This window comes from Ruegeria sp. BI12 (genome assembly GCF_056537985.1).
Genome location: NZ_JBQFSL010000002.1, coordinates 227,673 through 343,015, shown reverse-complemented (window position 1 = coordinate 343,015; position 115,343 = coordinate 227,673). Strand labels below are relative to the sequence as shown.

General features: G+C 55.8%; 99 protein-coding genes (2 of these 99 cut by a window edge). 47 read left to right on the top strand and 52 right to left on the bottom strand.

Annotated features, from left to right (window positions below):
• The 6 genes from ACR0AK_RS14895 to ACR0AK_RS14870 form a co-directional block, all read right to left on the bottom strand.
• Positions 1–70, bottom strand: the beginning of a protein-coding gene (locus tag ACR0AK_RS14895) for a DUF2160 domain-containing protein (RefSeq protein WP_438826330.1). Its footprint begins 200 nt before the window's first position; the window shows 70 of its 270 coding nt (coding positions 1–70); it begins with the start codon at positions 68–70; its stop codon lies beyond the left edge, outside the window.
• A gap of 143 nt (positions 71–213) precedes the next feature.
• The gene (locus tag ACR0AK_RS14890; protein ID WP_170415418.1) at positions 214–1,011 is read right to left on the bottom strand and encodes a carbohydrate ABC transporter permease; all 798 of its coding nucleotides are present in this window, start codon (positions 1,009–1,011) and stop codon (positions 214–216) included.
• A complete protein-coding gene (locus ACR0AK_RS14885) occupies positions 1,008–1,871 on the bottom strand; it encodes a carbohydrate ABC transporter permease (RefSeq protein ID WP_085807799.1) in 864 nt (287 codons plus the stop codon). Before ACR0AK_RS14885 ends, ACR0AK_RS14890 begins: the two co-directional genes overlap by 4 nt.
• Complete coding sequence (locus ACR0AK_RS14880) at positions 1,871–2,944, bottom strand: ABC transporter ATP-binding protein (protein ID WP_480793887.1); 1,074 nt, start codon at positions 2,942–2,944, stop codon at positions 1,871–1,873. Before ACR0AK_RS14880 ends, ACR0AK_RS14885 begins: the two co-directional genes overlap by 1 nt.
• Position 2,945: 1 nt before the next feature.
• The gene (locus ACR0AK_RS14875; RefSeq protein ID WP_480793886.1) at positions 2,946–3,995 is read right to left on the bottom strand and encodes an ABC transporter ATP-binding protein; all 1,050 of its coding nucleotides are present in this window, start codon (positions 3,993–3,995) and stop codon (positions 2,946–2,948) included.
• A gap of 83 nt (positions 3,996–4,078) precedes the next feature.
• Entirely contained in the window at positions 4,079–5,818 is a 1,740-nt protein-coding gene (locus ACR0AK_RS14870; protein WP_170559550.1) for an ABC transporter substrate-binding protein, read from the bottom strand.
• A gap of 559 nt (positions 5,819–6,377) precedes the next feature.
• Here ACR0AK_RS14870 and ACR0AK_RS14865 point away from each other — a divergent pair.
• Positions 6,378–7,637 carry an aminotransferase class V-fold PLP-dependent enzyme gene (locus ACR0AK_RS14865; protein WP_170559548.1) on the top strand — a complete coding sequence of 420 codons (1,260 nt, stop codon included), beginning with the start codon at positions 6,378–6,380 and terminating at the stop codon, positions 7,635–7,637.
• A 130-nt stretch (positions 7,638–7,767) separates the two neighbouring features.
• On the opposite strand, the gene ACR0AK_RS14860 is transcribed toward ACR0AK_RS14865, so the two are convergent.
• The 7 genes from ACR0AK_RS14860 to ACR0AK_RS14830 all read right to left on the bottom strand — a co-directional run bounded on the left by ACR0AK_RS14860 (position 7,768) and on the right by ACR0AK_RS14830 (position 14,287).
• Complete coding sequence (locus ACR0AK_RS14860; RefSeq protein ID WP_170559546.1) at positions 7,768–8,694, bottom strand: 3-hydroxyacyl-CoA dehydrogenase NAD-binding domain-containing protein; 927 nt, start codon at positions 8,692–8,694, stop codon at positions 7,768–7,770.
• Entirely contained in the window at positions 8,694–9,434 is a 741-nt protein-coding gene (locus ACR0AK_RS14855; RefSeq protein ID WP_480793885.1) for an SDR family NAD(P)-dependent oxidoreductase, read from the bottom strand. Before ACR0AK_RS14855 ends, ACR0AK_RS14860 begins: the two co-directional genes overlap by 1 nt.
• Positions 9,434–9,700 (bottom strand): hypothetical protein, encoded by a 267-nt coding sequence (locus ACR0AK_RS14850; protein WP_480793884.1) that lies wholly within the window; start codon positions 9,698–9,700, stop codon positions 9,434–9,436. The genes ACR0AK_RS14855 and ACR0AK_RS14850 overlap by 1 nt, the downstream gene beginning before the upstream one ends.
• Positions 9,697–10,488 carry an SDR family NAD(P)-dependent oxidoreductase gene (locus ACR0AK_RS14845; protein WP_480793883.1) on the bottom strand — a complete coding sequence of 264 codons (792 nt, stop codon included), beginning with the start codon at positions 10,486–10,488 and terminating at the stop codon, positions 9,697–9,699. The genes ACR0AK_RS14850 and ACR0AK_RS14845 overlap by 4 nt, the downstream gene beginning before the upstream one ends.
• Positions 10,488–12,023 carry a choline-sulfatase gene (gene betC, locus ACR0AK_RS14840; RefSeq protein WP_480793882.1) on the bottom strand — a complete coding sequence of 512 codons (1,536 nt, stop codon included), beginning with the start codon at positions 12,021–12,023 and terminating at the stop codon, positions 10,488–10,490. Before betC ends, ACR0AK_RS14845 begins: the two co-directional genes overlap by 1 nt.
• Positions 12,020–13,159: an aromatic ring-hydroxylating oxygenase subunit alpha gene (locus ACR0AK_RS14835; RefSeq protein ID WP_480793881.1), complete on the bottom strand. Its 1,140-nt coding sequence runs from the start codon at positions 13,157–13,159 to the stop codon at positions 12,020–12,022. Before ACR0AK_RS14835 ends, betC begins: the two co-directional genes overlap by 4 nt.
• Positions 13,160–13,297: 138 nt before the next feature.
• Positions 13,298–14,287 (bottom strand): GlxA family transcriptional regulator, encoded by a 990-nt coding sequence (locus tag ACR0AK_RS14830; protein ID WP_480793880.1) that lies wholly within the window; start codon positions 14,285–14,287, stop codon positions 13,298–13,300.
• A 279-nt stretch (positions 14,288–14,566) separates the two neighbouring features.
• On the opposite strand from ACR0AK_RS14830, the gene ACR0AK_RS14825 reads away from it, so the two are divergent.
• A complete protein-coding gene (locus ACR0AK_RS14825) occupies positions 14,567–16,264 on the top strand; it encodes a type I secretion system permease/ATPase (protein ID WP_480793879.1) in 1,698 nt (565 codons plus the stop codon).
• Positions 16,264–17,580 (top strand): HlyD family type I secretion periplasmic adaptor subunit, encoded by a 1,317-nt coding sequence (locus ACR0AK_RS14820; RefSeq protein ID WP_480793878.1) that lies wholly within the window; start codon positions 16,264–16,266, stop codon positions 17,578–17,580. Before ACR0AK_RS14825 ends, ACR0AK_RS14820 begins: the two co-directional genes overlap by 1 nt.
• Before the next feature lie 13 nt (positions 17,581–17,593).
• On the opposite strand, the gene ACR0AK_RS14815 is transcribed toward ACR0AK_RS14820, so the two are convergent.
• Positions 17,594–19,645: a dockerin type I domain-containing protein gene (locus tag ACR0AK_RS14815; RefSeq protein WP_480793877.1), complete on the bottom strand. Its 2,052-nt coding sequence runs from the start codon at positions 19,643–19,645 to the stop codon at positions 17,594–17,596.
• Between the two features lie 210 nt (positions 19,646–19,855).
• On the opposite strand from ACR0AK_RS14815, the gene ACR0AK_RS14810 reads away from it, so the two are divergent.
• Genes ACR0AK_RS14810 through ACR0AK_RS14790 form a run of 5 tightly spaced genes read left to right on the top strand, consistent with a single transcriptional unit; the run spans position 19,856 to position 29,337 of the window.
• A complete protein-coding gene (locus tag ACR0AK_RS14810; protein WP_480793876.1) occupies positions 19,856–23,683 on the top strand; it encodes an Ig-like domain-containing protein in 3,828 nt (1,275 codons plus the stop codon).
• Between the two features lie 60 nt (positions 23,684–23,743).
• Positions 23,744–24,550 carry a SapC family protein gene (locus ACR0AK_RS14805; RefSeq protein WP_480793875.1) on the top strand — a complete coding sequence of 269 codons (807 nt, stop codon included), beginning with the start codon at positions 23,744–23,746 and terminating at the stop codon, positions 24,548–24,550.
• A 2-nt stretch (positions 24,551–24,552) separates the two neighbouring features.
• Complete coding sequence (locus tag ACR0AK_RS14800) at positions 24,553–25,908, top strand: TolC family protein (protein ID WP_480793874.1); 1,356 nt, start codon at positions 24,553–24,555, stop codon at positions 25,906–25,908.
• The gene (locus tag ACR0AK_RS14795) at positions 25,896–28,043 is read left to right on the top strand and encodes a type I secretion system permease/ATPase (RefSeq protein ID WP_480793873.1); all 2,148 of its coding nucleotides are present in this window, start codon (positions 25,896–25,898) and stop codon (positions 28,041–28,043) included. The genes ACR0AK_RS14800 and ACR0AK_RS14795 overlap by 13 nt, the downstream gene beginning before the upstream one ends.
• The gene (locus tag ACR0AK_RS14790) at positions 28,027–29,337 is read left to right on the top strand and encodes an HlyD family type I secretion periplasmic adaptor subunit (RefSeq protein ID WP_480793872.1); all 1,311 of its coding nucleotides are present in this window, start codon (positions 28,027–28,029) and stop codon (positions 29,335–29,337) included. Before ACR0AK_RS14795 ends, ACR0AK_RS14790 begins: the two co-directional genes overlap by 17 nt.
• 71 nt (positions 29,338–29,408) lie before the next feature.
• Here ACR0AK_RS14790 and ACR0AK_RS14785 read toward each other — a convergent pair whose 3' ends face one another.
• The 3 genes from ACR0AK_RS14785 to ACR0AK_RS14775 all read right to left on the bottom strand — a co-directional run bounded on the left by ACR0AK_RS14785 (position 29,409) and on the right by ACR0AK_RS14775 (position 33,635).
• Complete coding sequence (locus ACR0AK_RS14785) at positions 29,409–30,107, bottom strand: response regulator transcription factor (RefSeq protein ID WP_170559520.1); 699 nt, start codon at positions 30,105–30,107, stop codon at positions 29,409–29,411.
• A complete protein-coding gene (locus ACR0AK_RS14780) occupies positions 30,107–31,972 on the bottom strand; it encodes a PAS-domain containing protein (RefSeq protein ID WP_480793871.1) in 1,866 nt (621 codons plus the stop codon). The genes ACR0AK_RS14785 and ACR0AK_RS14780 overlap by 1 nt, the downstream gene beginning before the upstream one ends.
• Before the next feature lie 130 nt (positions 31,973–32,102).
• A complete protein-coding gene (locus ACR0AK_RS14775; RefSeq protein WP_480793870.1) occupies positions 32,103–33,635 on the bottom strand; it encodes a sulfatase-like hydrolase/transferase in 1,533 nt (510 codons plus the stop codon).
• Between the two features lie 295 nt (positions 33,636–33,930).
• Between ACR0AK_RS14775 and ACR0AK_RS14770 the strand changes: the two genes are divergently transcribed.
• Genes ACR0AK_RS14770 through ACR0AK_RS14755 form a run of 4 tightly spaced genes read left to right on the top strand, consistent with a single transcriptional unit; the run spans position 33,931 to position 37,841 of the window.
• On the top strand, positions 33,931–35,055 hold the full coding sequence (locus tag ACR0AK_RS14770) for an ABC transporter permease (RefSeq protein WP_480793869.1): 1,125 nt from the start codon (positions 33,931–33,933) through the stop codon (positions 35,053–35,055).
• 1 nt (position 35,056) lies between these two features.
• Positions 35,057–35,872 carry an ABC transporter ATP-binding protein gene (locus ACR0AK_RS14765; protein ID WP_170559512.1) on the top strand — a complete coding sequence of 272 codons (816 nt, stop codon included), beginning with the start codon at positions 35,057–35,059 and terminating at the stop codon, positions 35,870–35,872.
• A gap of 5 nt (positions 35,873–35,877) precedes the next feature.
• Positions 35,878–37,194, top strand: coding sequence for an MlaD family protein (locus ACR0AK_RS14760; RefSeq protein WP_480793868.1), 1,317 nt, complete (start codon positions 35,878–35,880; stop codon positions 37,192–37,194).
• Entirely contained in the window at positions 37,191–37,841 is a 651-nt protein-coding gene (locus ACR0AK_RS14755) for an ABC-type transport auxiliary lipoprotein family protein (RefSeq protein ID WP_480793867.1), read from the top strand. Before ACR0AK_RS14760 ends, ACR0AK_RS14755 begins: the two co-directional genes overlap by 4 nt.
• A 42-nt stretch (positions 37,842–37,883) precedes the next feature.
• Here the strand turns inward: ACR0AK_RS14755 and ACR0AK_RS14750 are convergent, their stop codons facing one another.
• The 3 genes from ACR0AK_RS14750 to ACR0AK_RS14740 all read right to left on the bottom strand — a co-directional run bounded on the left by ACR0AK_RS14750 (position 37,884) and on the right by ACR0AK_RS14740 (position 41,990).
• On the bottom strand, positions 37,884–39,812 hold the full coding sequence (locus tag ACR0AK_RS14750) for a vWA domain-containing protein (RefSeq protein WP_480793866.1): 1,929 nt from the start codon (positions 39,810–39,812) through the stop codon (positions 37,884–37,886).
• Positions 39,809–40,348, bottom strand: a complete 540-nt coding sequence (locus ACR0AK_RS14745; RefSeq protein ID WP_480794523.1) for an RNA polymerase sigma factor — start codon at positions 40,346–40,348, stop codon at positions 39,809–39,811. The genes ACR0AK_RS14750 and ACR0AK_RS14745 overlap by 4 nt, the downstream gene beginning before the upstream one ends.
• A 61-nt stretch (positions 40,349–40,409) precedes the next feature.
• Complete coding sequence (locus ACR0AK_RS14740; RefSeq protein WP_480793865.1) at positions 40,410–41,990, bottom strand: FMN-binding glutamate synthase family protein; 1,581 nt, start codon at positions 41,988–41,990, stop codon at positions 40,410–40,412.
• 216 nt (positions 41,991–42,206) lie between these two features.
• On the opposite strand from ACR0AK_RS14740, the gene ACR0AK_RS14735 reads away from it, so the two are divergent.
• The gene (locus tag ACR0AK_RS14735; RefSeq protein ID WP_480793864.1) at positions 42,207–42,614 is read left to right on the top strand and encodes a fluoride efflux transporter FluC; all 408 of its coding nucleotides are present in this window, start codon (positions 42,207–42,209) and stop codon (positions 42,612–42,614) included.
• Positions 42,611–42,973, top strand: coding sequence for a fluoride efflux transporter FluC (locus tag ACR0AK_RS14730; protein ID WP_480793863.1), 363 nt, complete (start codon positions 42,611–42,613; stop codon positions 42,971–42,973). Before ACR0AK_RS14735 ends, ACR0AK_RS14730 begins: the two co-directional genes overlap by 4 nt.
• Here the strand turns inward: ACR0AK_RS14730 and ACR0AK_RS14725 are convergent.
• From ACR0AK_RS14725 to ACR0AK_RS14700, 6 genes are read right to left on the bottom strand one after another with little or no spacing between them, the layout of a single operon-like run.
• Complete coding sequence (locus tag ACR0AK_RS14725; RefSeq protein WP_480793862.1) at positions 42,970–44,493, bottom strand: DHA2 family efflux MFS transporter permease subunit; 1,524 nt, start codon at positions 44,491–44,493, stop codon at positions 42,970–42,972. The two genes, ACR0AK_RS14730 and ACR0AK_RS14725, sit on opposite strands and share 4 nt — an antisense overlap.
• A complete protein-coding gene (locus ACR0AK_RS14720; RefSeq protein WP_480793861.1) occupies positions 44,490–45,473 on the bottom strand; it encodes an HlyD family secretion protein in 984 nt (327 codons plus the stop codon). The genes ACR0AK_RS14725 and ACR0AK_RS14720 overlap by 4 nt, the downstream gene beginning before the upstream one ends.
• 33 nt (positions 45,474–45,506) lie before the next feature.
• Positions 45,507–45,833 carry a cytochrome o ubiquinol oxidase subunit IV gene (locus ACR0AK_RS14715; RefSeq protein ID WP_170559494.1) on the bottom strand — a complete coding sequence of 109 codons (327 nt, stop codon included), beginning with the start codon at positions 45,831–45,833 and terminating at the stop codon, positions 45,507–45,509.
• Positions 45,826–46,458, bottom strand: coding sequence for a cytochrome c oxidase subunit 3 (locus ACR0AK_RS14710; protein ID WP_480793860.1), 633 nt, complete (start codon positions 46,456–46,458; stop codon positions 45,826–45,828). Before ACR0AK_RS14710 ends, ACR0AK_RS14715 begins: the two co-directional genes overlap by 8 nt.
• Positions 46,455–48,545, bottom strand: coding sequence for a cbb3-type cytochrome c oxidase subunit I (locus tag ACR0AK_RS14705; RefSeq protein ID WP_480793859.1), 2,091 nt, complete (start codon positions 48,543–48,545; stop codon positions 46,455–46,457). Before ACR0AK_RS14705 ends, ACR0AK_RS14710 begins: the two co-directional genes overlap by 4 nt.
• Entirely contained in the window at positions 48,542–49,504 is a 963-nt protein-coding gene (locus ACR0AK_RS14700; RefSeq protein WP_480793858.1) for a cytochrome ubiquinol oxidase subunit II, read from the bottom strand. The genes ACR0AK_RS14705 and ACR0AK_RS14700 overlap by 4 nt, the downstream gene beginning before the upstream one ends.
• Before the next feature lie 185 nt (positions 49,505–49,689).
• Between ACR0AK_RS14700 and ACR0AK_RS14695 the strand changes: the two genes are divergently transcribed.
• From ACR0AK_RS14695 to ACR0AK_RS14665, 7 genes are all read left to right on the top strand, one after another.
• Positions 49,690–50,925 carry a lytic murein transglycosylase gene (locus ACR0AK_RS14695; protein WP_480793857.1) on the top strand — a complete coding sequence of 412 codons (1,236 nt, stop codon included), beginning with the start codon at positions 49,690–49,692 and terminating at the stop codon, positions 50,923–50,925.
• 403 nt (positions 50,926–51,328) lie between these two features.
• The gene (locus ACR0AK_RS14690) at positions 51,329–52,957 is read left to right on the top strand and encodes a peptide ABC transporter substrate-binding protein (RefSeq protein ID WP_480793856.1); all 1,629 of its coding nucleotides are present in this window, start codon (positions 51,329–51,331) and stop codon (positions 52,955–52,957) included.
• Between the two features lie 66 nt (positions 52,958–53,023).
• On the top strand, positions 53,024–53,947 hold the full coding sequence (gene oppB, locus ACR0AK_RS14685; RefSeq protein ID WP_480793855.1) for an oligopeptide ABC transporter permease OppB: 924 nt from the start codon (positions 53,024–53,026) through the stop codon (positions 53,945–53,947).
• Between the two features lie 10 nt (positions 53,948–53,957).
• Entirely contained in the window at positions 53,958–54,887 is a 930-nt protein-coding gene (locus tag ACR0AK_RS14680) for an ABC transporter permease subunit (RefSeq protein ID WP_480793854.1), read from the top strand.
• 1 nt (position 54,888) lies between these two features.
• A complete protein-coding gene (locus ACR0AK_RS14675; protein WP_480793853.1) occupies positions 54,889–56,694 on the top strand; it encodes an ABC transporter ATP-binding protein in 1,806 nt (601 codons plus the stop codon).
• Between the two features lie 311 nt (positions 56,695–57,005).
• Positions 57,006–57,899: a UTP--glucose-1-phosphate uridylyltransferase GalU gene (gene galU, locus ACR0AK_RS14670; protein ID WP_480793852.1), complete on the top strand. Its 894-nt coding sequence runs from the start codon at positions 57,006–57,008 to the stop codon at positions 57,897–57,899.
• A 239-nt stretch (positions 57,900–58,138) separates the two neighbouring features.
• Positions 58,139–59,215: a DUF2793 domain-containing protein gene (locus tag ACR0AK_RS14665; RefSeq protein ID WP_480793851.1), complete on the top strand. Its 1,077-nt coding sequence runs from the start codon at positions 58,139–58,141 to the stop codon at positions 59,213–59,215.
• A 33-nt stretch (positions 59,216–59,248) separates the two neighbouring features.
• Here ACR0AK_RS14665 and fcl read toward each other — a convergent pair whose 3' ends face one another.
• The 5 genes from fcl to ACR0AK_RS14640 form a co-directional block, all read right to left on the bottom strand.
• A complete protein-coding gene (gene fcl, locus ACR0AK_RS14660; RefSeq protein ID WP_480793850.1) occupies positions 59,249–60,226 on the bottom strand; it encodes a GDP-L-fucose synthase in 978 nt (325 codons plus the stop codon).
• 10 nt (positions 60,227–60,236) lie between these two features.
• Complete coding sequence (gene gmd / locus ACR0AK_RS14655; RefSeq protein WP_480793849.1) at positions 60,237–61,361, bottom strand: GDP-mannose 4,6-dehydratase; 1,125 nt, start codon at positions 61,359–61,361, stop codon at positions 60,237–60,239.
• A 127-nt stretch (positions 61,362–61,488) separates the two neighbouring features.
• Positions 61,489–62,373, bottom strand: coding sequence for a phytanoyl-CoA dioxygenase family protein (locus tag ACR0AK_RS14650; protein ID WP_480793848.1), 885 nt, complete (start codon positions 62,371–62,373; stop codon positions 61,489–61,491).
• 256 nt (positions 62,374–62,629) lie between these two features.
• Entirely contained in the window at positions 62,630–63,499 is an 870-nt protein-coding gene (locus ACR0AK_RS14645) for a DUF5666 domain-containing protein (protein WP_480793847.1), read from the bottom strand.
• Positions 63,500–63,501: 2 nt separating this feature from the next.
• Complete coding sequence (locus tag ACR0AK_RS14640; RefSeq protein ID WP_480793846.1) at positions 63,502–64,332, bottom strand: DUF6502 family protein; 831 nt, start codon at positions 64,330–64,332, stop codon at positions 63,502–63,504.
• Between the two features lie 153 nt (positions 64,333–64,485).
• On the opposite strand from ACR0AK_RS14640, the gene ACR0AK_RS14635 reads away from it, so the two are divergent.
• The 3 genes from ACR0AK_RS14635 to ACR0AK_RS14625 are packed head-to-tail and all read left to right on the top strand — an operon-like array spanning position 64,486 to position 68,203.
• The gene (locus tag ACR0AK_RS14635) at positions 64,486–66,111 is read left to right on the top strand and encodes an amino acid adenylation domain-containing protein (protein ID WP_480793845.1); all 1,626 of its coding nucleotides are present in this window, start codon (positions 64,486–64,488) and stop codon (positions 66,109–66,111) included.
• Positions 66,111–67,424: a ferric reductase-like transmembrane domain-containing protein gene (locus tag ACR0AK_RS14630; protein ID WP_170559460.1), complete on the top strand. Its 1,314-nt coding sequence runs from the start codon at positions 66,111–66,113 to the stop codon at positions 67,422–67,424. Before ACR0AK_RS14635 ends, ACR0AK_RS14630 begins: the two co-directional genes overlap by 1 nt.
• A gap of 2 nt (positions 67,425–67,426) precedes the next feature.
• On the top strand, positions 67,427–68,203 hold the full coding sequence (locus ACR0AK_RS14625) for an enoyl-CoA hydratase-related protein (protein ID WP_480793844.1): 777 nt from the start codon (positions 67,427–67,429) through the stop codon (positions 68,201–68,203).
• Between the two features lie 63 nt (positions 68,204–68,266).
• Here ACR0AK_RS14625 and ACR0AK_RS14620 read toward each other — a convergent pair whose 3' ends face one another.
• The 4 genes from ACR0AK_RS14620 to ACR0AK_RS14605 all read right to left on the bottom strand — a co-directional run bounded on the left by ACR0AK_RS14620 (position 68,267) and on the right by ACR0AK_RS14605 (position 72,377).
• On the bottom strand, positions 68,267–69,373 hold the full coding sequence (locus ACR0AK_RS14620; protein WP_480793843.1) for a lyase family protein: 1,107 nt from the start codon (positions 69,371–69,373) through the stop codon (positions 68,267–68,269).
• Positions 69,366–70,880, bottom strand: coding sequence for a tripartite tricarboxylate transporter permease (locus ACR0AK_RS14615; protein WP_480793842.1), 1,515 nt, complete (start codon positions 70,878–70,880; stop codon positions 69,366–69,368). The genes ACR0AK_RS14620 and ACR0AK_RS14615 overlap by 8 nt, the downstream gene beginning before the upstream one ends.
• Before the next feature lie 6 nt (positions 70,881–70,886).
• Positions 70,887–71,354: a tripartite tricarboxylate transporter TctB family protein gene (locus tag ACR0AK_RS14610; RefSeq protein WP_480793841.1), complete on the bottom strand. Its 468-nt coding sequence runs from the start codon at positions 71,352–71,354 to the stop codon at positions 70,887–70,889.
• A gap of 69 nt (positions 71,355–71,423) precedes the next feature.
• Positions 71,424–72,377 carry a Bug family tripartite tricarboxylate transporter substrate binding protein gene (locus ACR0AK_RS14605; protein WP_480793840.1) on the bottom strand — a complete coding sequence of 318 codons (954 nt, stop codon included), beginning with the start codon at positions 72,375–72,377 and terminating at the stop codon, positions 71,424–71,426.
• Between the two features lie 100 nt (positions 72,378–72,477).
• Here ACR0AK_RS14605 and ACR0AK_RS14600 point away from each other — a divergent pair, with 100 nt between their 5' ends.
• The 3 genes from ACR0AK_RS14600 to ACR0AK_RS14590 all read left to right on the top strand — a co-directional run bounded on the left by ACR0AK_RS14600 (position 72,478) and on the right by ACR0AK_RS14590 (position 75,491).
• Entirely contained in the window at positions 72,478–73,392 is a 915-nt protein-coding gene (locus ACR0AK_RS14600; protein WP_480793839.1) for a LysR family transcriptional regulator, read from the top strand.
• Positions 73,393–73,547: 155 nt separating this feature from the next.
• Positions 73,548–74,306 (top strand): hypothetical protein, encoded by a 759-nt coding sequence (locus ACR0AK_RS14595; RefSeq protein ID WP_480793838.1) that lies wholly within the window; start codon positions 73,548–73,550, stop codon positions 74,304–74,306.
• 186 nt (positions 74,307–74,492) lie between these two features.
• Positions 74,493–75,491 (top strand): LacI family DNA-binding transcriptional regulator, encoded by a 999-nt coding sequence (locus ACR0AK_RS14590; protein ID WP_480793837.1) that lies wholly within the window; start codon positions 74,493–74,495, stop codon positions 75,489–75,491.
• On the opposite strand, the gene ACR0AK_RS14585 is transcribed toward ACR0AK_RS14590, so the two are convergent.
• A complete protein-coding gene (locus tag ACR0AK_RS14585) occupies positions 75,492–76,625 on the bottom strand; it encodes a Gfo/Idh/MocA family protein (RefSeq protein ID WP_170559442.1) in 1,134 nt (377 codons plus the stop codon).
• A 39-nt stretch (positions 76,626–76,664) separates the two neighbouring features.
• Positions 76,665–77,768 carry a Gfo/Idh/MocA family protein gene (locus ACR0AK_RS14580; protein ID WP_170559440.1) on the bottom strand — a complete coding sequence of 368 codons (1,104 nt, stop codon included), beginning with the start codon at positions 77,766–77,768 and terminating at the stop codon, positions 76,665–76,667.
• A 115-nt stretch (positions 77,769–77,883) separates the two neighbouring features.
• On the opposite strand from ACR0AK_RS14580, the gene iolC reads away from it, so the two are divergent.
• Genes iolC through ACR0AK_RS14565 form a run of 3 tightly spaced genes read left to right on the top strand, consistent with a single transcriptional unit; the run spans position 77,884 to position 80,546 of the window.
• Positions 77,884–78,864 carry a 5-dehydro-2-deoxygluconokinase gene (gene iolC / locus ACR0AK_RS14575; protein ID WP_480793836.1) on the top strand — a complete coding sequence of 327 codons (981 nt, stop codon included), beginning with the start codon at positions 77,884–77,886 and terminating at the stop codon, positions 78,862–78,864.
• Between the two features lie 9 nt (positions 78,865–78,873).
• A complete protein-coding gene (locus tag ACR0AK_RS14570) occupies positions 78,874–79,710 on the top strand; it encodes a 5-deoxy-glucuronate isomerase (protein ID WP_480793835.1) in 837 nt (278 codons plus the stop codon).
• On the top strand, positions 79,707–80,546 hold the full coding sequence (locus tag ACR0AK_RS14565) for a class II fructose-bisphosphate aldolase (protein ID WP_480793834.1): 840 nt from the start codon (positions 79,707–79,709) through the stop codon (positions 80,544–80,546). Before ACR0AK_RS14570 ends, ACR0AK_RS14565 begins: the two co-directional genes overlap by 4 nt.
• A 9-nt stretch (positions 80,547–80,555) precedes the next feature.
• On the opposite strand, the gene iolB is transcribed toward ACR0AK_RS14565, so the two are convergent.
• From iolB to ACR0AK_RS14520, 9 genes are all read right to left on the bottom strand, one after another.
• Positions 80,556–81,362, bottom strand: coding sequence for a 5-deoxy-glucuronate isomerase (iolB, locus tag ACR0AK_RS14560; protein WP_480793833.1), 807 nt, complete (start codon positions 81,360–81,362; stop codon positions 80,556–80,558).
• 48 nt (positions 81,363–81,410) lie between these two features.
• Positions 81,411–82,592: a phytanoyl-CoA dioxygenase family protein gene (locus tag ACR0AK_RS14555; RefSeq protein WP_480793832.1), complete on the bottom strand. Its 1,182-nt coding sequence runs from the start codon at positions 82,590–82,592 to the stop codon at positions 81,411–81,413.
• 47 nt (positions 82,593–82,639) lie between these two features.
• The gene (gene iolE, locus ACR0AK_RS14550) at positions 82,640–83,539 is read right to left on the bottom strand and encodes a myo-inosose-2 dehydratase (protein WP_480793831.1); all 900 of its coding nucleotides are present in this window, start codon (positions 83,537–83,539) and stop codon (positions 82,640–82,642) included.
• Positions 83,536–85,368 (bottom strand): 3D-(3,5/4)-trihydroxycyclohexane-1,2-dione acylhydrolase (decyclizing), encoded by a 1,833-nt coding sequence (iolD, locus tag ACR0AK_RS14545; RefSeq protein WP_480793830.1) that lies wholly within the window; start codon positions 85,366–85,368, stop codon positions 83,536–83,538. Before iolD ends, iolE begins: the two co-directional genes overlap by 4 nt.
• Before the next feature lie 82 nt (positions 85,369–85,450).
• Complete coding sequence (locus ACR0AK_RS14540) at positions 85,451–86,269, bottom strand: ATP-binding cassette domain-containing protein (protein ID WP_170559426.1); 819 nt, start codon at positions 86,267–86,269, stop codon at positions 85,451–85,453.
• 1 nt (position 86,270) lies between these two features.
• Positions 86,271–87,395: an ABC transporter permease gene (locus tag ACR0AK_RS14535; protein ID WP_170559424.1), complete on the bottom strand. Its 1,125-nt coding sequence runs from the start codon at positions 87,393–87,395 to the stop codon at positions 86,271–86,273.
• Positions 87,396–87,477: 82 nt separating this feature from the next.
• Positions 87,478–88,419 carry a sugar ABC transporter substrate-binding protein gene (locus ACR0AK_RS14530; protein WP_170559423.1) on the bottom strand — a complete coding sequence of 314 codons (942 nt, stop codon included), beginning with the start codon at positions 88,417–88,419 and terminating at the stop codon, positions 87,478–87,480.
• Between the two features lie 136 nt (positions 88,420–88,555).
• On the bottom strand, positions 88,556–89,554 hold the full coding sequence (gene iolG / locus ACR0AK_RS14525) for an inositol 2-dehydrogenase (protein ID WP_480793829.1): 999 nt from the start codon (positions 89,552–89,554) through the stop codon (positions 88,556–88,558).
• Between the two features lie 134 nt (positions 89,555–89,688).
• Positions 89,689–90,591, bottom strand: a complete 903-nt coding sequence (locus ACR0AK_RS14520; protein WP_170559421.1) for a LysR substrate-binding domain-containing protein — start codon at positions 90,589–90,591, stop codon at positions 89,689–89,691.
• A 172-nt stretch (positions 90,592–90,763) separates the two neighbouring features.
• Between ACR0AK_RS14520 and ugpB the strand changes: the two genes are divergently transcribed.
• From ugpB to ACR0AK_RS14480, 8 genes are all read left to right on the top strand, one after another.
• On the top strand, positions 90,764–92,074 hold the full coding sequence (gene ugpB / locus ACR0AK_RS14515; RefSeq protein ID WP_170559419.1) for a sn-glycerol-3-phosphate ABC transporter substrate-binding protein UgpB: 1,311 nt from the start codon (positions 90,764–90,766) through the stop codon (positions 92,072–92,074).
• Between the two features lie 61 nt (positions 92,075–92,135).
• Complete coding sequence (ugpA, locus tag ACR0AK_RS14510; RefSeq protein ID WP_170415890.1) at positions 92,136–93,017, top strand: sn-glycerol-3-phosphate ABC transporter permease UgpA; 882 nt, start codon at positions 92,136–92,138, stop codon at positions 93,015–93,017.
• Positions 93,018–93,037: 20 nt separating this feature from the next.
• Positions 93,038–93,874: a sn-glycerol-3-phosphate ABC transporter permease UgpE gene (gene ugpE, locus ACR0AK_RS14505; RefSeq protein WP_480794522.1), complete on the top strand. Its 837-nt coding sequence runs from the start codon at positions 93,038–93,040 to the stop codon at positions 93,872–93,874.
• 3 nt (positions 93,875–93,877) lie between these two features.
• Positions 93,878–94,933, top strand: a complete 1,056-nt coding sequence (gene ugpC / locus ACR0AK_RS14500; RefSeq protein ID WP_480793828.1) for a sn-glycerol-3-phosphate ABC transporter ATP-binding protein UgpC — start codon at positions 93,878–93,880, stop codon at positions 94,931–94,933.
• The gene (locus tag ACR0AK_RS14495; protein ID WP_480793827.1) at positions 94,933–95,877 is read left to right on the top strand and encodes a glycerophosphodiester phosphodiesterase family protein; all 945 of its coding nucleotides are present in this window, start codon (positions 94,933–94,935) and stop codon (positions 95,875–95,877) included. Before ugpC ends, ACR0AK_RS14495 begins: the two co-directional genes overlap by 1 nt.
• Positions 95,878–96,067: 190 nt before the next feature.
• The gene (locus ACR0AK_RS14490; RefSeq protein WP_480793826.1) at positions 96,068–96,487 is read left to right on the top strand and encodes a hypothetical protein; all 420 of its coding nucleotides are present in this window, start codon (positions 96,068–96,070) and stop codon (positions 96,485–96,487) included.
• On the top strand, positions 96,484–97,014 hold the full coding sequence (locus tag ACR0AK_RS14485; RefSeq protein ID WP_480793825.1) for a cupredoxin domain-containing protein: 531 nt from the start codon (positions 96,484–96,486) through the stop codon (positions 97,012–97,014). Before ACR0AK_RS14490 ends, ACR0AK_RS14485 begins: the two co-directional genes overlap by 4 nt.
• A complete protein-coding gene (locus ACR0AK_RS14480) occupies positions 97,011–97,712 on the top strand; it encodes an RNA polymerase sigma factor (RefSeq protein WP_480793824.1) in 702 nt (233 codons plus the stop codon). The genes ACR0AK_RS14485 and ACR0AK_RS14480 overlap by 4 nt, the downstream gene beginning before the upstream one ends.
• A gap of 120 nt (positions 97,713–97,832) precedes the next feature.
• Here ACR0AK_RS14480 and ACR0AK_RS14475 read toward each other — a convergent pair whose 3' ends face one another.
• From ACR0AK_RS14475 to ACR0AK_RS14455, 5 genes are all read right to left on the bottom strand, one after another.
• Positions 97,833–98,681, bottom strand: coding sequence for an enoyl-CoA hydratase/isomerase family protein (locus tag ACR0AK_RS14475; RefSeq protein WP_480793823.1), 849 nt, complete (start codon positions 98,679–98,681; stop codon positions 97,833–97,835).
• An 85-nt stretch (positions 98,682–98,766) separates the two neighbouring features.
• Complete coding sequence (locus tag ACR0AK_RS14470; protein ID WP_480793822.1) at positions 98,767–99,555, bottom strand: SDR family NAD(P)-dependent oxidoreductase; 789 nt, start codon at positions 99,553–99,555, stop codon at positions 98,767–98,769.
• A 12-nt stretch (positions 99,556–99,567) separates the two neighbouring features.
• The gene (locus ACR0AK_RS14465; RefSeq protein WP_480793821.1) at positions 99,568–100,533 is read right to left on the bottom strand and encodes an LLM class oxidoreductase; all 966 of its coding nucleotides are present in this window, start codon (positions 100,531–100,533) and stop codon (positions 99,568–99,570) included.
• 13 nt (positions 100,534–100,546) lie between these two features.
• On the bottom strand, positions 100,547–101,323 hold the full coding sequence (locus tag ACR0AK_RS14460) for a CmcJ/NvfI family oxidoreductase (RefSeq protein ID WP_480793820.1): 777 nt from the start codon (positions 101,321–101,323) through the stop codon (positions 100,547–100,549).
• A 54-nt stretch (positions 101,324–101,377) separates the two neighbouring features.
• Positions 101,378–102,073, bottom strand: coding sequence for an NAD(P)H-dependent oxidoreductase (locus tag ACR0AK_RS14455; RefSeq protein ID WP_480793819.1), 696 nt, complete (start codon positions 102,071–102,073; stop codon positions 101,378–101,380).
• 110 nt (positions 102,074–102,183) lie between these two features.
• Here ACR0AK_RS14455 and ACR0AK_RS14450 point away from each other — a divergent pair, with 110 nt between their 5' ends.
• Positions 102,184–103,098: a LysR family transcriptional regulator gene (locus tag ACR0AK_RS14450; protein WP_480793818.1), complete on the top strand. Its 915-nt coding sequence runs from the start codon at positions 102,184–102,186 to the stop codon at positions 103,096–103,098.
• Between the two features lie 214 nt (positions 103,099–103,312).
• On the opposite strand, the gene ACR0AK_RS14445 is transcribed toward ACR0AK_RS14450, so the two are convergent.
• Positions 103,313–104,479 (bottom strand): nucleotide sugar dehydrogenase, encoded by a 1,167-nt coding sequence (locus ACR0AK_RS14445; RefSeq protein WP_480793817.1) that lies wholly within the window; start codon positions 104,477–104,479, stop codon positions 103,313–103,315.
• A gap of 482 nt (positions 104,480–104,961) precedes the next feature.
• Here ACR0AK_RS14445 and ACR0AK_RS14440 point away from each other — a divergent pair, with 482 nt between their 5' ends.
• From ACR0AK_RS14440 to ACR0AK_RS14405, 8 genes are all read left to right on the top strand, one after another.
• The gene (locus ACR0AK_RS14440; protein WP_480793816.1) at positions 104,962–105,627 is read left to right on the top strand and encodes a sugar transferase; all 666 of its coding nucleotides are present in this window, start codon (positions 104,962–104,964) and stop codon (positions 105,625–105,627) included.
• 363 nt (positions 105,628–105,990) lie between these two features.
• The gene (locus ACR0AK_RS14435) at positions 105,991–108,051 is read left to right on the top strand and encodes a YjbH domain-containing protein (RefSeq protein ID WP_480793815.1); all 2,061 of its coding nucleotides are present in this window, start codon (positions 105,991–105,993) and stop codon (positions 108,049–108,051) included.
• Complete coding sequence (locus ACR0AK_RS14430) at positions 108,048–108,689, top strand: YjbF family lipoprotein (protein ID WP_480793814.1); 642 nt, start codon at positions 108,048–108,050, stop codon at positions 108,687–108,689. Before ACR0AK_RS14435 ends, ACR0AK_RS14430 begins: the two co-directional genes overlap by 4 nt.
• Positions 108,679–110,094 carry a polysaccharide biosynthesis/export family protein gene (locus ACR0AK_RS14425; RefSeq protein ID WP_480793813.1) on the top strand — a complete coding sequence of 472 codons (1,416 nt, stop codon included), beginning with the start codon at positions 108,679–108,681 and terminating at the stop codon, positions 110,092–110,094. The genes ACR0AK_RS14430 and ACR0AK_RS14425 overlap by 11 nt, the downstream gene beginning before the upstream one ends.
• Before the next feature lie 200 nt (positions 110,095–110,294).
• Entirely contained in the window at positions 110,295–111,266 is a 972-nt protein-coding gene (locus tag ACR0AK_RS14420) for an alpha/beta hydrolase (RefSeq protein ID WP_480793812.1), read from the top strand.
• 159 nt (positions 111,267–111,425) lie between these two features.
• A complete protein-coding gene (locus ACR0AK_RS14415; protein ID WP_480794521.1) occupies positions 111,426–113,006 on the top strand; it encodes an ABC transporter substrate-binding protein in 1,581 nt (526 codons plus the stop codon).
• A 126-nt stretch (positions 113,007–113,132) separates the two neighbouring features.
• Positions 113,133–114,698, top strand: a complete 1,566-nt coding sequence (locus ACR0AK_RS14410; RefSeq protein ID WP_480793811.1) for an ABC transporter substrate-binding protein — start codon at positions 113,133–113,135, stop codon at positions 114,696–114,698.
• Positions 114,699–114,872: 174 nt separating this feature from the next.
• Positions 114,873–115,343, top strand: the 5' end (the start) of a protein-coding gene (locus ACR0AK_RS14405; protein WP_170565271.1) for an ABC transporter permease. Its footprint extends 507 nt past the window's final position; 471 of the gene's 978 nt are visible here — the first part of the coding sequence; it begins with the start codon at positions 114,873–114,875; its stop codon lies off the right edge, out of view.

The window sequence follows — 115,343 nt, the reverse complement described above, 5'->3', positions numbered from 1 at the left end:
AAACGCCGATAAGTGCAATTGCGGAAAATATTCCTACAAAAATGGCGAGCGTTGCTGGTGTCCATGCCATCCAGAAATCGGGCCACAGCGGATCGGTCCACGAGAAGCCCTTCTCCTCTTGCTTGCCGACATTACCCCATCCGGTTTGCGCCTGTGCAAACGCCGTCGAAGGAAGGATGGAGAGGGCGAGAATTAGTTTACGCATATCGAACCTCACACACGTCCCATCGCGAAACCGCGCGCGATGTAGTTTCGGACAAACCAGATGACGATGGCACCAGGGATAATGGTCAGGGTACCGGCGGCGGCCAATAGACCCAGCTCGTACCCGGCGCTGGAAGCCGTTCGGGTCATCACTGCGGCGATGGGTTTTGCCTCGACCGCAGTCAGGGTTTTGGCCAACAGCATTTCCACCCAAGAGAACATGAAGCAGAAGAAGGCTGCAACACCGACACCCGCTTTGATGTTCGGAAGGAAGATCGTCACGAAGAAGCGCGGGAAAGAGTAGCCATCAACGTAGGCAGTTTCATCCAGTTCCTTAGGAATGCCACGCATGAACCCTTCCAGAATCCAAACGGCCAGCGGCACGTTGAACAAGGTATGGGCTAGCGCCACGGCCAGATATGTGTCGAACAGGCCGATGGAGGAATAGAGCTGGAAGAATGGCAGCGCGAAGACCGCAGCCGGTGCCATCCGGTTGGTCAGCAGCCAGAAGAACAACTGCTTGTCGCCAAGAAACCGATAGCGCGAGAACGCATAAGCGGCTGGCAAGGCAACACACACCGACAGCACTGTGTTGATCGTCACGTAAGCTATCGAATTGATGTAGCCCCAATACCACGTTGGGTCCGTGAAGATCGTGACGTAGTTTTCCAGCGTAAAAGTCTGGGGGAATAGGGAAAAGCCCGACAGGATCTCATTCGTTGTCTTGAAGGACATCGCAACCAGCCAATAGATCGGCAGCATCAGGAACGCGATATAGAGGATCGGGATAAGGGACCGCTTCTTCATTGCGCGTCATCCTTTGTCATCAGAGTGTAGAAGACCCAGCTGACAAGCAGCGTGATGGCGAAGTAAATCAGGCTCATCGCGGCCGCAGGGCCAAGGTCGAACTGTCCCAGTGCGATCTTCACAAGGTCAATCGACAAAAGGGTGGTTGAGTTGCCGGGGCCGCCTCCTGTCAGAACGAAGGGCTCGGTATAGATGTTGAAACTGTCCATGAACCGCAGCAGAACTGCGATAGTCAGGACGGTCTTCATCTTTGGCAGCTGAATGTAACGGAACACCGACCATGGGCTGGCACCGTCGATCTTCGCGGCCTGATAGTAGGCATCCGGGATGGACACGAGGCCCGCATAGCACAGCAGCACAACCAGCGAAGTCCAGTGCCAGACATCCATGACGACGACAGTGATCCAGGCCGACAGCGGCTGTTGCGTCATGTCATAGTTGATGCCAAGCACGTCATTCAGGAAGTACCCAAGCAGGCCGATTTTCGGCAGGGTAAAGATGTTCCACATCGAGCCAACCACGTTCCACGGGATCAGCATCGGCAGGGCCATCAGGACCAGACAGACGGGCACCCAGAACCCTTTGCGCGGCATCGACAAGGCAACGATGATGCCCAAAGGCACCTCAATCAGAAGAATTAGGAAGGTGAACAGGAACTGCCGTCCCAGCGCGGCCTGAAACCGGTCGGACCGCAGGATTTGTTCGAACCAGCCCAGACCTTCCCAGAAGAACTGGTTGTTGCCGAAGGTTTCCTGCACCGAGTAGTTGACGACCGTCATCATCGGCACCAGCGCGTTGAACGCGACAAGGGCCAGAACAGGCAGCACAAAGAACCACGCCTTTTGGTTTTCTGTTCTCATCAGCTGCGCTCCTCGGTTGCGATCCAGCCGTCGCGGTAGACGCGGGATTGTTCTGATTTGAATTGCAGGAAAACCTGCGAGCCCGGCTCAGGCACGCTGTGTTCGGTCACGGCCTTCAGGGCGGTTTTGCCGACCATTGCGCTGACCACGTAGTGGCGGCCGATATCCGAAACCTTGGTCACATGCGCCGGAATGCCGGTGTCGCCGAAGCCAACATATTCTGGGCGGATACCCAGATCGGTGCGGCCCCCCTCTCCGTGGGTCGGACCCTCCAGCATCACCTCGTGGCCTTCGAACACCGCGCGGTCGCCCTTGGCCTCACACGGTAGAACATTCATGCCGGGTGATCCGATGAAGTGGCCGACAAATGTGTGTTGGGGGCGCTCGAACAGTTCAACCGGCGTTCCGATCTGCACCACCTCGCCTTCCTGCATCACAACCACCTCGTCCGCGAAGGTCAGGGCTTCGGTCTGGTCGTGGGTCACGTAGATCATCGTGGCCTGCACACGCTGGTGCAGCTCTTTCAGCTTGGACCGCAGCTTCCATTTCAGATGCGGGTCGATCACGGTCAGCGGCTCATCGAACATCACCGCGTTCACGTCATCACGGACCAGACCGCGCCCCATCGAGATCTTCTGCTTGTTATCCGGGCTCAGACCCGAGGCACGGGCATTCAGCATATCCGTGACGTCCAGCATCTCGGCAATCTCATCGACGCGACGTTTGATCGTCGCCGCATCAACACCTCGGTTCTTCAGCGGAAACGCCAGGTTCTCGCCTACTGTCATCGTGTCGTAGATTACTGGGAACTGGAATACTTGCGCGATATTACGCTGGTCAGGCGGTAGAGCCGTAACGTCGCGATCATCGAAAAGGATCTGGCCCTCGGACGGCATCAACAAGCCCGAGATGATGTTCAACAACGTGGACTTGCCACAACCCGACGGCCCCAGCAGCGCATATGCCCCACCATCGCGCCACGTCACGTCGATCTCCTTCAGCGCATAGTCCTCGGGGCCTTTCGGCGTCGGCATGTAGCTGTGTTTTAGGTTTGAAAGCTTGATCTGCGCCATGTCAGGCCACCCTTTTGCCGTCTTGGCCGAAATACCGGCAATGGGCCGGGTTCATGTAAAATCGGTGATCTTCGCCCACCTGATACGGGTGCACGCCAGCCGCCAAAGAAACCCAAGCATCATCCCCGTGCTGGAAATGCGCACTGGAATCGGAACCCGATAGCTCTGTGACAATCACACGACCTGTCAGTTCCACATCGACATCGGAAGTGCGGGTGGGAGTCACTCGGTGCGGTCGTACTGCGACCATGTAATCGCCGTCCGCCATATCCGAAACGGCCCAGCCGCCGCCGCCCGCAAGCTGTGCCTGCGCAGATGACACGGTGACGCGGGCCACATTAATCGGCGGGTCCGAAAACACGCGCGCAGCGGCAATGTTCTCAGGATTTCGATAGATATCAGCAGTGGGGCCAAATTGCGTAACGCGCCCGTCTTCCATAAGGGCTGTATAACCGCCCAGCAACAGCGCTTCTTCGGGTTCCGAAGTGGCGTAGACTACCACGGCTCCACGGCCAGCAAACAAGTCTGGCAATTGTTCGCGAAGTTCTTCGCGCAGCTTGTAGTCCAGGTTTGCCAGCGGCTCATCAAGAAATACGGCGCGGCTTTCTTTCGCGATGGCGCGTGCCAGCGCGGTACGTTGTTGTTGCCCGCCTGAAAGTTCATGCGGGCGACGCTGCAGCATCGGGCGCAGTTGCAGCAGATCGGCGGCCTCTTCCACGCGGCCTTCGATTTCGGATTTTGCCATCCCAGCCACGCGCAGGGGCGAGGCGATATTGTCGAAAACCGTCATGTGAGGGTAGTTCACGAAGAATTGGTGAACCAAGCTGATCTGCCGCTTTTGCGTGTTCAGCCGAGTCACATCCTGCCCGTCCATTAAAACCTTGCCCTGGGCAATCGGATCCAGCCCGGCCATCATCTTGATCAGAGAGGTCTTGCCCGATCCTGTCGCGCCCAGCAACACATTGAAATGGCCGGTTTGCAGCGTCAGGGTCGTTGGTTTTATATGGATGACGTTGCCAACGCGTTTGGTGGCATCTTGTAATTCGATCATGTCCGTGGGTTCCGGTACTTCAGTGCATCGCACTGGTCTTTAAGGTGGGGGCGCCGAGACCGGCACCCCCGGGTTTTTGAAACTTACTGAGACTGCCAACGCTGAACCAGTTCGTCATAGTTGACGGTCTGGCCTTGCGGTTTTTCGTTCTCAAGCTTGGCCTTGGGCGAGCCCGCTTTTTCCAGCCAGAAGGCGGGATCCTGCGGTTCGTTCAGGCGAGGGCCACAGCCACCGTAAACACCGGCGCTTTCATCTGCGGCCTGCATCCGAGCCATGGTGATGTCCATTTCTTCAGCCAGACGGTCCATCGCCTCTTGCGGGGTGAATGCGCCCGAGTTCACGTCACCAATCTGCTGCCACCAGATCTGGGCAAGCTTTGGATAGTCCGGCACGTTGATGCCGGTCGGCGACCATGCCACACGATCAGGCGAGCGGTAGAACTCGACCAGGCCACCCAGCTTGGGTGCGCGTTCGGTGAACGACTCGTGGTTGACCGAGCTGTCGCGGATGAAGGTCAGACCCACATGGGACTTCTTCACATCGACAGTCTTAGACGTCACGAACTGGGCGTAAAGCCAGGCCGCCTGAGCACGATCCGCAGGGGTCGACTTCAGGAAGGTCCAGGAACCCACGTCCTGATAGCCAACCTTCTGGCCTTCTTCCCAGTAGGGGCCATGCGGGCTGGGCGCCATCCGCCAAAGCGGCGTGCCTTCGTCGTCCACGGTGTTGTTGCCTTCAGACTTCGGCTTCACCATGTCGGCGGTAAAGGCAGTGTACCAAAAGATTTGCTGGGCCACGTTGCCCTGGCTAAGCGCTGGCAGCGACTGGTAAAAGTCATAAGATGCCGCACCCGGAGGCGCATAATTCCGCAGCCATTCATCCCACTTGCGGATCGCGTAGACCGCAGCCGGACCGTTTGCAGCACCACCGCGCGAAACGGACGCACCAACAGGGTTACAGGTGCCCGCTTCCATGCGGATGCCCCATTCATCAACGGGAACACCGTTCGGCTCGCCCACGTCACCGGCACCGGCCATCGACAACCAGGCGTCGGTCATTCGCCAACCAAGATCAGGCGCACGCTTGCCGTAATCCATGTGGCCGTAGATTGCCACGCCGTCGACTTCTTTCACGTCATTGGTGAAGAACTCGGCGATATCCTCATAGGCCGACCAGTTGACCGGAACGCCCAGATCATAGCCGTATTTCTCTTTGAACGCGGCCTTGTTTGCTTCGTCATCGAACCAGTCCTTGCGGAACCAATAGAGGTTCGCAAACTGCTGGTCGGGCAGCTGATACAGCTTGCCATCTGGACCGGTGGTGAACTGAATGCCCATAAAGTCATCCAGATCCAGAGTTGGCGAGGTTGTCGCCGCCCAGTCGCCGCCCATCATGTCGGTCAGCGGATAAGCCAGTTGCAGACGCGAATGCGTACCGATCAGGTCACTGTCATTGACGTAACCGTCATACAGATTCCGGCCGGTTTGCAGCTGTGTCTGAACCGCCTGAACCACTTCGCCTTCACCAAGGATCTGGTGATTGACCTTGATGCCGGTGATTTCCTCGAACGCCTTAGTTAGAACCTCGGATTCGTAGGAGTGGGTCGGGATGCCTTCGGACAGAACGTTGATTTCCATGCCAGCATAAGGCTGTGCAGCTTCGATGAACCACTGCATTTCCGACATCTGTTCGTCTTTCGACAGGGTCGATGGCTGGAATTCGTCGTCGATCCAACGTTGTGCTGCGGCTTCGTCGGCCCAAACGGGACCGTGCCCCGCAATGACGGCAGCCGCCGCCACTGCGGAAAGTAGATGTCTCCGCATCTCTTTCCTCCCAAAAATTATGGTTTTCCGGCGCGAACCGGATAGCAGGCAGCATCAGCGATTTTTTGCGCACCTGTCAAACTAAATTTTTAGTAAATAGACCAACCAAAGGCAAATTATTGAAAATAAAACATATTTTAAGTGAACTTGCGTATCTACTAACTGCAGGAAAGAGTCCAGTCGTAGTGAAAAGCAACCTTCAGAAGGTTTGCACAAGCCGGCAAAAAACTTAGTCGAAGTCGTGAAAGCTGATCACGATATGTTTCGCATATGTCACCACACACTCATGCCAACAGAAGACGCCATTCTTATCTGGATCTCCGGGATAAACGCCGGGAATTTTTAATGAAAGAATAGTTCGATAGCGACACAAAACGACGGTACAGCGCAATCATGTCACGTTCTCGCTTGACAGGATGGCAGCATGCGGCCTGAACATTTCAGTTCGCAGAAACTTCGATAAAGATGTCGACAGTTTCCCGAAAAAAAATCTTATCGCGGTGACCAAGCCTTACCGAACGATCGTAAACCGCGCTCTGACTACGCACAGGACAAACCTATGATCCAAGACAACCCCGCCCTCATCGACGCCATACGCGACCGGTTTGCCCATGTCAGCACCTGCCCGTTTCAAGGCGAACGCATCTTTTTCGAGAACGCTGGCGGAGCGCTGACTTTGAAATCTGTCGCTGAGACGTCAGCCTTTTATGCAGCGATCCCAGACAATCCTGGACGCATAAACCCAGCGGGTCAGGGAACCCAAGGTGTGATCAACAAGGCCAAAGAAGACTTGGCTGTTTTCATGAACACGTCTTCCGGACAATTCTTTGCAGGAGAGAGCGGAACAGAGCTGCTGTTTCGCATGATCCGCACCGCTTGTCTTGTCGCGCCGAAAGGATCAAAAATAATCGGCTCGTCCATCGAACACCCAGCCACACGCAGCGCGGCGCGTCGCTGGGCCGAAATTGCGGAGCTGGATTACGTGAATGTTCCGCACGACAACGACACCGGATTGGTTACGGCCGCTGACTATTCCGGGCTGATGACGCCAGATGTGGCGGTGGCAACGATCTTGCATGCCTCGCCCGTGACCGGCATGGGCATGGATGTGGCGGCGATTTCCGCAGCGATCCGTGCTGTAGCGCCGGATTGCTTGATCATCGTCGATGGAATTCAGCATGCGGCCCACGGGCAGTTGGACCTAGACGCCTATGATGTCGACGGATACGCAATCTCACCCTACAAAGTGTTTTCGCGCCACGGCTACGGCATTGCGTGGATATCCGACAAGCTCAGCGCGTTGCCGCACGACATGCTGATCGACGCCCCCGCGACCGGGTGGGAGTTCGGGACACGCGATGCAGGGTCATATGCAACTGTATCGGACGTGGTGGCGTATTTTGACTGGCTTGGGGGCGAGGTTTCGGGCGAGACCGAGCCGCGCAAGCGCATTGAAGCTGCGGGCCGGGCTATTCACGCCTACGAGACTCATCTGACCAATACTGCCATCAATGGAACAGGAAACCTGCCGGGACTGCGCGATATGGATCACGTCACCGTTCTGGCCGGAGCTGACAACCCGGCACGCGAAGGGCTGGTGTCAATTGCGATCGAGGGGCGCGCATCCGAAGATGTGGTCGAGATTTTGAACCAACAAGGCATTCGCACCCATACCCGAAAGGCCGACCACTATTCCGGCAACGTTCTTACACCGCTGGGGTTGACGGACTGCATCCGCATTTCCTTTTGCCACTACAACACCGAACAGGAAATCGCCCGTCTTCTTGGGGCTATAAAGGTATTGGGCGAAAACGGCTGACTATGCAGCTGAACACATGCAAATGCGCGGTGTTCAGCCACACATCAAAGCGTCGTTGGGCGCGCGGCAAAGGACCGATTGGCGTCAACTCGGCGATGATCGTCGTAAACCTTTGCACAGCAGCCAATTGTCAGCGCAAACCCGCAACTGATTTTTGCAATGCGACGATCATGGCATCGCGTTGCCGTGACAGCTCGGCCGGTGATTTTCCGCGCGCTTCGGCTTCAACGCCGTCAACCAATTGTCGGGTCACATCGTCGTCCAAGTGAACGTCACCCAAATCATCCCACCATCCGTTGAATGTGTGGGAAAAATGATCGCAAAAAGCCTGCAGTCCACCTTCAGCGGCCCCAAGGTTGAACAACATTGTCGGGCCCATAGCGGCCCACCGCAAACCCGGACCCGCCCAGACCGCCTTATCGACATCTTCGACCGAAGCAACGCCTGATGTCACCAGATGGATAGCCTCTCGCCAGATCGCGGCTTGCAGGCGATTGGCCACGTGACCTGGAACCTCTTTGTTGACGCGGATCGTGGTCTTGCCGAGGCTTTCGTAGAAACCCTGCGCCGCCTCGACCACACCATTGTCCGTTTTGTCATTTCCCAGAACTTCAACCAAAGGTATCAGATGCGGTGGGTTGAACGGGTGCCCCAGAACGAAACGAGCCGGGTTTTTCCAACCCCGCTGCATTTGGCTAAGCGTCAACCCCGAGGCGGAACTGGCGACAATCGCATCAGGTGCCAATGAGGGCTCGATCTCGGAAAATATCGCGTGTTTGATCTCCAGACGCTCTGGCACGTTTTCCTGCACAAACCCTGCACCTGCGACAGCGCTGGCCGCGTCCCGGCAGAAGGTGATTGCATCGGGTGTCCCCTGCTCTGCCAGCCCTAATTCGACCATTGCTGGCCATGCCATTTCTACATAGGCGCGCACTTTCAGTTCAGCGTCCGGGGCCGGATCATACATCGCAACTGAACGGCCAGATGCCAGAAACAACGCGGCCCAACTGGCGCCAATCACCCCGCCCCCAAGGCAAGCCGTATGCTGAGTGTGCATCAAAACAATCCCGGATTAAGGGGTGAGGCAGCCGTCATACCACCATCCACCGTGAACAGCTGACCCGTGGCAAAACCGGCCTCATCCGAAGCCAGCCAAACCGCCATGCTGGCGATATCCTCGGGCCTTCCAAAGCGCCGAGTTGGATGCCGCTTCAGTGCATCCTGACGTGCCGCTGTCGGGTCGGACGCCAGATCAAATCCCGCGTCGAGCATTCCGGTTTCGATCCAGCCGGGACAGATTGCATTGCACCGGATTTCAGGACCATGATCGACAGCAATCGACCGCGTCAGCCCGTGCACGAACGCCTTGGACGCGTTATAAAGCGCCATCGAAGGGTCCGCGGCCTTGCCCGAAATCGACCCAATATTGATAATCGAGCTCCCCTCGGTCATCCGCGGGATATAGGCGCGGCAAAGGTTGAATACGCCCCGACAATTCGTGCCAATCACAGCGTCCCAATCGGCATCCGAACTGTCGGCGACGGATTTTTCGACCTGAACACCCGCATTGTTGACGAGTATATCCGCGCCATTGGTCGTGTGTGCCAGATCTTCAACTGCGTCAGCGTTAGCGACATCCAGCGGGTACCAGAGAACATCATCAGGCAACCCGTCAGGTCTTGCCCCGCGCCCACAGGTCATGACAACGGCACCTTCCCTGAGAAACGCGTCGACAATCCCGCGGCCAATCCCTTGGCGGCCCCCAGTAACCAGCGCTCTTTTTCCAGCCAATCGCATCAAAGCACCTCCGGCATTTTGGTCATTTTTTCCCTGTTCGCAGGTTCTAGCGCGGGTGTTAATTCCCCCACATCTTTGACCGTATCAAGGTTAATCAACATGTTTGTCTGGATGCCTCTCTTACAGAATGCTGACCAATAATCACTCATGTGCCGCCAACGGGCCAATACTAGTGCCTCGGCCTGCTGCGCGAAGGCGATACCATCGCTTAGAGTCAAATCACCAATTTCTAGTTCTGTTTGGAAACTCGGCTTTACAACTTTCAAAGCTTCATCTGCTGAACCTGCGCGCTCAGCCCTCCGTCCAGAACCCAGAGCTGTCCGCTAGCATAGCGTGCCTCATCCGAAGCCAGCCAATTCACCAGATTGGCTATGTCATCCGGCGTACCGTAAGTACGCATAGGATGCACGTCGCGAACTGCCTGCTGCAGCTGACCGATCGACTTGCCGCCCGCGCCTGACCCGTCGCCGGTAAAAAAACTCTGCAACATAGGTGTATCGACATAACCCGGGCAAATAGCATTCACGCGGATACCTTCGGGCCCGTGGTCACAAGCCATCGCTTTGGTCAAAGCGTGCACCGCGCCCTTCGTTGCGCAATAGGCGGCCAAACCCGGATCGGCGATGAACCCGTCATAGCTACCGAAATTGATAATCGAAGCGGAAGCCCCAGATGCTGCTGCCTTACGCATCAAGGGCAGACTGTGTTTCGAGGTCAAAAAAGTCCCCGTCACGTTGACTGCGAATGACAGGTTCCATTCCTCAAGTGATGTTTCTTCGATGGTCTTTTCAATCTCGATTCCGGCGGCGTTCACAAGGATGTTCAGCTGACCTTCTTCGGCAGCAACTTGTTCCAACGCGGCAATTGCATCTGTTTCTTTGGTGACGTCGAGTTTCACAAAAATGCTGCCATCATCATCATGAGCCGCCAGTGACCCTTCAGGCGTAAGATCCGCTGCATAGACCCGCGCACCCTCGCGAAGAAAACGGGAAACGATGGCGCGCCCGATCCCGCCGCGCCCTCCGGTGACCAAAGCGGTTTTGCCTTCCAGCATCATTTGTCAGTCTCCTTCAACGGCGGATAGCGATAGCGGGTTGCCGCCGCCGTCCAGTCCACGTGGTTGCGAACGTATTCCTGCGTCGCGTCTCTCGGCGGGTTGTAATCCCATGCTTCTCCGGCACCCGCTTCCATTGCGACGTGAAGTGCCCGGCGAGACTTTTGTGTTGCAATCACGTCGGCGCGAAGTTGTTCGCTGTCCCAGCGGCGCGCGACTTCTTCAGAAAACGCAGCGGCCTGTTCTGCATATGCCAGATCGCGGGCGACATTGACCTTTTCAAGCGGATCGGTGGCAAGGTCATAAAGCTGCGGCGGATCAGGGTCGCAGTGGATGTATTTCAGCGATCCGCGTCGGATCATGAAGACAGGATATGGCGTCATCTCGGCGCAATATTCGCCGATGGCTTCATCAACCGGATCACATTCACCACGCGCAAGCGGCATCAGTGAACGGCCATCAACGGGCTCGCCGAGCATGTCATCCCTGCCGTCGGCGATATCGACAAAAGTCGGAAGCATATCAACCAACGAACACGCGTTTGGGGCCTCACCCTGCTTCACCCCCGGACCCGCCATAATCAACGGCACCCGGGCCGAGTGTTCGAAGAAGTTCATTTTATACCACAGGCCGCGTTCTCCCAGCATATCGCCGTGATCTGCGGTCACGATGACAATGGTATTGTCCAGCTCTCCTATGTCGTCCAACGCCTTCACAATAGCTCCTACCTTGCTGTCGAAATAACTGACATTAGCCAGGTAGGCGCGACGGGCCCGGTAAACTTCTTCTTCGGTCAGCGGTACATAACTCGCCTCGATGCCGTCCATAACCCGACGCGAGAAAGGATCTTGATCGTCGGGCATCAACGTGAAATCCGGCATTGGTACTTCCGCATCCGAGTAGAGCTCCCACCATTCCGGCTTGGCCACATAGGGATCGTGCGGGTGGATGAAGCTGGTGACCAGACAAAACGGCGATTTATCCCCTGCAGCACGATCCCTGCCGCGGTCGATTAGCCAGCGTCGTGCGGCGAACTCGACCTCGTCATCATAGTCGGTCTGAAAGGTCGCTACAGCAGTGCCGCTTTCTTTGACCGTTTGCATGTTGTGATACCATTTGTCGATCCGTTCGTCCGGAGCCTCCCAATCTGGTGTCCAGGCGAAATCGGCTGGATAGATGTCAGTCGTAACACGATCCTGAAATCCGTGTTTTTGGTCTGGACCGACAAAGTGCATTTTGCCAGACAAACATGTGCGATATCCAAGCGCCGTCAGGTAGTGCGCGAACGTTGGGACTGAGGCCCGGAACTCGCTGGCATTGTCATAGGCCGCGATCCGACTAATCAATTGGCCAGACATGAAGGCGAAACGCGATGGAGCGCACAGGGGTGAGTTGCAATACGCCGCATCGAACCTCATCCCGCGGGCCGCAAGTGCATCAATGTGCGGTGTTTTCACGGTCGGGTGGCCATAGGCGCCGCAAAACTGCGGCGCCAGTTGGTCAGCCATGACCACAACAATGTTCGACCGTGTCACGGGGCCGCCTTTGCATAGGCATCAAGAACCAGCCCGTGGAAGTGATGCACCGCATGTTCGGATTTACCTGAACCGCTCGGGTCATGCACAATACGCCCTTGCGTGAACGCAGGCGTGCTCATCCCGCGCTGAACGCTTTCGACGATGTCGATGTCTTCACGTTGCAGGACTTGGTCCAGATAGCGGATCGCCTCAAGCTCTGCTTCGTCCGGTTCCGGGGTCTCGAGAAAGAAATCATAAGTTTCCAGCGTCCGATCGGGACCGATGGGGATGATATTCAGAACGATCATCGAAGATCGGCCCGGGTAGCGCATCAGGCAGGTTGTTGGCCACAACCACCAGACGGCGTGCGTGCGCACAGTCGCATTCGAGACGTTGTAGGCGGTGTTGGTACCCTTACCAGCCTCGGCCATGTGGCTGGAGTAAATGCCATATGTGGTCACTGTGTAGGTGTCCATATCCACCAGGTCGCAGAAGTCCTTATGCGCAGTCGGGCAGTGGTAGCATTCAAGGAAATTGTCGACCACGTTCTTCCAATTGGACTTGATGTCATAGGTCAGGCGATGGCCAAAAGTCAGTTTTTCGATATCCGGGGCCCAATGACGTATTTCCGTCTCAAGTTCTCCGGACACCTCGCGCAACGGGCGCGCAGATGGATCGAGGTTGACGTAGATAAAGCCCGCGAACTCTTCGACCTGCACCTGATCCAGACAAATGTCCTTGGTGTTGAAATTGGACAGACTCTCGGTCTCGGGCGCGCGAACAAGCTGACCATCCAATTTATAAACCCACGCATGGTAGGGGCACATGATCCGCGTTGTCTGGCCTTCACCGGTCAGCAAATGATGTGCCCGATGCTTGCAAACGTTATAAAAAGCGCGCAGTTCGCCTTCACGATCACGCACGACTGCAATGGAACGGCCAGCAATCTCGACCGTGACAAAGGATCCGGGCGTGCGGAGTTTTTCGACATGACACACCCATTGCCAGGTCTTTGCGATGATTTCGTTTAGGTCGACCTGATTCCACGCAGGATCAACATAGGCTTCGGCCTTCAAAGAGTTCGTGTTGAAAGGATCTGGACTGAAACCTTCGGATATCCGTTTGAATTGGTCTTTTGACGGCAGATCGCGCATCGGAAACTCCACGGCTCTGGGGTAAACAACGACCCATTGGCTGGCTCACAGCGTCAATAGTCAGACCATTTTCACCCGTTTTCTTAACTTTTTTCGCCGTATTTTTTACATTTTACGCCAATCGGAAATAGCCCATTATTATCCCTTGGATTTGCGATGCATCGGCCATGCCCGAAACTCAAACGGGACCCGACCATCCACCCTGTCGCGGGTCGGCGGCAACCCGAAACGCTCTTTATACGCACGGCTGAAATGCACCTGACTTGCAAATCCGGATGCGACTGCCACTTCGGCGATAGGCAGTTCCGTCTGCGTTACCAAGCCCCGCGCTCGGTCCAAACGGATATCCCGGTAATACAGAGCGGGCGTCTTCTTGATGTAGGTTCCAAACAATCGGTCCAGCTGGCGGTGAGATATCCCAGCCTTCTTGCAAATCTCGGGCACAGGAATCGGATTTTCCAGATTGGCTTCCATCTCCTGAATGGCTGCCCGTAGCTTGGCAGGAACCGTTGAGCCCAAAGGTTCGCTGTGTTGTGGCTGCTGCAGATCCGAAGGCCCTCTGAGACGATCGTGAAAGATATATCTGGCAGCCGCATTTGCCAGAGCGCTGCCGCAAACGCCTTTCACAATCTGCAATCCAAAGTCCACGGAGGCGTTACCGCCGCAACAGGAAATCCGGTTTCCGTCCAGTACAAACAGGTTTTCGACAACGTTGACATCCGGGTAAAGCTCTTGAAAAGCATCAATATGTTCGTAGTGAACAGTCGCCCGGCGCCCCTTCAGCAGTCCGGCCCACGCCAGGATGAATGCTCCGGTATCCAACCCACCCAAGGTGGCACCGCTACGCGCCCACTGACGCAGTGCGTTGCCCGTTTTCTGAGTTACATGCTTTTCAGGCGTCCAGCTTGTTGAAACAACCACGATATCGGCCGCATCGACATCGCCCAGCGCCACAGTATTTATTCCGGCCCCATTGCTTGCGATACAATAGCCGCCATCCTCGGACACAAAGTCCCATTTGAAATAGAGCGTCCCATCCAGATAGTTGGCCGCTCGAAACGGATCAATAAATCCCATTGTAGCGGCCAGATTAAAGCCGTGCGCAACCACGACAAGAACGCGGGTCATGGGATCTGAGATGTTTTCCATGTGGACTCTGCCTCAATTGCGCTACGTGAAGATCAAAGAAAATATCAATTCGATCAACACGAAAGTCGGATGCCAATAAGCCTGTTACTAAAGCTGTCGGCGGCATATGGACAATCCGTGACGACATGCATTTCCACTGTTGGGACATGAGTCTAGGATGCGCGCGAATGCTAGCCCATTCGCAACCCGAGCAACAGAAAACGAGAAGCTTCGTTCGTGAATATTGAGAACCGCATGGCCGCCCAGCCAAGACATGAAATGCAATCAGCGCGCAATCAAGGCATCACATTTCTGGCGCTGGCATTTCTGTTCAGTATCTTTGTCAACTTGCTGATGCTGACCGGACCCTTGTTCATGTTGCAAGTCTACGATCGCGTTCTTGGGTCACGAGCGGTCGAAACCCTGGCGGCGCTGTTCCTGCTAGTGGCACTTTTGTACGGCCTTATGGCGATGCTCGATTTCGCAAGGGGCCGAATCGTGGCGCGTTTCGGTGCGCGGTTCCAGTCACAACTGGACGAGCGCGTATTTGATGCGACCCTGCGCCGATCGCTACACCCGCGAGCGCGCGCCGCGCCTGCAACGGCGTTGCGGGATCTGGAGTCCATCCAAAACCTGTGTTCCTCCCCGGTATTGTTGGCCGTCATGGACATCCCATGGACGCCGGTCTTTATCGCTGCGATCTTTCTATTCCATCCCCTTCTGGGCTGGTTGGCGGTAGGTGGCGGTTCGCTTTTGGTGGTAATCGCGTTGCTGAACCAGGTTCTGACGCGTCGCAAGGTCGCCTTGGCGCAGTCCGCTTCGGCAAAAGCCAACATCTTTTCCGAACATGCCAGACAAGCGGCCGAGGTCGTACGCTCGCAGGGCATGCAAGAAGACATCACACGCAGATGGCAGCGGCAGCGCACAAAAGCCTTGCAACAGACAATTGCCGCCAGCGACTGGACCGGCAGTTTTTCGTCGGTGACAAAATCGCTGCGGCTGTTTTTGCAATCTGCAATGCTGGCACTTGGGGCCTTGCTGGTTCTGCGCAATGAACTGACCCCTGGCGCGATGATCGCAGGCTCGATCCTGTTGGGTCGCGCTTTGGCGCCGGTCGAACAGGTCGTTGGACAATGGGCCGTCGTGGAACGCGCCCGAACCGCATGGACTTCGCTAAACCGGTTTTTGGATGCCACGCCACCCGAAGCACAGCGCACCAAACTACCCGTACCCGAAGCGCACCTGACGGCCAAAGGCCTGACAGTGATCCCCCCCGGTGCGGATACTCCAACCCTGCGCAACGTCTCGTTGAACCTCGAACCCGGACGAGCGCTTGGTGTTATCGGAAAAAGCGGATCGGGAAAATCCACACTGGCCAAAGCGCTTTTGGGTATTTGGCATCCAGCAGCAGGCGAGATCCGGTTGGGAGGCGCAACGCTGGATCAGTACGATCCAACGGATCTGGGTCAACATATCGGATACCTTCCGCAAGAGGTTACGTTGTTTAATGGAACAGTCGCCGAAAATATCGCGCGTATGTCCGAAGAACCCGACCCCGGGGCCGTGGTAAAAGCAGCCAAAAAAGCCAACGCACATGAGTTAATTCTTACTCTTGAAAAAGGCTACGACACGATCCTGGAAGGCAATGACAGCCAGTTGTCAGGCGGTCAGAAACAACGGATCGCACTTTCTCGCGCGCTGTACGGAAACCCCGTTTTGCTGATCCTGGACGAGCCGAACTCGGCGCTGGATGCAGATGGGACAGAGGCACTGAACGCCGCCATCCGCGACCTCAAGGCCGCAGGAAAATCAGCGATCATTATGACTCACCGACCTCAGGCGATTTCGGAATGTGATGATCTTGCGGTTGTCGAGCGCGGGCAGGTTGTTAAATCCGGACTACGTGATGAGGTTCTGGGCGCAGTTGTCCAAAACGCCGGATCAATCAAGCGCAACCTCAGCAAGGCAAGCAACTGATGCAAAGTACAGCAGAAAAAAACCCGAGTCCGGTGTGGCGCATAACGATCCCTGCCCTGGTCGGTTTTGCGGCCCTTGCCATCCTTGTTGGCGGTTTGGGCGTTTGGGCGGTCAACACGCGTTTAGCCGGGGCCATTATCTCTCAGGGAATTATCGAAGTAGAAAGCAACCGTCAGGTGATTGAACACCCGGACGGTGGAGTTGTTGGTGAAATCTATGTGCGCGACGGTGATGCCGTCAGCAGCGGTGATCTGCTGTTGCGATTGGATGATACATTTCTGTCGTCTGAGAAAACCATCGTCGAAGCCCAGTTGTTCGAATTGTTGGCTCGCAGAGCCCGGCTGGAGACCGAGCGCGATGGCGCAGATGCGAACGCTCTGGCCGCTCAACTGGCCGAGATTCAACAGCAAGAGAGCATAGGGGATGATCTGATCGCCGGTCAGCAACGCCTGTTCGAGGCGCGGTTAAACACACTGAACCAGCAAACCGAACAGCTGAGCAAACAAACCATTCAGATCGAGAGCGAGATTGACGGCACCGAAGCGCAGCTTGTCTCGCTGCGCCGTCAGGTCGAATTGATTCAGGCCGAACTGGATGATCAGCAAAGCCTGCTTCAACGTGGCCTCACCCAGGCCAGCCGTGTTTCGGCCCTACAGCGCGAAGAGGCCAGCCTAACCGGGGATATTGGTCGGCTGGAAGCCGCCGCAGCGCGCTTACGAGGGCAGATATCAGCGACCGAAATCGCGATTGTCGAGCTTGAGGCGACGCGGCGCGAGGAAGCCATTTCAACCCTGCGTGACATTCAATCCCAGATTTCAGAACTGGCCGAGCGTCGCCTGTCGCTGGACACCCGCCTTTCGCGACTGGATATCCGAGCGCCTGTATCGGGCACGGTCTATGGGAGTCAGGTCTTCGCGTTGCAGTCTGTGATCCAACCGGCAGAACCAATGATGTACTTGGTACCGCAGGACACGCCTCTGTTGGTGGCCGCACGGGTCGATGCGATCCACGTGGACCAGTTGCATGTTGGCCAGCCGGTTTTATTACGGTTTCCCGCATTCAATCAGCGTGAAACACCGGAAATTGACGGCCAGGTTATCACAGTCTCTGCGGACACGTTTACCGACGACAATACGGGCCAGACATTCTATCGCGCCGAGGTTGTTCCGCAAGACGGGCAAGTTGATCGCCTGAACGGCCAGGAACTGTTGCCCGGAATGCCCGTGGAAACACTTATCAAGACGGACGAACGTACGCCGCTGTCTTATCTCGTCAAACCATTGGCGGATTATTTTAACCGGGCGTTCCGCGAGTGATCGTCTGGTCGCTCTAAGGCGCTTCGAGGTTTCCCAATAGGATCGAGGTCATATCGGCGGCAATCAAACCGTCAAAAGCGACCACATTGGCCCCGGTGTCATAAGAGACGTTGGTGCGCGTGATCCCCAAAAGATCCGCGTCGGCGTCAATGAAAATCCATTCCGGGCGAACAGAAGTGGGTTGTCCGACGGCCACTTGCAGGATCGACAATGCATCGAATGCATTTATGGAACCATCCCGGTTGATATCTGCCGCGATCAAATTCTCGGGCGACGCCGGTCCCCATGTCGGGTCCAGCCCGACCGAGATACGCAGGACCTGCAACGCGTCCAAGGCGTTGATGTCTTTGCTTGCGGTTGAATAGGTCTTGATGACGTCAATCTCACCCTCAAAAGTGCCGGGCGGCAAGCTCAGGTCGAACTGCCCATTACTGTCTGCGCGTGCACTGATCGTGGCACCGCCATTTGGGGTGAAGCTGATCTCTGCATCACTGAGGCTGGGATTGGCGGTTTCGGAATTGATTGAAACATCCCCTACTACCCCATCGGAACTGCCCGGATCGAGCCCCGCAAAATCGCCAAAATCGACGGGGATGTGATCGGGGCCGCCAAATCCCGCGCCAAACACCTGAGCGCTGGTCAGCGGACCACCTGTGGCGGAGTTCACGTTTATCGTCTCATTGAGGTATTCAATCCTTGCACCCTGCACCGTCGCGGTAAAGGTCAACTGTCCGGGGGTTCTAAGCAACGGAAAATCGAACATGTCCAACCGATCGGTTCCGACCTGAAAATCCGTAATCGTGGAGGTTTGCGCCCCGTATTGCATAACAAAAATGTCGGCACCCGCCCCGCCTGTCATCGTGGTCGCAGCGGAACCCGCAATCAGTATGTCATCCCCGCCACCGCCAACCAGGGTCGTGGGAAGGATACTGCCTCTGAGCATATCATGCCCGGCTGTGCCATTTACGGTTCCAAAACCGCTGCGCACGACACCCAAGCCCGTGACATCCACGGTAAGCTGGGTCAGCCCTGCGTCCTGTTGCGAAGCAACCAGAATCTGCAGTTCGTCGCCGACCTGCGCGACACTGAAAGATTCCACATTCTGCAAACCGCTTTCGAGCGTATCGGCAAAACTTTCCAAATGCACCAATTGCCCGTCAGGTGTCATGGTGAACAATGTGATTCCATCATCACCACCACCCGCGACCACAAATACATGCCCGTCGACCTCGACCACCGACAGATCCTTAACCGATTCAAACCGTGTGTGAAGCGAATCCAGGACATGGTCGGTTGGGATCAAACGACCGTCTGCAGCCAGTTCCATCACACTGAGAGAGTTGCTTTCAGCCCCTGCGACCACAACCCAAGATTTGCCATGCGCCTGTATGATTTCGACACCGGTGGGCGTCGCTATTCCCAAAGTCGTCAGGGCCTCGCTATTCTCTACCACGGTTATGGCACCGTTCCCCGCATCAACCCGGTATGTCGAGACAGTGTTGCCGACCGCGTCGACCGCGACCACAAAACTGTCTGCACCTATACGTACGCCATCCATCGAATCAGATCGCTCCTCGATCACGCCCGAGGACGTCAATGTGCCGTCTCCGTTCACCGTATACGTCACAATCCGCCCGGTATCTTCATGTGCCATCATCAACATGTCGCCGGATCCGGTCGACAGTTTCACCAGGGCTGATATGTCACCACCGCCTGTCAATGTCCCGGTTTCACGCAAGGTTCCAACTGTCCCATCGGGGTTCAATTCATACCCCACCAGACCGTTTGCAGTGTCGATATCCAGGACAAGTTGATCACTGCCGCCGAAAGAAACTGCTGTACCGGTGCGACCAACCTGAAACGTGAACGAGCCACTAAAATACTGGGTATCGACCAGTTGTGGAACAGCGCCATCGATAAGCTTCCAGACGGCAACACCCCCGCCGGGGCCGGTCAGACTGTACAAATACGTGTTCCCGTTAAACGTTTTTAAAGCCGTATCACGGATACCTGAATCGAGCGCTGTGCTCCCTGTTGCAACCACGCCTTCGAACTGAAGCATCATATCAAATCACCCCACGCCACTCCTGGCAGTGATTGCAGGATGATCCGATGCCCGGCCCGATACCAAAGCGGAATTGTGGTGAAAACGAGGAGTTCGGTTTCAGTTTAACACAATTTTTCCTGTTCCGACCGCATGAGTCACAGAAGCGAAAGACTGATGAACATAACCTGGCCCACCCGGGCGGACGCAGACATCAAATGTGAGGGTAAGATGACCAAAGAACATGATCCCACAACCAAACCTGCAGATTCTGGATCAGACAATGGTCGCAAGGACCACATTCGCCGGTGGATTGATGGCAAAATACGACGCTGGGCCGGGCGCGGCATCGCCGGGGGACTTGGTTCTACGCTAATAGCCCTGCCTGCTTTGGCACAAGCAACGATTGAAGAACTTTATGCTTTTCAATTTGCAGAAACGATCCCCGGCGTTCAGTCAGTGAAGCTACTGAAAAATGGCGATGTTCTGCTGAAGATGGTCGACGGTCGCACGATGATCGTCGCCGCTGAAAATGTTCAGATTCTGGACAGTGGCGCGATAATGATCGCCGAAAATGCCGTGAGTGAAATTGCGCAATTCAGTTTGGCCGCCGAAGCAGGTGGTACGGCTGCCGCTGGAGGCGGCATCAGTGGCGTCGGTGCAGCATTGGGCGGATTGGGCCTGGCTGGCGCCGCGGCGGCAGGTGCTGGCGGCGGAGGAGGAGACGATGGCGATTTCCAACCCGCCCCACCAACAGCACCTCAGGTTTTGAATCTGGCGCAGGCGCAATCCACTGCACTAAGCAGCGCGGAAACGGATATCAGGGTCCCTGATGGAACCGAAACGGTGGAACTATCTATCGGCTCTTTGGTCAAAACTGTGCCACTCAATCCAGACGGGGGCTGGAGCATTTCGCTGACAAGCGTCGAAGCGGCCAGCCTGCCACAAGGTGTGCAGAACGTCACTATTCGCCACCTGGACAGCGGCGGGCAAGAGCTGTCGGTTGAGACCGTATCCTTCAACATCGACACCATTCCCCCCACTTTGACAATTTCCGGTTTGTCAGACGGTCCGGTCGTAAATGCCGCGGAAAGCGCAACGGATCTAACCGTCTCTGGGACGACAAGCGCGGAAAATGGTCAGACAGTAACTGTCACTCTGAACGGCGAAACATATTCCGGCACCGTATCTGACGGCCAGTGGGTCGTAACCGTTCCTGCCAGTGACCTTGCCGTGCTGCCGGATGGGGAAACATTCGTTTTGACGGCAGATGTTTCAGATGCGGCGGGCAATCCTGCGGCCCAGGTCAGTGACAGCATTGGGACGGACTTTTCGGCCCCTACACTCAGCTTGAACCCGCTGCCTGTCGATAAGATCGAATTGGTAGATGTACAGAACGATATGGAACTGAGCGGATCGACAACGGCCGCTGATGGTCGGGCGGTTGTCGTCGAATTTGGCGGACAGACCTATTCGACAACGGCCTCTGACGGAAGCTGGAGTGTTACCATTCCGTCTGCTGACCTTGCAAACTTGCCCTCAGGCACCCCGGTGTCGGTAGAGGTTGTTGTCAGCGATGCAGCTGGAAACACCTCAGTTCCAGCAAAAGCCTCGGTTCCGGTGGATCTAACTGGTCCTGCGGTTTCCATTTCGCCACTGTCGATCGGGTCCGCTCTGAACGCCGTAGACGTTGGTTCAGATTTGGTTGTCTCGGGGATTACAGGCAACGTGGAAGACGGGCAGCAGGTCACTGTCATGCTGGACGGCCAGAGTTACACCGGCGTCGTATCCGGCAACAACTGGTCGGTGACCATACCTGCGGCCGACCTTGGAGCATTAGCAGACGGAGGTGCGTTTACCATCACTGCAGATGTATCAAATGCTGGCGGGATTGCAGCCAGCCAAGCCAATACTCCTGTGTCCAAGGATGTCACCGCCCCGACCGTGACGATCGACGGATTTTCCGATGGTGCTGTTATGAATGCCACCGAGCGCGGCACAGACCTGACCATCACTGGATCAACCAATGCGGAGGACGGTCAAACTGTAACCGTTTCACTAAATGGGTTGGACTATACCGGCACTGTCTCTGCCGGTGCCTGGAGCGCGACAATACCCGCAGCAGATCTGAACGCGTTGTCCGATGGTTCAACAATCCCGGTGACTGCAAATGTGGCAGATGCAGCGGGAAATCCAGCAGTGCAGGCAAACGGCAGTTTTGACACTGACTTTACGCCGTATTCCATCGCCATAACCAACTTGTCCGACGGTCCGGTTATGAACTTGGCTGAACGGGGCACGAATCTGACTGTCTCCGGGACCTCAGATGCCCCGGACGGCACCACAATCACCGTTGAAATCGTCAGGCCAGATGGCACTGTTGACCTGAGTCACACCACAACGGTCAGTGGCGGAAGTTGGACGTTGGTTGCCCCGGCGGCCGGCCTGAACAGCCTGCAAGACGGAGAAACCTACGGTGTAAATGCGTCAGTTTCCGACACTGCTGGAAACAGCGCAGGTGCCAGTGCCGGATTTAGCACGGACTTCACCGCACCAACTGTTACGATTGACCCATTACCCGTCGGATCGGTTCTGGATGTCTCTGAAAAAGGCAGCGATCTTTCCATTTCTGGCGCGACATCAGCCGAAGATGGGCAAGTTGTTACCGTCACATTGGATGGCCACCCATATACGGGTATCGCCTCAGGTGGTGCGTGGTCGGTCACTGTACCTGCGGCAGATCTTTCCGGATTGTCGGACAGTACAAATTTCACCCTTGCAGCTGCAGTCAGTGATCAGGCCGGAAACAGCGCCATTCCGGCTACCACAACGCTGGCCACGGATTTCCGGCCTTTGTTGGGCCTGAATACTGTGGGGACAAACAATTCGGTATCACTCAGCGACGCGCAGAGTTCCGGGTCCGTTGTGTCTGGAACTTCTGTTGGCCTCAGCGCTGGCCAAGCGGTGAACGTAACACTCAACAGCAACTCGGTCGGCACCGCCACCATCGCAGCCGATGGCAGCTGGTCGCTTGCGGTTCCGGCATCTGAATTCACAGGCGTTTCGGCTGGTGATGATCTAAACTTTCAGGCTCAGGCGACAGTTTCGGGTGGCCCTGATCCCCTGCCGGCAAACGGAGAGGCGACAGCACACACACCCGGCGCCTACGTCATTGCTGAAGCAGGCCGGAGTGGTTCGACGATCACCTTCCAGGTTTTCGCAGATTCAGATCGGGACATTTCCAGCGGTCTTGCGATGACGCTCGAGTTGGGATTTGATCCGTCGGTCGTTACCTTTGACGCTGGATCAGATGCCGGGAACAGTGCTTTCGGTCTGTATCTGTCCAACCCGGTCGGAAGCTCCGTAGTCAACTTTGCTGGGGTCGCGACAAGCTTTACGGATCTGAACCAACCCTTGGTGACATTTACCATGAGCGTTCAGGACCCCGGTCAACCAATTGAGCTGTCGCTCAACACCCCCGATGGGGGCCCGACGACCGTTATTTTTGGGACAGATGGAAATGACACGTTAGTCGCCAGTGAAGTGGACAGCTTTGTTCGAGGCCAAGACGGCGACGATGCCATCAACGTCTCCGACGCGGGTCGCGATATTGTTGTATTCGAAGCAGAACCAGCGGCCAACGGAGTGGACACGATCACCGGCTTTTCGATCGGCGCTGCGGCGGATGTGGCTGATGCGTTGATGTTCAGTGGCCTTGATCACTCTACTTTGCGCGGCAATGGCACGGGGGTTGAAACGTTAAGTGTAGGAAGCGCGGTTGGAACCAACACAGGCGTCATCGGTTTGACCACCGTCCTGACTGATCTGTCAGCCAGCTCGATCGAAACCGCAGTAGAAAGCCTGACGGGAATTCAAGCGGGCGACGAAATCTACTTATTGGCGACAGATGGAGACGACAGCGTTCTGGTTAAAGTCGACTACACAGCGCCGGCTGCAGCTACCGTCGAAACAATGGCGCATTTCGCAGGGTTGGACAGTCTAAGCGGACTGAACCCTGACAATATCCTGATCACCGACCCGACCGGAGCATCAGCCTGATCTAAATCGGACTGCCGGTGTTGATGACCGGCAGCCATTCCAAACACCAAAGGATCAAACATGGCAGAGAACGGCCTGTTTCCAGTCACATATGCGCGACACGGCGACCGATATTGGAAGCGTTTTTCATCCTATCACTTCGCCGAAACTCAGCACGCTTGCCCTATTGTCGAGAAGGAAACTCTGCTCGTTGCGGCCGCTTTTCCAATAGTGTTTCGCAATAATGAGGGCAGCATCGAACCCGTAGCACTGCTTTCACTGAAAGCAGATTTGCTAACCCCTTTTGTATCCAACGACGGCCAATGGTTGGCCGCCTATGTTCCATCTGCATTGCGGTGCCCACCATTTCGGGCGGGTTGGCCAATTCAACCCGAGTGCAGTCCGCAATTGCTGGTCGACGAATCTTCCGGTCTGGTGACCGATTCCTCGGAAGATGAACCGTTCTTTACTGATGCTGGGGAGTTGACGGCTGAGCTTTCAAACGTCCTCAGATTTATCAGCGCACGAGAAGCCGCGGTTATAGACACTCGGTCCATGTGCGACGTTATTCAGGGACTGGATCTATTGAAACCCATGGCAGGCTACGAAAACGTTGCGCTGTCGACCGGGTATCTGAGCCTGGATACCAGGCGCATGAATACTCTTTCGCAGGCAGAGAAACATGCACTGTTCGATGTCGGGGCAATTCAACTTCTGCACGCTCATCAGGTTTCACTTTCGCACATTGCCTGGCTGTCTAGGGTGCAAGACCAGCTGGGGCGGCCAAAACCCACGAGCCATTATACCGAAAATTCAGAAATTTCGCATTTCATCTCCGCCATGGCAGACGCGCAAAATGAAGAGCTTTTCGTGATTGGTGAGGTGTGAACATGCGCCTGCGTAGCTGCAACCATGGCCTAAAATACCTTGCGTGCCAGTTCATTCTCTTGATGGCTGCGTGTGCGCCTCCACCTGACCTCACCGACGTAAAGGTATCTCTATCTGCGGGCTCTGTTGGGGTTGGCGCGCAGCCTCCTGTCCCGCGCCTGGCCCAAAGCGAATTTGGTCAGCGGGTTCGCGCGGCCGTCGAAACAAACCCAAACCTCGCGCAAAGTGCCACTCGGCTAAAGGTTGCGGACGCCAACGAAACCGCCGCCAAAGGCGCTTTTCTTCCACGCGTTTCATCGGGCATAAATGCGCGATCACAGCGCATAAATTCCGATATTGCAGACTTCACGCCGTATTTGCGGGTTTCGCAACTCGTTTATGACGGCGGCGCCGCATCCGGAGAGCTTGCTGCTGCTCAGGCCCGCGTACTCGAAAGCCAGGGCGGTCAGCTGCAAACCGCGGCGGCACTGACCCTTGCTGCGATCGAAGCATATGTCGTTGTTCTTGATCGGCGCAAAATTCTGGATATTTCAGACCGCAACGTACAGGTGCACGAAGAGATTGTGCGCCAAATCACAGAACGCATTGCGCAAGGTGTGGGGTCGAGCGCCGACGTTTTGACCGCGCGTTCGCGCATGGCGGACGCTCGCACTCAGCTTGCCGATGCAAAGGCGCGGGTAGACAGAGCCGAGGCCCAGTACCAAGAAGTCTTTGGGCGGCCTCCGGGTGCTCTGGCCAACCCGGTTGCGGCGCCCAAACTGGCTAGGTCCGACTCACAAATCGTTTTGGACAGCCCGCAGGTGCGCCGCGCGAATGCTGCTTTGGTGGCCGCACATGCCGAGCATAGCGCAGCAATTGCGCGGCGACAGCCAGGTGTGGAAATCGCGGCCTTTGCGGATCGCAGTGACAGCAAAAACGCAAATTTCGGTGTCGATTTTTCCGTAAACTACGAATTGGACAGCACTGGTCAACGTCGGGCCGCCATTGCTGCGGCCCAGGCCCAGGTTAGAGAAGCAGAGTTTGCCCGCGAAACCTTAATTCGGGAAATTCGCCGCGAGTTGGAGTTCATCCGATCAGATCAGAGCGCAGGCGCGGTTCGCTTACAAGCGGCTCGTTTGGCTGTCCAAGCCAACGCCGAAAGCGTCGAGGCTGCGCGTGCGCAATTCACCATCGGTCGACGCACCTTGGTCGAAATTCTGGACGCGCAACGCGACTATGTGAACGCACAGCAAAGACTGATTTTGGCAGAACAGAGCTTTTTCCTCACGAATTATGCCGCTCTCAGCCTGACCGGAGACATTTTAGACTACCTCGGCATTTCAATTAAAAACTTGGGTGGAGAATTATGGCCGAATTGAATTCCTCGGCAGTTACACAAAAGCTTTCCCAATTGGAAACCTGCCTGCTGCATGTGGCTTCGCATCTTGATCGCTCGCTCACAATCGCGGCTCTTCACGCGGGGCAATCCGGCGCAGCAGGCCACCTGACCGAGCGGGACGTCATTGAAGTGGCCCATAATGCTGGGTTGCAGGCAGGGTTTGGTTCACGAAAGCTAGCGCATTTCGACGACACTCTGGTTCCCGCGATATTGCTTCTGGAGAACGACAAAGCAGTTGTGTTTCACGGGCGCAGCTCGAACGGTCTTCTTCTGATTTTTGACCCCACGATAGGTGAGGGCATCGGAGAGGTGGAAAAAGACGCAATAGGGAAATGCTACACCGGATACGCATTTTTGTTTCGGCGCAACCACATTGAGGAAACGTCTAACCGAAACAAGACTGCTTCCGGGCATTGGTTTTGGTCGGCCATGCTGGCAAACCGCTGGTCTTATGCGCAAGTGGCGCTTGCCGCTGCGGTTGCTAATTTGCTGGGCCTTTCCACCTCAGTTTTTATAATGGTCGTCTATGACAGGGTTCTTCCGAATGAAGCAACGGAATCCCTTATCGCATTGACCGCAGGAGTCGGGCTTGCCCTCGTTTTCGATTTCATCCTCAAACTCTTGCGCGCCGGGTTCATAGATCGGGCCGGGCAAAAGGCCGATATGTTCATGGGCCGCCGCGTTTTTGATCAGGTTCTGAACATCAAAATGAAATCCCGGACTGGTTCGACCGGCGCTATGGCCAGCACGATCCGCGAGTTTGAAACACTGCGCGAGTTTTTTACCTCGGCAACTTTGGTCGCTCTTGTGGACCTGCCTTTCATTGCCGTTTTCATTTTGGTCATCCACTTCGTTGGAGGACCACTGGCGCTGATACCTGCCCTCGCCTTACCGATTGTTTTGTTTGCGGGATTGGCGGTTCAACCAATGCTATCGCGGTTGGCTGAAAAGAGTTTTGCGGACGGGCAATCAAAACAATCCGTTCTTGTCGAAACAGTTTCCGGTCTTGAGACCATCAAAACAACTGCTGCCGCCAGACAAATGCGTGCGCGATGGGAAGATGCAATTGAGCGACAATCCACTCATGGAATCCGCAGCCGAACAGTTACTCAATTCGCACTAAATCTGACGGGTTTCACGCAACAGGCGGCGCAGGTTCTGATTGTTTTCTATGGTGTTTTTCTGATCACAGAAGGTCAGGCAAGTATGGGCGCGCTTATTGCGTCCGTGATGCTGACTGGACGGGCACTGGCGCCGCTTGGACAACTTGCCCAGACACTCACACGCGTGAATCAGGCGCGCAGCGCGTATCGAAATCTGAACGCTTTGATGCAGGCGGAAAATGAGCGGCCCGAAGGACGCAATTGGATCAGCCGACCGCACGTGGACGGTCGAATTTCATTCAAGGACGTGCATTTTGCCTATCCTGACCAAGTCGAGGATGCCCTTTCAGGGGTTTCATTCGACATAGAGCAAGGTGAAAAAGTCGCAATTTTGGGCGCGATCGGATCCGGTAAAAGCACCATCGCGCGCCTGATGTTGGGACTGTTCGAACCGAAGGCGGGTTCGGTTATGCTGGATGGGGTCGATATCCGACAAATCGACCCCGGCGATTTACGTCGCAATATTGGTTCGGTCTTGCAGGATGTTTGGCTGTTTTCTGGCTCAATTCGCGACAACATTGCCAGTGGCGCGATCCGGCCCAGGGATCAGGATTTGATCAGGGCCGGTCAAGTGGCCGGGGTTGAAGATTTCGTCGCGCACTGCCCCAACGGTTATGACCAGCAACTGGCTGAACGTGGCGAGGGAATATCGGGCGGCCAGCGTCAAGCTATTGCCCTTGCCCGAGCGCTGATTGGACAGCCACCGGTCATGCTGTTTGATGAACCGACCAGTGCAATGGACGTAAAAACCGAAGCCGAGGTCATCAAGCGTCTGAAACAGGAAACAAAAAATTCTACAATGGTAATCGTCACGCATCGCACCAGCCTGCTTGATCTGGTTGACAGGGTCATTGTGATCGAACGCGGCCGGGTCGGTGCCGATGGCCCGAAGAGCATGCTGACCCAACGTGCGCGTATGACAGGGAGACACCTGAATGTCGCGGCATCCTGACCTGGCGAAAATGGCGAGAGAAATGCGGGGCAGATCTCCGCTGGGGGAGTCTCTCTTGTTGCTTATAATCTTTGCCTGTCTCGTGTCCGCTGGTTTTTGGGCATGTATAACGGAACTGGACGACGTGACGCGCGTAGATGGCCGGATTGTGCCGTCAGCGGACGTTCAATTGATTGAAGCAACCGAACCTGGCGTTTTGCAATCCTTGCACGTCTCAGAAGGAATGGTCGTCGACAAAGGAACGCTTCTGATGGAGTTCGACACAACGCAGATCAACAGCCAGTTAAGTCAGGAACAACAGCGAGCCTTTGGTTTGATGGCACGTGCTCAACGATTGCAGGCAGAGATTGACCGCACCCAGCTTACATTTTCAAAAGAGCTCATCAATGGGGCTCCAGAAGTTGTGAGGTCCGAAACCGCTTTGTATCAAGGTCGTCAGACGGAACTGGCTGCTGAAATCGCCATTCTGAAGCGGCAACGAGAACAGCGCCATCGCGAGTATGAGGAAGGATTGGTTGACCAGGTTACGGCTGAAGCGACACTCGAAATTCTGGCCGAAGAACGCGCGATAATGACTCCTTTGGTGAAAAAGCAGATGGAACCCACAACGACCCTTTTGTCGCTGCGCCGCAGCGCCGCCGAATGGGAAGGTCGCAAAGTCCGTGCGGTGGCGGTAACCAACAGGTTGAAAACCGGCCTCGAAGAAATCGACGATCGTATTCAAGCCGCACATAGCAGGTTTCGGAGCGCAGCCCTGACCGACCTTGCTGTAACAACGGCGGAACTCGTCGCACTTCGACCGTCTCTACCGGCGCTGAAAGACCGCGCCGACCGAGCACAGATAAAATCGCCGGCACGCGGAGTCGTTAATCGCGTTCACCGTACCACGATTGGCGGTTTGGCCCGTAGCGGCGAAGAGCTGATCGAGATTGTTCCACTGGATGATAGGCTTCTGGTCGAGGCCTATGTTCGCCCCGAAGACATTGCTTTTTTGCACGCAGGTCAGCCTGTTAAGGTAAAAATTACCGCCTATGACTTTGCGCGTTATGGCGCGTTGGACGGAGAGATTACCCGCATAGGCGCAAACACGATCACGAGACCGGAACGCAATGACGAAGAGGTGTTTGTCATCGAAATTCAAACACGCCACGCGATCCTGGACGCAAGTGGCGTGGCAGTCGAGATCATTCCCGGGATGATTGCGGAGGTTGATATTTTATCCGGCAAAAAAACGGTTCTGGATTACATTTTGCAACCGGTGATAAAGATCAAGGATCGAGCACTTCGTGAATAATCCAGCGCAGAGGAAAATGCTGAATTGATGCCGCAGATTTTTGCGCAGCCGGACGTCGTTTTGGCCAAAAGCTACCATTCAACATCGCCCAAAAAAATATATCCGGCACCATATATAGTCTTGATCAAGCGAGGGTTTTTGGGGTCTTCCCCTAATTTGGTTCGCAACCGGGAGATTCTGACATCCATCGCGCGATCAAAGCTGTCCCCGGCAGCGCCGCCCAGCGCTTCCTGCATCTGAGCGCGGCTGATCAAGCGTTTGGGACTTTCCAGAAACAACCTCAGGACTTCTCCCTCTGCATGGCTGAACGGGGTTTCGGCGCCGGAGTCGTCTTCCAGGATGTAACGGTCAAAGTAGGCCGTCCAGCCATTGAAACGCGCGACGTCAGATTGTGTTGTCTGCACCCTGGGGGATCGCAACCTCGCACGAATGCGCGCCACGACTTCGGCTGGGTCGAACGGCTTAGTGATATAGTCGTCCGCCCCTAGTTCCAAACCTGTGACTCGATCCTGTACCTGTGCGCGACCAGAGATGATGATGACCGCAGCTCCTTGCTCCAGCGCCAGTCGGTGCACCAATGCAAGCCCGTCCGTGTCGGGCAAAGACAAATCAACCAGGCACACGTCCGGAGTGACCCGCTTGAGCGAGGCTTCAAATTCCCGCGCACGCGCAAAACTCTGGGTTCGGAAACCGGCTTCTTCAAGTGCGTCGGTGAGAATGCGCCGAATTTCGGGCTCATCATCAACAATGGTAACTAGTGGCTGGGTCATCAGGCTGCCTCGTCTCGGATCAGGGCCGACAGCTGCGCCCGAGTGAAGGGTTTACGTAGCACCGGCGCACGTTTCAACGCCTCACGATGCAACGGATCGGAATAGGGTAACGATGTCATCAGGATGCGGGGCAAATCAGGCTCTAACCTGGCCAAAAGGTCCAATCCCGTCCCATGCCCTTCAAGACGTATATCGGACAAGACCAAAGCAATATCTTTAACATCTTTTGCCAAGGCAACGGCCTCGTCGTAAGAGGTCGCCTCTATTACCGCGAACCCGATTTCGACCAACATGTCCCGAAACTGGCTGCGCAGTTCATCGCTGTCTTCAACCAACAATACCAACCCTTCTTGTACCGGAGGGGCCGCTCGGTATGGCATGCGCAAAATGACCGATGCACCTGACGGAGTATTTCGCAGGCTAAGATCGCCCCCTGCCAGCTTAACTGTGTCGTAGACCATCGGCAGACCAAGACCCGAGCCTTTATCGCCTTTGGTTGTAAAAAACGGGTTCAAGGCCTTACGCAACGCGTCTTTCGTAAACCCGGGACCAGTGTCTGACACGGTGATTTCAGTCCAAATTCCCCCAACAGTATGGGCGCTGATTGTGATCTGACCAGTTTCGCCACAAGCGTCACGCGCATTCAAAACGAGGTTCAGCAAGGCGTCCTGAACCATTCCGGGATCCAGCATAAGAGCTTTGTCCGGCAACGTATTCACCACCGACAGGCCGACCCCACGCGGCAGAGACGGAGAAGCCAGAATGCGCAGATCTTCCAGCAACCCGCGCATGTCTGTCGCTTTTGGTTGAGGTGTCCGGTTGCCAGTCATATCCGCAATGCGATTCAGTAATTGTCCGCCCCTGCGAGCTGTCTGCTTGGTAGCGTCTATCAGCTCCAAGGCCTCTTCCGACAAATCCATTTTTTCCAGTCGAGACTGCATTCCCAGAATAATGGTCAATAGGTTCGAGAAATCATGCGCCAACCCGCTTGTCATCTGTGCAGCCATCGCGCGACGACGGGTTTGCTGCAGCGCGACGCGAGCCTGTGTCTCTTCGGTGATGTCGACGGACATGATGTAAACGCCACCCTCGCCATCAGGCGTGAAAGATACGCGAATTCGTCTGGAATCCTGGTCTTCGGTAAACTCGAAAACAGAGGTCTCGCCGGCGTAGGCCTTTTGCAAATGCGTCTCGACGCGAGTAAAGGCAGCATTGCCCAATGCCTGAGAAATATGCATGCCCAAAATCTCGGACGGGCGACCGGGCATGACCGAGTTGAGCCGCCGGTTGGAGTAATCATAGCGGCCATCGGCATCTAAATGCGCAATATGGGCCGGCATCATTTCGGTCGTCATACGAGTGCGCGCTTCAATCTCGGTCAACTGGCGCTTAGCTTCTTCCAGCGCCGAATTGGTTGCCGCCAGTTTTCTGTTCGTTGCTGACAGTTCTTCAGCCCGATCGAGCAACTGGCCAGAAAGTTCCTCAGATCGGGCACGCAGCAGGGCTTCAGCCTGCTTTGTATTGGTAATGTCAGTATAGACCGCGACCCACCCGCCTTTGGGTAGGGGGGCACCCTCGACCGAAATAACCTGACCGTTGGCACGAATACGTTCGATGTAATGAGATTCGAATGTCAAAGCCTGATTGACACGCAGATCCACGGCCTCTTCGACGTCATCGACGTATCCATACTCACCTTTGGATGCGAGGTATCGGATTGTGTCGCTGAATAGTGCGCCGGGCTGGACAAGATGGTCGGGCAAATCAAACATCGTTTGAAACGGGCGATTGCTGACCACCAGCCGAAGCTGGCTGTCATAGATCGACAGGGCCTGGCCGATCAGGTTCAGACCAGCTGTCGTCATAGACTTTATCTGTTGCTCGGATATTTCCAAACCCATCCTCCCCGCGACACATGCGTAACACTGGATTTGCAACAGGTGTAGAGGGCAAGAGCGCGACAGATTGGAACAACGCGCCGCAAGAGTTTTGCTTTCAATACCTGGGTTGGGTCTTGGGGCCATCCGCAGTAATGGAATTCAAAGACAGTGTATGATCCATGTTTTGCATGCGATGACGCAACATCTGCCGGGTTAGGCGCGTCAAAACCGCCGTATATTCGGGATCTTTTGCTAAGTTCCGCAACTCTCCATCATTCTGATTATCGAACAGAATGGGCGGAAGATTTGCTGCAAACTCAACTAGAGTGAAACGCTCATCCCTCAGGATGCCCAGACATGAATCGCTATTACCCGTACCCAAAACCTGCTGCCAGATCGTGGGATGCTCAGGTTCGGCAAAATCCAACTCGCTGAAGGAATATCTGCGCCAATCGTCAGGGGTATGCCCTTGCATCAGTGGCAGTAACGACCGGCCATCCATTGAATTCGGGATCGTCTGACCAATCCAATCCAGTATCGTCGGAGTTATGTCGACGGATTCCGTCGGTACTGAAATCACTGATCCGGCCCGCGATTGATTGTTCGGGTCCCGGATCATCAATGGTGTTTTATAGGCTGCATCAAACACCGACATTTTGCCCCAGCTGTGTCTGTCACCCAGCATTTCTCCATGATCCGCAGTGATGACAAGCAACGTGTCGTCGTATTGACCGCTATCCTTCAGAAATTGGATGACGCGCCCGACATGATGATCAACCTCGGTCGCAAGGCCCAGATAAACGGCGCGCAACGTTTGGATGTTTTCCAGCGTTGGCTCAACCCCGTCAAAGCCCAGAACAAAGTCTCCGGCAGCCGTATTGTCGATTGTCGGGCCAAAAAAAGGGTGCATCGCTCGTTCTTCCGACGGATCGGCAAACCCTTCCGGCCGGGGCAATGTCGATGGGTCGTACATGTCGTTGTAGGGTGCAGGTGCCACCAAGGGTGGGTGCGGTCGGATATAGGTCAGATGCGCAAACCAGTTTTGGCCGACAAAAGGCGCCATGCTGTTGAGAAACACATCCGTCAAGAAAGCTGTGTCGCTGTCTTCAGCCTGGTACATCGCCGGGTCGTTCAACTGGGGATGGCCTCCTTCCGGCGCGACCGGTTTGTGGACGTCCCAATAGTCCGCGAATTCATAGCCTTTCTGCATCAGGTGGCCGCGCCACGGGTAGGACTCTTCCAGCCGCATTTCGAGAACCTCGTGAAACCCCGCCATTGGGTGTTCGTAGGATTTCAGGATCGGATCGTTGTGATCATGCACACGCGGATCTGCAGATGTATCTGTGTACCCAAACAGCATCGGCAGATAGCCCGCCTTACGAATTTCGGTGGCGACGTTCGGGGTATCGTGCCGCAACGGGGTACCATTGCGAACTGATCGGTGGTTCATCGCATATTGCCCGGTCAGGATTGACACCCTCGATGGGCCGCAGGGATTGGTCACCGAAAAATGCCGTTCAAACGTCACTGCCTCGGCCATGAAAGACCGCAGGTTCGGCAGATCAACATGGGCCGCCAAAGCGCCGTTCAGGCAATCGGCGCGCAACTGGTCTATGATGATAAACAGAACATTTTTGGCGTGCCCCATTTCGCTCTCCCTGATTCCACGTCGCAGTTGCCAGAATGAACTCTGTCTTGGTTCGCAAAGCCCGGCAACACCTGAGTCACGACCCTACGGATTTTCCCTCTGGGCGCCCTACCTGCGGAAACGAAACAGAAAATTGAAACGGTCTTGTAGCTGTAAGCCCCGTGGAGCGCCGATGCCATACAACCAACTCTTTTGTGCCGGTGTATGTCACCTCGACGCAATTGAGCGGTAAGAAATGCATGCCAGCTCGCAAAAACCCGTTGCAGGTCAAAGTCCTTTGCCATCACATACGCACATGACGCAGCCAGTGATACAGTCGGACCGTGACGCCAACGGCGTTTACCTGCGGGTTTCGGGTGATCTGCTGACCCAATCCCTGGACACGGTTGAAAAGGCGTTTGAAGGGTTTCGCGCGGGTAGTGACACGCTGACCGTCGATCTTTCCGAAGTCGGTGCACTGGATACCGGTGGCGCATGGCTGATTGCCGATGTTGCGCGCCGCGCAAAGGCAAGTGGCGCTACCGTACGTTATGAAGGGTTAAAGCCCGCCCATTCTACGCTTTTAGAGACCGTGGCGGAAAACATTCCCGACGACCCCGGTGTGGCAACTGAAAAACGTAGTTTTACCGACTGGGTTGCAAGCGTCGGGGAACGCACCGCCCAGGCCGGAAAAGACATGCTATCCCTGCTGGGCTTCCTGGGTCTGACGCTGCATCGCCTTATCCGTACAATTCTGATGCCGCACCGTCTTCGCAAAGCGGCGCTGGTTTCACAGATGGAAGAGACCGGCTTCAAGGCCATTCCGATCGTTGCACTTATGGGTTTCCTGATCGGTGTTGTGCTGGCTTTTCAGGGTGCGACCCAGCTAAAGCAATTTGGTGCCGAGATTTTCGTGGTCGAACTGATCTCGATCTCTGTTCTGCGTGAGTTGGGTATCTTGCTGACCGCGATCATTGTCGCGGGTCGTTCAGGCTCGGCCTTTACGGCCTCGATCGGTTCAATGAAGGTTCAGGAAGAGATCGATGCAATGCGCACATTGGGCTTGGACCCTATCGAGGTTTTGGTAATCCCACGGGTCGTCGCCCTGTTGATCATGCTACCGATCCTCGGCTTCATCGCAGATATTTCCGCTCTGATCGGCGGCGGATTGATGAGTTGGATTGACCTGAACGTCAGCCCCGGCATGTTCATTACACGTCTGAAGGAAAACACCGGTATTTGGCAATTCGCCATTGGAATGATCAAAGCCCCCTTCTTCGCTTTGGTCATCGGCGTTATCGCGTGCTGGCAGGCAATGCAGGTCAAAGGGTCAGCCCAGTCTGTTGGGCAAAGAACCACCGCTTCGGTCGTTCAGTCCATTTTCCTGGTGATCGCGCTGGATGCCCTGTTTTCGATCTTCTTCTCAGTGATGGAGGTCTGACGTGGACGGCACAACGCTAGAGCAAACATCCAAAGCGGACGCACAGCGCGAGGCTGTTATCCGCGTTCGCAATCTTACAAACCAGTTTGGTCCACAAGTTGTGCACCAAAACCTGAATCTGGATGTTTGGCGTGGTGAAGTTTTGGGCATTGTCGGAGGATCCGGAACGGGCAAGTCAGTCCTGCTGCGCACGATTGTGGGGCTGAACAGACCTGCGGCGGGCAGCATCGAAGTGCTAGGTGTCGATGTGTTGAACGGCCCAGAACAGGAACGTCGTCGGATCGAACGGCGCTGGGGCGTTGCCTTTCAGGACGGGGCGCTGTTTTCGTCTCTGACGGTTCTGCAGAATGTGATGGCACCGCTGCGCGAACATACAGGGTTGAGCGAAAGCCTGATGTGCGCACTGGGTAACCTGAAGATCAGCCTCGTCGGCTTGCCGCCGCTCAGTTGTGGCAAGTTGCCATCTGAATTGTCCGGCGGGATGCGCAAACGCGCCGCTCTTGCCCGCGCCTTGGCATTGGACCCCGAGATCGTCTTTCTGGACGAACCGACCGCCGGCCTCGACCCGATCGGGGCCGCTGCATATGACGAACTGATTGGTGAGCTACAGCATGCTTTGGGCTTGACCGTCTTTATGGTCACGCATGACCTCGATAGTCTTTACGCCATTTGCGACAGGGTCGCAGTTCTCGCAGAAAAACGCGTTCTGGTTGAAGGTCCGATTGAAGAAATGACCAAAGTCGACCATCCTTGGGTTCAAGAGTATTTCACCGGCCCCCGGGCTCGCGCGGCGCAAGAGAAGGGGCAGGACAGGTAAAGGCTATGGAAACCCGGGCAAACTACATCCTGATCGGCGCGTTCACTATCGCGGGCATCCTTGGTGCCTTCGGATTTTTCCTGTGGCTCGCGAAATTCGAAGTTTCACGCCAATACGCATATTATGATGTCTTGTTCGACAACGTCTCCGGCCTCTCTGCCGCTGGCGGCGTAAGCTTCAACGGCTTGCCCGTCGGGCAGGTGATTTCGCTGAACCTGGACGATGATGATCCATCAAAAGTACGCGTGAAGCTTGAGGTGGATGCCGACATCCCCGTTACGGAAGACACAATCGCACAGCTGCAATCTCTGGGCGTAACTGGCGTCAGTTATGTTGAGCTGACAGGTGGCAAAAGCGGTGACAAGCGCTTGGCCGAGAACAGCGTGATCAAAAGCAAACGCAGCGCGATTCAATCATTGTTCGAGGGCGCCCCGAAAGTTCTGGACGAGGCGGTTACCCTGCTTGAGAACCTAAACGCAGTCGTTGACGACAAGAACCGGCAGTCCGTCAGCAATATTTTGGACAATCTGGCATCTGCGTCTGGTCGGCTGGACAAAACCCTGACGGATTTTGAAAACCTTTCCACTGATCTTGGAGGTGCGGCCAAGCAGCTTGGAAACTTTACAACGCGGCTTGATAAACTGGCGGACACGGCCGAAACCACCCTGACAACCGGGACGGATACGCTCAATAGCGTAAAAACCGCCTCGGAGTCTGCAACCGAGGCATTGGATAGCGCAAAGGGCACAATCGAAACGGCCGATCAAATCATCCAAAACGACCTGAAACCCTTTATTGATCGGGCCTCAACACTGGCCGAACGCCTGACGGGCTTGTCCGACGAAGGTAGTGTCGCTTTGGCGACCGCGACTGAGACTTTCGTAAACGCAAACAAGACACTTGGTTCGATCACGGCAACGATGGAAACGGCAAACACCACTTTGGCATCCGCGGAACGTGCCTTTGACTCGGCCAACGAAGTGATCAACAAAGATGTCGGCGCAGTCATGGACGATATCCGAAATGCGGCTAATCAAGTCGCCTCAACGGTGACTAATGTTACGAGCAAGCTGGATGAAATTTCGGCCGATATCCTCAATGCATCGCGATCGGCATCCGAGTTGCTAGGCACAATTGATGGCATCGTCCAGAACAACCGGAGGCAATTGTCCGACTTCCTCCGCGTCGGCCTGCCGCAATTCACACGTTTCGTAGAAGAGTCCCAACGACTAGTTATCAGCCTGGATCGGCTGGTGGACAAAGTCGAACGTGACCCGGCACGCTTCTTACTGGGAACCCAAGCTTCGGAGTTTCGCCAATGATCAGGCTGTTCTTTTTGGTGCTGGCGCTGATGTCGCTGGGTGCCTGCACCGGGTTGGGTACGCTTAGACAGGCATCCAAACCAAACGACCTTTATCTTTTGACGCCCAAAAGCACTTTTTCGTCTTCCTTGCCCCGCGTCCAAAAACAGATCGTTGTGCAAGAACCCACGGCAACGGCGGCCGTAAATACCGACCAGATCGCCATTCAGCCGACCCCGTTGCAAGTACAATATCTGCCACGCGCCAGATGGGTCGACCGTGCGCCGCTTATCGTTCAGGCGCTGCTGGTCGAAAGCTATGAAAACAGCAACAAAGTAGCTGCCGTTGGCCGGTCTACTGTGGGCCTGCGCGCCGACTACGTTATTGTTCCAGACCTGCGCGAATTTCAGGGCCTTGTCGTCAGTAATGTTGAGGGAACAAAAACCATTCGCGTCGAAGTCCGAATGAACATCAAGATCATCGATGAATTCGAAGACAAGATTATTGCTTCCAGTTCGTTTCGGGAAGTTGTCAACTCTGCCAGCGACGCAACGCCTGATCTTGTGAAAGCCTTTGATGTGGCCTTGGGAAAGACCATGCGAGACGCCGTAGAGTGGAGCGTGCGCAGGATCAACACACATGCGGCCAATAACCAAAGATCATATTGACGGGATACAGGCGCTGCACCGGGCAGCGCCTTTTTCTTGCTTTTACCGCGTCAGCGTTTGCGCAAGCCGCATAAGCGTGACTGCTTCGGCCCTGTAGCCAAAGGGGTCTTCACCACGCGCCGCATTCGCCAATTTGATCGCGTCCTCATAGGACCAGCGGCCCAAATAATCTGCTCCACGTAACAACTGCCCAAAACCGGCAATTGCATAAGAAAAGCGTACATCGTCCGTAGGCTCGCCCTGCGTCGACAAAATGGGCTGCTCGATCAACTGGCTCTTTTCGGATCCTGGCAATTTGTAGCGCAGTTTGAAGAATCCTATCTCATCCGAGCCATCCCGAACCGATTGGGCACTATAGCGCAATGGATCGTTCAGGATCGCAACTGAACCAACAGGCGTGACCTCGTAAATCGCGGTAACCGAATGGCCGGCACCGATATCGCCGGCATCCACTTTGTCATTAGCGAAATCCTCGCGCCGCAGCGCGCGCGTCTCATATCCGATCAAGCGATACTCGGCGATTTGCGCCGGGTTGAATTCGACCTGAATTTTGACGTCGTTTGCGATTGGGAACAAAGCGCCTGTCAACTGATCCACCAGAACCTTTTGCGCCTCGCTCAGCGTGTCGATATACGCGGCCTGTCCGTTTCCATTCTGCGCAAGGGCCTGCATTGTGGCATCGTCCAGATTGCCCCGCCCAAAACCCAGAACACTCAGAAATGTTCCGCTGTCGCGTTTACGAGCAATGAAGTCTTTCAGCGCGTCAGGATCAGACAAGCCGACATTGAAATCCCCATCCGTTGCCAAAACAACCCGGGTGACCTCACCATCGGCCCCCATGCCTTCAGCCACGTTGTACGCCTGCTGCAATCCGGCCTGTCCAGCGGTCGAACCACCCGCCTCAAGCTGGTCGAGCGCGCCCAGGATTTTGTCGTGCTCAGCGGCCGAAGTGGGTTCCAGCACCTGTCCAGCGCTGCCAGCATATGTCACGATTGAGACCTCGTCTTCGGCGCGCAACTCCGACAACATCAAACGGAACGATTGCTTGAGCAGCGGCAGTTTACTGGCATCCTGCATGGACCCGGACGTATCGATCAGAAAGACCAGATTCAGCGGTGGCCGGTCCGCAATCTGCGGCAACGCCCCTTGTATGCCGATATGCACAAGCTGAGTTCCTTCATTCCAAGGGGTCGGCGTTACAGTGATCGTAGGCCGGAACGGTGCGTCGCCTTCGGGTGCGGGATACGAATAGGGAAAATAGTTAACCATCTCTTCAACACGGACGGCATCTTTTGGCGGAAGCTGACCTCGCATCAATGATGACCGTACGATCGAATATGAGGCCGTATCAACGTCGATCGAAAAGGTGGAGACAGGTTCGTCATTGGTGACTTTCAGAGGGTTGTTTTCGGCGTTTGCAAAAGCCTCAGTATCCGGCAATGGCAGGCTTCCCACATCTGGTCGAACCGTTTTTTGGGCAGATTCGCCCGTCGCGATACCAAAACGCGCGCCATCTTCAAAACCCAAGTCTGCAATGCCTTGTTGAGGAGCGGCTACTTTAGATTGGGCGGGAGCGGCATACTCTTCAACCATGGCCGGGGCCGCAATGACGGGCTCTTCCAACACCGCAGAATCCGCTTCGGATTCATAAACGGGGCTTTCGCTGCGCGAAAGCGGTTGCACGACGATGTCGCGGGATTGGGGCACGATCATTACCAAAGCAACAGCGGCGATTGCTGTTGTGGCGGTCAGGACACCGCGATGTGAGATAGCATTCAACATGGATTTCGCTCCTTCTGTCATGCGGGCCAATGGGCCTCGCTTAACAGTCGGACGCATCGCAACGCGTGATCCTTGGCTGTGGACGAAATTATTCTGCGCCAGTCTCAGATTTTCTGCCCGCCGCATAGCATCTGGTTCCGGCGTCGCGGCATCCATCATAGCTTTAAAGTCATCAAGATCATCGGTCATTGTGCCAATTCCTCTTGTCGCTGTGCGCGCAAACGTTTTCGAATGTCGGACATGCGCCAGGACACAGTGCCTTCGGACACACCCAGAACTGCGGCAGCTTCGGCGTGGGTCATTTCGTCCTCGAGTGTCAGGGCCAGAGTGTCCTGCAACTCGGGCGGCAGCGACCGCATTGAGCGTTGCAACCAATCCACCGCTTCGGCCGCTTCAGTGGCCTCTGCTCTTCGCATCTGTTCCACATCCCCCCACCCTGCGGCGGCGCGACTGTGACTTGCTTGGCGACGTCGCGCATCCTCGGCCGCGTTGACGACGACACGGTAAAGCCAAGTTGTGAACTTGGCCTGCGCTCGAAAACCAACGATTTTGGCGGGTAGTACCGCACATATGTCCTGTGTCAGATCCTCGGCCTGATCAGCACGCCCTGTCAGGCGAAAAGCCAGACGAAAAACCCGGTCATAGTGGCGCTGCAACAGGGTTGCAAACGCCTCAGCGTCCCCGTCCGCTGCGGCTCTGGCCAGGTCCTCATCCGATGTTTTCATACGCATCACACTGAGTATGACGGATCGAAAACGTCAATCCTTGGCAACGTAGCCAAAAAAATTAGAAGCGGTCTGCCGAGGCGAGTTTCCAATCGGCGGCGAAGTCAGACGGTATTTGGTCGGTCAGCAACACACCCTCGTCGATGAATGTATAAAGTTCGGCGTATGACCGTTCGCGTTCGTCGGCCGTTCGACGACGAATATCTATCGGTCGAAGCTCTGACACCTTATCTTTGCCCATCGCGCCCAAAAGCTCGCGGAAGCTTTCCAGGGTCGCATCATGAAAGCGGTGTACGCGCTGGCGTTTTTGGGGAACATTGACTGCCCTGCCCCGTATTGGGTCCTGAGTGGCTACGCCGGATGGGCAGCGGTTCGTGTTGCAATGCAACGCCTGAATGCATCCTACGGCAAACATCATCGCACGGGCCGCATTGCACATATCTGCCCCCAGCGCGAATTTTTCGACCATATCGTAGCCTGTGGCCACCTTACCCGAACAGATAATCCGGATTTTGTCGCGCAGACCAACGCCACGCAGGCAATTATTGACGAAGATCAGCGCTTCGTTCAACGGCATTCCCAAACGGTTGGTGAATTCGACCGGAGCGGCACCTGTACCGCCTTCGGCGCCATCGATTGTGATGAAGTCCGGCAGAATGCCTGTTTCCAGCATCGCCTTGCAAATCGCCATGAATTCGGACGGTCTGCCAATACACAGCTTGAATCCGATCGGCTTGCCGCCAGACATTTCCCGCAGATGTTGCACGAAATGGATCAACCCAGTCGGACCTTCGAAGGCCGAGTGAATGGGCGGAGATATTACGTCCTGATGTTCGGGTACGCCGCGAATTTCAGCAATCTCCTGATCCACTTTTGCCGCAGGCAACACCCCTCCATGTGAAGGTTTGGCCCCCTGCGAAAGCTTAATCTCGATCGCTTTTACTACGTCCTTTTTGGCCTTTTCGGCAAACAGGTCCTTATCGAAACCACCATCGGACGTGCGGCAGCCAAAGTAGCCTGTTCCGATCTGCCAGATGATGTCTCCACCCTCGGCCAGATGATGCGGGGACAGTCCGCCTTCTCCGGTGTTATGCGCAAATCCGCCGTCCTTCGCGCCCCCATTTAGCGCGCGGATAGCATTAGCGCTAAGCGCACCAAAACTCATGGCCGATACATTCAGCCGAGAGGCACTGTATGGTTGCGTGCATTGTGGCCCACCCAGTATGATCCGTTCCTCACTTTCGTCCACATGCTTGGGGGCAAGCGAATGGTTCGCCCGATGGTATCCGACTGTCAGAACGTCGTACTGTGTACCAAAGGCCTGCGTATCCACCTGCCCCTTGGCGCGCGAGTAGACCAAAGACCGCACGATCCTGTTGAAAGGGCGACCGCTTTCGTTTGTTTCCACAAAATACTGCCGGATTTCCGGGCTGACGAATTCCAGCATGTACCGAAAATGCCCCAGGACCGGATAGTTGTTCAGCACGTTGTGCTTTGTCGTCAGCATATCGTAAAGGCCGATCACTGCGTACGGAATGAGCACGACCAGAAGCCAATGCGCGGGTGGCCAGAAAAACCCCCACAACAGCGTCAGCGGCAGACAAACATAAGTAATGAAGTAATAGAGTCTGCGTACAATCATTCGTGCTCTCCCAGGGTCGCGTGGTTTCCAGCCGGCTATGGCAGGTGAGGCCTTCGCCAAACGTGGGGCAAATCACCGTTAGATTGCAAGTGATTGTGCCGCCATTCACGTAATCGGGCGAAGATGTGAAATGTGATCAAGTGGTTGGTCACGGTTGATCCGAGTAACGTCAGCTATTATCCCCAAGGTAACGGGATATGGGCAGGACGACAGGCCGTGACACAAAAACGAACGCATGTTCGGACCACGGCATTGATGTTCGCAGCCGTGTTCGTTGGTGGCGCAACAGGATCGTTGCTGCGCGAGCTGTTTTCGGTGAACATACCTGGTGCTGGATGGCTGACGCAGACTTTTGGCATCAATATCGTGGCGTGTTTCGTACTTGGTTGGCTGTATTCGGTGCGAAACCGAGTCCATGCCCATGTGCTTCATCTCGGCGCAGTTGGGTTTTGCGGGGGTTTGTCGACTTTTTCCTCGTTTGTTGCCGATTTGGAGCGGTTGGCAATGGTCAACATCTGGGCGGCGGCCTCGGCCGCGGCGTTGGAGATCGCAGCAGGTCTGGCCGCCGCCATTCTGGGTGAGGCAATCGGTCGACGCATTCACCTGCAGAGGGCTTCGAAATGAGCGAGTTGTTCCTGCATGCCATGTTCGGTTTAGGCGGCGGATTGGGTGCCGTTTTGCGCCACTGGATCGCTTTGCGGGTTGTTCATGACCTGCCGTTTTCGACCCTGATTGTAAACGTTCTGGGCAGCCTGCTGCTGGGTCTTTGGATCGGATTTCTCGGCGGGTCAACTGAGATGGGCGAAGAAGAAAGGCGCCTTGTCTTTGGCTTTTGCGGGGGCTTCACGACCTTTTCTAGTTTCGCCTATCAATCGCTGGAATTAAGGCGCGAGAGAACCATCGCGTTGGCGGCGGGCAATATACTGCTAAGCTTGGGTCTGTGCTGGACGTCCCTGGCTTTTGGCCTGTTCCTGATGCATTAATGTGCGGGCACTGACGCCTGCGTTCCCGGTTTCGGTGCCTTACAAAAGAGCAGCAGCGGAATGGTTGCTAATGCCAAAAGCCCAAGATTGTTGAATACGGTCAGATACGAAATCAATTCAGCCTGCTGCGCAATTTCCTGCCCCAGAATGGCGGCCCCCTCTGCACTGTCCGGTGTCAGGTTCAGGGGCGCAAGATAGGCTTGTGCGGCCGGGTTATAGGGCGTCACGTTTTGACTGAGAACAGCTGTGTTTGTCTGAAGCCCACGAACGACCCAAGTGCCCACCAGAGAAATACCAACCGATGACCCAAGCTGGCGGGTCACATTGAACAGGCCGGATGCTTCGTCCTGACGGGTCTTCGAGATGCTCTCGAAAGCCAAAATCGACATTGGCACAAACACCAGTCCCATCCCCAGACCACTTACTGCTCCTGGCCATGCCAATTCCCAAAAGCCTGCATCCATGTTGAGCCAGCCCATCATGAAATTGCTGACGGCCGTCAGAAACATGCCCAAACCAGCCAGAACGCGCGGGTCAAAACGCGTGACCAGAACTGCGCCGGTCAGGACCATCGACAGCCCCGCCGCGACGCCTCGCGGTATAAACAGATGTCCGGATGTAATGACCGGATAATCCAGCAAATTCTGAACGAAAGTCGGTAGGATCGCGATACCCCCAAAAAGGGAAATCGCAAATCCGGCGATGACGAGATTACACAGCGCAAAATTGCGATCCGCGAAAAACCGCAAATCGACTACCGGCTTCTCGGTGGTCAGAACATGAATTATGAACCCAAGCGCGCCCAAAATCGACGCGATGACAGCAACCTGAATGACCCGCGATGACAGCCAGTCTTTGGTTTCTCCCTGATCCAGAAAAAATTGAAGGCAGCCAATTCCGATGGCCAGAAGGGCAAGGCCGGTCCAATCGATGCGGACTTCTTCTGTTTCATCGTCCGGCAACTCTCCGGCCAGCAAAAGCAACGCCATCACAGCCACCGGCAGGTTCACGAAGAACACCATGCGCCACGAAAAATATTCGGTCAGGATCGCCCCGACCGTGGGCCCCAATACCGGAGCTACGACGACCCCCAAACCGAAGACCGCCATCGCCTGCCCGCGCTTTTCGCGGGGGAACGCATCGAACAATATAGATTGGGACAACGGGATCAGAAACGCGCCGAACATGCCTTGAGCAAGGCGAAAGGCGACGATTGTCTCAAGGCTCCAGGACAGGCCACACATGACCGACATCGTTGCGAAGCCGGTCACGGCAGTCAGGATCAGGCGTCGACGGCCGACGCGGCGAGCAACAAATCCGGTCAGTGGCATGACCACAACGGCAGAAACGATATAGCTGGTCAGAATCCACGTGGCCTGATCGGTTGTTGCACCAAAAGCTGCCTGAATATGGGGCAGCGCGACATTCACGATTGTGCTGTCCAGCACCTCGAGAATAGCACTTAGAACAACTGCAACCACTATCACCGGATTGACGTGGCTTGCCGCCGAAGACGTCATTTTTGAGCCTGCGGCGTGGTGGTGTCCACGGTCACCTTGCTGCTGCCACCTACGCGCAATGGTGCGTCCGTCGGGTCAAGCTCAACCCGCACTGGAAAGCGCCGCGTGACCTTGACCCAATTTCCGCTGGCGTTCTCGGATGGCAACAGTGAGAATGTATCTCCCGACCCCCGTCCGATTGACGCAACCTTGCCTGTCAGAATGACGCCCGGCATCATGTCGATCTTTACCGTGACCTGCTGACCCGGACGTATTCGTGGCAGAGAAGTCTCTTTGAAATTGGCGTCTACCCACCAATCAGACGACTCGACGATGGAAAACTGCGGCGCGTTGGCTGAAACCGAAGATCCAGGTCTAAGGGTCAGGTTGGCGATCCATCCATCTGCCGATGCAAAGATCTTGGTCCAATTTTGATTGGCCTGCGCAATTTCCACTTGGGCTTGCGATGACAGTATATCGTCCTGTTTGGCCGCCAGACCACTTTGCAAGGCCAACAGAGCGGATTGACTTGTAGTAAGTTGCGCTGCGGCGCGCGCAAATTCCGAACTCGACTGATCCAGTGAGGCCTGTGCCAGATCACCATCTGAAAACAAAGCCTTAGCACGTTCCAGATTGCTTTGGGCGGTGTTGTAGGCCGACTGCGTGCTTTCGACCACCGCTTGTGCAGCCGCGATCTGTGTACTGTAAGACTGCGCCTGCTGCACCGCGCTATCGAGGTTGGCCTTGGCTTGATCAACCGAAGCTTTGAATTGCGTATCGTCGATCGTGAACAGCAAGTCCCCGGTTTTGACCGGCTGGTTCTCAATCACAAGCACTTCGGCAACCTGACCGGTGACCTGTGGCGCCACGTAGATGATGTTCGCCCCCACATAGGCATCGTCGGTCGAAGGGTAACGTTCCTGATGCCGCCAATACACCAAAAGACCAGCCGCAATTGCGCCCACAATGACCGCAGCACCGATGACCTTGAGAGATTTCATAAACCCGTCCCCTTCGTTCGGCTCAGTCAGATGTCACATTGGAAAGGTGTGCATCCGAACCGCCAGATTACCCATGATCCAAACCGTTCCAAGAATGATGATCAGCAGCACCAGTGTGGAGAACAGAATTAGATCGAGATCCTCGCGACTACTGCGACGTCGGTCGATATGCAGAAAATAGACCAATTGTACGATCAGCTGCGCCAGCCCAAGCAGGCTGATCGCAAGGTAGACGCCTTTTGTTTCAATGCCGTATCGATAAGCGATTCCGAAAACGGCAAAGGTCAACAAAAGAGACCCACCGTAGCCGATTACATAACGGCGACGCTCGCGGCGATGCATTTCGCTGCGTTTATCCATAGGTCAGCCCCCCGAAATAGACGATTGTGATGATGCCGATCCAGATCAGGTCGAGAAAGTGCCAGAACAGCGCCAACCGCACCACGCGTGACATCAGCAGATCGGTCAAGCCGAAGATCCGCAGCTGGATACCAAGTACGATTAACCAGAGGCACCCAGTTGCAACGTGCAGTCCGTGTAAGGGCACCAACCCATAAAATGCGGACAGAAAACCGCTGCGCTGAGGGATACCGCCTTTTTCGGCCATCGCCATGAAATCGCGGATTTCCAGAACCAGAAAACTGAGACCCAATAGCAGCGTAACGGAGAACCAGAATACGATCCGCCATCGCGGAAGGTTGTATTTTAGCGCCAGCATCGCCAGACCCACGGTCAGGCTGCTGGTCAAAAGAATAAGTGTCTGGGCAAAGATGCTTTTCAGGTCGAACAGTTCGTGTGGCCCCGGTCCGCCAGCCTGTGCATCAATCATCGTGATGTAGATCGCGAACATCAGTCCGAAATAAACCAGATCGCTCATCAGAAAGACCCAGAAGCCGAAGGTAACGACTTCGCTTGCCCTGTCAGCACTTGCGTGCCGACGTCCGAGGTTCAGACCGGGGTAGCTGTGTGTAGGCGCGCGTTTCATGTCACGGCCTCCAGATCAGGACGGGCTAGTCCACGGTTTTCCGGTGCTGTTTCGTGATCGCGGTCGACAGGCGTGGAATTGTGAACCAGATCCAACCAGGCTTCGTGCTTCTTGCGCACCTCTTCTGCCGGAATCACGCGCTCTGTTTCGGCTTTGAACGTCCATGCGACAAAGGACGCAAGCATCGAGATTGTCATCAACGCTGCCAGCCACCAGATCCACCACACCAGCGCAAACATCCAAACCCCGCTGAGCACGCAGAGAAGGAAACCTATTCCGGTGTTGAGCGGCACCGAGATGTCCTCATAGGCATCGGGCGCCGGGTACGCGTTGCCACGTTCTTTCGCGGCGGCGAAGTTATCGCGATCGGTCACATGCGGGATGATTGCAAAATTATACGGAGGTGGTGGGGCCGGAATCGACCATTCCAATGTCCGCGCATCCCAAGGATCGCCGACCGGAACGCGGGTTTTTTCACGTTCGCGGATACTGACCCACAATTGGATGACCACTGACAGCAAAGCAGCCAATATGATCAATGCGCCGACAACGGCGACGATCATGTATGGGTGAAAACTTGGGTCTTCCCAACTGAATGACCGGCGTGGCATGCCCATCAGGCCGACAAAGTACAATGGAAGGAAGGTCAGCATGAAGCCGACAGTCCACAGCGCAACCGAAGCTCGGCCCCAGAATTCGTTGAGGCGGAAACCGAAAGCCTTGGGGAACCAGTAATTGTAGCCGGCGAGCAACCCAAACAGCACCCCGGGCAGCAGCACGTTGTGGAAGTGGGCGACAAGAAACAGTGTATTGTGGACCTGATAATCGACTGTTGGGTTCGCAAGGATCACGCCGGAAAGCCCGCCGATCACAAACAACATCAGGAAAGCCAGCCCATAAAGCATGGGCACCGAAAACCGGATACGTCCCCGGAACAGCGTCGCCATCCAGTCATAGACTTTCACACCGGTCGGGATTGCGATCAGCATGGTGGCAATGCCAAAGACGGCGTTGATCAGCGCGCTTTGGCCCATAGTGAAGAAGTGGTGCAGCCAGACGGTGAACGACAGCACTGCAATCGACATGGTGGCGATGACCAGTGAATTGTAGCCATACAAGCGCTTGGCCGAGAACGTCGCAAAGACCTCGGAATAGATGCCATAAGCTGGCAGAACCAACAGATAAACCTCAGGGTGGCCAAACAACCAGAAAAGGTTGGCATAGTTCATCATATTTCCACCAAGGTCGTTGGTGAAGAAATGAAAATCCAGATACCTGTCAGCTGCCAGCATCAGTGCGGCAACCCCAAGAGGCGGCATGGCAAAGACGATCAGGATTGAGCTGCAGATGATTGTCCAGCAATACATCGGCAGGCGCATAAACTTCATGCCCGGTGCGCGCAGTTTGTAGATGGTGACGGCAAAGTTGATGCCTGTAAGTGTGGTGCCGATGCCTGACACGACAATGGCCCAGATCCAGTAGTCCGGACCGACACCGGGATTGAACGCAGCTCCTGTATATGGCGGATATGCTGTCCAGCCGCCGGTCGAAAACTCGCCCACCACAAGCGAAACCATCAGCATCATGCCGGCTGAGACGGTCAGCCCAAGGCTGATCTGGTTCATCACGGGGAAAGCCACATCGCGCGCGCCGATCATCAGCGGTATCAGGAAATTCGCAAGACCGAACACAAATGGTACGGCGACGAAGAAGATCATGATGGTTCCGTGAGTACTGAAGAGCTCGGCAAAATGCTCGGCCTCCAGAAAGCCATCGCCTGGCCCCGCCGCCTGCTGAGCTCGCATCACAACGCCTTCCAACACGCCACGCGCCAGCATGACAATTGCAAAGACGATATACATGATGCCGATCTTCTTGTGGTCCGTGCTGGTCAACCACTCGCGCCACAACGGTCCCCACAGGCGGAACCACGTCAGTATTCCAACAACGGCAATGACGCCGACGATTACGATCCCAGCCGCCGCATTGGCGACAATTTCGTTCGTGTTGGGATTCTGTATAAGCCCTGCAATCGGAAACGCGTCCCAGTCTAAGCGGCCAAAGAAGCCAGACCCATTGGTGGTCATCGCTGTGCCTCCTGCCCGAATTCTACCGTCCCCGGCTGTTGGTCTGCGGTCAGGGCTTTGCCGCCGTGATACCGATGCACAATCGAGTGAAACAGGTTGTTATCCTCCAGCGTGAAATACAACGCGTTATCTGGCATTTGCGCAGTTCCCAACGCGGCCTGGACCTCGTCTCGATCCGATCGCATAGCCAAGATGCGGTAAGTTTCGTCGTTCAGCGCAATGCTGTTGCTGCGCACCTTGTCGACCCATTCGTTGAATTCCTCAGCGGACATGGCAACGGTTTGGAACTTCTGTTTGGTGAACCCGCGCCCGTTATATTGCGTGTTCTCGCCCTGCATTGTGGCGGGCACATCCGACACGATATGCAATTCCGTGGTCATACCAGGCATTGCGTAAATCTGACCTGCCAAAGCCGGGATCATGAAGGACTGCATCACGGTATCGGTCGTCAGCGTCATGGCGACCTGCTGTTTGACCGGAATACCCAGCTCTCCAACGCTGGCGATGCCCAGATCGGGGTAGATGAACAACCATTTCCAATCCAATCCGACGACCTGAACGTTCAGCGCAGGCATTTCGCCAAAGCGATCCGAATATGGGTCCAACCGGTGGGTCGCCTTCCAAAGATAGAAGGACAGCAGCGCGACAATCAGGACTGGCACGCCCCACATGACGAACTCCAGCCTCCCAGAGAAATCCCATTTGGGCCGATATACGGCATCGCCACCCTTGCGCCGCCGGTACCGGAGGGCGATCAGCGGCACCAAAATAAGAACCGGAACCACGGCCAAAAGGATCAGGGCTGTTGCGCGGAAAAGATGAAGTTTTTGGACAGAGGCAATCGGACCTTGCGGGTCCATGAAACTGTCACTGGCGCAAGCAGCCTGGGCTGTTACAGAGAGAGCCGCGGCGGCGATCACGAATTGCATCGCCTTTGGTGACATTCGGAAAAGAGCCACGCCTGTTTATCCTCCTGAACCAACCTCTCGGGCCAACTATCGGCAGACAAATGAAATTTCTCAAGGTTTTTTCCTTAAGGCCCAACGTTTCGCGACGAACACAGACCACCAGCGGGTATAGGCACAGGCAAAATGCAGGAAAGCCGCTGTTGACTTGCCGCTCTGGTCAAGCCAGACCTTAGGCGATGCGATGGATCATTTTCGTCCTGGGTTTTTGGTGCCTGTCCACTGGTGCAACCGCGCAAGATCGTGCTGCGGTTGAAAAACAATTCCAATCGTGGTTGCAAGAAACCGTCTGGCCAAGGGCGCAGGCCAAGGGCGTATCCAGACGCACAATGCAGCAAGCATTTGACGGTATCACTCTCAATTGGAAACTGCCTGATCTCGTGCCGCCGGGACAACCGACCATGACTCCCAAACATCAAAAGCAGGCTGAATTTGGATCTCCGGGTCGTTATTTCAGCGCGGGTTCGGTTCAAGGTGCCACCTCAGTCGGGCGGCAGATAGCCCGGCGGCACGCAGCAACCTTGTCGCGTGTCGAAGCCGAAACCGGCGTTCCGGCCCGCATCATTCTGGCCATCTGGGGACGTGAGAGCGGATATGGGCAAGTCCCTATTCGGCACAACGCTTTCCAAGTGCTGGGCACCAAAGGGTTCATGAGCACCCGTGCTGACTATTTCACCAAAGAGCTGATCGCGGCGCTGCAAATCGCAGAAGCGGGCGATGCGCCGCCAGGAGTAATGAAAAGCAGCTGGGCGGGCGCTTTGGGCCAACCACAATTCATGCCGTCCAATTTTCTGACCTATGCGACCGACGGGAACGCGGACGGAAATGCCGATATTTGGACCTCGGCCGAGGATACCATTGCTTCCATCGGGAACTATCTGGCGAAGCATGGCTGGCAAACGGGGCGCGATTGGGGGTTCGAAGTCACTGTGCCGGACAGCATCTCTTGCGCACTGGAAGGCCCCGATCAAGGCAGACCTATTCGAGACTGGAATGGAATGGGTATTGAGCGCGTGTCGGGCAAACCATTTCCAAATCATGAACTGTCCGGAGAAGGGTATTTAATGATGCCCGCCGGGCGGAACGGTCCCGCCTTTGTTGTTACGCCCAACTTCTATGTCCTTAAGGAGTACAACAAAAGCGATCTGTACGCCTTGTTCGTTGGGCATGTCGGGGACCGCATACAGTACGGTGTCGGGGATTTCTCAGGCCGTTGGGGCAGGATCGACGCCATGTACCGATCCGATATCGCGGCCATGCAGCGCAGACTGGAACAACAAGGCCATGACGTTGGAGGGGCGGATGGCCTGCCCGGCTTCAAGACACGCCGTTCGATCGGGCGTTGGCAGCTGGCGAATGACCTGTCTCCGACCTGTTTTCCAAATGCGCGCCTGAAGACTGCGTTGACCCGTTAGCGATTCGCCCTGCTACCGGCGGTCTGTTTGCATTTGACCCGACGGTAAGCGCTCAACTGAAATCGAACCCCTTCACGAAAATGTCACGAACCCCACATGTTTCAGTATAATATTTCCGACTGAACACCGTTTCCATTCACAATCCACCTCTGGTTGCTCAATTTTCAGGCAAAGGCTTTAACCTTTTTTGAAATAATGCCACGTTCGGCATCAGTGAAAGGCGACTTTTGCAAACACGTTCCCGACTGCAAACCGAAAGACTGCGACGCGGTGTTCATTGCGATCTGAAAAAGCAAAATTCGAACCAGTCCCGGTCTCTTTCTGGGTCGGACAAACATGGTGGTCCTCAGCCATCCTGAAAGGATGCGCGTGGGTCGCCGAAAAAAAACGGGAGTTGAAACACATGAACAAGTATATTCGTACATCTCTTGCGGGGCTTCTGACCTCGACCATGATTACCGGCGCTGCCTTTGCCGCCGGAACCCATCCAGAAACCGGCGAAGCGCTGGCGGATGACCAGACCTTTACCTATCGTATTCTTGACGAGCACAGCTCAGTCGACCCTCAGGTTGTTGAAGATGTTTCCGGCGCCGAGATCGTTCGTGACCTTTTCGAAGGCCTGATGAACCAGGACGAAGACGGTAACCTGATTCCTGGTGTCGCGACCGGTTTTACAACCAACGACACCAAAGACGTCTACACCTTTACTCTGCGCGACGATGCGAAGTGGTCGAATGGTGATCCGGTGACAGCGGGCGATTTTGTTTACGCCTGGAAGCGCGCCGTCGATCCCGCCCTGTCCTCGCCTTATGCGTGGTTCATGGAACTGATGTCGATCGAGAACGCATCGGAAATCATCGCAGGTGACAAGCCGACTGACGATCTGGGCGTTAAAGCTATCGACGACAAAACGCTTGAGATCAAACTGAGTGCGCCGCTGCCGTACTTCCCGCAGATGACCACACACTCGACGACCTTCCCTGCCCCGCAGAAAGTCATTGAAGAGTTTGGCGACGCGTGGACTAAACCTGAAAATATCGTATCGAACGGCGCTTATGTTCTGACCGAGCATCTGCCGCAGGAACGTTCGGTCCGTGAGCGGAACGAAAACTACTGGGACAATGACAATACCATCATCGACAAGGTTGTCGCCTTGGTTATCAACGATGAGAACGTCGCCTTGACCCGTTACCTGGCAGGTGAGCTAGATCGTACAGAAGTTCCCGCCGGTCAGTTCCCACGTCTGCAAAAAGAGCACCCGGAAGAGGCGATCAGCTTCCCGCGTCTGTGTAACTATTATTACACGTTTAATCTGTCCGATGGCGGCCCCGAAGCCTTTAAGGACCCGAATGTCCGTCAGGCGCTGTCGCTGGCAGTTGACCGTAAGATCATCACCGAAAACATCATGGCTGGTGGACAGCCACAGGCTTACACCTTTGCACCGGCAGCGACCGCAGGCTTTGACGTTCCGGACGTAGAGATGGCGTCGATGTCTCAGGCCGAGCGTGACGAGTTGGCCAAGGAACTGCTGGCCGCGGCCGGCTATGGTCCTGACAACCCGCTCGGCTTTGAGATGGTGTACAACACCTCTGAAGCACACAAGAAGGTCGCCGTGGCGCTGAGCCAAATGTGGAAGCAAAAGCTGGGCGTCAACGCAGAGTTGGCCAACATGGAATGGAAGATCTTCCTGGAAGAACGGGGAAATCAGAACTTCGATCTGGCCCGTGGCGCATGGTGTGGCGACTATAACGAAGCATCGACCTTCCTCGACCTGCTGCAGTCGGATTCTGGTTATAACGACGGCAAGTACAACAACGCCCGCGTTGATGAACTGTTGTCCGAAGCCAAAACCTCTGACGATGCGGCACCTCTGTACACCGAGGTCGAGCGTATCATTGCGCAAGAGACCCCCGTTATCCCGATATATCACTATGCTGGCGTCTACATGATGGACAGCGATGTCGGTAACTGGCCAGTCAACAACGTAGAGCAGAACTGGTATTCCAAGAACCTCTACAAAACCGCCGAATAATCATCCTTAGACCACGCATTGCCCCGGAGTTTTCTTCGGGGCAATGCCAATAATTGGGGGCATGAAATGCTTGCCTATATCGTCCGGCGGTTGTTAATGGCCGTCCCAACGATCCTATTGTTGATCGTTGCAAGTTTCTTTTTGATGCACTTCGCGCCAGGTGGGCCCTTCACCTCGGAACGGCCTCTGCCGCCCGCGGTTCTGGCCAATATCGAGGCGCGGTACGGATTGGACCAGCCGCTGTGGAAACAGCTTTGGGACTATCTCTACAACATCGTCGTGCATTTTGATTTCGGCCCGTCCTTCAAATTCAAGGACAGGGACGTGAACGACATCATCGCGCAGGGTTTCCCGATCTCGCTGACCTACGGTTCGCTGTCCTTCTTGGTCGCAACAACCGTCGGAGTCGCACTGGGGATTGCCGCGGCGATCAAACACAACAGCTGGATCGACTATTTCGCAGTTGGTCTGGGCATCGCAGCACAGGCGCTGCCGAACTTCATCATGGGCCCGATCCTGATCCTGACCTTTACCTTGTGGCTCGGATGGCTGCCGGGCGGTGGCTGGAATGGCGGTCAGTGGCCGTATCTGATCATGCCGGTTATCGCGCTTGCCACCTCGTATATGGGATCCATTGCGCGGATCACGCGGTCATCGATGCTGGAAGTTCTAAACTCAAACTTCATCCGCACGGCCCGCGCCAAGGGTCTGCCAACCAGAACCGTGATCTGGCGCCATGCGCTAAAACCCACTCTGTTGCCTGTCGTGTCCTATCTGGGCCCGGTTTTCGTCTATGTACTGACCGGTTCGGTCTTTGTGGACATCTATTTCTCTACCGGCGGATTAGGGCAAGCCTATGTGGGGTCCGCGCTGTCGCGTGACTACGCTGTGCTGTTAGGGGTCACGATCCTTTATGGCGTCCTGACCGTTCTAGTGAATCTGCTGACCGACCTGGCCTATGCTTGGTTCGATCCGAAAATCCGTTACTGAGGGGCTGGCAATGCTTGGTAAATCACAAAAAGCCGCCCACTTGGCCGAAGACATCACCGATTACACGGTCATTCAGGGGCGATCACTTTGGCAGGACGCACGGATGCGTTTTGTTCGCAACAAGGCGGCCATGGCCAGCTTGTTCATTCTGGCAATGATCGTGTTGTTCACAATCATTGGTCCTTACTTTGCCGTATGGAGCAACGAGGAAATCGACTGGAATGTCATGGGCGATGTTCGCGGCATGGGAATGCCGTCGGTAGAGACCGGACATTTCTTCGGCGTCGACGATCTGGGGCGTGATCTTTACAGCCGCGTCATTCAGGCGACGACAACGTCATTGCTTGTGGGTCTGATCGGTGCCGCTACGGCCCTGATCGTTGGTACCTGCTACGGTATTGCCGCGGGCTATATCGGTGGCCGCACTGATGGCGTGATGATGCGCTTCGTCGATATCCTGCTGGCCATTCCGGCGACGCTGGTCATCATCCTGTTGCTGGTTGTCGCGGGTCGATCGTTCGTCATGCTGTTTATCGCACTTGGCGCGGTTGGCTGGCTAACGATGGCACGGATTGTTCGAGGCCAGACCCTGACTCTAAAAAATCGCGAGTTCATTGAGGCCGCTCGCGCAGCTGGGGTTAGCGAGTTCACCATTATGTATCGCCATATCCTGCCCAACCTTCTGGGCGTGGTGATTGTTTATGCCTCGCTGCTGGTACCGGAAATGATCCTGACGGAAAGCTTCATCTCTTTCCTCGGTCTTGGGATCTCAGAACCCTACACGTCGCTGGGTCGATTGATCGCCGAAGGGGCCGGGACGATGGGCTATGGCACCTTGTGGCAACTGTTGTTCCCGCTGACATTCTATGTCGCAATCATCATAACCATGTTCTTCATTGGTGATGGCCTGCGTGACGCTCTGGACCCGAAGGATCGCTGATATGAGCCTGTTTTCCGTAAAAGACCTGGGCGTCCAGTTCAACACCGCCGATGGCGTAGTCGAAGCCGTTAAAGGCATCAGTTTTGACATCAATCCGGGCGAATGCCTGGGTATCGTGGGCGAAAGCGGGTCGGGTAAAAGCCAGACCTTCATGGCCGCGATGGGCCTGCTGCCACCTGCGGGGCAAGCGACCGGTTCTGTCATGCTGAATGGCCAGGAAATTCTGAACCTGCCTGTCAACAAGCTGAACCAGATCCGTGGCGACGATGTCGGCATGATCTTTCAGGATCCGCTGACCGCCCTGACCCCGCACCTGCGGATCGGCCAGCAAATGCGCGAAGTTCTGCAGGTTCACGAGGGGTTGCAAGGTTCGGCTGCTCGGGCGCGCTGCCTGGAATGGCTGGACCGTGTACGCATCCCCGAAGCCAAACGGCGGCTGGACCAATATCCCCACGAACTGTCAGGCGGAATGCGCCAGCGCGTGATGATCGCAATGTCCATGCTGTGTAACCCGAAGCTGTTGATTGCGGATGAACCCACAACAGCGCTGGATGTGACCGTTCAAGCCGACATTCTGGACCTGATGGTACGCCTGCAAAAGGACGAAGGCACGGCGATTGCCCTGATCACACATGACATGGGCGTCGTCGCGCGTATGTGCGACCGCGTTCAGGTCATGCGTCTGGGTCAATTCGTTGAAGCTGGTGAGACGCGCGAAATCTTCCGTGCACCGAAGCATGAATACACACGAACGTTGCTTGAAGCGATGCCGCGCATTGATGCCGGCGACGCGCCCAAGGCTCTTGATAAGGTTGATGACCCTTTGCTGAAGGTCGACGATGTCAAAGTGCACTTTCCAATCCATGTTTCGGGCGGCTTGTTTGGGCACAAAGTCCCGTTGAAAGCCGTTGATGGTGTAAGTTTTGATATCCGCAAAGGCGAAACGCTGGGCGTTGTGGGAGAGTCGGGCTGCGGTAAGTCAACACTGGCGCGGGCTGTTCTGCAATTAATCGAACCCAGCGCGGGCAACGTCAGTTGGTTGGGCCATCCCATTGTTGGCCTGAAAAGGCGCGAACTGAACAAGTACCGCAAGGACTTACAGATCGTCTTCCAGGACCCGTTGGCCAGCCTCGATCCGCGTATGACCATCTCGGCCTCGATTGCCGAACCGCTGAAAACCTATCGCCCTGATCTAACTGAGCGCGAACGCAAAAAGCTGGTCTCCGAAATGATGGAGAGGGTCGGTCTGAAAGCCAACATGATCAACCGATATCCGCACGAGCTTTCGGGCGGTCAGAACCAACGTGTCGGCATTGCTCGGGCGATGATCAACAAACCCAAGCTGATTATCTGTGATGAAGCAGTGTCGGCATTGGACGTGTCGATTCAGGCGCAGATCGTGGAACTGTTACGCGAGTTGCAGCAGGAATTTGGTCTGTCGATGATCTTCATCAGTCATGACCTTTCCGTTGTACGCGCTGTGTCGAACCGGATCATGGTCTTGTATCTGGGCCGGATCGTGGAGTTGGGTGACGGAGAAGTGATCTGCTCAGATCCGATCCACCCATACACGAAATCGCTGATATCGGCGGTTCCAATTCCGGACCCGGACGTTGAACGCAGTCGAACACGGCTGAAACTGCCGGGAGAGCTGCCTTCGCCGATGGATCCGAAGGCCGCGTTGCGGTTTCTACCCAGCCGTTTGGCGGCTGGCGAGACTGACTATGTTCCGCAGCTGAGTGAGGTAAAACCTGATCATTTTGTGGCCGAGCACGACTCGCTCGAAGCGATCATGGGTAAAGCATGACCTTTCTGCCCCGAAGCAAGTTCTTGCGTTCGGGGCAGGTTCCTCCTGGCAATATCAAGCGGTTAATAATTGTTTCCTTTTTGAAGCCAATTTATGCCAAAAAGCGTTTTTTATATTAATTTAGTGCAGCAACCGAGGCTATAATCTGGCCGTCTTGAACACGGTATTTTGACTTCCCAATTCAACGGTGGCACGATTTCTCCAACTTGGCTCGCATTGCCTAATTGCGTTGATTGTTCTAGCCGCGCGCACTATGAGGTGGCGTCAACAAAACGCATTCATTCGGACAAGACATTTTGCTGAGAGGTAGCATGGCACGTAAGGTCACAAAGGCGATTTTTCCGGTTGCAGGTCTCGGCACTCGTTTTCTGCCCGCGACAAAATCAGTGCCTAAAGAAATCATGACCCTGGTTGATCGCCCGCTGGTTCAATACGCAATCGACGAGGCCCGGGCTGCCGGTATTACCGAATTCATTTTTGTAACGTCGCGCGGGAAATCGGCGCTTGAGGACTATTTTGACCATAATCAGGTCCTTGAGCAATCGCTTAAGGAAAAAGGCAAAGACGAACTGCTAAAAACGCTGAATGCCACCAACATGGAAAGCGGGGCAATTGCCTATATCCGGCAGCACAAAGCCTTGGGGTTGGGTCACGCCGTGTGGTGCGCGCGCCGCCTGATCGGAGATGAGCCATTTGCGGTCATGCTGCCCGACGACGTTATCGCAGGGGAAAAACCCTGTTTGCAGCAGATGATTGAGGCCTATGAGGAAACCGGCGGCAACATGGTTGCCACCATGGAGGTCCCTCCGGAGAAGACAAGCTCTTACGGCGTTCTGGATGTGGGCGACAACATCGGCACAGCAGTACGCGCGCGCGGCATGGTAGAGAAACCGAAACCGGAAGAAGCGCCGTCAAACTTGGCAGTTATAGGCCGTTATATTCTGCGTCCATCGGTTCTGTACAACCTCAATCAGAACAAGCTGGGCAGCGGAGGCGAGATTCAACTGACGGACGCCATCGCCGAAGACATCAGAAACGGTGTCCCTGTCTTCGGGTATAAATTTGATGGCCAGCGGTTTGACTGCGGATCAAAGGCTGGTTTCCTGCAGGCGACTGTTGCGTTTGCGCTGGCACGCGATGACCTTCGCGAGGATCTGCAGGAATATCTGCACGACGTTATCGTCACAGGTCAGGCAGCTCAGTAGCTAAAAACTGCGGCCCCTTAAACGGGGCGAACAGTATGGATTGAGGGGCAAACTGCAAGCACCGCAGTTTGCCTTTTTTCGTTTTGAAAAACACCGTGCGATTGTACAGTCCACCATTCAGGGAAAGCATTGGCACAACATTAACCGAGCGTTCGTTTAGGTCAGGCGGAGTTTATTTGCGGCGCGGCAGTTTAGCGCGCAATGCAATTGTCGATCCGACAGCCAACGGAGGATGCTCTTTGTCCCAGAATTCGCCCAAATTGAACCTGCCGTTCCTGCAACCTTCGCAGGCGCAAAAGCACGTCACGCATAACGAAGCCCTAAGACGCCTGGATTTGGTCGTCCAGCTAAGTGTCATGTCTACTGATGCCACTACCCCACCCTCTGTGCCAGCACAGGGTGAACTTTACGCTCTTGGATCGGCACCCATCGGGGATTGGTCAGGCCATGCAACCGAGCTTGCTGCCTGGTTGGACAATGGCTGGCATTTCATAACGCCCGAAATGGGATGGCGTGCGTGGGACCAAGATAATGAACGCTTGAAAGTCTGGAACGGATCGGCATGGGTCGAGCCCGCAACCGCGACGCAAAATCTGCCCGGCATTGGGATCGCCACAGGGCACGACACGACCAACCGGCTGTCGGTGCGCGCCCCGGCGACGTTGCTGAGCCACGAAGGGGCCGGGCATCAACTGAAGATCAACAAGGCAAATGCGGGCGAAACCGCATCCCTTTTGTTTCAATCCAACTGGACCGGACATGCGGAAATGGGTCTGTCCGGGACCACGGGTTTGTCCATCAAGGTCTCGCCGGATGGCAGCAATTGGTCCGAGGCCCTGAGCTTTGATCCAACCTCCGGGGTTGCTACTGGCACGGCCGTGCAAAACAGCGCGGAAGACACAACTGCGGGGCGCCTCATGCGGGCTGACTATGGTTACGGACCCGGCAATCTACTGGGGTCAGTCACCCAAAATGGTGGAACCCCGACGGGCGCTGTTATTGAAAGAGGAACCACAGCGAATGGTGAGTTTGTCCGGTTTGCTGATGGCACTCAGATCTGTACCGCCACGCTGAATGCTGTGGCCTGTACAAATACCGAAGGTGCCTTGTACGCAAGCGCATCCGAAACCTGGGTTTTCCCGGCGCCTTTTGCTGCGAGCGCCAATCCGGCAGTCAGCGGCAGCGGGGGTGCGACCGGCAGGTTTATCGGATTTGATGGAGTGTCCGAAGCTCAAGTCGTTTACAAAGTTCTCTCGTCTGCTTCTGATGCGACAACATTATCTGCAACGGCCATGGCCATAGGGCGCTGGTTCTGATCCATCCGACTGCCCGGATCTTGGTTCGGGCGGTCACTTCGCGCGAAGTTCTGCCTCTGCTTGCTCCAGAAACCAAGCGTATGTTTCGCGAATTCCGTCTTCCAGCCCGATAGTCGCGCGCCATCCCATGTCCGCCAACCGGGAAACATCCATTAGCTTCCGCATGGTACCGTCCGGCTTACTGGCATCCTGTGTAATTCGCCCGGCAAACCCGGTCACCTTTGCAACCATCGCCGCCAGTTCTGCGATCGAAACATCCTCCCCACATCCCACATTGATATGGCTCAGCATGGGTTGGGTGTTGGCCTCGTACACTTCACGAGGCAAGTCCAGTACAAACAGAGACGCCTCGGCCATATCATCAACATGCAGAAACTCGCGCCGGGGTTTGCCGGTGCCCCAGATGACAACCTCTTCGAGACCATCGCGTTGTGCCTCGTGAAATCGGCGGATCAGCGCGGGCAAGACGTGACTGTTTTCCGGATGAAAATTATCGCCGGGCCCATAAAGATTAGTCGGCATTACCGAACGGTAGTCCACACCGTGTTGCCGATTGTAGCTTTCGCACAGTTTGATACCTGCAATCTTCGCCACCGCGTAGGGTTCGTTTGTTGGCTCTAGAACACCGGTCAGCAAAGCATCTTCTCGCATTGGCTGTGGCACAGCGCGCGGATAGATGCAGGAACTGCCCAATTGCAGCAGGTTCTTTACGTCAGCGGTAAATGCCTGATGGATCACGTTGCACTCGATCATCAGGTTTTCGTAGATGAAGTCCGCCGGATAGCTGTTGTTGGCATAAATTCCGCCGACTTTAGCCGCCGCCAATATGACGACATCCGGTCGCTCGGACTGCATGAAATCTTGGACAGCGGCCTGATTGGCCAGATCAAGCTCGGAATGCGTCCGGGTCACAAGCTCCAACGCCTCGCCCGCCGCCTGGCGAGCTTGCAAGCGGCGCAGAATTGCTCCACCAACCATGCCCCGATGCCCGGCCACATAGATCTTACGCATGCCGCGCGCCTCAGCCATTTTCCAGAGAAACCGGCATTTCGTAACCATGCTGTTTCAGCAAAGCATGGCGTTTAGCAGTCTTCAGGTCCTCGGTGATCATTTCAACGCACATTTGCTGAACGGTCAGTTCCGGCTCCCAGCCCAGTTTGTTTTTGGCGTTCGAAGGATCGCCAAGCAATGTTTCCACTTCGGCCGGTCGGAAATACTGCGGGTCAATGCGCATGATCACGTCACCGGGCTTTAATGCAGGGGCGTTATCGCCTTCGACAGATTTGACGGTGGCAACTTCGTCCACGCCCTCGCCCGAGAATTCAAGCGTCACACCCAGCTCAGCGGCAGACCATTCGATGAATTGGCGGACCGAGTACTGAACACCTGTTGCGATAACGAAATCCTCGGGGGCGTCCTGTTGCAGCATCAACCATTGCATCCGAACGTAGTCCTTTGCATGCCCCCAGTCGCGCAGGCTGTCGATGTTGCCCATGTAAAGGCAGCTCTCAAGACCCTGGGCGATGTTGGAGAGACCACGGGTGATCTTGCGCGTCACGAAGGTTTCGCCACGGCGTGGGCTTTCATGATTGAACAGGATACCGTTGCAGGCATACATGCCATACGCTTCGCGGTAGTTCACTGTAATCCAATAGGAATACAGCTTGGCCACCGCATAAGGGGAACGCGGATAAAACGGCGTTGTCTCGCGCTGCGGCGTTTCTTGGACCAATCCGTACAGTTCTGACGTGGACGCCTGATAAAAGCGCGTCTTTTTCTCAAGACCCAGAAACCGGATCGCCTCTAGCAGACGCAAGGTACCAATCGCGTCCACATCAGCGGTGTATTCCGGCGATTCAAAACTGACCGCCACATGGGACTGGGCACCAAGGTTATAAACCTCGTCCGGCTGAACCTCCTGAATGATGCGGGTCAGGTTCGACGTATCACTCAGGTCACCATAATGCAGGTGCAGGCGGGGATTGGGTACATGCGGATCCTGATAAATGTGATCAATACGCTGCGTGTTAAACGAAGACGCACGGCGCTTAATCCCGTGAACTTCATACCCTTTTTCCAGCAAAAGCTCGGCAAGATAAGATCCATCCTGCCCCGTAATACCAGTCACCAATGCCGTTTTTGTCATAGCCGCGATCCGAGAGTATCTGATTTTCTTTTGCAGTTTCAGAAACAGCAATATACCCCTGAATGCAACCCTACGCCGCCGTCAGGCTTTGATTTCACAGACGTTGGATACCATTGGCGCAAGCGTTTCAGGACGACGCATATAGCGGCACGGATCCCTTTGCGCCTTCCGCCAGAGCTTTGCTTTGATCGCTGCGAACCTTTTCATACAGCGCCAACGCGTCCGCAGAAAACAACTCGGTTGGAGGCTGGACATGAACGAAGTTGCTTTGGCCGTCATGACCGCGCGCCAGCATTGCATAGTCGCGTTCCGCCACCAGTTGTTTGGCATTCGGGTTGAGATATCTGATCGCAAGACCAATGCGCCGGTCATCGGATTGATTGGGACCAGATCCGTGGATCGTCAGCCCATGATGCAGCGACATTTGCCCCGGTGCCAGTTCGATGTGTGTTTTATCTTCCTCAGCGACATCCACAGCAACCTCTTGGCCGCGCGACAGAAGATTGGTGTCTGAATACGTATCCTTATGAGGAAGGATCGGGTTCTTGTGACTGGCACGCACAAAATCCATACATCCACTTTCAACCGTTGCCGGAGACAACGCAATCCACGCAGTGATCTGATCCGGGGTTTCGCCCATTCCCCAATAGGTTAGGTCCTGATGCATGCCTACGGTATGAGCTGTATGTGGCTCTTTGATAAAGAATTCAGCTGACCAGACCATAATATCCGGGCCCAAAACGCCTTCGACCACGTCCAGCACGCGGGAATCCATCGCAACTCTGGCCGCAAGCGGCATCACCAGATGCGCGTTGACGCGTTTGTAAGTGTTCAACGGCAATGGCAGGTCCGCGCCAAGCCATTCCTGCTCAATCCGCTCAAGCTCTGCGCGGGTTTCAGTGGCCTCCTCCTCGGAAAAGATGGTCAGCGGGAAAAGAAAACCGTCCTCCCAATAGCTGTCGGATTGCGCCTGGCTAAGTGCGACGTCGCGCGATGAGTTGCTTTCAGACATCTGGCCTACCTTCTCAAAAACTTGCTCGATCAGAGGAATTGCCCAGCGCTGCCCGCAGGGCACCTAACGTGTCTGAGACGATAAGTTCAGTATTGCCTCTGGGGCAAGTAACCTCGAGTTTCATTTCTGACACGCTTTCGTGTCTTCGAAATTTTGATGTGCCCCGTATGAATTGAACGCCCCGTACAGATCAAGGGTGCCGCCAATTCTATTCAGATAAAGGCATCATATGAAGGTCAAGACGGGATCGCGGGCTTCAACACCCCAGCTGACCAAAGATTTCAGCGTTGCCTGAATCTACCAGATCACTGCCATCGCCACAGCGGATAACACGGGTATTCGGGTCGATCATTTCGGGTTGATCGCTATAGGCGACCATGCCGCTTCCCAGAACCGTATAAAGTCCACTAGGCTGAGGTGCAGAGTAGTAGCCCTGAACCTGAACAACGCCGACCGCACCGGCGAACAAACCTGTTTCCAATCGCTCTGCCCTGATCCCATCCGGTGTTGGCTGTCCGATCACGCGGACAAGGTCACCGGGTGACAGATGTTGCGGTTCAAATCCATTGATAGCACTTGCTCCGATCAATGCTCGGGCTTGGGCGTCAAGCCCAAGGTAAGTGCCCGACAGCCTTGCTTGATGCCCGGTGTTTGTCAGCTTTTCGATGCGTGAGGCGCGCACAGCCTGACCTTCCCACAACCCGCTGATTGCGACCCAATCGCCAACCTGAATGTCAGCACGACCTGCGACTGTAACTTCGGTCCCAAGAACTGATACCAAGCCGTCCCGCACAGCCGTCGCAGGTCCGACCAAGGGCAGGACTTGCCGGATATGCTGTGCATGCCACCCGCCATTATCCCGAGTCGCTATGACTGCAACGGTGTGACCCGGCTTCAACTCGCCCGCAGTAATCACGGGCACCGAACCGGCAACCTTCATCTCGTCGTCGAACAGAATATGCTGCCCATTCACATGGATGCTGCCCAGATGGGTAATTGTCCCAACGATACCCGTGCCGATAATACCGCCTTCGCGCTCGGTTTTGGTGTTGTCCTCTGCATTACTCGGAGCGGACAGCCAAAACACAATGAGCAATGTCGCGAGCACGCGAAGAAACACATCCATACTTACTCATCCTCTTCCGTGAATTTGCTTTGCGGTTGCTGCGGTGAGGGCAGGACAAACACACCCATTGCAAACCGACCGCTGTGTCCGCCGTCACTGTCCTTTTCCTGCAACCCCCGGGCGAGAGTATTGACCTCTTGCAACAACGATTGCGCCCGCTCAGACGAAAGTTGGCGCAATTCGTCAATGGACTCTGGCGACAGATGTGAATACCGCACTGCCCGGTCGAAATTGCGAGGTGCGTCCGGTTCTGCCAACAGGTTCTGCGTTGCCGCCTCTAAATGTGCGGACAGCGTTGCCTCATATGCCGCGACTTGTTCAGCACTGCCAGCAGTTGGAAGAAATGCTTGAGATACCAAACGAAGCTGCCCCTTTTCACCATGCTCCACGCTCATTTGGTCAATCAGTGTTTCCAGAACGGTACCAGGCGCCATGTCCACCCGCGTGCGTCGCACCAGGTCATCAAATCCCGGACCAGTTTCGTCGCCTTTACGGCTCAGCACCCGAGGGGCACCCGTTTCATCCAGAAATTCAGGGGCAGTCGACCAGTAGCTGATGACCAGAGCTGCCGCATTGGAGCTGCGCTTCATGGGGGCATCATCACCAGTATTTCGCAGGCGTTTGACATCCTTGCGATGCAGACCCGTCAACAGGCTGGCGCGACTGTCACTTAGCTTTTCGTCCATGGTTTGTTCCGCTGCCGTCAGCAAGGCCTGTTTCAATGCTTCGGTTGCGGTTCCAAGCGTAACCCCATGCGCAACCATTGCCTGCGCCAGCGGGACCAGCAACGCAGACAGCGCGGTTTCAAGGGGAGGTTTGGGTTCATTCGACATCTGGGCACTCGTCACAGGTTGGTAGCTGATAACATCTTCCTAGAATTAACGAATTCAACGCTTTCGTGTTCAAAATGTGATGGAATGTGATCAATAATGGGAATTTTTCCCATTATCACTATGGTGTGACCCCCTCTTGAACTGGAGAATGCCATGCACGTTATCGCAACCGATCCCCAGACAAACTACCCCCTTCTGACGCCAACCGACCTCGCTCGCGCTGCAGGGCCGGATGCGCTGGATGCGCTGAGCCCCAAAGATCAGGAGCAGTTTCTGGCTTTTGGTTGGGGGCCGCAGGTTCTGCCTCGCCATGCCACCATCGCCGACGCGCTGTGTCAGTCATTACTGAGGCAGGCCGATGCCACAGCGGTAGAATGTGCCGATCATAGCCTCACCTATCGGGCGCTGGACGAAGCCTCGAACCGGCTGGCGAATGTCATGCGCGCCCATGGTGTGAAACGCGGCGACGCTGTGTGCTTGTTCTTGCACCGTTCGATCGAAATGATCGTGGGAATCGTCGCGGCCATAAAACTTGGGGCCGCCTATATTCCCCAGCATGTCGGTGTCGCGCCAACAGAAACCTTGCGCCATGTTGCCAAGGTAACCGATGCAAAAATCATCCTCAGCCTTAGTGAACTAGCAGACCAAGTCCCCGTTAGCTTGAATCAGACGCTGATCACCATTGATACGACGATGTTTGACCCGATGCTGGACGCTCCGGCACCCGGTCCCGCGTATCGGGCCGACCCGGACGACTTGGCGATGATACTGTTCACCTCAGGCACAACCGGCGTTCCGAACGGTGTACAGGTTACGCATCGGAATCTGGCTAACATTCTGCTGACCAGCCCCGGAGATCTGGGGATGCGGCCGGGCCTGCGCGTCGGACAGATCCTGTCAATCTCATTCGACATGGCGGCGTGGGAGATCCTTGGCGCTTTGTCCAATGGCGCGACGCTGGTCATTCGCGGCAAGTCAATTCAGGAAACGGCCGAGAATGTGGATGTTCTGATCGCCACGCCATCGATCCTGAACGCGCTGGACGACACCCGTTGCACACAGGTCAAAACTGCTGCAGTAGCAGGCGAACCCTGTCCGCGACCGCTGGCCGATCGCTGGTCTTCCTTTTGCACCTTCTACAATTCCTGTGGTCCGACCGAGACCACCATCATCAATACAGCCGAGCCCCACTTCGCCGACAAGCAGATTCTGTCAATTGGGCGCCCTACACCGAACAACACGGTCTATGTTCTGGACGAAAACCTGCGCCCGCTACCCATCGGCGAGAAAGGAGAGATGTGGGCAGGCGGCGATTGTGTCACAGCTGGTTACCTCGCCAACCCCAAGCTGACAGCCGAGCGTTACCGACCTGACCCATTCCGGCCTGGCCACATGATGTTCCGCACCCGTGATCTGGGCCGCTGGACGGATACCGGTGAGCTTGAGCATTTCGGGCGCGTTGACGATCTGGTCAAAGTACGCGGTTTCCGGGTTGAACTGGACGGCGTTACGACGGCGCTTGAGGCATCGCCCTGCTGTCAGCAGGCAGTGACCTTGCAATATGACAGTCGCAATCTGGTCAGCTTCATCTCACCATCTTCGGCATGCCCCAAGAGGGCCGCGCGATCTGTATCAGATCGACTGCCATACTACTGCAGCCCCACCGTTGTGGTCCCGATGGATGCCCTGCCCCGCACTCCGCGTGGGAAGCTGGACAAGCGTGTTCTGCTCGATCTGGCGCGCAGCCATATCGCAGCAACCGGTGCGGAGTTGAACTGATGACAACGCAGACGACAAACCTTGAAACTAGCGGCCTAAACTGGCGGCGTGTCACACGTCACCCGGCCCTGATGGAGTACCGACGTCTTGCGATTCTTGTTGCGTTGGCAAATCTGGCCGTCTTTGTGATTGGATTGCGCGACGGGGCCTGGTTCACAGAAAACGCTTTTGCGCTTGGTCCGATTGCGGACATGGCGTTGATCAACATCAGCCTGGGCATCCTGATCCGGCAGCAGCGGGTGGTCAACACCCTGTTCTGGCTGGCCACCCGTATTCCCACATCGTGGCCGCTGTGGATCCGCTGGGGGGCTGGCAAAGTGTTCCACTTCGGCGGGTTGCATTCGGGCGGCGCTGTGGCCGGGACCATCTGGTTCGGCTTTCTTCTTTTTGCGATGGTTTGGAACCGCGTGGACGGAGCCACCGCGCCGTCGGATCTGACACTGGGCCTAAGCGCGACAATGGTCGCCCTGATGACAATAATGGTGATATCGGCTCTCGGCCCGATCCGCGCGCGGTTCCACAATACGTTCGAGAAAACGCATCGCTTTGTCGGTTGGACGGTCCTGGGGTTGTTTTGGGCCCAGACTATCTCGGTCACAAGTGACATGGGTGGGATGTTGCTGCACAGCCCGGCCTTCTGGATGCTCTGCCTGATCACTCTGTCGATCCTGTCCCCTTGGCTGACCTTGAAACGCGTGAAGGTTCGGATCGAAAAGCCGTCGAACCATGCAGTGATTGCGCAGTTTGACTATGGAGATACTCCGTTCCCCGGCAGTTCGAACGCGATCAGCCACACCCCGTTTGGCGAGTATCACTCATTCGCCAATATCCCATCCCCGGACCAGCCGGGTTACCGATTGGCCATCAGCCGTGCGGGCGACTGGACCGGGCGTTTCATTGACAATCCGCCCAAAAAAGTTTGGGTCAAGGGCATCACCACATCCGGTGTCGCGCGGATCGAAGTGCTGTTCAAAAAGGTGGTGTATGTGGGCACTGGTTCAGGTATCGGCCCGATCTTGCCGCATCTGTTGGCTAAGGATGTGCCAAACCGTCTGATCTGGTCCACTCGCAGCCCGCGCAAAACCTATGGTGACGCGCTGGTGGATGAGATCGAAGCCAACACCGAGCAGCCTTTGATCTGGGACACGGACAAAGACGGCAAACCCAATCTGTCGGCCCTTGCCATGCAAGCCGTTCGCGACAGCGGGGCTGAGGCGGTCATCGTGATCTCGAACCAAAAGCTGACCCGCAAGGTTGTGCATGACATGGAAAGCCTGGGCATTCCTGCCTATGGCGCAATTTGGGATAGCTGAGCATGTTTGAGACTATCGAAACCGAAACACGGGGGCGGGTCGCAACGATCCGCTTCAACCGTCCCGATCAGCTAAACGCGCTGAATACGCAACTCATGAACGAAGTCCTGACCGCCGCGACCGCGTTTGACAAAGATCCCGGCATCGGCTGCCTGATCCTGACAGGCAATGACCGGGCCTTTGCCGCCGGGGCAGATATCAGTGAGCTTGCGGTACAGACCTGCGCGACAATGCAGGCCAGCGATTACTTTGCCGAATGGGACAGGTTTGCGGCGCTGCGTCTGCCCAAGGTGGCAGCGGTCAGTGGCTATGCCCTGGGCGGCGGGTGCGAGGTTGCGCTGATGTGTGACATCATTCTGGCCGCGGACACTGCGAAATTCGGTCAGCCCGAAATCAAAATTGGCTGCATTCCGGGGATTGGTGGCACGCAAAGGCTTACGCGGCTGATCGGCCGTGCCAGGGCCATGGATATGATCCTGACCGGGCGCATGGTTGACGCGTCAGAGGCTTTGCAGATGGGTCTGGTCAGTCGCGTAGTGGCAGAGGGTACCTTGTTGAACACCGCGCATGAGGTGGCTGATACCATCGCAGATTACGCCGGTGACATCGTCAGCATGGCCCGCACCTGTATAAACATGGCCGACCAGAGCACCCTAGAAACAGGTTTGCGGTTTGAACGGCAAATGTATCACGCGCTGTATGGATTGCCTGCCCAGCAAGAAGGTATGAACGCCTTTCTTGAAAAGCGTGAGCCGCAGTTCAGACCAGAAACCCAGTGAGCTTGTCCCATGGCCTCAGTCACCGTTCGAAAACCGAGCGGTGATATGACCAACCTGGCTGCTTTAATGCGGTTTTCCTGCGGTGCTTTTCTCAAAATCGGCAACCTTGAGAGCCATGGATTCAGAATCCACGATTAGGTTCGCAAAGATCGTTTCGACCCAAGACAAGGCGCCTGATGTGAGCAGGAACGTCTCGGGTACAACGATCCATTCGCCAATCCACATACCCCCAGACCGCTCGTGTTGATGAGTGGTGAACTCGCCAATCTGTTCGGCACGCTGTCGTCCAAGCCGGGCGACAGCCTCTCCAAATTCCGACGCGCGTTGGTTCTGTTTGTGCGCCATAGCCGAAGACACGCCTTTACCGGCTTCATGCACTTCGGACCATTCGGAGATATCTGAAGAAGACAACAAATTGACGTTATGCGAGATCTTGCACAGCGTCGCACACAATCCGCCCAGCGCAATTACAACGTCGGCAAGCCCGTCGCGTGCGTTTTGCCAATGGGGTTCAATCGTGTTCAGACCCAAGGTGGCTGCAACGCCTTCCTTGATGCGATGCCCCGTCCCGTTTTCGTAACCCTGCAGATCACCAACGGGGCCACCAATCTGAACATTCAGACCCCGCGCGCCTGCTTCTTCCAGCGCTTGTGCACGCCTCTGCAGTTCGCCTTTCCAGACGGTCAATTTGGTCCCGACCCGAATGGGCAAGGCATGTTGGCCATTCGTACGACCGATCATGACAATGTCGCCAAGCTGATCGATTTGTTGCTCAATGGCGCTGTTCAGTCTTTGCAGCCCGGTCTGGATGTGCACCAGACCGATCTTCATTTGCAAAGCCAGCGCAGTGTCCATGATGTCCTGCGTTGTCGCCCTGTAGTGGACCTTTGTTGCATGCTCGCCGACCCGGACTCTCAATTGCTCGACAAGTCCAACGATCGGACGCCCGACAAGCATCATGTCTTCGTGCAGGCGCTCGATGTCCAGATTACAGACCGAAACTGCATCCAACGCATCTGCCGCCTCTTGCGGGATCAGGTTTTCCAGCGCCTGATGGCGGGCCAGCGTCTGTTCAACCTTTAGCCAGGCCGAGATCGTGGCGTGTTGCGACCAGATGGACCGCATATCGGCGCTGGAAAAGCAATCGCGGTATAGGGAGTGTTCAAGCATCTTTCAGCTCTCCCTTTGCGATCTTGCGCTCTTTCATTATCCCTCGGATACGGAAAGCAACCGCGCCTGCGCCGATGACCAGAAAAGCCAGCGCGATCGGACGTTCGACAAAGATCAAAGCGCCACCTTCCGACATCAGCAACGACTGGCGGAAGGTCTCTTCCGCACCTTTGGCTAGCACGAAGGAAATGACGAACGCCGCCACGTTGAAGTCGAATTTACGCATCAACCAGCCAGCAAAGCCCGCGCAGGTCATGACCGTGACGTCAAACATTGATCCGCGCGCCGAATAGGCTGCAACAAACGCGGTGAGAAAGATCAGCGGATACAGGACATTGGTGGGGATCTTCAGGATCAGGCCCGCAACCTGAGTGGCACCGAAGTAACCGATCAGACCATAGGCCAGAATACCCAACATCCCGCAGGCGAACAGTTTATAGACCAGCTCTTTGTCAGTCAGGAACAGGGTTGGCCCAACCTGAATGCCGTGGATCAGGAAAACACCCAAAAGGATAGCGCCAATCGTAGACCCCGGGATGCCCAGCGTCAGCAACGGCGCCATCGACGGGCCGGACACCGCGTTGTTTGCAGCTTCGGGTGCTGCGACGCCTTCCAACGCGCCCTTGCCCCACTTTTCGGGGTTTTTGGCGCGGCGTTTGCCTTCACCGTAGGAAATAAAGGCTGCAATGGCTGAACCCAGCCCGGGCAGAACACCGATGCCTGCACCGATAAAACCGCCACGGAATGCATGGGGCAGACAGGGTTTGTATTCTTCCCAGGTCAGGTTGTTGCCACCTGCCGTGCTTTCGTTCTCTTCGGTTTCGCCTGTTGCCTTGCGGCGTGTTTCCAACTGGGCAAAAACCTCACCCAGAACGAATACACCGATCATCAGGGGCACAAGACCGATCCCGTTGGACAAGTCAAACGAGCCAAAGGTATAGCGTTCTTCGCTTGAGATGGGGTCCAATCCGACCATAGCGACTAAAATGCCCATCAACGCCGAAGCCAACCCCTTGACGATTGAGTTGCCGATGACCGAGCCGATGACCACGAAGGCCGCGAAATAGATCGCAAAGGTTTCAGGCGGGCCCAGCTTGAGCGCAATGGCCGCAATGAATCCGACACCAATGACCAGCAGGATATCCCCCATGAGATCACCAATGACCGAAGATATGGTCGCGACTTTCATTGCCTTTCCGGCCTTTCCGGCGCGCGCAAGCGGATAACCGTCGATCTGTGTCGCAGCACTGGCCGCAGTGCCGGGCGTGTTGAACAGAATTGCCGCGATCGAGCCGCCATAGCGGCCGGATTTTCCGATCACATATAGGAAGGCGAGCGCAAAGAGCGGGGACATGTAGAACGTGATGGGCAACAGCATGGCAATCGCTGCAGATGCGGTCAGACCAGGCGTGGCCCCAACAACCATTCCCACGGCTGCGGCCAGAACTATGGCAAATAGCAAACTGGGATCAGTTATGACCGAAAGAAGTGCGGGAAAAATTTCCATGACGGATTACCCCTGTATCCAGCTCAGCAGGTCGAAGACCTCGCCATAGGGCGGGTACACGCCAAGCAGCACAAAAAAGATGAGGTGGAAGATCAACGGGCACAGAACGACAGAAATCGCCAGACCGATCCGGCTGCGAACTCCGAAAAAGTACAAAACGATTGGCGCGGCGATCGCAGTTGGCAAAAGGTAGCCGAACCAGCGGAACGATTGCTGATAGATCAGGGCGATGATGAACAGGCCAATGATCTGTAGGGTTGCGCCGTTATCCTGTTCCTGACCGGTGTCGCCAACCGGTTGACGGACGGCGCTTAACAGTAACAGGCCGGAAAGAATTAGCAGTGCAATTGATGCTGAAAACGGTACGATGCCAGCCCAGGTATCCCCCGGCGAAGCTGCCGGCACTTGCCAGGCGCCCCAAATGGCAACGATGGAAATAAGGGCAAGCACAAGGCCTTCTGCATAGGCGCGCATATCGTTCCTCCCTGATTACGGTAGATACAAAAAGGCCGGATGAAGAGTATCCATCCGGCCCCGAGGACTTTAGTTGGTCAGACTTTCGACCAGGGGAGCGGCGTCCTCTTTCATTGCGGAAAGCGTAGTTTTGGCGTCCGCGCCATTTTGGTAGACAGGGCCTGTGCCGCGCGACGCCAGCAGTTCGGCAAATTCGGGTTTCGCTGCGATTTGCTCCAGCGCAGTTTCCATCGCGGCGATCACCTCAGCCGGCGTGCCCTTCGGAGCAAACACGATCACCGGAGAGGAGACGGCGGCAAACGGAATGCCCAACTCGCCGAACGCAGGGACGTCTTTCATGATGCCATCGCGTTCCTGACTGTTGACAGCCAACGCACGAAGCTGCTCTTCAAACCCTGCCAGCTGCTGAACACCCAGGAAGCCAAAGTCGGCCTGTTCACCGATCAGTGCGGCACGGGTCGGTCCGCCACCCTTGAACGGTACGTCCTGCGCATCGATGCCGTTATTGGCCAGGAAGCCCATGCCACCAACATGGTGGAAGCCCCCACGACCCGAATGGGCCCAGCGCAGTTGGCCTGGATTGGCTTTGGCCGCGTCAATCACGTCTTGGACGGACTGGAACGGGCTGTTCAGCGGGACCATCAGCGATGTTTGCAGTTGACCGACCTGGGCAACAAACTCAAAGCTGTCCAGCGCGTCGATATCGGTGTCGCGTGTCATGGTCGATAGCAGGAACGAGCCACCCGAGGTCATCATCAAGGTATAGCCGTCGGGGCGTGCACCTACGACCGAGTTTGCACCGTTCAGGCCGCCTGAGCCGGGCTTATTCACAACAACAACAGGAACGTCCAGTACCCCTTCGGCTGCCGCCGAAATTGCACGTGCATAAGCGTCTGTACCGCCGCCGGCTTTGTAAGGAACAACCAGATTGATCGGGCGCTTCGGCCAGTCGGCTGCGAAACTTGCGGTTGCAGTAACAGTTACTGCCGCAATGACAGCAGTGAGAATAGTTCTACGCTTCATAGCATCCTCCCTAAGATGCGATCCAAATTAGTTTAAATTCAGTGTTAAATAAAATGCAAAGGTGTTATCTTATCTTGCAAATAAGTAAAGAGTCCGCCTGATGAATATCAAAGCCCTTCGCGCGTTTCGTGCCACCCTTTCCGAAGGAACGCTGGTCGCCGCATCTGAAATCCTGCACCTGAGCCAGCCAGCAATCAGCCGCTTGATTTCCGGCCTTGAAGCGGAATTGGGCCTGACCCTTTTCGATCGTAGTGGTCGTAATCTGTCACCCACGCGAGAAGGCTTGGCGTTCTACCGCGAAGCGGGGCGTATCTTGGATAACCTTGATGAAGTTCCTCGCATCGCCGCAGAGATCCGAGCAGGGCGTACAGAAACACTGCGCGTCGTCACAATGCCGCGTATCGCCCGCGCGATTTCGGCGCCGGCGCTTGCGATGTTTTTGCAGGCCCACCCAGACACGAACGTAACTCTGGACATCCGCGCGCGGCGCGAGGCCAGTAAATGGCTTGCCGGACGTGAATATGACATTGGCATCGGGGCATTGCCGGTCGAGCATCCAGGCGTAAAGACAAAGCCCCTGCTGCGGGTGCGAGCGCAGGCTGTTCTACCAGCTGCTCACGCTTTGTCTGTCCGCAAAACAGTTACAGCCACAGATCTTGCCAGCGAGCCCGTCATTCGACTGATGAACGGGCTTCTACTACGCGAACAGCTTGACGACATCTTCCGGTCTGCCGGCGTCAATCCCCGTCATACCTGCGAAGTGGCTGCGTCGCAGCTTGCCTGTTCGCTTGTGGCGGAAGGCGCCGGCATAACAATTGCTGACGAGTTGGTCGCGGCACAGGAAACAACCGAACGTTTAGCCTTGGTTCCAATCGCACCCGAACGTTGGATGACCTTCGGCCTGTTGTACCCCGCAACGCAGGAAAAATCCCAGGCTCTTCAGGACTTTGAGGACGTTCTGTTTTTGCAGGCGTCAAAGCTATGCAAAAATAGCCCAACTTTGACTCTCGCCTGATAGCCGCTGTCCTGAAGACAACGGTGCGTATCTGCGATCTCGAATGGGCTTCTGCACGATTGCAACAGCGTCGATGCTCAAGCATCTTGAAACCTCCAATCCAGGGATTTTCATCGGCTGCGCGAATTGCGTGGCACATCTGACGGACACCTAGAATGATGAAGTTGAGCGCAGCCGTTTCAGATTGTCGGGTTATCAATTTACCCGAGAACAAAGGCAGACGGCTTCATATGACCAATTTGATGAACAGGCACGGTCTCGAATTCTCATTTTCGGAAGGAAGTAAGGGACAAAGCCATGCCATGAACTGCGCCAAAGCACATCTTGGGGCATTGGAGTCAATCAAGACGCTGCCAGCTTTGGTTCTGGAGGATGATGTCGCACCGGTAACCGAAAACCTCACCATTCCAGAAATTCCAAGTGACGCGGACATAGTTTACTTGGGCGTTTCACCTTTCGGTTGTTTTCCCTGGATACGTAGCAATGTTCGACGCTTTGGCCATCGCGCGCATTACAACCTCGCTCTCGCCTCCACTGAAGACGACAATTGGCTAAGGTTACACTCAATGGCCGGTGCAATAGCCATTCTTTATGCGTCACAAACGGGGCTGGAGACATGGCGAAGTGCGATGCTTGCGGCCATAAAACGAAGTAAGCCGTTTGATGTGTTCACTGCGTACAAAATGACCTCTTTGAACGTTTACGCACCTCACCGCCCCGTTTTCTTTGAAGAGCCCAGCCTACAGCGCCCTCTTAAGCATGTTACCCCGGAACAAAGACTTCGATGGACGACAAAACCATTGCCGCCAACCCAGGAAGGAACGATCGTCACAACGCCAACCAAAGGCGGGACAATCCGTGTTCGGGCTGAACTGAGCAGAGATAACCGCCTTGAATGGTTATTGCTTCAATGAGGTCAACCAAAGGGTTCGACCGAACCGATGATCTTGTACTGTCAGGTCCGTGGCATGTTATTTAGCGAAGAACCCAATGACTTTTTCAACCCACCCTTGCAACCGATTGCAAATCTGACGCAATAGGGCGTATTATTTTCGCATGAAGTCGAATGAAAACTATCCCCGAACCCGTCGGTGCTTGTCATGAGTGTGACCCTCAAGGAAGTGGCCGCGCTGGCCGGTGTGTCCCGTTCCGCAGTATCCCGAACCTTCACAGAAGGCGCATCTGTCTCACCGAAGACACGCAGCAAGGTCGAAAAGGCTGCGGCTGAACTGGGGTACAGTCCAAACGCACTAGCCTCCTCCCTTACCACCGGCCGGACCAAGTTGATCGGGCTGATTTCCAACAACTTCCACAATCCCATTTTCCTCGAGGTCTTCGACCAATTCACTCGCGCCTTGCAAGAACGCGGACTACGCCCGCTAATTGTAAACCTGACCGATGAAACAGAACCGGCGAACTCAGTTCGAATGTTGCGGCAATATTCTGTGGACGCCGCCATTGTCGCCTCATCCACCTTGCCGCCCAGCTTTGCCAAAGCATTCCACGATGCAGGCGTTCCGGTCGTACATACTTTCGGTCGATCTGCGACGTCGCCCGAAGTGCACGTTGTAGGCATCGATAACGTGGAGTGTGGGCGTATGGCGGCACGAGAACTGGTATCGCGGGGATACACTCATATTGGCTATCTGGGCGGTCCAAAAGATGCGACATCGGCTATGGATCGTTTTCGCGGGTTCATGGAAGAAGTAGAAAAGCACCCCAACCTTAAAGTTTCGCATTCTTTCGCAGGCGCATATTCATTCGAAGCCGGGCGCGAAGAAATGCTTGAGCAACTGTCGGATAGCCCAGCCGAGGGATACTTCTGCGGCGACGATATTCTGTCCATAGGCGCCCTGTCCGCATTGTCAGATCATGGGCTGAAACCTGGCAAAGATATTGGCGTTATCGGTCTGAATGACATGGAGATGTCGCGCTGGGAAAGCGTGGACCTGACGACGATTCACCAGCCCATCAAGCAAATTATTACTGCCTCCGTCGATCTGGTCGAAGAGATGCTGAAAGACCCCGAGCGTTACCCCGAGGCCCGAATTTTCCCGTGCCGAGTGATCGAGCGGGGCACGTTGCGGCCCCGCCCGTGATCAGCGGAACATTGGGGGGCGCGCGTCCGTCCACGCCCCATCGTTTTTTGACGAAGCCACTGCGGCGTGCACGGCTGCGATCGACCGAACCCCGTCAGCGGGTGTGGGCAGACCATCACGTGCTTCTCCGCGAATAGCGTCAGCCAGATCGCAATAGATATTGGCAACAGCCAGGGGGAACCCCTCGGGATGAGCGATCGCCACGCGGGACAGGCGTTGAGCATCGTCGTGTAGACCGCCCTCGCCTTTTTCGATGATTTGCGTCCGGCCACCAACTGGCGTGTAGATCAGTTGATTGGGCTGTTCCGACGCCCAGCGCAGCCCTCCTGTTTCGCCGAAAACTTGAATGTCGAACCCATGCTGCCGCCCGATCGCCACGGATGACGTCCACAACCGGCCAACTGCACCACCTTCGGTTCGGAAGTTGATCATGGCGTCGTCCTCAAGTTCGCGGCTTGAAATGGTTGACGCCATATCGGCAGACAAGGTCTTAACCTCATCATCGCTAATAAAACTGGCCATATGCAGCGCGTGGATACCACAATCGGCGAATTGACCGGACACTCCCGCCATCGCCGGATCATAGCGCCACCGCACCCGCGGATTATCGGCGTCTGTCGCATCACCATGGTGGCCGTGGCTGAAATTAGTCACGACCAGACGCACTTTGCCAATGTCTCCGGCGCGGACCATCGCTCGGGCCTGTCGCACCATCGGATAGGCGGAATAGCAGTAGTTCACTGCACATATCCTGCCCGAAGCTTCTGCGACGCGGACAATCTCTTCGCCCTCTTCCACAGTCATCGTCATCGGCTTTTCGCAAAGTACGTTAAACCCGGCTTCCAGGAACGATTTGGCAATCTCAAAATGGGTTGAGTTCGGCGTGGCGATCGTGACTAGGTCGACCCGGTCGGCACGGTCCTTTTCACCCGCCAGCATTTCCTGCCAGTCGCCATAGGAACGATCCGTCGCCACGCCAAGCCTTTGCGCATATTCTCGCCCGACTTCGGGGCGGTGATCCAAAGCCCCGGCTGCCAACTCGAACATCCCATCCGCCAACGCCCCCAACCGGTGCGCGGGTCCGATCTGACTGCCTTCGCCGCCACCAATCATTCCCCATTTCAGCTTTGCCATGGTTCTCGTCTTTCTTTGATTGTCTCTTTGTTCTTACGTTTAGACGGTGCTGACGTCTTGCCATTGCCTTTGCTCTGACGATTTCAGCGCAGCTGCCAGCACGCAGTTGACCTCATGCCCATCGCGGAATGTGGGCCAAATAGCTTTGCCTGAATGGATGGCCTCAAGAAAGTCCTTAGCCTCGATGATAATTTGGTCCTGATAGCCGGTTCCGTGGCCCGGGCCCTGACAAAATGGTTCGTAATCAGGATGGGCCGGGCCGGTCAGGATCTTTGTGAAACCTCTTTCAGCCTCTGGCCCTTCGCGCCGATAAAGCCAGAGTGCGTTTTGATCTTCCTGATCGAAACGGATTGCCCCCTTAGTACCAGAAATCTCGTAGGCATAGCCCATCTTTCGTCCCGTCGCGATGCGGCTGACATAGATATTGCCCATCGCGCCGCTGGCGAAACGGCACATGATCTGTGCGTGATCATCATTGGTAACGGTGCCACCGGGGCGTTCTTGATGAACAGTTTCTACCTCTGCCATAACCTCAGCAATTGGACCGATCAGGGCCAGCGCGCCGTTGATCATATGCGGGGCGAGATCGCCTATCGTACCGTTGGCCATACCTGTAGTCCGCCATGTGGCCGGGGCTTCGGGATCGGCATAGAAATCTTCGGTATGCTCACCGCGGAACCAGGTGATGTCCCCTAGTTCTCCGCCAGCAATCAACTGCCGGGCAAACTGCGTTGCAGGGGTTCTGACATAGTTGAACCCGACCATATTGGTGACGCCTGCTGCCTCGGCTGCGGCGACCATCGCGCGTCCGTCATCCAACGACGACCCAAGGGGTTTTTCGCATAGCACCGGCTTGCCCAAAGCCAATGCAGCCTCTGCAATCTGTCTGTGAGTTGTTTGAGGCGAGGCAATCACGACGGCATCCACAGCCGGGTCGTTTACCAACACAGCCCAATCCGAGGTCGCGCGATGAAATCCATAAGCCGCGCGGTACCGTTCGGCGCTTTCAGGGGTGGACGCACAGATCATCTCAAGACGCGGCCGCAACGCCGTGTTGAACACCGCGCCAACGGCTGACATCGCGACCGAATGAGCTTTGCCCATATAGCCACCGCCAATGATTCCAATTCCGATTTCAGACATCTGCAACGGCTCCGAACAATGTATTTGCAACCGGTTGCAAAATCAGTATCGTGTGAATCGATTCAACGCAAGGACCAACGATCCTCGCCAGCCCCTTTTTGCCGGAGGACACGACGTGAGTGCTTTGATAGACGGTATCAAAGGAAACCGGTTTGCGGTCTTCGGGCGTGCAGGCATGGACCTGTATGCCGATCCGGTTGGCGTCAAAAGCGAAGACGCCAATGCGTTTCACGCCGATCTGGGCGGGTCATCTGCGAATATCTGCGCCGGGTTGGTCAAGCTGGGCAGTCGGGCGTCGCTGATCACTTCGGTCTCAGACGATGCTGTTGGCCGCTTCTGCCTGAACAAGCTGGCGCACTACGGGGTAGACACTTCTTACATCCGGATCGTCGGTGGTGAATACCGCATGTCGCTTGCGGTTTACGAAAGCCGGCTCGAAGATTTCCAGAACGTCATCTATCGCAATGGCGCCGTCGACTTTCAGGTGACTGAGGAGGACATGGACAAGGTCGATTACGGTGAATTTTCAGCAGTGATATCTGCCGGAACCGTATTTGCAGCAGAACCCTCGCGCAGTGCCACGTTTCGTGCCTTCGACAACGCCCGCAAGGCAGGGTTGCCAGTGATTTTTGACATCGACTACCGCCCCTACAGCTGGCCATCCCCTGAGGTGGCTTCCGAGGTCCTGTCGCGCGCAGGCGAGGCAAGCGATCTGATCGTTGGCAATGACGAAGAGTTCGGGTTTATGGCAGGCGGCATTGAAAAAGGCTTTGAAAAGGCCAAGGAACTCGCCGCGAAACCGGGTCGGATCGTGATCTACAAAATGGGCGTAAAAGGCGCGGTAACCTTCGTGGACGGACAGGAAATCGAAACAGGTATCTATCCGGTCACCGCCGTCAAACCCAACGGTGCCGGTGACAGCTTTATGGCGGGTCTACTGGCCTCTATCGCCGCCGGGAGCGAGCTTAAGGATGCGGTCATGCGCGGCTCAGCCTGCGCCTCGATCGTCGTGTCCAAACCGGGCTGCGCTCCGGCCATGCCAACAACGCCGGAACTGGACGCATTTCTTGCCTCTCATCCCGGCCCAGCGACATAGGAACCCCTCATGCACATCGCTCCCTATGAAAATCAGAACAAACCGATCGTCGACGTCGAGGATTCAACCGTTCCGCTGAATTACTTTAACATCGTCAAACTGAAAAAAGGCGAAGCGTTCGAGTATCAGGTGCCGGGTTATGAAACCTGCATCGTCCCGGCCACCGGCAGTGTTGATATCGATGTAGAAGGCGTGCAATTCGCCAAGCTCGGAAATCGGGGCGAGGACGTCTGGGACGGTGACCCAGAAGGCGTCTACGTACCGGTTGGTGCGAAAGCCCAACTGGTTTGTGTGTCCGCCGACGCCGAGGTCTTCATAGCCGGTGCCAAATACGACAAGGTGCTGGAACCCTTCGATGTTCGCGAACACGATTTGGTTCAATACGGCAGCGATGACACCAAAACGCATCGCAAGATTAAACACATCCTCGGGCAAAAACAGCACGACAAAGTCGGACGCCTTCTGGTCAGCGAGCTTTTCACCGTCGGTCAGGGTGGCTGGTCCGGCTTCCCCAGTCATAAACACGACACGAACCGTCTGCCGAATGAAACGCGGCACGACGAGACCTATAACTTCCGCTTCAAACCCAACTGGGGGTCGGGCCTGCAGATGTTGCAGCGCGAGGATAATGAGCCGGGGGATGCGTATCACATCGTCGATGGCTCTACGATCTGTATCGACAAGGGCTACCATCCCTGCTGCGTGCTGCCGGGATATGAAATGTACTATTTCACCATCCTCGGCGGCCTGACTCAGCGGTCCCTAGTCCAGTATTTCCAACCCACACATGCCTATCAGGTCGAGACGATCCCGGGCATCAAAGACATGATTGCCAAGTTCAAATGACTCTTGTGACACTGAAAGACGTCCTGACCCCGGCATATATGCAAGGCTACGCCGTCGGCGGTTTGGTCACACTGGGCTGGGAAGACATGCGCGCTTATGTGGCCGCTGCCGAGGCTGAAAACGCACCGGTGATCCTGCAGGCTGGCCCCAGCTGCCGCGAACACACGCCGCTGCCTGTTCTGGGCGAAATGTTTCGCTATCTGGCCGAAAATGCTTCGGTACCAGTCGTGGCGCATCTGGATCATGGCTATACTTTCGAGGACTGCAAAATCGCGCTGGACAGCGGGTTCACATCGCTGATGTTCGACGGGTCGCGCAAGCCGCTGCAACAGAACATCGATGAGACCGCTGCTATTGCCGAAATGGCCCATGCTGCGGGGATTTCCTGCGAAGGTGAGATCGGGTTTGTGGGGTACTCGGGCGGCGAGGGGTCAAACGGCACAGACCCGACGGAGGCCGCCCAGTTCGCCCGCGAAAGCGGTGTGGACGCGATGGCCATTTCAGTCGGAAATGTCCATCTGCAACAGAACAAAGAAGGCGGGTTGGACGAGGCACGTATCGCCGAAATCGACGCTGCGACGGACGTTCCGTTGGTCATTCACGGCGGTTCTGGTGTGCCCGTGGAACAACGCAGCCGATTGGCGAAGGGAACGTCGATCTGCAAGTTCAATATCGGAACCGAACTGCGCATGGCGTTTGGAAACGCTCTGCGCGAGGCAGTAAACCGCGATGCGGACAGGTTTGACCGCGTAACGATCCTGAAAGAAACCCACGACCCGGTTGAGGCGGCAGCCCGCATGGTCATTCGGGCCTTTGGTGCGCCCGCGCAAAGGTAAGCGTGGGCGTTACGCGTCGCGCTCCATAATCCATTCGACTTCGGGGGCTGGGACAAAGCGCCATTTACGCAGCGGACCAGCCATAACATTCAGATAATACATCTCGAATCCATAGGGAGCGCCGCATGGATGATGACCGCGCGGTACGCAGACGACATCGCCATCCGAAACAGCCATAGTCTCATCCAACTGCCCATCATCAGTATAAACACGCTGAATCCCGAACCCGTTTGCCGGGTTCAGGCGATGATAGTAGGTCTCTTCCAAATAAGTGATCCGCGGATAATCATCCTCGTCATGACGATGGCTGGGATATGAGGACCAATGCCCATTTGGCGTAAATACTTCGGTTACCAGCAGACTGTCGGCGTAATCTTCATTCTCCATCGCGATGTTGTTGATGTAGCGGGTATTCACGCCTTTACCTCGTTCGGTCAGAGTTATGCCTTCCGGACCGATGCGGCGGGCCGCGTGGCCACCTTTTCCGGGCGCTGAACACACCGCTATCACGCAATCCGTTTCGGCTGTGGCCCTCCATTCGGTCCCGTTCGGCAGATAAAGGCAGTGCGGCGGTGTTTTTTCGAATACGTTCATCCGATCACCCAAAACACCCCAATCGCGGTCGGCACCGGCAACGCTGGCCTTGCCTTCGACCATGACCAAAATGACCTCGCGGTCGCCTGTCGCCTCAGCGACTGTGTCACCTGCTTTCAGGTGGTACAGGCCAAACCCGACATAGCGCCACCCTGCGCTGGCCGGGTTGATATCATGCACTTTTCCTCTGGTCCCAAAGGGCTTTTTGAGCAGGTCGGCCATGTGTTCTTCTCCGTCTGAGGCAGGCTAAATTAGCCTGCCCATTTTGCGTCAGGCAGCTTGTCTTGATTGCAGCGCCGAGAATGTCTCGGCCAATTGCGCTTCGGTCCAGCCTTCAGAAACGGCCCGACGCAGAATGTCGGCCTGGCTCGCCGGCGCGTTACCTCCGACCGGCGGGTCTGTATCCAGGTTTGTCGGGAACGGGTACCCCTCAGCCGTAGCGGCAATGGCGGCGTCCAATTCAGCGCCAACCAATACGCCACGTTGTTTCAACGCGACAAGCGATGGAAACACAGCCTCTGACATGGATCGCCGGTCAACGGTTTCCATCGTGCGGCCAAAGGCAGATGAGATTTGCAGCAGGTTCGCCATCCGGTCGATATCTGCACTGCAGTTTTCACCAGCGGCATGAAACAGCGCAGGGTTAAAGAACACAGCATCCCCCTTGTCCAGCGCCAGCTGGATATAGCTGTCCTCGAAAAATGCGCGATGGTCTTCGTTATGAAACGCCAGATAGCCCGGGGGATAAAGCTGCGAGAATGGGAGCAGTTTGGTCGGGCCGCTTTCAATCGGCATGTCGCAATGGGCAACCGCCCCCTGCAACGTCAGCGATGCCGTGACCAGATGCGCGTGCGCGGGATAGCGCGCTGCGCTATCCGCACTTTGAAACCCAAGGTGGTAATCCCGATGCGCCTGCTGCGCCTGACCACCCGGACGCACCTGGTTGATCTGCGCAGTGACCTGATAGTTCGGCCCCAGCCACGCTTCGCAGGCGGCGGCAACAGACGTATTCCCAAAGTAGAGCACAAATCCCTCGGGATCTCGCAGGCATTGCTTTTGCAGAGCGTTCCAAATCCGATCATTTGCACCCGAGGCAGCAAAGTGATCGCCCTCTCCCGCGCTGCTTATTCTTTCTTCATCAATGATCCGGCGAAAGACATCAGTCGCGCGATCAATAACAGAGGTTTCAGCGAATGCAGTTTTCAGAACAATCACACCCGCCAAGTTGTTCAAAACATGCCCCCACTCTGCCAGCAAAGCTTTGCGCCTACCGGCGTCCTCCAGTGCAGGGCGCAACGCGTGCATATCGTAGATTGGAACATTTTTTTCGATCGCGGCGGCGTGCGGGACGTCCTCGGCCAAAAGGTTTTGCGAGGTCAACACCTTGAATTCATCCAGATCACAGGATTCCCGGTCGAAGTAGCCGACAAAACCTAGTTCCTGATTTACCATGAGATTTCTCCTTTTTCATGGCTTCGGTGTCACCCCGCTGGGGGTAGTTACAATTGGACCTCCAATCCTGACCGTCCACAGACGTCGAGAATATGCTCGTAACCTTTCTTGGAGTATTCATATGGCGGCGCCTTGGCCGGGTCCTGTTCGGCTTCGACAACGATCCAGCCGTCGTAGTCCATGGACTTGAGGGCATTCGCCACGGCCTGAAAATCGATACAACCATCGCCCGGCACGGTGAAAGCTCCGGCAACGACCGCGTCTAGGAAACTGCGGTCATTTTCTTTTACGTCCTGCACAATGGCCGGGCGGATGTCCTTGAAATGCACATGATGCACGCGATCGCCCCAACGGTTCAGCGTTGCCATCACATCGCCACCACCGAATAGCAGGTGGCCGGTGTCAAAACAAAGGTTCACCTCGGGACCTGAACCTTCCATTAGCCAGTTCACGTCATCCTCGGTCTCGATGATCGTGCCCATATGGTGGTGGTAGGCCATCGGCATACCTTGGTCGGCCATCCATTTGGCCAGTTCGGTGATTTTGGCTGCGTAGGCCGAAATCTCATCTCTGGACATTTTCGGACGCCTATTGACCGGTGTTCCAGCCTGACCCTGCACGGTGTTCGAGCATTCCGCATAGACGATGCAAGGGCTGTTTAAGGCGACAAACTGCTCAACCTGCTCCCGAACTGCTTCGCGTTCTGCCGCAAAATCATTGATCAGCGACTCGCCAGAGCACCATCCACCACAGAGCGCAATGTCATTGCCATCCAGATAGGCACGCAACCCTTCTGTATCGCTGGGCATCCTCTGGCCGCGCTCGACGCCGGTATAGCCAATCTCACGCGCCTCTTTCAGGGCCTGTTCCATCGTGTACGACGCCGTCAGATCCGGCAGATCATCATTCTGCCAGGCGATCGGAGAAATCCCGATTTTCACGCTCATTTCGTTTTTCTTTCCTTAATCGCCAGCTCATAGGCCGCGCGTTTTTCGTTCACTTCGGGGCGGATGCTGACCTCGGGAATCGCAACTTCCCACCACGTACCGCCGTATTCGGTCGACGGGTACGGATCGGTGTCGATGACCACCACATAAGGTCCTTTGACATCGCTACGTTTAGCCAGAGCGTCTTCCAGTTCGGCAATTGAGCTAACCTTGACCGAGGTCGCCCCCATCGCCGCAGCGTGCGCGGCAAAATCGATGGCCGAGGGGCTTTCATGCACCGCGTGATCCAGCAGATTGTTAAACTCGGCGCCACCAGTGCCCATTTGCAAACGGTTGATGCAGCCAAAGCCCCGGTTATCGGTGATCACCACGGTGAACGAGATACCCATCATCGCCGCCGAAGCCATTTCCGAATTCGCCATCATATAGGTACCGTCACCGGTAAAGCAGATCACGTCACGATCCGGCTGGGCCATTTTGATGCCCATAGCGCCCGCAATTTCATAGCCCATGCAGCTAAAGCCGTACTCCATGTGATATGCACCGGGACGCGGGGCTTTCCACAGCTTGTGCAGTTCTCCGGGCATGGTGCCCGCCGCGCACATGACAACAGTATCGTTGTTCGAAGCGCGCTGAACCGCGCCGACGACTTGCATATCGGTTGGCAGCGCATTGCCGTCGCCAGGGGCATCCGTCAACTTGTCAACCTTGCCATACCAATCAGCCTTAAGCGTATCCGCCACAGGATCGGCACGGTATCCTTGCAAAGCCGAACCCAGCTCCTCAAGCCCAACGCGCGCATCTGACTGCAGGGGCATCGCGCCGTGCTTTTCAGCATCATAGGCAGCGGTATTCAGGCAAATCATTTCGCGCTGTGGGTTCGAAAACAGACCCCACGAGCCGGTCGTGAAATCCTGTAGGCGAGAGCCAACCGCCAATACCAGATCAGCCTCAGCGCAGACCGAGTTTGCTGGTTCGCCGCCGGTCACGCCCACCGGTCCAAGGTTCAGTGGATGATCCCATGCCAGCGCGGATTTTCCAGCCTGCGTCTCAGTGATCGGGATGTTGTGCGTTTCCACAAAACTCTGCAACGCGTCCGTCGCGCCCGAATAGTGAACTCCGCCCCCGGCCACGATGACCGGGCGCTTTGCCGCTTTGATGGCCGCGACGGCGCGGGCCATTTCATCCTCATCCGGACGAACGCGGCGCTGATACCAGACGCGCGGCTCAAAGAAACTTTCAGGATAGTCATAGGCCTCGGCCTGAACGTCCTGACAGAAGGCCAAGGTCGCCGGTCCACAATCAGCGGGGTCTGTCATCGTGCGGAACGCCCGCGGCAACGCAGTCAGCAGGTGCTCGGGCCGTGAGATACGGTCGAAATACCGGCTGACCGGTTTGAAGCAATCATTGGCGCTGACCGTTCCATCGCCAAAGCTCTCGATTTGTTGCAGCACAGGGTCGGGGCCACGCGTCGCAAAGACATCGCCTGGAATGATCAGAACCGGCAAACGGTTCACATGGGCCAGCGCCGCGGCTGTCACCATATTCGTGGCGCCCGGCCCGATCGACGAGGTCACCGCCATCGCCCGCGTTCGCCGCATTTGTTTGGCGTAAGCGATGGCGCAATGTGCCATCGTCTGTTCGTTGTGGCCGCGATAAGTCGGCAGGCTGTCCTTGACGGCGTGCAATGCCTCCCCCAGCCCGGCCACGTTCCCGTGGCCGAATATTGCCCAGACACCTGCGATGAACGGCTCTCCGGCCTCGTTCATTTGCGCGCCCAAGTAGCGGACCAGAGCTTGCGCTGCGGTCAATCTGATAGTCTTGCCCATATTGATCCCTTTCAACTTGAGGCCACTCAGGCCAATTCGTTGAATACCAGTTTTTCGAAAGCTGGGTCTGCGCAGGATCGCGTCAGACCGTTCCGCCCAAAGACCCTTCCAGCTGAGCCAGTTCCTGACCACCCGCCATCAGGTCTTGCAGTTCCTCAGGTGAAATCTCGCCTCGTTTGGCCGTGCCCAAAGTTTGACCCCGGTTCAACACGGTAAACCTATCGCCGACAGCCAGCGCGTGACGAACATTGTGGCTGATAAACACCACACCCACACCCTGACTGCGCACTTTGTCGATGGTCGCCAGAACGTTCGAGGTTTGGCGTACGCCAAGGGCCGACGTCGGCTCGTCCAGGATCAGGATCTTAGCGCCAAAGTGCACGGCACGTGCAATCGCAACTGTCTGACGCTCTCCGCCTGACAACGTTCCCACAGCCTGATCGGGGCCACGCAGGTTGATGCCCATCTTACGCATTTCTTCCATGGTGATTTCGTCGGCAAGTTTCTTGTCGAAGAAATTGATCCCCGCGACCTTGCGCGTCGGCTCATTTCCCATGAAGAAGTTCCGACTGACACTCATCAACGGGATCATTGCCAGATGCTGGTGCACCGTCGCAATCCCCGCCGAAATCGCGTCGCGCGGGTCTTCGAAATGCATCGGTTTGCCTTCAAAGAAGATTTCGCCCGACGTTGGCTTGTGCACACCAGACATGGTTTTGATGAAGGTCGATTTGCCCGCGCCGTTGTCGCCCAGCAAACAATGGCATTCGCCGGGGTTCAGATCAAAACTGACCCCCGCAAGCGCAATGACTGAGCCAAAATGCTTTTGGATGTCGACCATGCGGATGATCGGCTCGTTGGCCTGCACATCGCCGTGATGGAATTTGGTATCTTCGGTCATCTCAGCGTTCTCCTGTGATGATGCGACGAATGTAGGTGTTCAGGATCACGGCGCCCAAAAGGATCACACCCAGGAACACCCTAAACAGCGAGCTTTCGACCCCCGCAAAGAACAGGCCCTGCTGTACGACGCCGAATATCAATGCCCCCAGCGCGGCCCCGAGAACCGAACCATATCCGCCGGTCAGGAGCGCACCGCCGATAACCACAGCGATGATTGCTTCGAATTCCTTGAGCAAACCGCGATCCGCCCCGGCCGAACCGAACTCCATCACCTGGCAAGTCGCAAAAACGGTGGCGCAGAAGGCCGTGAACATGAACATCAGTATTTTGACCCGGTTCACCGGTACACCCGAGTTCCGCGCAGCCTCGGCATCGCCACCTGCGGCGAAAATCCAGTTTCCGAACTTGGTCTTTGTCAGCAGCACGTGGCCAAAAATGATAATGACAGCAGCCCAGACCAACAGCATCGGAATACCATCGACGACGGGTTGACCTGCGCGTGTTCCACGCTCGAAGGTTTCGATCACGCCATTATCGCCCAGCCAGACAAATAATCCCTGCCCAACTTTGCCGCCGAAAAGCGAGGCTAACCAATCCCCCTCGGCCACGTCGCGAATACCACCGATGATGGTTTTGCGCTCGATCGTTTGCGGCAGATAGATAGTGAAACCGCGCAGGATAAACAGAAAAGCCAGCGTCACGATAAAACTGGGCAGCCCGGTTCGCACAACGATAAAGCCGTTGACCGCTCCGATTGCGACGCACAGCGCGAAGGTCACAATAATCGCCATCCAGACCGGCCAGCTGAGTGTGACCGAGAATATCGCGATCATCATCCCTGCGAACCCGATCATGGACCCGACGGACAAGTCAAACTCGCCAGCAATCATCAGCAGACATGCACCGACCGCGATGATCATGAATTGGGCAGAAACAACCGACCAGTTCATTACGCCTTGGGCGGTGAACATGCCGCTGTCAAAGGCGAACAGCAAGAAGAAGGTGAAAACTGCAACGGTACCAACCATACCGCCAAGTTCAGGACGTATCAGTGCCTGGCGCAGCGATGAGATCTCTTTGATCCGTTCGTCGCCGCCATTCGCGGGTTGCGCTGATTCAGCCATGGTTGCCTCTCCTCACGCGTTACAGAATGCTTTGAGTTTTATGCGGCGCGGACGCATGTCAGCGTCCGCACCGGTTTGAAGATCAGCGGTATTCGCCCGCGAACTCTTCGATCTTTTCCAACCCATCCGCGGTTACAAAACCGGGGCCCGAGTTGATGTTGTTACCCGGCAGAACGCCGTAGCGGTGGTAGTTGGCCATAACCACGACCGGCAGATAGGCCTGCAGGAAAGGTTGCTGGTCGATACCCCACTGGATAACTCCGCTTTTTATGCCCTTGACGATTTCACCACCCAAGTCAAAGGTGCCGAAATAGATGTCACCGGCCATGCCGTTTTCTTCCAGCGCCAGAATGGTCGGGTCGGCCGAAGTCGGGCCAAGCGTCAAAACCGCGTCGGTGTCGGGATTTGCCGACAAGTATGCCAAAACGCGGTTCTTGATTTCAGCCGGGTCCTGGCCCGCATCAATCATCTGTTCACCCAGCTCGATACCCAGACCGTCGGCAAAGCCCTGACAACGTTCCTGGCTGGACGGTTGCACGATGTAGTGGTTCACACACAGGAACGAACCGATGCCATCATCCTTGGCACGCTGCCCGGCGGCAAAACCTGCGTCATATTCCGGTTGGCCAACATACATCAGTGCACCGACTTCGCGCGCCTTTTCCGGAGTGCCGGTGTTCATGATGATGACGTCGATACCAGAATCCACAGCCGCCTTAATCGGGCCTTCCAGAATATCAGGGTCGGCCAAAGTGGTGATGATACCGTTGGGGCCCGAAGCCGCAGCCTGATCAATAATCCGCGCCATATCGGCGAGGTCACCTGTTGGCGGGTTACGATATTCGACCTCAACGCCCATCTGATCGCCCGCCAGGGCAATGCCGTTTTTAATGGTGTTCCACCAGCTGTCGCTGTCCGGAGCATGGCTGACCAGAATGTATTTTTCGCCTTCTGCGGCAACGCCTGTGGCGCCAGCAAAAGCGACAGCGCTGGCCATCAGCACCCCTTTTACGAACTTTTTCATTTCCATTCCTCCCAATAGAAAAGTCAAACTTGGTGCCGGGTCAGCCCGGCCATTCGGCTAAACCGAATCTCCTTTGCTCCGATCAGTGATCAGGCTTCCTTCAGTTTCCGGAAATCCGATCATTTTGCAACCGGTTTCAAAAAACCTCCTCAATCGCAACAGGCCGTCCGGATTGCGCCGAGCGCGTTGCAGCCTCGGCCATCGCCAAAGCAGCGACACCATCCCCGAGAGTTACCGGCACATCTGAACCGGACCGAATGGCACGCGTAAACGCATCCCACTCGGCGCGGTAAGCGGACATGTAGCGTTCAAGAAAGAAGTATGTTGGCTTCGCTCCGGTCACGCCGTCGGCGGTTGATTTAACAACTGAGTTTTCAAGAACATTATGCGCCTGCAAAAGACCCTGCGACCCAAGCAATTCGACCCGTTGGTCATACCCGTAAGATGCCCGCCTTGAGTTTTTGATAACCGCCAGACTGCCATCCTGGTAAGTCATTGTTACTACTGCTGTATCCACGTCACCGGCTCGCCCTATTTCCGGATCTACGACCGAAGTTCCCACGGCTGATATCGTGACAGGCATCCGCCCCATCAGGTAGTTGGACATATCAAAGTCATGAATCATCATGTCCCGGAACAACCCGCCCGATACCTTGACATAACTTATCGGAGGCGGCGATGGATCAAAGGACGTGATGGACAACAGTTCGGCTTTCCCGACCTCACCCGCATCAAAGGCAGATTTCAGGGTCTGGAAATTGGGATCGAAACGGCGGTTAAAACCAAGCATGACAGGTTGACCGGTCATGCTTGCAGTCTTTTGGCAAATCTTCGCTCGCTCAAGGTCCAGATCGACGGGTTTTTCGCACAAAACTGCTTTTCCGGCCTGAGTTGCTGCTTCGATCAGATCGGAATGCGTATCGGTCGGCGTTGCGATCAGAACTGCGTCAATCGTTGAATCACCAATAATCTCGTCTGAGCTTTGCACACTGGCCCCGTATTCAGCCGCCAAACCGGCGGCAGCGTCATTCACCGCGTCTGAAACAGCGGTCAATTCGGTTTCGGGATGGGCCGATATCGCCGCCGCATGCACGCGACCAATACGTCCGGCGCCCAGCAATCCGATCTTTAACATACGGTCCCCCGAATCAATTCTCAGGTGACACAATCATGATTTTTGCAACCGGTTGCAAGAATTAATTTCAGCGCTTCCGGAACTGACGACAGCTCTTTTTGAACACATCGGCAACGCGGTTTGAGTTCGCCTTATTAATCCGCCTTGAACGGCTCGAGGCTTTCGCGAAACTGTTCGATGAATTCCAGCGTCACCAGTGACGGTTGCTTCAGAATCGGGCGCACCAGTGAGAGGGTGTGCGGCAAAAATGGCTTGAACGGTCGATAACTCAGTCCCTGCGCTGTGTATTGGACGGCGTCCAATTCGCTCACGACGGAAACACCAACACCTTTTACAACCAATTCACAGGCCGCAGTGAATTGCCGGACTTCAATGTGGGAATTCAGTTCGACATTCGCATTTTGAAATGCCCGTGAAAGCCGTCCGAAAAAATCGCTGTCGCGTCGGGTGTGAATAATTTTACTATTCACAAGGTCCGCCGGTGTAACCTCGGAGAGGTCTTCCAATTCACTTCCGGCAGGAAATACGCAAACCGTTCGGACGTTGATATCCCAGCTTTCGACAGCGGGATGGCCGTTAAAGCTGTCTGTGATCCCAAAGTCATACTGTTCGCCGATCATCCATTCGAGAATGCGCTCGGGCCTGTCTGGCTCGATCGTCAAGGTAACGCCGGGCCGGTCTCTCAAGAACGTGGCGACAACGTCAGGCAAGTGGCTGGTGGCAAACCCGGGTAGGCAAGCAACACGGATGTGCCCTGCTTTGCGCTGTGTGATATCCTGACTGACGTCAGAGATTTGCCTCATAAGCTCGAGAACACGCTCAACGCTGGGCAAGAGATACCGAACCTCTTGCGTTGGCACCAACCGGCCCTCGCGGCGATCGAAAAGCTGAAACCCAAGTGACTTTTCAAGATCCGACAGCAGTCTGCTAACGGCTGGTTGGCTTACACCCAAATCTGCTGCTGCCGCTGTGACAGAGCCGTTGGTGGTTACAGCCATAAGGGCTTCTAGCTGCCGGACCCTAAGAATTTGACTCATTACCGATCCCAATCTACCGCCCCATCTCATAACATTATGTTATTTTTTTATCCAGTAAATTGGGCTTGAATTATATTTCTGTAACGTTAACGTCGTGAAATCGTCATGTGTGCCGTTTACCCGTTGCGGTCGGTATTCAACGAAGCATCGAACCTGATGCATGGGAGGAATCATGAAAAAGAATTTTCTCGGCGCTCTCGCCGTAACAACTGCATTGTCCCCAGTGGCGGCAATGGCGCAAACCGAAGTTCAGTTCTGGCATGCCTTTACTGGGCGTCTGGGCGAACTTGTGAAAGCGCAGGTTGAAGAATTCAACGCCAGCCAAGATGAGTTTGTCGTGGTCGAAAGCCACAAAGGCAACTACTCGGAAACCCTGAACGCGGGCATCGCCGCCTTCCGCGCCGGTGAACAACCCCACGTCCTGATGGTCTTTGAGGTTGGCACCGCTACGATGATGTCGGCCGAAGGCGCGATCAGGCCCGTCTATGAAGTGATGGCCGAAAGTGGCGCGTCATTTGATCCGGACGCATATATTGGCTCTGTCAAAGGGTATTATACGACCACTGACGGTGACATGCTTTCGCTGCCCTTCAACTCTTCCACACCGGTTCTGTGGGTCAACCGCGACGCGTTCGAAGCGGCCGGCGTTGATCCGGACACGGACCTGTCCACTTGGGAAAAAGTTGGTGACGTGCTTGAGCAGCTGAAAGCTGGCGGAGAAGACTGTCCGCTGGTCACTGCATGGCAAAGCTGGATTCACCTTGAAAACATGTCGGCCTATCACGACGTCCCGTTTGCCTCACAGGATAACGGCTTTGCCGGTCTGGATACCGAGCTGATGCTGAACGGCCCGGCGCAAGTGGCGCACCTGACCGCTATGGGTGACTGGGCCAAGGATGGCAAATTCATCTACACTGGTCGCAGAAATGAGGGCGGCGCGAATTTCCGGTCGGGTGAATGCGCCTTGTTCACCGAAAGCTCTGCCGGATACGCGGGCATCAAAGCAGAGGCCGAGTTTGATTTCGACGTGCGTCCCCTGCCCTATTGGGAAGCTGTCACCAGCGAGCCGCAAAACACCATTATCGGTGGTGCATCCCTTTGGGTTATGGAAGGCCATGATCCCGAAGAATACAAAGGCGTTGGTGAATTTCTGAGCTTCCTGTCCTCGTCCGACGTTCAGGCCAATTGGCACCAGAACACGGGTTATCTTCCGATCACGGCTGAAGCTGGTGAGGTGACCCGAGCAGCGGGCTTCTATGACGAAAACCCCGGCACTGACATCGCAGTTATTCAGATGACCGCGAAAGAGCCGACTGCGAACTCGAAGGGTCTGCGCCTGGGTTCCTTTGACCAAATCCGCGGCATCATCGACGAAGAGCTCGAGGCCGTCTGGTCCGGTGAAAAGACCGCTCAGGAAGCGATGGACAGCGCAAAAGAGCGCGGTGACGCGTTGCTTCGCCGGTTCGAATCCGCCAATCAATAAGGTGTAACTTCATGCGGGCCCCATCCGGGCCCGCATTTTCTTTCTTCGGTGGATTTTCTGGATGGAAAAACGCGTCACTTTTCGCGGCTGGCTGTTGCCATTGGCGCTGATCGCCCCTCAGGTCATCATCTCCGCCGTCTTCTTCTTTTACCCCGCTGGGCAGGCCGTTTGGCAGTCCCTGTTCATACCTGACCCATTCGGCCTGTCATCTCAGTTTGTGGGGCTGGGAAACTTTGAATTTCTGCTCAGTGACAAGTACTACCGCGCGTCTTTCGTCACAACGGCCGTGTTTTCGACGCTTGTAACACTCTGTTCGATGATCCCTGCGCTGTTTTTGGCAGTCATCGCGGACCGGCTGATCAAAGGGTCGGGAGTCTATCGAACACTGCTGATCTGGCCTTATGCCGTTGCCCCTGCCGTGGCCGGTGTGCTGTGGCTGTTCATGTTCAATACACGGGTCGGTGTGGTATCATGGTACCTTAGTCAACTTGGCTATGACTGGAACCATGTCTTGAACGATACCGAAGCTATGGGGCTGGTTGTCGTCGCCTCAGCCTGGGGCCGCATCAGCTATAACTTCCTGTTTTTCTTTGCAGCGCTCCAATCCGTGCCCCGATCCGTAATCGAAGCGGCGGCGATTGACGGCGCGCATTTCTGGCGCCGGTTCTTCACGATCGTATTGCCGCTGTTATCCCCGACAGCCTTCTTCTTGCTGGTAGTCAACGTAGTTTACGCCTTCTTTGAAACCTTCGGCGTTATCCACACGATCACTGGCGGCGGCCCGCAACAGGCGACGACGATTCTTGTCTACAAGGTCTTCTCAGACGGGTTTGTCGGGCAGGACCTTGGCTCATCCTCGGCACAATCGGTCATTTTGCTGATCGTGGTCGGCCTGCTGACCGTGATCCAATTCAAATACGTGGAAAAGAGGGTGCATTACTGATGGCGGCCCAACAACACGGAATGGTCGAGAAACGCGGCGCGGGCATCTGGTTGACCCATGTATTCATGATCCTTGGTGTTCTGATCATCTTTTTTCCGATCTGGCTGGCCTTTGTGGCCTCGACCGTCACACAGGCAGACATCGTCTCGCCGCCTATGCCCGTTGTGCCGGGCGATCAGTTTTGGGTGAATTACAAAGCAGCGTTGTTCTCGGGCATAAACGTGCCCGTCGCGACGATGTTGTTCAACAGTCTGGTGATGGCCATTGGCATTGCTGTAGGCAAAATTGTCATTTCGCTGCTGTCCGCTTTTGCAATCGTTTATTTCAAGTTTCCGGGCCGGACGACGTTCTTTTGGCTGATTTTCCTAACCCTGATGCTGCCGGTCGAAGTGCGGATCGTTCCAACGTTCGAGGTTGTGGCAGGGTTTGGCATGCTCAACAGCTACTATGGACTAATCTTTCCTTTGATCGCTTCAGCAACGGCAACATTCCTGTTCCGTCAGTTCTTCCTGACGATCCCTGATGAACTGGCCGAAGCTGCCCGCGTGGATGGCGCGCGACCGATGCGGTTCTTCATCGACATCGTGGTGCCCATGAGTCGAACCAATATCGCCGCGCTGTTTGTGATCCTGTTTATCTACGGCTGGAACCAATACCTGTGGCCGCTGCTGATCACCACCGATCCAGAAATGAACACCATCGTGATGGGAATCAAACAGATGTTCCCGTCTGGCGATGATTTTGCACATTGGCCAACGATTATGGCCACCTCAATTCTGGCGATGATCCCGCCTGTTATCGTGGTGGTGTCGATGCAAAAGCTCTTTGTCCGCGGCCTAGTCGATAGCGAGAAGTAGGAAATGGCAACAGTAACCCTAGAAAATGTCAAAAAGAGCTTCGGCCCGACGGATGTGATCCACGGCATCGACATAAATATTGCGGATGGCGAGTTCATCGTGATCGTTGGCCCATCAGGATGTGGAAAGTCCACACTTCTGCGCATGGTTGCGGGCCTTGAAACCGTGACGGACGGTGAAGTTCGAATTGGCGAAGAACGGGCCAACGAGAAAGAGCCGATGGATCGCGACATCGCCATGGTGTTCCAGAACTATGCGCTTTATCCGCATATGTCGGTGCGTCAGAACATGGGTTACGGGCTGAAGATCGCCGGGTTGCCCAAAGATCAGATCGATCAAAAAGTGACCGAGGCAGCAAAGCTGTTGCAGTTGGAACCTCTGCTGGACCGCAAGCCCAGACAGCTATCAGGCGGTCAGCGTCAGAGGGTCGCTATGGGACGTGCCATTGTCCGCGAGCCGGCTGTTTTCCTATTTGATGAGCCGCTTTCGAACCTGGACGCCAAACTGCGGGTTCAGATGCGCTTGGAAATCCGTGAACTTCAGGAAAAGCTAGGAGTCACCTCTCTGTATGTTACGCATGACCAGGTCGAAGCCATGACGATGGCGGACAGGATGATCGTGATGAATGGCGGTATCGCCGAGCAGATCGGGACACCACTGGAAGTATACGAAACACCCAGAACTCTGTTCGCGGCGCAATTCATCGGTAGCCCAGCGATGAACGTGTTTGATGCCCGGCGCGAAAACGGGACGGTCAAGATCGGAGATGTTGAGATCGGCACATCCCCGGGGCCTGATATCAAGATAAAGTTAGGGGTAAGACCAGAACATCTTTCGTTAGATGAAAATGGCCCGCTGGAAGCTGCGATTCAGATGGCAGAACCATTGGGGGCAAACACACTTTTGCACGGCCAGTTGATGGGCTCTGGCGGCGCGATCACGATAAGTCTTCCGGGAGTCCACCCAATCGAAGGCCGACATCCGAACATGCGGTTTTCGGTTGCCTCAGAGAACATGCACCTGTTTGATCACTCAACCGGCGAAAGGCTGGAGGGCTGATGACGTTTCCACAGGTCGAGGCCTTTCGTGGCGGTGACAACCTGATCCGGGTTGTGGGGCATCGAGGTGCCCGAGGCATTCTACCTGAAAACAGCATGATTGGCTTTGACTTCTCACTGTCGATCGGCGTTCCACTCCTTGAGTTTGATGTTGTCCTTACGGCAGATGACGTGCCGGTCATAACCCATAACCACCGGCTGCACGCTCCGACTTTTCGTGACGCCAATGGAAGGTTTTTGGTGGGAGAAGAGCCAAAGGTTTCCTCGCTGACCGTTGACCAGATCCAACAATTCGACATCGGACGATTGGACGGGCATTCCGCCTACGGTCGTCGCTTCCCGGATCAGGCTCAGATGGATGGTGTTCGGGTTCCGAGGCTATTGAACTTGCTGGAACTGGTCGCTGACCCAAAATACGCCGATGCCTGTCTCATGCTCGAACTGAAGTCGGATCCAGACTTGGCCCACGACGCATCCTATAGACAGAAATTCGTAAAGTGCGTGCTGCAAGAGCTACACACGACAAGCATGTCGTCACGCGCAGTCCTGCACAGCTTTGATTGGAATTTGTTGGAGGAATGCCAGCGGCAAGCTCCCGATATGCCATCTTCCTACCTGACTCAGTTACCAGATAATGCGGACGATATAGGCGAAGACTCTTCGAAAGCGGTCTGTCCGGACTTTCGCGGCCGTCACGATGAAATTCCAAAGTTGGTCAAGGAAGCTGGTGGCGCGCTTTGGTGCCCGTACTTTGCGGATGTGACTGCGGAAAGCGTGGCTATTGCCAAAAAGCTGGGCCTGTGCGTCGCTGTGTGGACCGTCAATGAAAACGACGAGATAGGCAGGATGATTGAGCTGGGAGTGGATTCAATCGTGTCTGACTATCCTGGACGGGTGCAAAGGCATCTGTCGGATTTGGGTATGAGGTGGAGTGCCACCCAGTAGCTTAGCCAGCCTTGGCGTGAGTGTCCCAAACACGTTCCTGATCGCCAGGTTTCCCTTTTCATCTGACCACAGCACTGTTGGCTAACAGAAAATCACGAAGAAACTTGGGAACCTTTTCACCCGTAACGCATCCAATAACACAGGTGCCAATTTTGACGCGCCGGATGTGAACTTTGGAAAGGACAAGCCCATGACTAAGCTTTCTATGTCTGCAATCGGACTATTGTTCGTCTCTGCAACGCTCGCCAATGCGCATGACGAAAAAGCTCTGATGAACACGCCCGCCGGTGATCCTTATGTGAAAGTAAGCGACGTACTGCCACTGCCGGAATTTATCCCCGGCCTCGGCACGCTGTTTGTAGACCCCGCCACCCTGCCCGCCGGTCCGTTTCTGGCCTACGATCGCGAAGGTCAGTTGTCAGCTACGGTCTATATGACCCCGCTCGACGATCTGCAGAACGGGGTTTCGTTCAACGGGCTCAATCTGGGATCGCACACCGTCAGCTCGACAGATGTGTACTTCAATGCCGGCCACCCCGGAGTTGAGAAACCCCACGCTCATGTTGTTCTGTTCCACGATGAAGGAGCAAAAGAACGGCTGGCCGAATGATCTGTACAAGACGTCAAGCACTGTGGCTCGCAGGTGGCACAATTGCCTCCTGCGCAGTCTCGCGATCATCGGGTGCGCAAACCCTAACCAACATTGATATGCGCGGCAGCGCGCGTGGCCAGGTGGTTTGGTTTGATCCCTTCGGCCTTTCTGTAACTCCGGGCTCTACCATCCGTTTCACCAACTGGGACCGTGGAAACAGCCATACAGTGACCACCTACCACCCCAAATTTTATGACCGAATGCGCCGCATTCCAGCGGCGGCGGAACCTTGGGATAGCGACTTTTTGCTGCCAGACGAGTTTTTCGAGGTCACGCTGACGGTTCCCGGCGTGTACGATTACTATTGCTTACCGCACGAGATGGCGGCGATGGTCGGCCGCATTGTGGTTGGAACTCTGGCCGATGCGGGTTGGGAAGGAAGCTCGAAAGATCGGACTGACGTGTCAAATCAGGTTCTGGCAGTCTTACCATCGGTAGAGGATATCATCGCGAAAGGTACCATCAAGCGGAAGAACGGATCATGACGATCGGGACAAGTCGCAAGTCAGAAGCAAAAATTGAAACGGAAAAATCCGAAGCAGAGCTAGTGGACGACGCCCGGAACGGAAGCGAATTTGCTGTCCGCGAACTTGTCCGACGCCTGAACCCCCGTCTGTTCCGAGTAGCCCGCGGAATCGTTGATACAGACGCCGAGGCAGAAGACGCACTGCAAGAGGCTTATATGTCAGCTTTCAGCAAATTGGACAGTTTTCAGGAACGCGCGAGCTTTGCGACCTGGGTTACCCGGATCGTCATCAACGCCTCGCGCATGCAACGCAGGCGTATTCGTTCAGAAGAAGTGTACGATACCGTTGAGGAACCCCACCAGTCGCGGGTCCTGACTTTTCCCGGTCAGAATGCAGAACTGCCCGATGCCGCCTTAGGCCGCGCACAACTCCGCGGGCTATTGGAAACGGCGGTTTCCGAACTGCCACCCGATATGCGTCTTCCGTTTCTTTTACGTGAATCCGAAGATATGAGCGTGACGGCCATCGCTCGTGAGCTTCAGATCAATCCGATCACCGTAAAAACGCGCCTTTTCCGCGCGCGCCTCCGGCTCCGCTCAGCGCTGGAACGAAAGGTGCAGGGTGGTTTTGAAACGATCTTTCCATTCGGTGGCAAGCGGTGCGCAAATATGGCAAGCCGCGTGATCGGGTGCTTGCGGGCTGACGGCAAGCTCTAAATGCCAACTGGCCAGCGATCATTGATTAATAAGGAGCGGATAGTCTGACTAATCGCCAACCCTGCCACAATGACCGGCCACCCAAGACAAGGAGCAGCCGGTCAAACGATCCATCAGTAGTTAGCCAGTGATCTCCTGCACTTTCATGACAAGCTCACCCCAATTGCGTTGGTTTTCGATGTCATGCTCCAAACCCTGTTCGTCGGCGATCGTGAAACGCTTGATCGCGGGCGTCTTGCTCGTCGCTTGATAGAGCCAATAGGCTTCGGCTTTCAGAGCTTCGGCAATGGGTTTGTCAATGGATTCATAAACCATCTGCTTGCACGCGTTGATCGATTCAGCCGGGAATTGAGCGATGCGTTTTGCCAGCGCATCGACATAAGGACCGATCTCATCGGGCTCCAAAGCTTTGTTGATTGTCCCCATGCGTTCGGCATCTTCTGCATCATAGTCCTGCGCACTTAGGATAATTTCAAGCGCACGACCAAGACCGGTCTGGCGGGCCATCCGGGACGCGCCGCCGCCACATGGCAAGATGCCCATGCCAACTTCCATCTGCATGAACTTGTACTTCCCACGCGCGGCAAACCGCATGTCCAGCGCAAGCGCCAGTTCATGCCCACCGCCACGCGCAAAACCTTCCAGTTTTGCTATCGTCGCCTGCGGAACTTTGCTGAGGCGCTCGCAAACGGATTGCAGGTCCAGCAATTGGGCATCTTCGCGTGAAACAGCCTCAGTCGACATATCTTTGAGAAGCTCGGTGTCATAGTGGCAAACCCAGATTTCGGGATTTGCGGACTGGAAAACCACAACTTTAGTGTCCCGGTCCCGTTCCAGCCGCATTGCAAGGCTGTTGAGGTCGGCCAACATCTCCTGGCCCTGAACGTTTACCGTTCCGAAATTGAAGGTCACGGTCGCGATTGCGTTTTCCACATGGACATCGAAGGTTTGGAAGTTCTCGTATTTCATCGGACAGTCCTTTCTTGGCCCTCGGCAGCAAAGATGCGAGGGGTTGGGTTGAAACAAATGGAGTAACGCGTCGATGGCGCGCGGGTTAACTTTGCCGGCGCGTAATCGCTTGAATTGCGTTCATCACATCCATTGAGTGCTCGGCGTTCTGGGCTGCTGGGTGCGGATCGGCGAACGCACCACTGTCATTGTCGTAATAACGTCCCGACGCGCCTGAGAACTGTTCGCTCAACGCTGCATCGATCAGGATGTCTGCGCCGATGTTGAGGTCGTTGCCTGCAACGCCGAAGCCATCCTTGACCATCTTTGAGGCAAGCAGCGAACCTGGATTTACAGCAATCATGGCGGGGCCTTCCGGCAACGCCTTGGCCCATTCGCGCGTCCATATGGTGATAGCCAGCTTGCTTTGGGCATATGCATCCATATCAGACAGGGGCGTATTGCCCTGTATGGCACGCAGGTTCACCGGTGCTTGAGCCGCCGACGAAAGGTTCACGACACGGCCGGATTTAGGCATCATCGGCAACAGCAATTCAGTCAGCAAGTACGGCGCAAACGTGTTGACGACAAAGCGGATATCAAGCCCGTTCCCCAGCACCGGTTTCGGAGCCTTCAGCACGCCCGCGTTGTTGATCAAAACATCCAGAGTTTCGTGTTTTTCCCGGATTGCACCAGCAAGCGAAACCACTTCCGACAAGTCAGAGAGATCAGCAACGTATGTCTCTGCTTCGCCGCCCACCTCTTCAAGGGCAGCTTCCAGCTTTGACCCGTTCCGACCATGTAGAAGAACCCTGTGGCCGTCAGCCGCAAGTTTTTTGGCCGTGAGCAGCCCGATACCATCGGTCGCGCCCGTGACAAGAATGGTCTTGGTCATGTGGATATTCCTTTATGAAAAGTCTGGCAGAAGATCATCGGCCAGACGTTTTAGCGTCGTGTCGATGGGGTTTTGGTTAAATCTCAGGTTCAGGGCTACGTGGTTGACCCCCAAAGCTTCAACCTCGCTAAGGTAGCGGCGGAGGAAATTCGAACCGGATCGGAAACCCAGATGTATCGGTCGCGCGGGGGCGTCAGGGTCATCAAGCAGATCGACATAGAGCGATTGCATGACCGGTTTGTCCGGTTGCCTCATCTGCGCCAGTTTATCCCGGTATTCTGCCACGACGCGCGTTTGTGATGCGATATCCCTTGGATAGGTCATCCAACCGTCGCCGTTCTGTGCCACCCAGTCGGGGGATTGCTGGCTGCCTCCTGTAATTAGCAGCGGCAAGCGCGCACCCGCAGGTTTCGGCAAAAGGTCAATTCCGCCGGAAAGATTGCCCTGCATGCTTGCATGATTGGGATAAGGTGCGCCAACCGCGCGGATATAGTCGATGCTGTCGCGAAACCGCTCCCCACGATCCGAGTAGGTTTGGTTCATGGCCGGATATTCTTCCGGCCGATCGCCGGAAGCCACACCCAACAGCAGCCGCCCTCCCGACAACACATCCGTCGATGCAGCAGCTTTTGCGACGTGTGCTGGATGGCGCAAAGGCAAAACGATGCTTGCTGTTCCAAGTGCTATACGATCCGTCACAGATGCCAGCGCACCCAAATAAACAAAAGGGTCCAAGATCTGCCCCGGATCGCCAAAACTTGGCACGTTGAAGGGCACATCCCGCAGCCAAAGCGCTGAGAAACCCTGACGCTCGGCTAGTTGAGCCGCTTCAATGTGACCTGTCATGGTCGGTTCTGCGCCGACCGCGTAGGCTTCCAAAGGCAGAACGAGCCCAACGCTCAGCCGATTGGGGCGAAACACTTGGTTGAACCCGTGGTTGATCGTGGTAAATGCCGCAGTCTGAGTCTTGTCGAACATACTGGATCCTCGCTCAATACCGCACCAATGTGCGGCTCTCGATACTTTTGCGCGGGGTTGTTACCGTCGGGTCTTCGATCATATCAAGCGCGCTATGCGCGACCGACGGTAGTCCTTGATTGTCATAGATGTTGAAGACGGCAACCTCATCCGGCGTCATCTTAGACAGGTAAAGCCATTCGTGTCTTTTGTTACCCACAAGCCCCATAATCTGGCCCTGACGGTCCGGATAGATCAGGTCGAGTAAAATCCAGTCGTCCGGATCAATGCTTGAACTGCGCACAAATCCCAGAGGTGCACTGTTGATTGCGTGCTCAACAGGACGCCAGACATTAACAAAGGCGTAGTGGCCTTTCGCCCATTCCGCGGCCTTCTCATCGCCAAGCAAATCAATCAGACGTTGCCAGGCTCCATCCTCGCTATAGTCACTATGAACATTTCGCGCCGGCTTGCGGGCAGCGTCCGGGTCATCCACCCGGACCGTATGATCAAAGATCACGACCTCGCGGGCCGCTAGTTTGTCTGTCAAAAGCCGCGTGAGTTCCTGATCATATGTCTTTTGCCAGCGGTTGTTTGTAAACGCGCCAATGGAACTTGGGGCAACGACAAACTCGAACCCGTCCTCGGCGAAGCGTAAAGGCTGCGCCGATCCACGTATGTCGGTCAGCGACACTTTGGTGGGTGCCAGTTCGGGCGAAACCAGATTTCCAACGATACCGCCGGCATCCAGCTCAAACGCTTGCCGCTGTGCTTTGTGGATATGATAATTCACGATACCAGTTTTCTGCATCGGATCACTCCTTGCTTGTGCCGATCGGGCAGCCTTTACCGTGTTAAAGGGGTATTAGAACCAGCTCACTGTTTCGGCCATCGGACGGCGGGTTTTTGGGAATTGAGGGTCGCTTGCACGATGCCCAAAGGCGAACATGACGGCTGGCTTCCATTTAGTCGTATCCACACCGAAATGTTCGGAAAGGGCCGTTGTGGTCAGCTCCATATCAAACCCTTCAATTGGACAGGAATCGATCCCCATCAGGGCCGCTGCTGTCATCATGTTGGCAAGTACGATGTAGGCTTGCTTACCGGACCAATCCGAGATCTCTCGGTCGGACATGACGCGGTGGTCTGTCGATTGGAATTTACCATAGGCGCCATTGAACAATTCGATGACATCGTCAGGCAGTTGCTTCACCGAACGATAGTGATCCTGCAAATAGTCCGATCCCGCGGTCATGGTTTCTGCCGTACTGGCAAGGATCAGACCGAAATGGCTGGCAGTGCCCAATTGGCCCTTGCTTCCGTTCATCATCCCATTTGCGCCCCAGGAAAACTCGCGAAAGTGCTCGCGCATCTCGGGCGACTGTATGACCAGAACTTTGAACGGCTCGTGCCCGAAAGAGGTTGGAGACAAGCGCCCGGCCTCAAGAATGGTTTCAAAATCAAAATCGCTGATCTTTTTGTCCGGGTCAAAGATCTTGGTCGCGTGCCGGAAATTGAAGGCTTCGATAATCTGTGACTGGACGTTTGGGCGGGCAGACATGTTTGGCTCCATTTGGTGTGTCTATCGTTGAACCCGAAATAACACTTGCAGAAACCGAAAAAACTGGCAATAACGAGTTTCAGTTTTCGGTTTTCGAATATAATAGAGCTATGAATACCCAAACCCTTCGTCTTTTTGTGCTTGCAGCAGACAAGTTAAACATCTCGGCCGCGGGGCGCGAACTGGGGCTGGTTCCAGCTGTTTCCAGTGCGCGGCTTGCCAAACTGGAACATCAGCTGGGCGTCGAACTTCTTCATCGGTCGACGCGCAAAGTGTCCTTGTCACTTGAGGGTGCCGAGTTCCTTCCATACGCGCGCGAGATTCTGGCGCAGGAAGATGCTGCGCTGGCGGCGTTGGGGCAAGGTTCTGCCGAAGCCACTGGCACCCTTCGCTTTACCGCACCCAGTACATTTGCCCAGCTATACATCGCCCCGATCCTCGCCAAGTTTCAGGATCAGCACCCCGGGGTAACCCTGGACTTGCGTCTGTCAGACACGCAGTTTGACTTGATCGAAGGCAGCTACGATCTTGCGTTGCGCAACGCGCCGCTGATCGACACCAGCCTCAAGGGGCGCAAGCTTGCCAATGACAAACGCATACTTTGCGCAGCTCCTGATTACTTGGAGACTTATGGCGAACTCAAAACACCGGACGATCTGGCAAAACACAAACTGATAGCGTTTCGGCAAATCCGGGCGCGAACGCTGAAGACAGCACATGGCGCCACTGCGACGTTCGACCCTGATGCAACCAACTGCCCACTGATTATGGATGACGGCCTCAGCCAAAAGCTGGCAACAATTGCCGGCGCGGGCATCTCGATGAACTCGCTTTGGAGTATTCAGGAGGAGCTTGCCTCAGGTGCGCTCAGGCATGTTCTACCCGAATACGAAGCCGCTGAGGAGAATGTGTTGTGGCTCATTTACCCAAAATCAAATGTGCTGTCGCCCAAAGTCCGGGTTTTCATGGATTTCCTAGTCGCCGAGATTGGGGTGAACCCACCATGGGAGAAGTCAGAGAATTAATCCTGTGGATGGGAGGTTTGACAGCGGTGGAAGCTATTGCTCCGCAACCCTCTTTCCATCAACGCGGCCAACAGCGATCCAAACCTGCCGGTAGAGCCAAGAAATCACAGAACCAAATGCCATCGGAATCCACGACCTATCCCAATAACTGGCACTAATGCTGCCAATCGTCAGTTGTAATCACATTTACGTCTGCTTTCTTTCTGCCATACGTTCAGTCCGCTCCAAAAAGATCTCGGGTGAAAACCTTAGCAGACACATCCGCGATTTCATCTGTCAGCCGGTTGGTAACGATCATATCCGCCTCGGCTTTAAAGGCATCAAGGTCGCGGACTACTCGACTCCGATAAAACTCATCGTCTTCCAGCACCGGTTCATAAACGATTACCTTAATGCCTTTGGCTTTCAAGCGCTTCATGATCCCCTGGATCGAAGACTGTCGGTAATTGTCTGACCCCGCCTTCATCACAAGACGGTAGACGCCGACCACTTTGGGACATTTCATCAGAATCTGGTCGGACAAGAAATCCTTGCGGGTCCGGTTCGCGTCCACGATTGCCCGTATCAGGTTTTGTGGGACGTGGTTGTAGTTGGCCAGCAGCTGCTTGGTATCTTTTGGCAGGCAATAACCGCCATAACCGAAGGAAGGATTGTTATAATGACCACCAATCCGTGGATCGAGGCTGATGCCTTGGATGATCTGCCGAGTATCCATACCACCAGCCATTGCGTAACTATCGAGCTCATTAAAGAACGCTACGCGCATCGCGAGATAAGTATTGGCAAAAAGCTTGATCGCCTCAGCCTCATCCAAATTGGTAAACAGGATCTCGACATCATTCTTCAAGGCCCCTTCAAGGAGCAAATCCGCAAATACACGCGCTCGTTCAGACCGTTCGCCCACGATAATTCGTGACGGGTGCAGGTTGTCGTATAGCGCGCGTCCTTCGCGAAGAAACTCGGGCGAAAAGATCACCTGTTCGGTCTCCATCCGGGCACGCAGGTCGCGCACAAAACCCACAGGGATAGTGGACTTGATAACGATCGTGGCGGTGCGATTTACTTGTAGAACTTCGGCAACAACAGCTTCGACACTTGAGGTATCAAATGAATTCGTCTTCGGATCATAGTTTGTAGGGGTCGCGACGATAACGTAATCCGCATCTTCGTAAGCTGCGCTGCCATTCGTGGTGGCGCTGAGGCTCAGTTCGCGCGCGGTAAGAAACTCTTCCAGTTCAGGATCCACAATCGGGCATCGGCCGTCGTTGACCATCTGAACGCGTGTCTCAGATACATCGACCGCCGTGACATCGTTATGCTGCGCCAAAAGCACCGCATTGGACAGCCCCACGTAACCGAGGCCAGCAACTGCAATTTTCATGGTTTTCATCCGAAGAAGACAGGAAGGTATATATGTATGGTACTGTTGCGTTCTGAGTTTTGGGCACGATTGTCGCCAGAATCACAGAGGACAACAGGGGCAATGAGCATCACAAGGAATCTCGAACAATATGACTTAACAGTGCAGTATGCTTATAGACGCCTTTTGACCGAGACAACCCGGGACCCAATTTCGCTATCAAAAAAGTCTGCTGATATGTGCATCGTAGCGCGACCGTCAATTTGTAGTCTTGAACTTCGTTGGGAATAATAAGCTCATCTCGTTGTGCTATCAGGCTGGGTTCAGGTGAAGAGATCCCCTCTGCCTATTTACGCAACGATGTCAGTCGTAATTGCCAGAATTCGAACCGCGTCCATTTGAAAACTGTTGACTATTTCTTGAGTAGGTTACTAAGAGCTTAGGAATGACTTATCCCTCATTGCGTGTTTAACGATAGATAACGGTTAGGCTTTACAGTAAATATGTTTGATTCCAATTTTTCTGATCACGAGGCGTCTGGTTCGGCTGGTGAGCGGCGGATTTCTGGCCCTGTTTCGCGGTTGGTGTTTCATGGTTTCAAACGATCGTTTGATCTGTTGATCAGTACATTTTTCCTGCTGCCTCTGATGCTGTTGTGTGGTGGTGTTCTGTTGGTTTTGAACCCGTTCTGGAACAAGGGGCCGCTGTTTTTCTCGCAAGAGCGCATGGGCCGGAACTGCAAACCTTTCACGGCGTATAAGTTTCGCTCGATGCGCCCGGCCCAGAAGATCGAGCGCGGCGCAGATTGCCCGTTGGAAGAAGACAGGATCACGCCGCTGGGACGGTTCCTGCGCCGGAGCCGCCTGGATGAGTTGCCGCAAATCATTAATGTTTTCAAAGGGGAGATGAGCCTGATCGGGCCCCGCCCCGATTACATTGAACATGCACGCATGTACTTGGCGCAGGTCCCCGGATACCAGGAGCGTCACGACGTTCGCCCCGGCATCAGCGGATGGGCGCAGGTCGAGCTGGGCTATATTGAAGGGACAGATGCAACGCATCAAAAGGTTCAGGCCGATCTCTACTATATCGCCAATTCCAGCCTTGCGATGGATATGCGCGTTGTGTGGCGGACACTTGCTGTCATGGTGCGCCGCGGCGGGGCCTGATCAAGGACCTTGGTACCGGTGGACCCCCTCGCGCCCAACCGTGGCGGTCGCGAGCATGCCACAGTCAGCTTTGGGCGCGGCAATCGCCAATAAATCCCGTTTTTTGATCTGAATCAGGTCCGGATATCGCAACAGCAATATGAAGGTTTCCTGCAATTCACTCAATCTAAAGTAGAATTCAATTATTGCGATCTCCAATTAAATTACGTGTGGAATTGTATTTGCACCACAAACACAAAGGAAATAAGCCCTCGAGCAAATTGAGGCGGGACGTGGATTGGCGAAAGGTCTAGCCCGTCGTCCAAAAAGCGACATAACGACGTGAAGATTATTCGAGCGGTGACAATCAGGCGGAAGGCCCTCTTGGTCTTTATATGCGCCATTGTAACGGGCATGGCGCAGGCGCAGTCCGTATCGACCTATGGCACACCCGGGCTGATCGAGATTCCCACCGCCGAGATGTTCGATGATGGCACGCTTGTCTTTACCGCCGCAGGTCTCAGGAACACCGCTCGGGCAACGATGACGTTTCAGATGCTGCCCTGGGTGCATGGTAGCTTCCGTTATGCGGTGATTGACGGGTTTGATGGCACGAGCGGCACCCGATATGACCGCAGCTTTGACGTCCATTTCCGGTTGCGCGAAGAAAGCAGGCATGGCCCGGCCATCGTGATGGGGCTGCGCGATTTTGGCGGCACCGGCATCTATGCCGCGGAATATTTCGTGGCCACCAAGACCTTTCAGGACCGGTTCAAACTGACCGGCGGCATTGGATGGGGCCGCATGGCAGGGCGCGGTGCGTTCTCGAACCCGCTGGGGATATTCGGCAGCCGGTTCGACACCCGGCCCGCGTCAAACTCGAACGGCCAGGGGGGTGAGGTCGAATTCGGCAACTGGTTCCGCGGCGATGCGGCTTTGTTTGGCGGCGCCAGCTGGCAATATAATGACCGGCTGACCTTTCTGGCCGAGTATTCGCCCGACCTGTACACAGCGGAAGCCGTCAACGACAGTTTCCGGGTTAAATCACCCTTCAATTTTGGTGTCCAATACCAGTTCCGGAACGGTTCGCAGCTGACGGCCTCTTATCTCTATGGCACCTCGCTGGGGCTGACCTACAGCTATTTCGTCAATCCGCGCAAAGCGGTGACACCGGGCGGTCAGGGTGCCGCACCGCCGCCGTTGCTCCCTGAATCGCAGGTCGCCGCTGCGACAGCGAACAGCAGCAGTGGCGACATTCGGGCGCGGATGCAATCTGCCCTGGACCAGGAAGGGGTGCGGCTGGTCTATCTGTCAGACAGCGGCGACACTGTCCGCGTCGGGGTGGAGAACAACCGCTATGGGCAGGCCGCCCAGGCCCTCGGCCGCACCGCCCGCGTGCTGGCCAATACAGAACCGCCCCAGGCCGAACATTTCGACATTGCGCTGATGTCGAACGGCGTGCCGCTGAGCGCGGTGCGCGTCAACCGCGATGACCTCTATGAACTGGAGCATGACCCCGACAACGCCTGGCGCAGCTTTGCCCGGGCCGAGATCTCGGACACGTTGCCGTTGGTGCAGGGCGGTTTCCTCACCGATGCCTTTCCGCATTTTGCCTACCGGTTCGGTCCCTATCTGAACTTCTCGTTCTTTGATCCCGACGACCCGCTGCGTTACGAACTGGGTGCCGCGCTGGAGTTGGATTACACCGTGTCGCCGGGTCTGACCTTTTCGACCGGGATACGCCAGCCGATCCTCAGCACATTGGATGACAGCACCCGCGCCTCGGATTCGACCCTGCCGCATGTGCGCTCGGACTGGAACATCTATGCCCGCGAATCCAACCTGCGGATCGAACATATGACCGCCGAGTATATGTGGCGACCGGGCGAGGATCTTTATGCCCGCACCACGCTGGGCTATCTGGAAACCATGTTCGGCGGGCTTTCGACCGAACTGCTTTGGTATCCCAACAACAGCCGTCTGGCGCTCGGGGCCGAGGTCAACTATGTCGCCCAACGCGACTTTGACGTGCTGTTTGGTTTTCAGGATTACAACGTCTTCACCGGGCATGTCTCGGCCTATTACGATCTGCCGGGCGAGTATCACGCGCAGGTCGATGTCGGGCGCTATCTGGCCGGCGACTATGGGGCCACCTTCACGCTGGATCGCGAGTTCAACAACGGCTTCAAGGTGGGCGCGTTCTTTACCCTGACAAATGTCAGCTCGGAAGAGTTTGGCGAGGGTTCGTTCGACAAGGGTATCCGGCTGGAAATCCCGGTCTCGTGGTTTACCGGCCGCCCGTCGCGCAACAAGATCGCCCAGACCATCCGCCCCGTCCTGCGCGATGGCGGCGCGCGGCTGAACGTGCGCAACCGGTTGTATGGCGTGACCCGCGAGGCGCGCGCGCAGGATCTGTCGCGCGGCTGGGGGAGGTTCTGGCGATGAAGGTCCTGCGCAGCGCCCTGCTGGCCCTGGCCCTGATCTCCTGCGGCGAAGCACAGGAAGATGCCGACCTGTTAAAAAGCGCGCTGTTCCCAAACGCGCCCCGGTTCCATCCGCGCGCCGAAGTCCTTGGCGCGCGCCGCCCGATCCCGCCCCGGCTTGAGGTCGGGTTTCCCAGTCGCGATCTTGCCGGTGTCATGCTGCTTGAGACCGAGCGCGCAGGCGTACAGACCTGGCTGACCGCCGATGGGGCCACCATCACGCTGGAACGTGGCATGCTGACCTCGGCCCTGGGGTTTGGCGACGGCATGTCGGCGTCCGATGTACGCCAAAGCGCGGCGCGGATCCTGGGCGCCGGACCGGGCCGGGCCGAACGGTTCCACAGCTTTCTCGACGGCGATGACGAGGTCAACCTGCGGGCCTATGAATGTCGGATCGACACCCTGGGGCCCGAGACCGTCTTGCTGCGCGGAAACCCCGTCGCGACGGAAAAATGGCAGGAAGAATGCTTCGGGGTGGCGGATCGTTTTACCAACGTTTACTGGGTGCAAAACAGTTCAGGACGCATTGTTCAATCCTCACAATGGACCGGCAACTTCCTCGGCAACATGTTCATAAAGGATGTGCCCAATGACAGCTAAGACTACCAACAGCAGAGGACGTATCGTGCGCCATATTCCACTTCTCCTCAGTTCGCTGGCTCTGAGTGTTGTGATGGCCGGGTGTTCGACAATCTATCGCAGCCCGTCAGTCACCGCAGGCGTTTCAGACGCCGGTAAAGTCCGCGTTGTACCGGTCACGCCCGAGACCGTGCTGGTCGCCAACCGTTCGCCTTATTCGCCCAAGACCCTGCCAACGGTGTTCGGACTGTCCGCCGGATCCGGCTCCTCCACCAGCCTGCGCGGCACCGGCCCCCTGCCCGAGGCACCGTCCACCCAGGACGGGTCGCGTGCCGGGCTGCAGCTGGACCCGCCGCCGCAGGTCAATCCCGGCCCCTACACCATCGGCATCGGCGACGTGCTGGTGCTGTCGACCCCCTCGACCCAAGGCACCGCCGGAGAGCTGTCGGGCCTGCTGGCCGCACAGAACAGCCGCAACGGCTATACCGTGCAGGATGACGGCTCGATCAACATCCCCGATGTCGGCCGCGTCCGTCTGGTCGACCTGACCGTGGATGAGGCCGAGGCGCTGCTGTTCCAGCGCCTGGTGGAAAACCAGATCGACCCCACCTTCAGCCTGGAAATCGCCGAGTTCAACTCGCGCCGCGTCTCGGTCGGCGGCGCCGTCGGCCAGCCCGGCATCCAGCCCATCACCCTGACCCAGCTGACCCTGGGCGAGGCGCTGGCGGCCGCAGGATCAGTCTCGGTCAGCGATATCGACAATTCCTCGGTCCGCATCTACCGCGACGGGCAGATGTATCAGATCCCACTCGAAGACCTGTATTCGCGCACCGCATTGCAGAACCTCAGCCTGATCGCCGATGACTCGGTCTTTGTCGATACCGACTATGATCTGGACCGGGCCGAGCGCTTCTTTGCCCAGCAGATCGCGCTACGAGAAACCGTGCTGGAAGGCCGCCAGACCGCCCTGCAAGAGCTGAACACCGCCGTCAACCTGCGCCGCGCCGACCTGGACGAGCGCCGCAGCAACTACATCCAATCCATCGAGCTGGACGCGGTTGACCGCGACTATGTCTACCTGTCCGGCGAGGTGCGCACCCAGGGCCGATATGCCCTGCCGTTCAACCAAACCGCCACCCTGGCCGATGCCCTGTTCGACACCGGCGGCGGCATCGCCAAGGAAACCGGCGACGCATCCGAAGTCTACGTCCTGCGCGCCTCGCAGGACGCGCGAGAATTCGGCGCCGTAACCGCCTGGCACCTCGACATCCGAAACGCCGCACAACTCACCCTCGCCGCACAATTCCAGATGCGATCCAACGACATCATCTTCATCGCAGAAAACCCCGTCACAAAATGGGGAAGAACAATCAGCCAAATCACACCCTCAATAATAACAACTCCCATCAACGCTGCAGTGAACTAGGTCGCTTCGGCACACGACCCAGTCAGAGGCGGATCTTGATCGCAAGACCGGCTCTTGAATGGTTAAGCTCTGGTTCAGATCCCCGCTCGAACGCCATTTTTAAATTGCGACCGGAAGAAACCACGGAGGCTCCGGGATTTCTGTGTCGCCAATGCGGTCGACTTGTTAGGCTGGTTCCATCCTGAACAGGAGGGGCTTTCATGCTTTTTATAACGAACAGATTTCCAACCCAAAGTATTCGCACCCGCAAAGGACGTCGCTTCACCTTTGATCTGGACAACAACGCACCTTCGAATTCGGTGTTCTATTGTGAAAAAGGCGAGGATGAACACCACACCGAAATCACCAGCAAAGAGCTCTTGCGGCGGGTGCGCGACAGCGATTGCCGTCAGATCCTGTTATATTTGCACGGGTTCAACAACCTGCCCGACGATGTGTTTCGAACAACGGCCGAGCTTCAGCGTCTGTGCGATCAGGCCAAACCCGGCGAAGTGATGGTGTTGCCTCTGATCTGGCCCAGCGACGCCAAGCAAGGGATCGTTCAGAAATACTGGGATGACCAGAAATCCGCGGACCAAAGCGGGTTTTCCTTTGCGCGGGTGCTGGAGCGATTTCTGGAATGGCGCAACAGTGAAGATAACGAACCCGAAATCGCTCCCTGTCTGAAACGGATCAACCTTCTGGCGCATTCGATGGGCAATCGGGTTTTGCGCCAAACGCTGATAGAATGGGATCGGTATGATCTGGCGTCGGGCGTGCCCCTGTTGTTTCGCAATACCTTCATGGTCGCTGCAGATGTCGTTAATGAATCCGTGCATGAAAATGAGCCCGGTGTGCTGGTCAGCCACGCTTCGCGGAATGTGGTTGTCTATTTCGCCTCTGACGATCTGGCGTTGCGGGCCAGTAAGGCTGCAAACCTCAGGAACAAAGTTGCGTCCCGCCGGTTGGGTCATACCGGGCCAGAGAACATCGACCGAACCCCGCACAACATATTTCAGGTTGATTGCGACGACATCAATACGGCCTATGACACGCCTACCGGCCACAAATATTTTGGTCCGGTTTCGCCGGGCGGCGAGGCTGGTCTGGTATTCCGGCATATTTTTCAATGCGTCCAATCCGGGCGCGTTTTCCCAGATGATCCGCATCAGCGGTCGGTCATTCTGCGCTGAACCCGGCATTCGGGCTTTTCAATTTTGATCGGAAATCCAGATAGTTCACAATCTGGTGTTGCAACCGCCAGAATGATCTGGATTATCAGCATCACCATGACCGTCAAAACCGGTCTGCCGTTCCGCGGAACGGTGCCAACGAAAAACGGGGAGACCACAATGAACCTGAAGAACCTGATGATCGCTGCCAGTGCGACCGCATTGATGGCGGGTGCCGCATCGGCGGAAACGCTGCGATGGGCACGTGCTGGTGATGCGCTGACGCTGGATCCGCACTCGCAAAACGAAGGCCCGTCACACACAATACGTCACCAGATGTACGAGCCGCTGATCATCCGCGACGTAACAGGCGCGTTTGAACCTGCGCTGGCGACCGAGTGGGGGCCCAAGGCTGATGACCCGAATGTCTGGGTTTTCAAGCTGCGCGAGGGCGTGAAATTCCATGACGGCGCAGACTTCAACGCCGAAGACGTCGTGTTCAGCTTTGAACGGGCCAAGCAACCCAATTCGGACATGAAAGAGCTGATCGGTTCGATCACCGAAGTGCGTGCAGTTGACGATTACACCGTCGAGATCGTCACAGACGGTCCGAACCCAATCCTGCCATCGAACCTGACCAACCTGTTCATTCTGGACAAGGGTTGGGCCGAGGCGAATGACACAGTCAATGTGCAGGATTTCGAAGGCGGCGAGATTACCTATGCCACCACCAATGCCAACGGTACGGGCCCTTACGTCCTTCAGAGCCGCGAGCCTGACGTCAAAACCGTGATGGTGCGCAACGACAACTATTGGGGCATCGACCAGTTCCCGATGGAAGTGACCGAGATTGTCTATACCCCCATCCAGAACGCTGCGACCCGTGTTGCCGCGATGCTGTCGGGTGAGGTGAACTTCCTGCAGGACATGCCGGTGCAAGACATCGACCGCGTCAATGGCGCCGATGGCCTGATGGTCAAGCAAGCCCCGCAGAACCGTGTGATCTTCTTTGGTATGAACCAGGGTTCGGATGACATTGAAGCGGACAACGTAGACGGCAAGAACCCTCTGGCCGATGTGCGTGTGCGTCAGGCGATGTCGATGGCGATCAACCGTGATGCGATCAAGCAGGTCGTGATGCGTGGCCAATCGCAGCCTGCGGGCATGATCGCACCGCCTTTCGTGAACGGTTGGACCGAAGCGATGGACGGAGAATCCGCCACCGATCTGGAAAAGGCCAAAGAGCTGATGGCCGAGGCGGGTTATCCCGATGGCTTCTCGCTACGTCTGGACTGCCCGAACGATCGCTACATCAACGACGAAGCGATCTGTCAGGCGGCCGTTGGCATGCTGGGCCAGATCGGCGTGACCGTAAATCTGGACGCTAAACCGAAGGCACAGCACTTCCCGCTGATCACCGACGGCAAGACAGATTTCTACATGCTGGGTTGGGGTGTTCCGACATATGACTCGGAATACATCTTCAACTTCTTGGTCCACGGTCGCGAAGACGATATCGGCACATGGAACGGAACCGGCTATCAGGACGACGCGCTGGACACGAAGATCAAGTCGCTCGCTTCGAACACCGACCTGGACGCGCGTAATGCTGACATCGCGGACATCTGGCGTGTGGTGCAGGACGAGGCGCTTTACATCCCAATCCATCACCAGGTTCTGAACTGGGGTATGGCTGACGGTATCGGCATCGAAGTGGATGCCGAAGACCAGCCCAAGGTCAAATACTTCACCATTAAATAAGTCAAAACCTTTGACGATCAGACAGGGCGCGATTTTCGCGCCCTGTTTTTTGTTGCGATCTGAGATTTCCTTGCGCATGCGACAAAAACCAAGAAAACTCGGCCCCAGAAACAGGGAGACATAACAATGATCCTCAGGAACAGCGCCATTGGCATTGCAATGCTGGCTGCCACCAGTGTTCAGGCTGCAGATTTCAAATGGGCCTCCACCACGGACCCGCAAACCATGGACCCGCACGCGGTCAATTCGGCCCCGGTTCTGGGATTTCTTAATAACGTCTACGAAGGACTGGTTCGGCGCGACAAGGACATGAGCGTTCAGCCTGCCCTGGCCGTCAGTTGGGAACCGATTGGAGAGGGCGATGGCTGGCGCTTCAAGTTGCGCGAGGGTGTAACCTTTCATGACGGCAGCACATTTGATGCGCAGGATGTTCTGTTCAGCTATCAGCGTGCTTCGGGCGAGGCCGCGGATACGCGAAGCTGGTTTGCGCCGGTCAGCGAAGTCATCGTCGTTGACGATTATACCGTCGACATCATGACGACCGCGCCGAACCCGTTATTCCCATCCTCGATTGCCAACTGGATGATCATGGATCAAGGCTGGACCGAAGCCAATGATGCCGCCGTTCCGGACAAAGAGGCCGGAAATTTTGCGACCATCAACGCCAATGGCACCGGGGCATTCAAGGTCACCGAGCGCGAGCCGGGTCTGAAAACCGTATTAGAGCCCCACGAGGGTTGGTGGGGAGACGTCGAACACAATATCACGCGCGCCGAGTTTAACCCGATCCAGAACCCGGCCACCGCTGTTGCCGCGCTTTTGTCGGGCGACGTGGATATGATCAATCCGGTGCCTATTCAGGACGTCGCGCGCCTGCAGGAAGACGGTGATGTCGAGGTTATTCAGGGGATCGAGGCCCGCGTAATCATGCTGGGTTTTGATCATGAGGCCGAGACGCTGAAATACACAGACGATGAGGGCAAGCCGAACCCATTCCGTGATCCACGTGTGCGCAAGGCGGTGGCAAAGGCCGTGAATGTGGATGCCATTCTGGCCACCATCATGCGCGGTAATGCCGAGGCGGCATCGCAATTGGTGAGCCCAGCCATGAGCGGCTATTCATCGGCCCATGCCGAACGCCCTGCTTTTGATGTCGAAGGTGCAAAGGCGCTTTTGGCCGAGGCAGGATATGCCGACGGGTTCTCATTCGGGCTGAAGTGCCCCAATGACCGCTATCTGAATGACGAGGCCGTCTGTCAGGCCGTTGTCAGCATGTTGGCCCAGATCGGGATCACCGCCGAGCTGGAGGCGATGCCTGTGCGCAATTACTGGCCCGAGCTGCGCGAGGATAACTATGACATGTACCTGCTGGGCTGGAGCCCGGGCACATTTGATGCCGAACACCCCGTTCGGTTCCTTGTCGCGACCCCGAACGAAGAGAAAAAGCTGGGCAGCTGGAATTTCGGTGGGTTCTCGAACGCGCGTGTAGATGAGCTGTTGCCTGCCATCCAGTCTGAGCTGGATGAGACCAAGCGCCAGGCGATGTTGGATGAAGTAGCCAAGATCATTCAGGACGAACAGGTCTATGTGCCGATGTATGTGCAGCCTTTGGTCTGGGGGACACGCAGCAATATCGAGCTGACACAACGCCCCGACAACTTCTTTTTGCTGCGCTGGGTGACGGTGAACTGAAGGCGCATGATATTGGGATTGGCGCGGACAGGAACGGTTGCGCCAATCCACATCTTACACTGCATACAAATCCTATAGCGCAGAAACTAGGATCGCTTTGATACCTGCCCGTTAGCGATACCTTGACCATTTGGTCAGCCCGTGCATAGAGAAGCGGATCAATGGGGAAAGTGAATGTTCGCATATATCGTCCGAAGGATGCTCCAATCCGTGATCGTACTGCTGGTCGTGGGTCTGGTTGCGTTTTCTATGTTCCGGTTTGTCGGCGATCCGATCGACAACATGCTGGGTCAGGAACGCACGCAAGCCGATATCGACCGGCTGCGCACTGAGCTGGGGCTGGATCAGCCGATTCCGGTTCAGTACTACAAATTCCTGAAAGAGGCTGTTCAAGGAAATTTTGGCGTGTCGTATCGTCAGGGACGTCCAGTCTCGACGATCATCGCCGAACGCGCGCCAGCCACGTTGGAACTGGCGTTTGTCTCGGGATTTCTGGCTATCACCATGGGTATCGCTTTGGGCGTATTCACAGCCATCCGACGACAAGGGGTCGCTGCGAATATAATCATGACCGTATCGCTGATCGGGGTGTCCCTGCCGACCTTCCTGATCGGGATCTTATTGATCTACATTTTCTCGGTTGAA

Excerpts from the sequence above, each read along its gene's own strand:
- ACR0AK_RS14890 (WP_170415418.1), bottom strand. The coding sequence starts at position 1,011 with ATGAAGAAGCGGTCCCTTATCCCGATCCTCTATATCGCGTTCCTGATG.
- ACR0AK_RS14885 (WP_085807799.1), bottom strand. The coding sequence starts at position 1,871 with ATGAGAACAGAAAACCAAAAGGCGTGGTTCTTTGTGCTGCCTGTTCTG.
- ACR0AK_RS14880 (WP_480793887.1), bottom strand. The coding sequence starts at position 2,944 with ATGGCGCAGATCAAGCTTTCAAACCTAAAACACAGCTACATGCCGACG.
- ACR0AK_RS14875 (WP_480793886.1), bottom strand. The coding sequence starts at position 3,995 with ATGATCGAATTACAAGATGCCACCAAACGCGTTGGCAACGTCATCCAT.
- ACR0AK_RS14870 (WP_170559550.1), bottom strand. The coding sequence starts at position 5,818 with ATGCGGAGACATCTACTTTCCGCAGTGGCGGCGGCTGCCGTCATTGCG.
- ACR0AK_RS14865 (WP_170559548.1), top strand. The coding sequence starts at position 6,378 with ATGATCCAAGACAACCCCGCCCTCATCGACGCCATACGCGACCGGTTT.
- ACR0AK_RS14860 (WP_170559546.1), bottom strand. The coding sequence starts at position 8,694 with ATGCACACTCAGCATACGGCTTGCCTTGGGGGCGGGGTGATTGGCGCC.
- ACR0AK_RS14855 (WP_480793885.1), bottom strand. The coding sequence starts at position 9,434 with ATGCGATTGGCTGGAAAAAGAGCGCTGGTTACTGGGGGCCGCCAAGGG.
- ACR0AK_RS14845 (WP_480793883.1), bottom strand. The coding sequence starts at position 10,488 with ATGCTGGAAGGCAAAACCGCTTTGGTCACCGGAGGGCGCGGCGGGATC.
- ACR0AK_RS14835 (WP_480793881.1), bottom strand. The coding sequence starts at position 13,159 with ATGCGCGATCTGCCGTCAAAAGACCAATTCAAACGGATATCCGAAGGT.
- ACR0AK_RS14830 (WP_480793880.1), bottom strand. The coding sequence starts at position 14,287 with ATGACCCGCGTTCTTGTCGTGGTTGCGCACGGCTTTAATCTGGCCGCT.
- ACR0AK_RS14825 (WP_480793879.1), top strand. The coding sequence starts at position 14,567 with ATGCAATCAGCGCGCAATCAAGGCATCACATTTCTGGCGCTGGCATTT.
- ACR0AK_RS14820 (WP_480793878.1), top strand. The coding sequence starts at position 16,264 with ATGCAAAGTACAGCAGAAAAAAACCCGAGTCCGGTGTGGCGCATAACG.
- ACR0AK_RS14815 (WP_480793877.1), bottom strand. The coding sequence starts at position 19,645 with ATGATGCTTCAGTTCGAAGGCGTGGTTGCAACAGGGAGCACAGCGCTC.
- ACR0AK_RS14810 (WP_480793876.1), top strand. The coding sequence starts at position 19,856 with ATGACCAAAGAACATGATCCCACAACCAAACCTGCAGATTCTGGATCA.
- ACR0AK_RS14805 (WP_480793875.1), top strand. The coding sequence starts at position 23,744 with ATGGCAGAGAACGGCCTGTTTCCAGTCACATATGCGCGACACGGCGAC.
- ACR0AK_RS14800 (WP_480793874.1), top strand. The coding sequence starts at position 24,553 with ATGCGCCTGCGTAGCTGCAACCATGGCCTAAAATACCTTGCGTGCCAG.
- ACR0AK_RS14795 (WP_480793873.1), top strand. The coding sequence starts at position 25,896 with ATGGCCGAATTGAATTCCTCGGCAGTTACACAAAAGCTTTCCCAATTG.
- ACR0AK_RS14790 (WP_480793872.1), top strand. The coding sequence starts at position 28,027 with ATGTCGCGGCATCCTGACCTGGCGAAAATGGCGAGAGAAATGCGGGGC.
- ACR0AK_RS14785 (WP_170559520.1), bottom strand. The coding sequence starts at position 30,107 with ATGACCCAGCCACTAGTTACCATTGTTGATGATGAGCCCGAAATTCGG.
- ACR0AK_RS14780 (WP_480793871.1), bottom strand. The coding sequence starts at position 31,972 with ATGACGACAGCTGGTCTGAACCTGATCGGCCAGGCCCTGTCGATCTAT.
- ACR0AK_RS14775 (WP_480793870.1), bottom strand. The coding sequence starts at position 33,635 with ATGGGGCACGCCAAAAATGTTCTGTTTATCATCATAGACCAGTTGCGC.
- ACR0AK_RS14770 (WP_480793869.1), top strand. The coding sequence starts at position 33,931 with ATGACGCAGCCAGTGATACAGTCGGACCGTGACGCCAACGGCGTTTAC.
- ACR0AK_RS14760 (WP_480793868.1), top strand. The coding sequence starts at position 35,878 with ATGGAAACCCGGGCAAACTACATCCTGATCGGCGCGTTCACTATCGCG.
- ACR0AK_RS14755 (WP_480793867.1), top strand. The coding sequence starts at position 37,191 with ATGATCAGGCTGTTCTTTTTGGTGCTGGCGCTGATGTCGCTGGGTGCC.
- ACR0AK_RS14750 (WP_480793866.1), bottom strand. The coding sequence starts at position 39,812 with ATGACCGATGATCTTGATGACTTTAAAGCTATGATGGATGCCGCGACG.
- ACR0AK_RS14745 (WP_480794523.1), bottom strand. The coding sequence starts at position 40,348 with ATGAAAACATCGGATGAGGACCTGGCCAGAGCCGCAGCGGACGGGGAC.
- ACR0AK_RS14740 (WP_480793865.1), bottom strand. The coding sequence starts at position 41,990 with ATGATTGTACGCAGACTCTATTACTTCATTACTTATGTTTGTCTGCCG.
- ACR0AK_RS14730 (WP_480793863.1), top strand. The coding sequence starts at position 42,611 with ATGAGCGAGTTGTTCCTGCATGCCATGTTCGGTTTAGGCGGCGGATTG.
- ACR0AK_RS14725 (WP_480793862.1), bottom strand. The coding sequence starts at position 44,493 with ATGACGTCTTCGGCGGCAAGCCACGTCAATCCGGTGATAGTGGTTGCA.
- ACR0AK_RS14720 (WP_480793861.1), bottom strand. The coding sequence starts at position 45,473 with ATGAAATCTCTCAAGGTCATCGGTGCTGCGGTCATTGTGGGCGCAATT.
- ACR0AK_RS14715 (WP_170559494.1), bottom strand. The coding sequence starts at position 45,833 with ATGGATAAACGCAGCGAAATGCATCGCCGCGAGCGTCGCCGTTATGTA.
- ACR0AK_RS14710 (WP_480793860.1), bottom strand. The coding sequence starts at position 46,458 with ATGAAACGCGCGCCTACACACAGCTACCCCGGTCTGAACCTCGGACGT.
- ACR0AK_RS14705 (WP_480793859.1), bottom strand. The coding sequence starts at position 48,545 with ATGACCACCAATGGGTCTGGCTTCTTTGGCCGCTTAGACTGGGACGCG.
- ACR0AK_RS14695 (WP_480793857.1), top strand. The coding sequence starts at position 49,690 with ATGCGATGGATCATTTTCGTCCTGGGTTTTTGGTGCCTGTCCACTGGT.
- ACR0AK_RS14690 (WP_480793856.1), top strand. The coding sequence starts at position 51,329 with ATGAACAAGTATATTCGTACATCTCTTGCGGGGCTTCTGACCTCGACC.
- oppB (WP_480793855.1), top strand. The coding sequence starts at position 53,024 with ATGCTTGCCTATATCGTCCGGCGGTTGTTAATGGCCGTCCCAACGATC.
- ACR0AK_RS14680 (WP_480793854.1), top strand. The coding sequence starts at position 53,958 with ATGCTTGGTAAATCACAAAAAGCCGCCCACTTGGCCGAAGACATCACC.
- ACR0AK_RS14675 (WP_480793853.1), top strand. The coding sequence starts at position 54,889 with ATGAGCCTGTTTTCCGTAAAAGACCTGGGCGTCCAGTTCAACACCGCC.
- galU (WP_480793852.1), top strand. The coding sequence starts at position 57,006 with ATGGCACGTAAGGTCACAAAGGCGATTTTTCCGGTTGCAGGTCTCGGC.
- fcl (WP_480793850.1), bottom strand. The coding sequence starts at position 60,226 with ATGCGTAAGATCTATGTGGCCGGGCATCGGGGCATGGTTGGTGGAGCA.
- gmd (WP_480793849.1), bottom strand. The coding sequence starts at position 61,361 with ATGACAAAAACGGCATTGGTGACTGGTATTACGGGGCAGGATGGATCT.
- ACR0AK_RS14650 (WP_480793848.1), bottom strand. The coding sequence starts at position 62,373 with ATGTCTGAAAGCAACTCATCGCGCGACGTCGCACTTAGCCAGGCGCAA.
- ACR0AK_RS14645 (WP_480793847.1), bottom strand. The coding sequence starts at position 63,499 with ATGGATGTGTTTCTTCGCGTGCTCGCGACATTGCTCATTGTGTTTTGG.
- ACR0AK_RS14640 (WP_480793846.1), bottom strand. The coding sequence starts at position 64,332 with ATGTCGAATGAACCCAAACCTCCCCTTGAAACCGCGCTGTCTGCGTTG.
- ACR0AK_RS14635 (WP_480793845.1), top strand. The coding sequence starts at position 64,486 with ATGCACGTTATCGCAACCGATCCCCAGACAAACTACCCCCTTCTGACG.
- ACR0AK_RS14630 (WP_170559460.1), top strand. The coding sequence starts at position 66,111 with ATGACAACGCAGACGACAAACCTTGAAACTAGCGGCCTAAACTGGCGG.
- ACR0AK_RS14625 (WP_480793844.1), top strand. The coding sequence starts at position 67,427 with ATGTTTGAGACTATCGAAACCGAAACACGGGGGCGGGTCGCAACGATC.
- ACR0AK_RS14620 (WP_480793843.1), bottom strand. The coding sequence starts at position 69,373 with ATGCTTGAACACTCCCTATACCGCGATTGCTTTTCCAGCGCCGATATG.
- ACR0AK_RS14615 (WP_480793842.1), bottom strand. The coding sequence starts at position 70,880 with ATGGAAATTTTTCCCGCACTTCTTTCGGTCATAACTGATCCCAGTTTG.
- ACR0AK_RS14610 (WP_480793841.1), bottom strand. The coding sequence starts at position 71,354 with ATGCGCGCCTATGCAGAAGGCCTTGTGCTTGCCCTTATTTCCATCGTT.
- ACR0AK_RS14605 (WP_480793840.1), bottom strand. The coding sequence starts at position 72,377 with ATGAAGCGTAGAACTATTCTCACTGCTGTCATTGCGGCAGTAACTGTT.
- ACR0AK_RS14600 (WP_480793839.1), top strand. The coding sequence starts at position 72,478 with ATGAATATCAAAGCCCTTCGCGCGTTTCGTGCCACCCTTTCCGAAGGA.
- ACR0AK_RS14595 (WP_480793838.1), top strand. The coding sequence starts at position 73,548 with ATGATGAAGTTGAGCGCAGCCGTTTCAGATTGTCGGGTTATCAATTTA.
- ACR0AK_RS14590 (WP_480793837.1), top strand. The coding sequence starts at position 74,493 with ATGAGTGTGACCCTCAAGGAAGTGGCCGCGCTGGCCGGTGTGTCCCGT.
- ACR0AK_RS14585 (WP_170559442.1), bottom strand. The coding sequence starts at position 76,625 with ATGGCAAAGCTGAAATGGGGAATGATTGGTGGCGGCGAAGGCAGTCAG.
- ACR0AK_RS14580 (WP_170559440.1), bottom strand. The coding sequence starts at position 77,768 with ATGTCTGAAATCGGAATTGGAATCATTGGCGGTGGCTATATGGGCAAA.
- ACR0AK_RS14570 (WP_480793835.1), top strand. The coding sequence starts at position 78,874 with ATGCACATCGCTCCCTATGAAAATCAGAACAAACCGATCGTCGACGTC.
- ACR0AK_RS14565 (WP_480793834.1), top strand. The coding sequence starts at position 79,707 with ATGACTCTTGTGACACTGAAAGACGTCCTGACCCCGGCATATATGCAA.
- iolB (WP_480793833.1), bottom strand. The coding sequence starts at position 81,362 with ATGGCCGACCTGCTCAAAAAGCCCTTTGGGACCAGAGGAAAAGTGCAT.
- ACR0AK_RS14555 (WP_480793832.1), bottom strand. The coding sequence starts at position 82,592 with ATGGTAAATCAGGAACTAGGTTTTGTCGGCTACTTCGACCGGGAATCC.
- iolE (WP_480793831.1), bottom strand. The coding sequence starts at position 83,539 with ATGAGCGTGAAAATCGGGATTTCTCCGATCGCCTGGCAGAATGATGAT.
- iolD (WP_480793830.1), bottom strand. The coding sequence starts at position 85,368 with ATGGGCAAGACTATCAGATTGACCGCAGCGCAAGCTCTGGTCCGCTAC.
- ACR0AK_RS14540 (WP_170559426.1), bottom strand. The coding sequence starts at position 86,269 with ATGACCGAAGATACCAAATTCCATCACGGCGATGTGCAGGCCAACGAG.
- ACR0AK_RS14535 (WP_170559424.1), bottom strand. The coding sequence starts at position 87,395 with ATGGCTGAATCAGCGCAACCCGCGAATGGCGGCGACGAACGGATCAAA.
- ACR0AK_RS14530 (WP_170559423.1), bottom strand. The coding sequence starts at position 88,419 with ATGAAAAAGTTCGTAAAAGGGGTGCTGATGGCCAGCGCTGTCGCTTTT.
- iolG (WP_480793829.1), bottom strand. The coding sequence starts at position 89,554 with ATGTTAAAGATCGGATTGCTGGGCGCCGGACGTATTGGTCGCGTGCAT.
- ACR0AK_RS14520 (WP_170559421.1), bottom strand. The coding sequence starts at position 90,591 with ATGAGTCAAATTCTTAGGGTCCGGCAGCTAGAAGCCCTTATGGCTGTA.
- ugpB (WP_170559419.1), top strand. The coding sequence starts at position 90,764 with ATGAAAAAGAATTTTCTCGGCGCTCTCGCCGTAACAACTGCATTGTCC.
- ugpA (WP_170415890.1), top strand. The coding sequence starts at position 92,136 with ATGGAAAAACGCGTCACTTTTCGCGGCTGGCTGTTGCCATTGGCGCTG.
- ugpE (WP_480794522.1), top strand. The coding sequence starts at position 93,038 with ATGGTCGAGAAACGCGGCGCGGGCATCTGGTTGACCCATGTATTCATG.
- ugpC (WP_480793828.1), top strand. The coding sequence starts at position 93,878 with ATGGCAACAGTAACCCTAGAAAATGTCAAAAAGAGCTTCGGCCCGACG.
- ACR0AK_RS14495 (WP_480793827.1), top strand. The coding sequence starts at position 94,933 with ATGACGTTTCCACAGGTCGAGGCCTTTCGTGGCGGTGACAACCTGATC.
- ACR0AK_RS14490 (WP_480793826.1), top strand. The coding sequence starts at position 96,068 with ATGACTAAGCTTTCTATGTCTGCAATCGGACTATTGTTCGTCTCTGCA.
- ACR0AK_RS14485 (WP_480793825.1), top strand. The coding sequence starts at position 96,484 with ATGATCTGTACAAGACGTCAAGCACTGTGGCTCGCAGGTGGCACAATT.
- ACR0AK_RS14480 (WP_480793824.1), top strand. The coding sequence starts at position 97,011 with ATGACGATCGGGACAAGTCGCAAGTCAGAAGCAAAAATTGAAACGGAA.
- ACR0AK_RS14475 (WP_480793823.1), bottom strand. The coding sequence starts at position 98,681 with ATGAAATACGAGAACTTCCAAACCTTCGATGTCCATGTGGAAAACGCA.
- ACR0AK_RS14470 (WP_480793822.1), bottom strand. The coding sequence starts at position 99,555 with ATGACCAAGACCATTCTTGTCACGGGCGCGACCGATGGTATCGGGCTG.
- ACR0AK_RS14465 (WP_480793821.1), bottom strand. The coding sequence starts at position 100,533 with ATGTTCGACAAGACTCAGACTGCGGCATTTACCACGATCAACCACGGG.
- ACR0AK_RS14460 (WP_480793820.1), bottom strand. The coding sequence starts at position 101,323 with ATGCAGAAAACTGGTATCGTGAATTATCATATCCACAAAGCACAGCGG.
- ACR0AK_RS14455 (WP_480793819.1), bottom strand. The coding sequence starts at position 102,073 with ATGTCTGCCCGCCCAAACGTCCAGTCACAGATTATCGAAGCCTTCAAT.
- ACR0AK_RS14450 (WP_480793818.1), top strand. The coding sequence starts at position 102,184 with ATGAATACCCAAACCCTTCGTCTTTTTGTGCTTGCAGCAGACAAGTTA.
- ACR0AK_RS14445 (WP_480793817.1), bottom strand. The coding sequence starts at position 104,479 with ATGAAAATTGCAGTTGCTGGCCTCGGTTACGTGGGGCTGTCCAATGCG.
- ACR0AK_RS14440 (WP_480793816.1), top strand. The coding sequence starts at position 104,962 with ATGTTTGATTCCAATTTTTCTGATCACGAGGCGTCTGGTTCGGCTGGT.
- ACR0AK_RS14430 (WP_480793814.1), top strand. The coding sequence starts at position 108,048 with ATGAAGGTCCTGCGCAGCGCCCTGCTGGCCCTGGCCCTGATCTCCTGC.
- ACR0AK_RS14425 (WP_480793813.1), top strand. The coding sequence starts at position 108,679 with ATGACAGCTAAGACTACCAACAGCAGAGGACGTATCGTGCGCCATATT.
- ACR0AK_RS14420 (WP_480793812.1), top strand. The coding sequence starts at position 110,295 with ATGCTTTTTATAACGAACAGATTTCCAACCCAAAGTATTCGCACCCGC.
- ACR0AK_RS14415 (WP_480794521.1), top strand. The coding sequence starts at position 111,426 with ATGAACCTGAAGAACCTGATGATCGCTGCCAGTGCGACCGCATTGATG.
- ACR0AK_RS14410 (WP_480793811.1), top strand. The coding sequence starts at position 113,133 with ATGATCCTCAGGAACAGCGCCATTGGCATTGCAATGCTGGCTGCCACC.